Genomic DNA, 112,810 nt, shown 5'->3' on the forward strand with positions numbered 1-112,810 from the left:
ATCGCCCATAAAAAAACAGCCCCGACTGACGTCGAGGCTGTCTGTATGGTGCGCCCGAGAGGATTCGAACCTCTGACCACCTGGTTCGTAGCCAGGTACTCTATCCAGCTGAGCTACGGGCGCTCACAACTTGTTGCACTGCTTGAAATATGGTGCGCCCGAGAGGATTCGAACCTCTGACCACCTGGTTCGTAGCCAGGTACTCTATCCAGCTGAGCTACGGGCGCTCATAAATTGTTGCACTGCTTGAAACATGGTGCGCCCGAGAGGATTCGAACCTCTGACCACCTGGTTCGTAGCCAGGTACTCTATCCAGCTGAGCTACGGGCGCTCATAAATCATTGTATTGCTTGAAATGGTGCGCCCGAGAGGATTCGAACCTCTGACCACCTGGTTCGTAGCCAGGTACTCTATCCAGCTGAGCTACGGGCGCCCTGTTTTCAAACGATAAAAAAAGCTTACTCAACAGTAAGCCTTCTTTAGTGCCGACTTGCTGATGGTCAACACATGACTCCAAGAGTCAAATATGGTGCGCCCGAGAGGATTCGAACCTCTGACCACCTGGTTCGTAGCCAGGTACTCTATCCAGCTGAGCTACGGGCGCAAAATGGCGGAGAAGGGGGGATTCGAACCCCCGATGCGGGTATAAGCCGCATACTCCCTTAGCAGGGGAGCGCCTTCAGCCTCTCGGCCACCTCTCCGTTTGCGGGGCTGATAATACTTCACAGGGATTTTTAGTCAAACACTTTTTTGGAGAAAACAGAGCGTTCGCTCAGCATTTGGCCAAAGAGTGGAATATTCAAGCAATATCGACACTTACCCAGTTGTTTCGCGCTCTGCAGGCCGATTTGCAGGCCCCTGAAAAACAAAAGGCGACATCCGGGATGTCGCCTTCAGGCAGCCATGAAATGGCTTAGAAATTCGGTTGGCCCGGGACTTTCTCGGCCTGTATCCGCATGTAGATCTCTTCGCGGTGTACGGAAACCTCTTTCGGTGCATTCACACCGATACGAACCTGGTTCCCTTTTACGCCCAGTACGGTAACGGTTACTTCGTCACCAATCATCAGGGTTTCCCCTACACGACGAGTCAAAATAAGCATTCGCTTGCTCCTGTATCCTGTTTTGTATTTATATCGATATGCGCCATTATCTTACAAAGATACCGATATGGTAAATGGTTGAAACTAAATCAATCAGGGATTGTTTCCCAAGGGCTGCTCATGGGGCTCTTGATCCAACCCGAACGCCGAGTGCAACGAACGCACGGCCAGCTCCAGGTACTTCTCGTCAATCACCACGGATATCTTGATTTCAGAGGTGGAGATCAGCTGCATGTTGATCCCTTCCTCACCCAATACCTTGAACATGGTGCGCGCTACACCAGGATGATTCCACATGCCGACCCCGACGATGGAGACCTTGGCGATCTCTCCGTTGCCCTGCACGCAGGCGGCCCCCAGCTCGCTGGCGGTCTCCTCCAGCAAGGCGCGGGCCCGGCGATAATCATCGCGATTCACCGTGAAGGTGAAGTCGGCGGTACCATCCCCCATGGTGTTCTGCACTATCATGTCGACATCTATGTTGGCGTCGCTGATCGGATTCAGGATCTGCGCGGCCACGGTCGGCCTGTCCGGCACACCCAGAATGGTCAGGCTGGCCTCGTTGCGATTGAACGCAATGCCGGATACCAGGGGTGCTTCCATCCTCTCACCTCCATATGTGATTAAGGTTCCCTCTCCGTCGACGAAACTCGACAGCACCCTTAGCGGCACGCGGTACTTGCCCGCGAACTCGACCGAACGGATCTGCAACACCTTGGCTCCGAGACTCGCCATCTCGAGCATCTCCTCGAAGGTGATGGTATCGAGGCGACGCGCCTTGGGCTCGATGCGCGGATCCGTGGTATACACCCCGTCCACATCGGTAAAGATCTGGCACTCATCGGCCTTGATGGCCGCAGCCACGGCCACCGCGGTGGTATCCGAACCCCCTCGGCCCAGGGTAGTGATGGCATTGTGCTCATCGCGCCCCTGGAAACCGGCGATCACCACCACCTTGCCGGCACCGAGTGCGGCTTCCACCTGCTCGGTGTCGATACGGGTGATGCGCGCCTTGCCATAGGCGGAGTCGGTGTGGATGCGGACCTGATCACCGGTCATCGAGACTGCGGGGCAACCGCGCTTGTTGAGCGCAATCGCCAGCAACGCAATGGTGACCTGCTCACCGGTGGAGATCAGCACATCCATCTCGCGCCGGTTGGCATCCTGGTCCAGCTGCTGGGCCATGCCCAGCAACCGGTTGGTTTCGCCCGACATGGCGGAGACCACCACCACCACGTCATGTCCCTGGGCACGGGTCAGTTGAACCCGCTCAGCAACTGCCTCGATCCGCTCCAGCGTGCCGACCGAGGTGCCACCGTACTTCTGTACATAGAGTGCCACAGATCACCTCGCCCGCTTACAGGCGCTCTTCCAGCCAGGAGTGAACGGATTGCAGCGCCGCCGGCACCGCCTCAGGCTGGGTACCACCCGCCTGTGCCATGTCGGGACGACCACCGCCCTTGCCACCCACCTGCTGGGCCACCAGATTGACCAGCTCACCAGCTTTGACTTTGCCGGTCAGGTCATTGGTCACGCCCGCGATCAGGTTGACCTTGCCATCACTGCTGGTTGCCAGCAGCACGACACCGGATTTCATCTGGTTCTTCAGCTCGTCCAGCATGCCGCGCAGGGATTTGGGGTCGACCCCTTCCAGGGCGGCAACCAGCACCTTCTGGCCATTGATGTCGATGACCTGGCTCAGCAGGTCGTTACCCGCCTGCGCCGCCAGCTTGGCCTTGAGCTGTTCCAGCTCGCGCTCCATCATCTTGGCCTTGTCCAGTACCTGACGAACCTTGTCGGCGATGGAGAACTGATCGCCCTTCACCAACGCGGCAGCCTCTTCGATCTGTTCACCCAGCTGGTGCATCAGATCGATGGCGCTCTTGCCGGTGACCGCTTCGATACGGCGCACGCCAGCCGCGATGCCGCTCTCGGCGATGATCTTGAAGAAGCCGATGTCACCGGTGCGCTTGGCATGAGTACCGCCGCACAGCTCGGTGGAGTAGTCGCCCATGCGTACCACACGCACATCGTCTTCATATTTCTCGCCAAACAGCGCCATGGCACCGGCTGACTTGGCCTCTTCCAGCCCCATCAGCTGGGTGGCCACCTCGTGGTTGGCACGGATCTGGGCGTTGACGAGCTCCTCGATCCGGCGAATGGTCGCCATGGTCAGCCCTTCGAAGTGGGAGAAGTCGAAGCGCATGCGCTCGGCGCCCACCAGGGATCCTTTCTGGGTCACGTGCTCACCCAGCGCCTGGCGCAAGGCCGCGTGCAGCAGGTGAGTCACGGAGTGGTTAAGGGCGATGGCCTGACGACGGTCGCCATCGACCACGGCCTCGACCTCGGCACCCTTCTCCAGGGTACCCAGTTCCAGATAGCCCTTGTGGATGATCGCCTTGCCCGCTTTCTGGGTGTCGGTGACGGCGAAGATGCCGTCATCCACCTTGAGGATGCCGCTGTCACCCACCTGACCGCCGGACTCCGCATAGAAGGGGGTCTCCGCCAGCACGATCACTGCCTCTTCACCGGCGATAAGGCCATTGACCTCGACACCATCCTTGTAGATACCGACCACCTGGGTGTTCTGGCCCAGCTGTTTGTAACCGGTAAAGGGGGTCTCGAAATCGAGCTTCAGCACGTCGTTGTAGTTCACGCCGAAACTGGAAGCCTCTTTCGCGCGGGCGCGCTGCTTCTCCATCTCGGCCTTGAAGCCCTCTTCGTCGATGCCGATCTCGCGCTCGCGCACCACATCGGCGGTCAGGTCGGCCGGGAAGCCGTAAGTGTCATAGAGCTTGAACACCACTTCACCCGGGATAACCTTGGCATCACCGAGGTTGGCCAGGACGTCTTCCAGCAGCAGCAGACCTCTGTCCAGCGTGCGGACGAACTGCTCCTCCTCGATGCGCAGCACTCGCTCGACCAGCGGCAGCTGGGCGATCAGTTCTGCCGCCACATCCTTCATCTGCACGGCCAGCTCGGCAGCCAGCTTGTAGAAGAAGACGTCGGTAGCACCCAGCTTGCGGCCGTGACGCACGGCGCGGCGGATGATGCGGCGCAGCACGTAGCCGCGACCTTCATTGGAGGGCATGACACCGTCAGCCACCAGGAAGGCGCAGGAACGGATGTGGTCCGCGATGACGCGCAGGGACTGGTTGCTCAGATCCGTGGTGCCGACAATCTCGGCCGCCTTCTTGATCAACGCCTGAAAGATGTCGATCTCATAGTTGGAGTGCACCCCCTGCATGATGGCGGAGATCCGCTCCAGACCCATGCCGGTATCCACGGACGGACGGGGCAGCGGCTCCATGGTGCCGTCAGCCTGACGGTTGAACTGCATGAAGACCACGTTCCAGATCTCGATGAAGCGGTCGCCATCCTCTTCCGGTGAACCGGGAGGGCCACCCCAGATGTGATCGCCGTGGTCGTAGAAGATCTCGGTGCAGGGACCGCATGGGCCGGTATCGCCCATGGCCCAGAAGTTGTCGGATGCATAAGGAGCACCCTTGTTGTCACCGATGCGCACGATGCGATCGGCCGGCACGCCGACCTCTTTTTCCCAGATGTCGAAGGCTTCGTCGTCAGTCGCGTAGACGGTCACCAGCAGGCGCTCTTTGGGCAGCTTGAGGGTACCGGTCAGGAATTCCCATGCAAACCGGATGGCGTCCTGTTTGAAGTAGTCACCGAAGCTGAAGTTGCCCAGCATCTCGAAGAAGGTATGGTGACGGGCGGTATAGCCGACGTTTTCCAGGTCATTGTGCTTGCCGCCAGCCCGCACGCAACGCTGGGCCGTGGTGGCACGGTGATAGGCACGCTTGTCGGCGCCAAGGAACACGTCCTTGAACTGGTTCATCCCTGCGTTGGTGAACAGCAGGGTCGGATCGTTGTGCGGTACCAGCGAGCTGGAAGAGACAACCTGGTGCCCCTGGGTGCGGAAATACTCGAGAAACGCAGCGCGAATCTCTGACGTGGACATGTACATGGAAAATCCTGCTTGATTCGAATACGGACTTTTAACCGCATTAATGTAAGTTTTCTGCAAGGTAAAGTAAAACGTGGGGACCCTTGGCGGGTGAAATAGCCCCCAAGGGGCCAGCGTTTGGCAGCAGCACCCGCAAGGACGTCACAACAGGGCGGCTTCAGGATGCCTCGCTCGACCACAGGGCCGCCATCGACAGACCCGGCGAAGGGCTGATATTCCCCACCAGCCGCACCGCACGCCAGTTGCTATAGGTGTTCAACCTCGGCGCGCCACTATTGCTCACCTTGCATGGCTGAGAGGGCGTAACGGGCTTGTTCCTGGGTAAAACCACGCCCCATCAGATATTTGAGCCACTTCATGCGCAGTTTGAAGTCGGCAAGGTCGGTCGCCTTTGCCCGACGCGACAACAACGCAAGCGCCAGTTCGAACCAATCAAGCTCGGGTTGATCCAGGGCCGCCTCGATCTGGGTGTCATCCAGCCCCTTGCGGCGCAGGTCGAAGCGGATCCTGAGCGGACCATGGCCTTTGGCCGCACCAGCACGCACCGCCATGGCACCGTAACGATCGTCATTGACCCAGCCATAGCCACGGCAATGGTCGAGTACAACGGCGACCACCTCCTCCTCGAATCCCTTCTGACGCAGGCGTCTGGCCAGCTCGGACTCCGCACTTTCGCGACGGGCCAGACTGCGCATGGCGTAGGCGCGGGCGGCGGCGACCAGCTCTTCAAAGGTCAATTCGACGGGCTCGCCCGTTTCGTTCACTGATTCATCCACCATAAACAACAAGGCCGGGTATCAACCCGGCCTTTCCTCATTCCTTATTCGAACTCTTGTTCGTTTTCGGCTTCAAACTCGTCGTATTCTGCAGCCGTGGCCTTCTCTTCCACCGGCGCAGCGCCGGAGAGCAGCAGCTCGCGCAGCTTCACTTCCACCTCGGCAGCCAGTGCCTTGTTTTCGGAGAAGAGCTTCATCACGTTGGCTTTGCCCTGGCCGATCTTTTCGCCGTTGTAGCTGTACCAGGCCCCCGCCTTGTCGATCAGCTTGTGCTTGACGCCGAGATCCACCAGCTCGCCCTCCTTGGAGATACCGGCACCATAGAAGATCTGGAACTCAGCCTGCTTGAAGGGTGGCGCCACCTTGTTCTTGACGACCTTGACGCGGGTTTCGTTGCCGACCACCTCGTCCCCTTCCTTGATGGCGCCGGTACGACGGATGTCCAGGCGCACGGAGGCGTAAAACTTCAGAGCGTTACCACCGGTGGTGGTCTCCGGGCTGCCGAACATGACGCCAATCTTCATCCGGATCTGGTTGATGAAGATGCACAGGCAGTTGGCGTTCTTGATGTTGGCGGTCAATTTACGCAGCGCCTGGGACATCAGTCGGGCCTGCAGGCCGACGTGGGAGTCACCCATTTCGCCTTCGATTTCCGCTTTCGGGGTCAGGGCCGCCACGGAGTCGACGATGATGACGTCGACGGCATTGGAGCGCACCAGCATGTCGCAAATCTCCAGTGCCTGTTCACCGGTATCCGGCTGGGAGATGAGCAGGTCGTCGACGTTGACGCCCAGCTTGGCGGCATAGATAGGATCAAGTGCGTGCTCCGCATCGACGAAGGCACAGGTTTTGCCCTTCTTCTGGGCTTCGGCGATCACCTGCAGGGTCAGCGTAGTTTTACCGGACGATTCCGGACCGTAGATCTCGACGATACGACCGCACGGCAGACCACCGATCCCCAGCGCCACGTCCAGAGAGAGAGAGCCGGTGGAGATGGCTTCGATATCCATGGTCTTGCTGTCGCCCAGACGCATGATGGAGCCTTTGCCAAACTGCTTTTCGATCTGGCCCAGCGCAGCCGCCAGTGCCTTCTGTTTGTTCTGATCCATGCCAATCTCCGCTGGGAATCGTGAGTAAGAAGTGAAGTTGGGCTAAGTATACTGTTTATGCATACAGTATCAAGCCCAATTTATTTGAGCAGTGCCAGGAGTCCGGACAAGGCCTGTCTGACCGCCTGCTGGCGCACCTGATGGCGATCCCCATCGAAACGGGCAAGCAGGGAGTGGTGACGACCGGTACGATCTGCCCAGGCAAACCAGACAGTGCCGACCGGTTTCTCCTCGCTGCCACCACCAGGCCCGGCGATACCGCTGATGGCCACGCAGATACCCGCATCGGAGCGGGCCAGGCAGCCCCGGGTCATCTCCAGCACCACGGGTTCGCTGACGGCGCCGTGGCGCAACAGGCTGTCGATGCTGACGCCGAGCATCTGCTGTTTGGCTTCGTTGGTGTAGGTCACGAAACCGCGATCGAACCAGGCAGAGCTGCCGGCAGTATCCGTGATGGCAGTGGCAACCCCGCCGCCGGTGCAGGATTCCGCCGTGGCGGCCAGCCAGCCTCTGGCCAGCAGTGCCTCGCCCAATTCCCGGGATAAGCGGGAGATCTCTGCTTCAAGTCCCATCATCGCGTCCTCTTCCGGCCTCTTCCAGGCGAAATATGGCGCTCATTATGCAGTTGCCCCGCTCCTCGGGCAACCGACCCCGGGGCCACTGCGTCAGCAAGTTGTCGTCGCTTAAGCTCCAGTACATGGCTGCTCGTTATCATGTTCCAACACCGCCATGCATGCGGTTTCCATCCCATCAGACCAAGGAGAAAGCCGGATGAAGCATCCGTTCAACGTCGCCATGACAGCCCTCGCAATGTGTATCGCCACCCATGCCTTTGCCACCGAGGGCACCGCCGAGCTGCAGAGCGAGACCTCCCTGGCCCAGGAGCTGAACCTCTCCAGCGCCCAGGTGGAGCAGATCAAGGGGCTGCGCGAGCAGGCCACCAGGGAGCTGGGCTCAATCAAGCTCGACGCAATCGGCCAGGACGTCATCGTCAACATGATCAAGTCCGGCAAATGGGATGAAGTGGCGGCGAGAAAGCAGTTGCAGACCATCAGCGACGTACAGGCCGAGGCCCGCTACCATCGCGCCCACTACCTCTTCGAGGTGAGCCGGGTGCTGACGCCCGAGCAGAAAGCCAAACTGCACGAGATGCTGAGCGGCGACGAAGCCATGTACTGAGGGCGACACTCTCCCCGTCTCTCCCATCCCCGCATCCGTGCGGGGATGCTATTTCTCCTCCCCCTTGCCTCTTCTCGGCCAGGCTCCCCCCAGGCCACTCTGGTCAGCATCAGCCGGATGCACAGATCCGCGACGGGACGCCAGCTTTGCCCCCAAGACGGAGATTCCTCCTCACCATCTTGCCTCGAGCATGTAGAATGGCCCCCAGATTCAGACCCATGACGGCAGACGTTTGCCCGCAAGAGCACCTTCTGGAATAGCACATGACAGCACAATACCAAGCGCCAGGCGCCAACTTGAGCGCCCACACCCCCATGATGCAGCAGTATCTGACCCTCAAGGCCGAGAACCCGGAGATCCTGCTGTTCTATCGCATGGGTGACTTCTACGAGCTCTTCTACGACGACGCCCGCAAGGCCTCCCAGCTGCTCGACATCTCCCTGACCAAGCGCGGCCAGTCGGCCGGCAGCCCCATCCCGATGGCCGGGGTGCCCTATCACGCCATCGAGGGGTATCTCGCCAAGCTGGTACAGCTCGGCGAATCGGCCGCCATCTGCGAGCAGGTGGGGGACCCCGCCACCAGCAAGGGGCCGGTGGAGCGCAAGGTCATTCGCATCATAACCCCGGGTACCGTCTCCGACGAGGCGCTGCTCAGCGAGCGGCAGGACAACCTGATCGCCGCCGTCTACCACGATGGCCGCCGCTTCGGTTACGGCACCATGGACATCGGCTCCGGACGCTTCTTCATCAACCAGTTCGAGAAAGAAGAGACCCTGCTGGCGGAGCTGCAACGCACCAATCCGGCGGAGCTGCTCTACCCCGAATCGTTCGCCTTCCTGCACCATGTCGAGGGTCGCCGCGGTCTGCGCCGCCGCCCGGAGTGGGAGTTCGAGCTCGGCACCGCCCGCAAGCTCTTGTGCCAGCAGTTCGGCACCCAGGATCTGGTGGGCTTTGGGGTCGAGCAGAGCGAGACCGCCCTGTGCGCCGCCGGCTGCCTGATGCAGTACGTGAAAGACACCCAGCGCACCGCCCTGCCCCACATTCGCAGCGTGCGCCTGGAGCAGCCCGATCATGCGGTCATCATGGATGCCGCCACCCGCCGCAATCTGGAGCTGACCCAGAATCTGGCCGGCGGTCACGACAATACCCTCTCCGCCGTGCTCGATTGCACCGCCACGCCGATGGGCAGCCGCCTGCTCAAGCGCTGGATCCACCAGCCGATCCGCGATCGGGTGATCCTCAAAGGTCGCCAGAGCACCATCAAGGAGCTGATCGAACAGAACCTCTATGACGAGCTGGGGAGCCTGCTGCGCCAGGTCGGCGACGTGGAGCGGGTGCTGGCGCGCCTCGCCCTGCGCTCGGCCCGCCCGCGCGATCTCACCCGGCTGCGGCAGGCTTTCGCTCAGCTGCCCGAGTTGCAGCGGCTGCTGGCGGAGAGCGAGCACGAGGCGGTGCAGCAGCTGCGCGAGCGGGCAAGTACCTTCCCCGAGCTGTTCGACCTGCTGGAGCGTGCCGTGATGGAGGTGCCGCCGGTGCTCATCCGCGATGGCGGCGTCATCCGTGAAGGGTTCAATCAGGAGCTGGACGAGCTGCGGGATCTGGCCAATGGCGCCACCGCCAGCCTGGCCCGCATCGAGGAGCGGGAGAAGGCGCTCACCGGCATCAACACCCTCAAGGTGGGCTACAACAAGGTGCACGGCTTCTACATCGAGGTGAGCCGCGCCAACAGCCACCTGGTGCCGGCCCACTACATCCGCCGCCAGACGCTGAAAAACAACGAGCGCTACATCATCGATGAACTGAAGAAGTACGAGGACAAGGTGCTCACCGCCCAGGCCCAGGCGCTGGCGCTGGAAAAACGTCTCTACGAAGAGCTGCTCGACGCCCTGCTGCCGCACCTCGGCGATCTGCAGGAGTCTGCCGCCGCACTGGCGGAGCTGGACGTGCTGGCCAACCTGGCGGAGCGGGCAGAGACCCTCGACTATCGCTGCCCCACCTTGATCGATGAGGATCAGATCCTGATCGAGGCGGGCCGCCATCCGGTGGTGGAGCAGGTGATGACCGACCCCTTTATCGCCAACCCCATCCGGCTGGAGCGGGAGCGGCGGATGCTGATCATCACCGGCCCCAACATGGGCGGTAAATCCACTTACATGCGCCAGACCGCACTCATCGTGCTGCTGGCCCATATCGGCGCATTCGTGCCCGCCGACAGCGCCCGCATCGGCCCCATCGACCGCATCTTCACCCGCATCGGAGCGTCGGATGATCTCGCCTCCGGCCGCTCCACCTTTATGGTGGAGATGACCGAAACCGCCAATATCCTCAACAACGCCACCGCCCGCAGTCTGGTGCTGATGGACGAAATTGGCCGCGGCACCAGCACCTACGACGGCCTCTCCCTGGCGTGGGCCTGCGCCGAGCAGCTGGCAAGCAAGATTGGCGCCTACACCCTGTTCGCCACCCACTACTTCGAGCTGACCCGCCTGCCCGAGCTGATGAGCGGGCTGGCCAACGTCCACCTGGATGCGGTGGAGCACGGCGACACCATCGCCTTCATGCACGCAGTACAGGAAGGCGCGGCCAGCCGATCCTACGGCCTGCAGGTTGCCGCACTGGCCGGGGTGCCGAAATCGGTGATCCACCAGGCCCGCCACAAACTGCATGAGCTGGAGAGTGCCACTCCGGTGGCCGCCGGCGAAAGCCGTCCGGCTCCGGTCACTCTCGCCCCGCAACCCCATCCTGTGGTGGAGGAGCTGGCAGCAGTACGCCCGGACGAGCTGACCCCGCGACAGGCCCTTGACCTGCTCTATCGACTCAAGCAGATGCTGTAGCTACCGACCGCCGAACAGGCATGAAAAAGGGGAACCGCGAGGTTCCCCTTTCGTTTGACCGAACCTGTCATCAGCCCGGACCGATGCGATCCATCAGGCTCAGATTGACCGACCCCGGATGGCGCTTGAGCTTCTGCCTGTATTCGAACTGGTGCTGGCTCTCCTGTTTGAGCCCCTGCATCAGGGAGTAGCACATGGCCAGCATGATGACCGAGAAGGGCAGCGCGGCGATGATGCTGGCGGCCTGCAGGGCGGCAAGCCCGCCGGAGACCAGCAGAATGGCCGCGACCAGCCCCTGCCCCAGTCCCCAGATGGCGCGGTGCAGCACGGGGGGATCCTGGTCGCCGATGGAGAGCAGCGTCGTAATCACGAGCGTGCCCGAATCGCTGGAGGTAATGAAGTAGGTGCAGATAAGCAGGGTCAGCACCCCCTTGGCAATCCAGCCGAAGGTCTCCCAGTGCAGCAGTTCCACCGTCTTGTAGAGCGCCATGGTGACATCCTGATTGACCGCTTCCACTACGCCGCCGCCACCGAACAGCTCCAGGTTCATGGCAGTCCCGCCAAACACGGTGAGCCAGAGCATGCCGAGCAGGGAGGGCACCAGCAGGACACCGAGCACGAATTCACGAATCGTGCGTCCCTTGGAGATGCGGGCGATGAACATGCCGACAAAGGGTGCCCACGCAATCCACCAGCCCCAGTAAAATGCGGTCCAGCTAGACTGCCAAGCCGAGGTACCGTTGGCTTCGGTATTGGTCCAGAAGCTCAGCTTGACGATGTTCTGCAGGTAATCACCGATGTTCTGCACATAGGCGTTGAGGATATAGGTGGTTGGCCCCAGCACCAGGAAGAGGCCAAGCACGAACACGCTCAACCAGATATTAAGTTCGGAGAGGATCTTCACCCCGCGCCCGACACCGGAGATGGCCGACAGGGTGGCAATCAGGCTGATGCCACCGATGAGCCAGAGCTGGTTCGCTTGTGACACGCCCATGCCGAACATCTGGTTGAGGCCGGTGTTCATCTGGGAGACGCCCAGCCCAAGGGAGGTCGCCACCCCGAACACGGTACCGAACACCGCCAGCACGTCGGCGGCATGGCCCCAGAAGCCGTAGATGCGATCGCCAAGAATGGGATAGAGCACGGAGCGGATGGCCAGCGGCAACTTGCGCCGGTAGCTGAAGAAGGCCAGCGACAGGCCGACGATCACATAGATGGCCCAGGGGTGCAGACCCCAGTGGAAGAAGGTGAGGCGCATGGCGATCTGGGCCGCTTCCGGCGTCATGCCTTCGGTGATGAAGGGGTTGCCCTGCAGGTGATACATGGGCTCGGCGATGCTCCAGAACACCAGGCCTATGCCCATGCCTGCGCTGAACAGCATGGAGAACCAGGCAAAGTAGCCAAACTCCGGTACCTGGTCGTCGTCGCCCAGCCGGATGCTGCCAAAGCGGCTGAACATCAAGTAGACGGCGAAGAACAGGAACAGGGCGACCACCAGGATGTAATACCACTTGAAGCCAGCAATGATGGTGTCCTTGGCCCCGGTAAACCAGGTGCCTGCGGTATCCGGATCAAAGACGCCGAACAGCAGGAAGAGGGTCACGACGGTGAGGGCTGTCATGGCCATGGTGGGATTGAGGCCTTTCAAAAGCCCTTTGGTTGCTCGCATCGGGCCTCCTTAGTCGTTGTTGAAAAAGTCTTCACCCACGTGATCGCCGGCACCGCCGATGGCGCGATAGGCCAGACGACCTGCCACCTGCTCACGGTGATCCACCAGGGTCACCGACGGCTGACCGTTCACTGCGTGGCGTTTGCCGAGGAAGATAGCCATGGGCACCCCCAGATTGGAGACACCGCTGGTGATCCAGAGGCGGTTGAAGTCATAGGAGCCACCGATGAACTCCAGCTGTGCCAGTCCATTGTCCAGACCCGCCAGATAGAAGTTCATGGCACTCTCGTCGGGGAAGAGGTGAACCAGCACATAGGCATAGCGCAACTCATTGACCAACTCCTTTAGACTGAAAGAACCTGTATTGCTGCAAGAGAGCGGCAGCTCACCATCGTAGTGGTGTACCTTGAGGTTGTTGGGGTCCTCGTCATAGGCAGGTTGATAACGCACAAATGCCGCGGTATCCGGCAGTTCATAGCGAACTCTGACCACACGCAGGTCGGCAACCAGGGATTTGATATCCAGGTCGTCATGCATGATTTCACTCCTCAAATATCGGGTTGGAATGGGGCAATTGTCCGATAACCTAACACAATATTCATTAGAGCTAAAACCATTACATCAAAAACCATATTGACCTTGTTATGGATTAGGCGGAGAATTTCGCGCCTCTCCACAGCCCTGCGATGACCCAGACCCCATGGAAAAACATGATGAAGTGCTGATCGCCCTGCGCCAGATCATCCGTGCCATCGACATGCACTCCAAGCGCTTGATCAAGGAGGCCGGCCTGACCTCGCCTCAGCTCCTGCTGCTCAAGGGGATCGACGAGCTTGGCCAGATCTCCATGCGCCAGCTGGCGGATCACACCAACATGAGCCAGGCCACCGCCACCACCATCATGGACCGGCTGGAGAGCCGCCAGCTGGTGCAGCGCATTCGCAGCGAAACCGACAAACGCAAGGTGCATGCGACGCTCACTGACGCGGGACGCGCCCTGCTTGCCCAGGCTCCGACCCCCTTGCAGGAGAGTTTCATTCAACGCTTTCAGGCGCTGGAGAACTGGGAGCAGGGGTTGTTGCTCTCATCCCTGCAACGCATCTCCGCCATGATGAATGCCGACGGCATCGATGCCGCCCCCGTGCTAAGTGTCAGCCCCCTGACCGAAGAGCGGGCCTGAAATCCTGAAGTCCGTTTACATGTTTTCAGTTAACTTCTGGCACTCAGAACCCGATGTACCGCATCGGGGATTCTGCATTGCGAGGCCTAATGCGATCATTCTAGGTTATAACTACCCACCACCTTATGCACCATCTTCCTCGTCTACACCAGGTCCTACGGGCTTTGCTACAGCAACTCTCCTTTCAGTATCCCGTTCACCCGCTCTGCCAGCGCATTCTGATAACAGTCATACCCATCAGTCATCGAGTACTGTACTCCGTACCGTTCATACAGCGTCTGATTCAAGCCTGAGCAATACTGCACCCTGCCGTCCGAGTGATGGATAAACTCCCCGCTGCCACGCCGTTGCTTCAGTGCTCTGCGCCATCACAACCAACTCAGCATGCATCCCTTCGTGCACGTGATGCCCCGCTATCTTACGCGAGAAGGCATCCGTCACCAGGCTCAGGTAGAGTGGCCCGCTCTTTGCCGGCAGGTAAGTGATGTCGGCAACCAAGACCTGCCCTGGCGCCACCGCAGTGATTTTCACCGGGCCGGGTTTGAGCAAGTTGGGATGGCGATAGAAACGCTGAAAACTGTGGAGCGTCTTGTGATAGGCCCGTTTGGGCTGCACCAACAGACGGTGCTCGGCCAATATCCTAAACAGTCTGTCCCACCAGACCGTCAGCCCAGCATCGTCTTGGCCCTGCAGCAGATAATGCTACTTGTGGATGCCCACCCGTAGTGAACTTTGCGCACAAAGCTCACTACCTGCTGCCCTTGTGCATGACGCAGGTCGGCGACCCGATTGCGATTGTAGTCAGCCTAACGGTTTATTCCGAGGAACCAGCAAGCACTGAAGATGGTCAGCTTTTCGACATACCGCTGCGAGAGAGCTTACCAGGTCGTTTTTTACGATTGAGGCGCCTTCAAAAAACTGAGCCTCCAGGCTCATCAGCGCCAGCTACTCGAGCTCCTTGATACGCTGTTCAGACATTTGGTTGCCGGGATCAGGCATGATGTGATCCTGCCAGCTCTAATCGATGCTCCCTGGCTCCAACCCTGCAGACCATGCTTATGCAACCATACCAGAATGGTCGAATTGCCCTGAATGCCATATTGGAATTGTGTCTACTGGTAGGTGAGTTCACCTTTTTCAATCTGCTCGACCAGGGACAATTTAAACCTCAGTGAGTAATCGCGCTGTGTGCGTTTCACACCTTGTCCCATCGAGATCTCCATCTATTCGGGGAAGAAGGTATAAGCCATATTCAGGACGGGGACAATGGGAAAAGAAAAAGCCCAGCATTGCTGCTGGGCTTTTTATTTGGCTCCTCCTGCTGGGCTCGAACCAGCGACCTGCGGATTAACAGTCCGTCGCTCTACCGACTGAGCTAAGGAGGAATTATTCGTGGTGCCCAGAGACGGAATCGAACCGCCGACACGGGGATTTTCAATCCCCTGCTCTACCGACTGAGCTATCTGGGCAAATGGTGCCGGCTACCGGAATCGAACTGGTGACCTACTGATTACAAGTCAGTTGCTCTACCTACTGAGCTAAGCCGGCACACTTCAAACCATTGTGCATGAACACGTTTTTATTTCATGGCACCAAAATATGGTGCCCAGAGACGGAATCGAACCGCCGACACGGGGATTTTCAATCCCCTGCTCTACCGACTGAGCTATCTGGGCGTGGGCGCTATTAAACGGATTTTAGGGCAGGTGGTCAACGGGAAATTTCACTTTTCGTCTCGTTCGTCTCTTTTTTGCGCAGCATCATCCATTTTCATCACTTCTGCTGGCGGGACCGCTCCCCGGCGCCCCCAGAGGCGGGACTCCTCCCCCTTGAGCAGGCGGGTAATGTTCTCGTGATGACGGATCAGGATGAGACAGGAGAGCAGGGAGACCGGCAACGTGTATTCCGGTTTGAGCAGATAGGTAAAGAGCGGGGTCAGCAACACGGTCACGATGGACGCCAGTGACGAATAGCCGCTCACCAGCAGTACCAGCAACCAGGTGGTGATGACGGCGCCCCCCATGGCAAACCCAATGGGCAGCATGGTGCCGAGGGCGGTGGCGACGCCCTTGCCGCCACGGAAGTGGAAGAAGAGGGGGTACATGTGGCCCAGACAGGCGGCCACCCCGATAAAGCCGAGGTAGACGGGCTTGATCTGCAGATACCAGGCGAGGTAGACGGGGGCCATCCCCTTGAGCACGTCGAGAAGCAGTACGATCAGCGCCGCCATCCGGCCGCCGAGGCGCAACACATTGGTCGCCCCCGGGTTGTGGGAACCATGGTCACGGGGATCCGGCAGATCCGTGATGCGGGAAACCAGCACGGCACTGGACAGCGAGCCGCCCAGATAGGCCAGAATAATCATCAAAATCGTCAGGGCCGTCATCTTGGTCGTTTTTACCACGATATGAATGGGGTATGATGCGGGCCACATTCCCAGGCCCGGGCTTGCCCGAAAGCGTGTCGCCCAAACCGGCCGCCAGCGGCAATCTGCTTGCCGGGCCTGCATCCCTGCGCTGTTTTCACAGCCCATCAAGAGTAAAGAAGAAGTACTGTCATGGACAAGGTGTTTATTCGCGGACTCGAGGTTTTGACCACCATAGGGGTATATGAGTGGGAGAAGGGCATTCGCCAGAAGCTCTGTTTCGACCTCGAGATGGGGTTTGACAATCGCCCAGCCGCCGCAACCGACGATATCAATCTGGCGCTGGATTACGCCACCCTCTCTCGCAAGATCTGTGATCACGCCCAGGGCAAGATAGTGGAGCTGGTCGAGACCATGGCCGAGCAGGTCGCCGCCCTGGTGCTGGAAGACGAGCGGGTACAGTGGGTCAAGGTAACCCTGACCAAACCGGGTGCCGTGCCCAATGCGGCAGGCGTCGGGGTCGAGATCCTGCGCCATCGCACGCCGGCTGCGAGCGCCAACTGATGACCCGCATCTATATCAGTCTGGGATCCAACATCGATCGGGAACGCCATATCCGCGCCGGCCTCGATGCCCTGCACGCCGAATTCGGCGAGTTGCAGGTCTCCAGGGTATTCGAAAGCGAGGCGGTGGGCTTCAACGGCCGCCCCTTCTACAACCTGGTGGTGGGTGCCGATACCGAGCTGCCCCTGGCGACCCTGTGCCAGCGGCTGCGCGCCATGGAGTTCGCTCACGGCCGCGAGCCGGATGCCAAGAAGTTCGCCCCGCGCACCCTGGATCTCGATCTGCTGCTCTACGGCGAGCTGGTCTGCGAGACACCGCTGGTGCTGCCCCGCGGCGAGATCCTCACCAACGCCTTCGTGCTCTGGCCGCTGGCGGAGCTGGCTCCCACATTCCGCCATCCCATCGATGGTCGCACCATCGGTGAGCTGTGGGCAGGTTACAACAAAGCCTCCCAGCGCCTTGACCCCATTCCCTTCCACTGGAAAGCGGGCGAATTGCAGCATCACTGAACAACAAGGGCACCCTCGGGTGCCCTTGTTGATGACTCCGCTGATGACGGATAAGAAACAGTGATTGGGCCTGCGCCGGTGCAAGTGGCAGGATGACCGCCATCACAGGAGAACCCCATGCCACTCGATGCCATTCACGACTTCAACCGTCAGTTGCTCACCGACCTGCCCCACCAGCGCTTCGAGCACGAACCCATCCTCGATTACGCCACCGACGAGCGGATCAAGGCTCGCCTCGGCTGGCAGGCCGAGTTCAGCAAGACCCTTTTCCTCAAATTCAAGGATGGTCGCTTCGCCCTGCTGCTGACCCACAGGGACGGCCGGCTCGACAGCAAGGCGGTCAAGGCGGCGCTCGGTGCCAAACCCTCCATCTGCACCGCAGACGAGATGCAGACCGAGATTGGCTGCCTGCCGGGAGCCGTCTGCCCCTTCCTGCCCCGCGCCGACATCCCCCTGCTGGTGGATCCCTTGCTCATGAATCACCACGCCTTTACCTGGACGCCGGGCCACCCCGAGCAGACGTTCCTGCTGGAGACCACCCACCTGGCCGGACTGCTGGCCCGATTACCCTGCGACGTGAGCTACCTGCCCGCCCCCTGAGCCTGGGACTCAGCGCTTTTCCCGCGCCAGCTGGGCGAAGATCAGCGCCGCCAGCATGGACATCAGGCCGATGCACAGATAGGTGAGGTGGAACCCCTCCAGCCAGCGGCCACTCTCCTCGGGCTGGCCGATGGAGAAGAGCCCCAGCAGGCTGGCGGCGATGGCCACCCCCAGGCTCATGGAGAGCTGCATCACCACCGACAGCAAACCGTTGCCGCTGCTGGCGTGCTCGCTGCTGAGATCCTGCAGGGTCAGGGTGTTCATGGCGGAAAATTGCAGGGAGTTGATGGCGCCAAAGACCGCCAGCCACACCAGCAGTACGCCGTGGGGCACCTGGTTGTCGATGAAATAGAAGCTCGCGATCATGGCCCCGAGCGCCAGGGTGTTGCCGATCAGGATGCGGCGATAACCGATGCGCGGAATGAGCTTGTTCACCAGCGTCTTGGTCAGCATGGCGCCGATCACCGTGGGGATCATGGTCATCCCCGCCTTGCTCGGGGAGAAGCCGAGCCCCAGTTGCAGGAAGAGCGGGGTGAGAAACGGCATGGCGCCGCTGCCGAGGCGAGCAAACAGATTGCCCCAGATACCGATGGCGAAGGTGGACGTCTTGAACAGCGCCAGACTGAACAGGGGCTGCTCCGCCGTGGCGGCATAGAGCCAGTAGCTCGCCATGGCGGCCAGGCCGAACAATACCGCAAACAGGGCCCAGCCGGTTGAAATGCTGTGCTCCCCCAGTCCTTGCAGACCGACGGATACCAGCACCATGCCGACACTGAACAGCACAAATCCCTGCCAGTCAAACCTGGCGGTGTGCTGGCGAAGGTCGGGCATGAAGTGCCAGCTCGCCACGAAGCCGAGCAGGCCCACCGGCAGGTTGATGAGGAAGACCCAGTGCCAGCTCGCCACCTCCACCAACCAGCCCCCCAGGGCCGGGCCGATGAGGGGGCCGAGCAGACCGGGGATGGTGACGAACGACATCACCCTCAGCAGTTCATGCTTGCTGTAGACCCGCAGCACCGCCAGACGCCCGATGGGCATCAGCAAGGCCCCCCCGACCCCTTGCAACACCCGGGCGATCACCAGCATGGGCAGGGTGTTGGCGATGGCACAGGCCAGGGAACCCAGGGTAAACAGCAGGATGGCGACCAGATAGACCCGGCGGGTGCCGAATCTGTCCGCCAGCCAGCCGGAGGCAGGAATGAGCAGGGCCACCGTCAGCATGTAGGCGATGATGACGGACTGCATCTGCAGCGGACTCTCGCCCAGGGCCTCGGCCATGCTGGGCAGGGCAGTGTTGAGGATGGTGCCATCCAGGGTCTGCATGAAAAAACCGACCGCCGTCAGCCAGGGCAGCCATTTGCGCTGGGCGGGCGTCACCATCGGGGAGCTGTCAGGCATGGTTCTGTCTCTCCTCATCACATAAGAAAAGACCCGCACGAGCGCGGGTCATATCAGCATATCAGGCATCCGGCTGGCCGAGCATGGCCTTGAGGTGCTCTTCCAGGCTGGATTCGGGGGCCTTGAGGGTCGAGAGGAACAACTGCTCTATGCCAGCCCTGTCCTGGCTCTTCACGATGAACACCAGCCGGGACTGGGCCTTGCCTTCGGGCCACTCCCCCAGCGCCTGCAACGGATAGAGCTGGCCGTGCACGCCGTGGATCACCACGGGCTGGCTCTCCCCTTCCAGTTGCAATATCCCCTTGAGACGCAGCAGGGCATCGCCGTATTGCGCCTGCACCGCATCGATGGCGGCCAGCAGGCGGGAAGGCTTGAGCGGCTCGCCGATGCGCAGGGAGAAACTTTCTATATTGCCGTGCTCGAAGCGGGTGGGCGCGGCCGTCCCCACCTTGGCGGCAAACGGCGTCATCTTCGGCTGCATGGGCGAAGCCAGCCCCTGTTTCGGGGATTCGGTACGCAGCCAGGCCAGCAACTGGCGCACGTCGCGCCCCGCCGCCTCGTTGTAGGCGCCGAGCTTCTCCAGCACTGCGGGTGAGAGCACGCCATTGCTGACCCGCTGGATGGGAGCTGCCGGATTGAGGGTCGCCAGTTGGGCTTCCACCCGAGCAAGGGTCTCTTCATCCACCAGATCGCCCTTGCTCACCACCAGCAGATCCGCCAGCGCCACCTGTTTGACCGCCTCATATTGAGCGGCAAGCTGCTGCTCGATATGGCCGGCATCCACCACGGTGACGGTGCCATCGAAGCGGTAGCGCTGGGCGATAAAGCCCTCTTCCCTCAACGTGAACAGCACAGGGGCCGGATCGGCCAGACCCGTGGTCTCGATGATCAGCCGTTTGAAGGGTTTGATTTTGCGCTGGATGGCCTTCATGAAGAGCCCCTGCAGCGCCTCCACCAGGGAGCCCTGCACCGAGCAGCAGATGCAGCCGGAATCGAGCAGCACCACCTGCTCGTCCACCTGCTGTACCAGATGGTGATCCAGCCCCACGGAGCCGAACTCGTTGATGAGCACGGCGCACTCCCCGAGCTCGGGCTGCTTGACCCAGTGGTTGAGCAAGGTGGTCTTGCCGCTGCCGAGAAAGCCGGTCAGCAGGGTCACGGGGATGCGGGTGTCTTGCATGTCTGTCATCGGGTTGCCCCCCCTCTGATCGGCAGGAGGATGAGTAAGCGAGTGTCTTGCATATCGGTCATGTCAGATCCTTACCGGTTGGTGAACAGGTCGCCGAGCCAGCGGTTTTCGAAACGGCCATGGGGGTCAAGCTCCCGCTTCAGGGCCAGGAAGTCGTGCCAGCGCGGCAACAGGGCCGGGAAGTCGTAGAGGTCCATCGCCAGGTGCTTGCCGAAATGGGGAATGCCGCCGAGGGGCACCAGCAGTTGCTGCAACTCGCGCATCTGCTCCATGGAGCCTCCGACGAAGGTCCCGTCCGCCGCCAGATAGACCAGAAAACCTATCCAGCACACCGACTTGCCATGGGCGGCACTGAGCCAGGCCACGGAGGGACCGGTGCAGCGCAGGATGAAGGGGTAGTGCAGCACGCCGGGGTTCGCCTCCTGCCATGCCTGCAGGATTTCAAGGGCCTCCCCCATGCGTTCGAGGGGCACGGCCACCTCGCAGTTGATCTGGGGAGCAGGAATTCCCTTGCAGAGGATCTGGTAGACGTTGCCCACCAGATCCGAGGCGTCCTTGAAGCGGCGCACCGTCTCGAAGTGCTCGCCTGCCCTGGCCTCGTCCTTGGTGTCTCTGGCCATCTTCTGCAGGGTCGCGTCTATGGTGGCATTGAGCGCCAGGTTCATGCGCTCGTCCATGTCTCCCTCCAGCACCAGCGGCTCGCTGCCCCCGGCGCGGTAGCGGGCCACCTCGTCATCGGAGGCGGGATCCACCAGCCAGATGTGGCTCTCGCCGGTCCAGGCGAACCACCAGCTCTTCACGAAGGCGTGCTCCCGGTTGAGGCGCTCGTTGTGTTCCAGCAGGAAGGGGTAGTCGGTGGTGAACTTGGTGCAGCGCATGATGCGGTTGGGCACGGTGTTGAGGGTCACATCCAGCAGGATGCCGAGCATCCCCATGCCCATCACGAAGGCGCCGAAGCGCGGATCGGTGCGATCCACACGGATGATGTCGCCGCTCGCCAGCATCACGGTCAGGGCAGCCACCGCATCGCACAGGGCGGACTGGTGCAATCCCTGCCCATGGGTGCCGGTACTGAGCGCACCGCCCAGGGTCTGGATGCCGATGACGCCGGGGGACGCCGGCAGCATGCGATCCATGGCGATGAGGTCGGCATAGACGGTATCAAGCGGCGTCCCCGCCAGGTAGGTCACCGTATCGGCAGTCTTGTCCAGCTGGCCGCGCAGGTGGTGCAGGTCCACCAGCAGCGCCTGGCTGCCTTCGGCGTAGACGCTGTGGATGGGTTCGAAAGAGAGGCCGGAGCCGATGAGCCGCAGCTTGCGCTCGGGATATTCCCGCAGCAGTTGCTGCAGCTCGTCACGGGTCGTCGGGCGCCACACCTGATCAAGGGCGCCGAGGGGGTTGGTTCTGGACCAGTTGAACAGCACCTCCCGATTGCCAATCGCCTTGATGCTGTGAAATGCCTGGAACCTGACCGTCATACCGCGCCTCATCTGACTTCAAAATGAGCGCCAATTCTACCGAAAAGCGGCTGCCAAGGCATGAAAAACAAGACCCTACAGTCGGGGGTGGATAGGGGGAGCGCCCCTCCCCGCCTCAGCGCGTCTGCTGGGTCAATGCCAGCAACATGCCGAATCCCACCAGCAGGCCCCCGAACACCCGATCGATCCAGTGGCGTACCGCCAGCAGTCGGTCCCGCACCGCAGGGGTGGAGAAGAAGAGCGCCACCGCACCAAACCAGAGGGCGTGCGCCAGCGCGATGAAGGCGCCATAGCCGATCTGGACCGCCAGCGGCGTCTGCGGCTGCACCACCTGCATGAAGAGGCTGACGATGAAGATGGTGGTCTTGGGATTGAGCACATTGGTCAAAAATCCGGTGCGCAGCGCCCCCAGGCTGGAGAGGGCAGGCTGACAGATGCTCTCTTCATCGGCAGCCGGTTTGGCCCGCAGCATCTTGATGCCGAGGAAGATGAGATAGGCGGCCCCCGCCAGCTTGATGAGGTTGAACAGCCAGAGGGATTGCTGGATCAGCAGGCCCACCCCCAGCAGGGTGTAGGCCACGTGCACGCAGACCCCGGCCGCGATGCCGATCGCCGTCAGCACGCCGGTGCGGCGCGAGAGCAGCAGGCTGTTGCGCGACACCATGGCAAAGTCGGGCCCGGGGCTGATGACGGCAAAGAGGGTAATGGCGACAACGGCTAACAGTTCGGTCATGAAAAGAGTCCTGATTAGAGGGGATATCGGCTATTTTATTTGCCAATAACACCAATAACGAACGATGATTTCTGACATGAATGGTGAAAAAAACTCACAAAAATCCCTCTCGCTTCCCTCCCTTACCGCCCTGCGCTGTTTCGAGGTGGCTGCCCGCACCGAGCATTTCGGCCGCGCCGCCGATGAACTGCATCTCACCCATGGCGCCATCAGCCGGGCGGTACGACTGCTCGAGGAGGATCTGGGGGTCATGCTGTTCGAGCGGCGCCAGCGCCGGGTCTTTCTGACCGACGCGGGTGAACGGTTCTATCAGGCGGTCAGGGAGGGGTTGGGCAGCATCCGCCAGACGGCGCAGGCCCTGCGCCAGCAGAGCCGCCCCCAATCACTGGTGCTCTCCTGCGAACCCACCCTCCTGATGCGCTGGCTGATCCCGCGCTGGCCCGCCTTCCAGGCCCTGCACCCGGAGCTGGACGTACACCTGATGGCGGGCGGCGGCGCCCTCAGCTTTGGCAGCGGCATCGATCTCGCCATCCGGCGCAACGACTTTCACTGGCCTGCCGAGCTCTACAACCAGTTGTTGTTCGAAGAGCGGACCGGCCCTGTCTGCCCGCCGGGCAAGGTGGCGCACTTCTTTGAACCCAGGGGGGATGTGCAGGCCCTCAGGCCAACGGCACCCCGTCTGCACACCAAGACCCGTCCGGGCGCCTGGCTGGAGTGGCAGCAGCACGCAGGCATGCCCGCCGACGAGGAGGTGCCGGGTCAGACCTTCGAGCACTTCTATTTCAGCCTGCAGGCGGCAGTCGCCGGGCTGGGAGTCGCCATCGGCCCCTACCGCCAGGTGTGCGACGATATCGAGGCCGGCCTGCTGGTGGCACCGCTCGGCTTCGTCCCCGACGGCACCGGCTATCACCTGCTCGCCCCCGCCCCTCCCGAACCCGGCAGCCCCCACGACATCCTGGTGAACTGGCTGCACAGCCTGGTGGGCCCGGCCTAGCCCTGGGCGGTGCGCCCGGCGGCGACCTGTATCTCTCCCGCCGTCAACTCCCGGCAGAACTGGCGTATCGGCATGGGGCGGGCAAACAGGTATCCCTGCAGATACTGGACCCCCTTGCCTCTCAGATAGGCGGCCTGCTGCTCCGTCTCCACCCCTTCGGCCACCAGGGACAACCCCAGCCGTCCCCCAAGGTCGATGACGTTGTCCACGATGTGCTCGGAGAGGGACTCCGTCCCGATACGGCCGATGAAGGAGCGGTCGATCTTGAGATAGTCCACGTGGAATTGCTGCAGATAGATGAGGCTGGAGTGGCCGGTGCCAAAGTCATCGATGGCGAGCTGCACCCCCATCTCGTCGAGCTGGCGAAACAGGGAGAGGGTCTGCGGGCTGGTCACCAGCAGCTCCCGCTCCGTGAGCTCCAGCACCAGCACCACCCGTCCCGGCACGAAATGGCCGAGGAAGTCGCGGCACTCCGCCACCAGGGAGAGGTCCCGGCAGTGGATGGCACTGATGTTGAAGCTGATGTGAAATGCCTCGGGCAGCTGCTCCTGTACCGGGTGGAGTGTCTTGGCCACCGTCTTCATCAGGTTGACCGTCATGGGCACGATCAGGCCAGACTCTTCCGCCTGGGGGATGAAGAGATCGGGGCGGATCAGCCCCTCGGTGGCATGTTGCCAGCGCATCAGTACCTCTGCTCCCACCATCTTGCCGCCCTTGCTGGCGATCAGCGGTTGCAGATAGGGGACAAATTCCCTGGCTCGCAGCCCGCGCCTCAGCTCGTCCGTCAGGGCCCCCGGCCGCCCAAGCAGCCACCACACCAGCAGTGAGACCACCAGCGAACTGGCTCCCAGCCAGATCAGTTGCAGATGGCGAGCCTCCCACAGGGCACGCCAGTAGATCGGCATGGCATAACCGGCGTGGATGGTGAAGGGGTAACGCTGGGAGGCGAGTATCAGGGCAAACTTGCTGTGCAGTTTCGGCGGATCGCTTTGGAAGTGGCCGGACTCATCGAGCCAGGCGGACCCCACCTGCAAGAACAGCTCGCTGGGATCGCTGCTCAGGGTAAGCATGAAACTGAGCTGACTGCTGTCAATGGCGCTCAGTGCCGCATCACGCCCCCGCTCCTGACGCACCACCAGCAAGGGGTGATTCTTGCGCACCAGGTTGCCGCTCATCAGCAGCAACTTGCGATCCGTGTAGCGGGAGCCGTCATCCACTTCCCTGGCAGGCCCGAACAGCGAGGTGCAGTTGATGATCCCCTGTCGCACCAGATTGATGGAGCGCAGGAAAGGCTCCAGCGCCACCCGCTTGCGCAGCAGCAACAGGTTGTCGCTGCAAGGTCGACCGGCCAGCGGCAATACCTCGAGGTTGGCCCGCTCGGCCTGATCCAGCATGCGCTCCAGCAAGGTTCTGGCCTTGCTGGCTGACGCACTGGCATCGTTTTTCAGCTCCTGCTCGTAGCTGTCGTGCACCATCCACCCTCCCACCACCAGGGGCAGGGCCAACACCAGTAGGGCACATCCAAGGCGCCACTTCATGCGGGCCAGATCAATCCGGAACAGAAACATAGCAACCACGCCGCAATGCGCGGGCCCGCTTCGCAGGTACCGCGGTATAAAAGTGCCCACCAGGAAACGGTGGGGCCATCATGGCCAGACAACGAAAGCGCAACGCGCGTACCAGGCAAATCGACGACGCCGTTGCTGGGCATGGCGGGTCATTATCGCGCAGCCCCCTGAAATGGAAAATGCCGCGTCGAGACGCGGCATTGTTATTTTCAGTGGTCAGACCGGCGAGTCTCAGACCGCTTGCTGCAGGATCACCGCATCGGCCTTCTTGGTGTAGGAGGCGATCTCGTTGAAGTTCAGGTAGCGGTAGGTGTCGGCCGCAGTGGCGTCCAGCGCCTTGGCATACTGCAGATACTCTTCCACGGTCGGGATCTTGCCGATGATGGCGGCAACCGCAGCCAGCTCCGCAGAGGCCAGATAGACGTTGGCCCCCTTGCCCAGACGGTTCGGGAAGTTGCGGGTGGAGGTGGAGACCACGGAGGCCCCTTCCGCTACCCGCGCCTGGTTGCCCATGCAGAGGGAACAACCCGGGATCTCGATGCGGGCACCGACGCGACCAAAGATGCCGTAGTAGCCCTCTTCGGTCAGCTGATCCTTGTCCATCTTGGTGGGCGGGGCGATCCACATGCGGGTCGGCAGCTCGCCCTGATACTTCTCGAGCAGTTTGCCGGCGGCACGGAAGTGACCGATGTTGGTCATGCAGGAACCGATGAACACCTCGTCAATCTTGTCGCCCGCCACGTCGCTCAGCAGACGGGCATCGTCCGGATCGTTCGGCGCGCACAGGATCGGCTCCTTGATGGTGGCCAGATCGATCTCGATGATTTCGGCGTACTCGGCATCCTTGTCCGCTTCCATCAGCACCGGGTTGGCCAGCCACTCTTCCATCCCCTTGATACGGCGGGTGATGGTGCGCACGTCGCCGTAGCCTTCGGAGAGCATCCACTTCAGCATCACGATGTTGGACTTCAGATACTCGATGATCGGCTCTTTATCCAGCTTGATGGTGCAACCGGCGGCGGAACGCTCGGCGCTGGCGTCCGCCAGCTCGAACGCCTGTTCCACCTTCAGGGTCGGCAGACCTTCGATCTCGAGGATGCGGCCGGAGAAGATGTTCTTCTTGCCCGCTTTCTCGACGGTCAGCAGCCCTTTCTGGATGGCGGCGTAGGGGATGGCATGGACCAGGTCACGCAAGGTGATGCCCGGCTGCAGCTCGCCCTTGAAGCGCACCAGCACGGATTCCGGCATGTCCAGCGGCATCACGCCGGTGGCGGCGGCGAAGGCCACGAGGCCGGAGCCCGCCGGGAAGGAGATGCCGATGGGGAAACGGGTGTGGGAGTCACCACCTGTACCCACGGTATCCGGCAGCAGCATGCGGTTCAGCCAGGAGTGGATGACGCCGTCACCCGGACGCAGAGAGACACCGCCGCGGTTCATGATGAAGTCAGGCAGGGTGTGGTGGGTCTGCACGTCGATGGGCTTGGGATAAGCGGCGGTGTGGCAGAAGGACTGCATGGTCAGATCGGCGGAGAAGCCGAGGCAGGCCAGGTCTTTCAGCTCGTCGCGTGTCATGGGGCCCGTGGTGTCCTGGGAGCCGACCGTGGTCATCTTGGGTTCGCAGTAGGTGCCCGGGCGAATGCCCTTCACGCCGCACGCCTTGCCCACCATCTTCTGGGCCAGGGTGAAGCCTTTGCCGGTGTCGGCGACAGGCTGCGGACGACGGAACACGGTGGAGAACGGCAGACCCAGCGCTTCGCGGGCCTTGTCGGTCAGGCCGCGGCCGATGATCAGCGGAATGCGGCCACCGGCGCGCACTTCGTCGATCAGCACCTCGGTCTTCAGTTCGAACCGGGCCAGCACCTCGTCGGTGCCGTGGCGGGTGATCTTGCCCTCATAGGGGAAGATGTCGATGACATCGCCCATCTCCAGTTTGGAGACGTCCACTTCGATGGGCAGGGCGCCGGCATCTTCCATGGTGTTGAAGAAGATGGGGGCAATCTTGCCGCCGAGGCAGACGCCGCCGGCACGCTTGTTCGGCACGAACGGAATGTCGTCGCCCATGAACCAGAGCACGGAGTTGGTGGCGGATTTACGGGAAGAGCCGGTACCGACCACGTCACCCACGTAGGCCAGCGGGAAACCTTTCTCTTTCAGGGCATCGATGGTCTTGATGGGGCCGATGACGCCATCCTTGTCCGGGGTGATGCCGGGACGGGCGTTCTTCAGCATCGCCAGGGCGTGCAGCGGAATGTCCGGGCGAGACCAGGCGTCCGGCGCCGGCGACAGATCGTCGGTGTTGGTTTCGCCGGTCACCTTGAACACGGTGACGGTGATCTTCTCGGCCAGGGCCGGGCGGTTCAGGAACCACTCGGCGTCGGCCCAGGATTGCAGCACCTGCTTGGCGTGGGCATTGCCCGCCTTGGCCTTCTCTTCCACGTCGTGGAAGGAGTCGAACATCAGCAGGGTGTGGGAGAGACCCTTGGCGGCAAGAGGAGCCAGGGTCGCATCGTCCAGCAGGTCGATCAGCGGCTGGATGTTGTAACCACCCTGCATGGTACCGAGCAGCTCGACGGCTTCGGCGGCAGTCAGGATGGGGGAATGGGCCTCGCCCTTGGCGACGGCGGTGAGGAAGCCGGCTTTCACATAGGCCGCTTCATCAACACCCGGGGGAATGCGGGAGGACAACAGTTCTTTCAGAAAGTCCTGTTCGCCGGCGGGCGGATTCTTGATCAGCTCAACCAGGGCGGCAACCTGCTCTGCGTCCAGAGGTTTGGCGACCACGCCTTCGGCGGCACGTTCTGCGACGTGTTTACGGTATGTTTCAAGCACGACTAATTCCTCTTTGGTCTTTTTTTTGGGGTTCGCCCAAGCTCGCGGCGATCGTCCTTGCGGGACACCCGTAGGGTGCCCCCCACTATATAAGTTTTAACGACTAATTAAAATCCAAACCCTGTGCAGTTATTCATCAAACCAGCATAACCATATAAACCCATTAGGTTTTTTTAGAGTGACAAGCCGCCCGCCCAAGGTGAGTTAACAAAAAGGCAGCATTTCGCCCTTATTGGAACGTAGTGCCCAATTGCAGATAGAACATGTCGTGTCCCCCCTCCGCCACGCCATAGCCGAGGAAGATGGGACCGAGGAAACTCTCCACCCCCATATAGAGGGAACCCGAGGTATAGGAGGATTCGATGCTGATGTCCTCTCCCTTGTCCCAGACCCCCCCTTGCTCGAGGGAGCCCCCGAGGAACAGGGGCGCCTTGAAGGCACCGAAGTCGTTGTCCGCCACCCGGTAGATGTAGCGCAATCCGCCAAACAGGCTGTAGCGACCGCTCAACTGGTAATGCTGGAAGCCGGACATGCGGAACAGCCCCCCCAGATCCTGCACGAACAGCGGTACCGTCTCCTGGGAGCTTGAGCCGCCCCCTTCCAGCATCAGGTTGAGGCTGTGCCTGTCCCAGGACCAGGGCTTGATCATCACCAGCCGGTAATTCACCCCCTCGGCCTGCTCGGAGGGGCCGTCCGAGGGATCGAGATCGACGTAGGAGTAGCCCCCCTTGATGTCCCAGTAGACCCCCTGATAGGGGAAGTAGCGGCTGTCGAGGGTGTCGTGCTCGAAGCGGATGTAGGGTCCCCAGGCGGAGGCATCGGCATCCGCGTTGGTGAGGTTCTGGATCTCCACGCTGCCGATCTTGCCCTCCAGTCCAAGGGAGAAGCGGCTCCAGGGCTGGCGATTCCAGCCGACGGCGAGATCCACGCTGGTGAAGCTGTACTCGGAGTCCAGATAGCTGACCCCGGACGACGACCTGCTCTCTTCCGGGAAGAAGACGCGTCGCTGGGTCTTGTCGTAGGCCAGGCTCGTCTCGCCGAAGTAGGTCTGGGAGGGCTCCAGCGGGGTGTAGAAGTCGGTCTTGAGGTGCTTGGCGGTCCCGAGGGACGCCTCGGTCAGCCACTCGCCTCCCCAGTCGTTGACGTTGGTCAGGGTGTAGGACATGCCGACGTTGTAGTTGGAGCTGCTCTCGAAGTCATCGGAGAAACCGAGCTGGAAGTTGAGATAACCCGGCCCCCAGTTCTTCTCGCTGGCGTCCACCACCAGCACGTTCTCCCCGTCCCGCTCCTCCACCTCGTAGGTGATGCGATCGAACGACTCCAGGGCGTAGAGGCGACGGATCCCCGCCTCCAGGCTCTCGTAGGTCTGCACCTTGTCCGGACGCACGTTCAGCATGGCCCGCACCGTGTCGTCGGAGAGGCGCGACTTGTTGATGATCTCCACCTTGTCGATGTAGTAGGCGGGCTGGCCGCTGCGCTCGGCGCGCCGGCTCAGCTTGCCGTTGCGATAGTCGGCGTAGGCGGCGGGCGAGAGAGAGAGCGCATCGAGCCGGGCCGCTGCACTGTTGGCGACCGCCTCCCCGATCTTGATCCCCTCCGGCATCAGGGCGAAGTCGGCGATCCCCATGTTGCCGAACTCGGGGGTCAGCAGGATGTCCCTGGGGCCGAGCAGCGCCTTCTGCTTTTCGGTCCCCACCTGGGTCATGTAGGTAGTGAGCTGATCGATCATGGCCAATCCCGACTTGAGGGACTCCCGGGTACGCAGCTTGGCGCTGATGTCCACCGCGATCACCACGTCGGCCCCCATGGCCTTGGCCACGTCTACCGGCATGTTGTTGACCGTGCCGCCGTCGGCCAGGATGCGGCCGTCCCAGTCCACCGGCTTGAGGGCACCGGGAATGGACATGGAGGCCTGCATCGCCTTGGCGAGGCTGCCGTGATCCAGCACGAAGGGGGTCACCGTCTCCATGTCGGTCGCCACCGCGCGATAGGGGATAGGCAGGTTGTCGAAGCTCTTTTGCGCCGGCAGGTTGGAGGTGGCGTGGCGCAGCAGGCTGGCCATGGACTGCCCCTGGAAGAAGCCGTCCGGCAGCTGGGTCTGGTCACCGTTGACCCCGATGTCGGTGCGCAGCTGGTACTTCTCGGTCTGCTGCTTCTTGCGCAGGGAGAGCTCGTCCCGCCCCACCTTGTCCTGATAGCCCTTGTTCCAGTCGATGGCCAGCGTCGTGCGCTCCACCTCCTCGGCGCTGAGCCCCATGGCATACATGCCCGCCACATAGGAGCCCATGCTGGTCCCGACGATGATGTCCACCGGGATGTGCTTTGCCTCCAGCACCTTGAGCACCCCGATATGGGCCGACCCCTTGGCCCCGCCGCCGCTCAGTACCAGGGCAATCTTCGGACGATCCATCTTGGTTGCCCCCGGGTTTTTGGCCGAAGGCGCGGGATCATTGGCTCCGGCCGCCGCCATGAACGGCAGGGTCGCCAGCAGGAGCACGAGCAGGTGGGTCCATCCCCGATGAAAGATGTGCATATGAGAGTCCATAAATCCGGTGCGGGTCGAGCGGGCAGGCCGCCAGTCAGGTGCAGCCTACTATAAGTGCAAGCACTTTAACCGCAAGCCGGGGTGCTGGCGAGGGGTCGCCCCGCTTGCGACGATGTCTTGGCAAAATCGGGCGCCAATCCAGTCCAATCCGGGTGTGAGCGCAAACGTTAATCGACAATAAACGCCCCCGCCGCCTCAAGAGCGCGCCAAATCAGCCGCTATTATGAGTTCAACCCTGGTTCACACTTCCGAGTCACCCTTATGTTCGCAAGCCTGACACTGAAACAGAAAATTCTGGCCACCGTCATCCTCGCCGTGGCCCTCTCCTGCCTGCTGGTGGGCTATTTCAGCCAGCGTTCTGCCCAGCAACTGATCGAGAACCGCATGTTCGAGCAGGAGCTGCCCAACCTGACCCAGCGCATCGGCAAGGAGATCGAAAAGGATCTCACCTCGGTCGCCAATGCCGCCAGACAGCTTGCCAACGACCGCTTCGTGCTGGACTGGGTCGAGCGCGGCATGCCCAAGGAGCAGGAGTCCATCCTCATCAACCAGCTCAAGGACATGACGAGCCAGTATGGCCTGGTCACCGCCTCCTTCGCCGATCGCCAGAGTGCCGCCTACTACAACCAGGACGGTTTTCTGCGCATCCTGAACCACGAGCAGGACAACTGGTTCTATGACTACACCAAGAGCCGCCAGGATCTGATGCTCAGCATCTTTCGGGAGAGCAATGGCGAGGTAAAACTGTTCGTCAACTTCCAGCAGCTCGACGGACGCGGCCTCGCCGGCCTCGCCAAATCCCTCGACAGCATGGTCAGCATGCTCGCCAACTTCCGCATCGGCGACAGCGGCTTCGTCTTCATGACAGATGGCAGCGGCAAGGTGAAGCTGCACCCCGACGCCGCCCGCATCGATCGGGACAACCTGACCCAGCTGGCCAGCGGCAGCAGCACCAACCTGCTCAACAAGCAGCCCTTTGCCGCCACCCGTGCCGAGGTCGACGGCCAGCCCGTGATCCTGGCCAGCAGCTACATCCCCCTGCTCGACTGGTACCTGGTGGCCCAGGTGCCGGAGGCCGAGATTTATGCCGAACTGGACAGAGCACGCCTGCACATGGTGCTGGTCAGCCTGGCTATCGCCGTCGGCATGGGGCTGCTCGGCGTCCTCCTGGCCGGCTCCGTGAGCCGCCCCCTCAACGAACTGGCCCGCCTGTTCCGCGAACTCGGCAGCGGTGATGGCGACCTCACCCATCGCCTCAAGGTCGATGGCCGTGACGAACTGGCCCAGGTGGCGACCGGCTTCAACAACTTTGTCGCCAAGATCCACGGCTCCATCGAACAGGTGGCGAGCAACTCCCGCCAGCTCGCCGCCACCGCCAACGAGGTGGCCGCCAAGGCCCAGCTCACCCAGCACAACTGCACCGCCCAGCGGGATCGCACCGTCCAGGTCGCCACCGCCATCCACGAGATGGGAGCCACCGTCAGCGAGATCGCCGGCAATGCGTCTCTCGCCGCCGACGTCGCCAAGCAGGCCAACGAGCAGGCCGATGCGGGGGCCCAGGTCGTCGCCCAGGCCCGCCACGGCATCGTCGGCCTCTCCGGTGAAATCGAGCAGGTCGCCGGGGTCATCGAGTCCCTGGCGAGCCAGACCGACTCCATCGGCAGCATCCTCGACACTATCCGCAGCATCTCGGAGCAGACCAACCTGCTGGCCCTCAACGCCGCCATCGAGGCCGCCCGTGCCGGCGAGCAGGGCCGTGGCTTCGCCGTGGTGGCCGACGAGGTGCGCAACCTCGCCAGCCGCTCCGCCGCCTCCACCGCCGAGATCCAGGGCATGATCAACAGCCTCCAGGAGCAGAGCGCCCGCGCCGTCAGCGCCATGGCCCAGGGGCGCAACCAGAGCCTGCGGGTGGTGACCCAGGCCGACGAGGCCAACGGCGCCCTCGACCAGATCACCGGGCACATCACCCAGATCAGCGACATGAACATCCAGGTCGCCACCGCCACCGAAGAGCAGTCCAGCGTGGTGGGCGAACTCAACCGCAACGTGGAGGACATCAACCAGCTCACCATGGAGACCGCCGACATCGCCCACCAGTTGACCGAGTCCAGCCGCAGCCTGCAACAGCTCTCCGGCGAGCTCGACAAGCTGGTCGGCAACTTCCGGTTATAAGATGAAAGGGCGCTGCGGCGCCCTTTTTTCACCGGGTCGACAGGGAATACCGACCCCCATGACGGCGAACCGTCATGACAAGCCGCTACAGTAGCGACACAGCAACACACCAAGGAGTCAACATGCTGGCAGGCAACCTCACCATCAAAACCCAACTGATCCTGGCCGTCACCGTGCCCTGTCTCGCCCTGCTGCTGGTTGGCGCCGCCAGTCTGCGCAGCATGGACAACATCAGGCAGCAGGCCGAAGAGCTGTTCCAGAATACCGCCACCCCCATGCGGGCCATGGCGGAAGTGGCCTCCCGCATCCCGCGCATGCGCGTCGGCATCGACATGATGCTGTTGCAAGACACCTCCCTGCGCGACGAAAAGGGGGTGCTGACCCGGGTCAAGGAGACGCGCGAGGAAGACATTCCCGAGATGCGCCAAGCCATGGAGCAGGCCGTCAAGGCCCAGGTCGATCCGGACGCCCGGGCCAGGGCCCAGACCCTGCTCGATCAATTTACCCGGGTGGAGCGGGAGGAGCTGACCCCCATGTTGCAGGCGCTCTCTGACAACAAGATGGACGAGGCTCGCGCCATCTACCGGGATCGCTACAGCCAGAGCTACGGGGTCATGCGCAAGGGCGCCAATGAGCTGCTCGACGGGTTGATAGGTCAGGCCCAGCATCGCAACGACCTGAGCGAAAACAGCTATGACAGCGGTCGTACCCAGATGATCGCCATCATCGTCATCGCCATCGCCATCTCGCTGCTCGTCTCGACCCTCATCCTCATCGGGCTGCGCCGCCGGGTCTCCTTCCTGCAATCCCATATTGGCGAAGTGGCCCGCCACCTCGCCCTCGACAGCCGCGCCAGTCTCACCGGCAAGGACGAGCTGGCCGAGATTGCCCACAGCTTCAACCAGTTCGTGACCCGGATCCACGGGGCCATCGTGCAGGTGGCGAGCAACTCCCGCCAGGTGGCCGCCACCGCCAGCGAGGTGGCCGCCAAGGCCCAGCTCACCCAGCACAACTGCACCGCCCAGCGGGATCGCACCGTCCAGGTCGCCACCGCCATCCACGAGATGGGGGCCACCGTCACCGAGATCGCCGGCAATGCGTCTCTCGCCGCCGACGTCGCCAAGCAGGCCAACGAGCAGGCCGATGCGGGGGCCCAGGTCGTCGCCCAGGCTCGTCACGGCATCGTCGGCCTCTCCGGTGAAATCGAACAGGTGGCCGGGGTCATCGAGTCCCTGGCGAGCCAGACCGACTCCATCGGCAGCATCCTCGACACCATCCGCAGCATCTCGGAGCAGACCAACCTGCTGGCCCTCAACGCCGCCATCGAGGCCGCCCGCGCCGGCGAGCAGGGCCGTGGCTTCGCCGTGGTGGCTGACGAGGTGCGCAACCTCGCCAGCCGCTCCGCCGCCTCCACCGCCGAGATCCAGGGCATGATCAATAGCCTCCAGGAGCAGAGCGCCCGCGCCGTCAGCGCCATGGCCCAGGGCCGCAACCAGAGCCTGCGGGTGGTGACCCAGGCCGACGAGGCCAACGGCGCCCTCGACCAGATCACCGGACACATCACCCAGATCAGCGACATGAACATCCAGGTCGCCACCGCCACCGAAGAGCAGTCGAGCGTGGTGGGGGAGCTCAACCGCAACGTGGAGGACATCAACCAGCTCACCATGGAGACCGCCGATATCGCCCATCACCTGACCGAATCGAGCCGCAACCTGCAGCACCTCTCCGGCGAGCTCGACAAACTGGTCGGCAACTTCCGCCTCTGAGCGTCCGGCACCTCTTCCTGACCCGCACCAGGGCGCTTCGGCGCCCTTCTTCATGACCACGGCAAGCCGTGACGCACGGGGGATACGTCGTCTCCCACCGCCCTGCCACATGCCTCATAATCAGGAAAACGCGAGGAGGTATGATGGGCAAGCTGGTCGTGATGATCGTGCGGGGGGGCTGCTCAGTGCCTGCAGCAGCGGGCCCGTGCGGGTGCACGGGGCCGATGTGAGCGTGGACGATACCCGGATCCGGGTCAGTGATGGGGATCGCGGAGGCGACGGTACCTTCTGCCCACCGGGACAGGCCAAGAAGGGGCGCTGCTGACCGCAGGGTGCCGAAAGACAGACAACAAAAAGCCGCTCCATGGAGCGGCTTTTCTTATGAAACGGGCAGAAGATTATTTTTTCTTCTTGGCCTTGGCGTTCGGCAGGTCGGTGATGGAGCCTTCGAACACTTCGGCAGCCAGACCCACGGACTCGTGCAGAGTCGGGTGAGCGTGGATGGTCAGCGCGATGTCTTCGGCGTCGGCACCCATCTCGATGGCCAGACCGATCTCACCCAGCAGTTCACCGCCGTTGGTGCCCACGATGGCACCACCGATGACGCGGCCGCTCTCCTTGTCGAAGATCAGCTTGGTCATGCCGTCGGAGCAGTCGGACGCGATGGCGCGACCGGAAGCAGCCCACGGGAAGGTGGCGACTTCGAAGTTCAGACCCTGTTGCTTGGCTTCCTTCTCGGTCAGACCCACCCAGGCCATCTCAGGCTCGGTATAGGCGATGGACGGGATCACTTTCGGGTCGAAGTAGTGCTTCTTGCCGGCGATGACTTCGGCCGCCACGTGGCCTTCGTGTACACCCTTGTGGGCCAGCATGGGCTGACCGACGATGTCGCCGATGGCGTGGATGTGGGCCACGTTGGTACGCAGCTGCTTGTCGACTTCGATGAAACCGCGCTCGTTGACGGCAACACCAGCCTTCTCGGCATCCAGCATCTTGCCGTTCGGCACACGGCCTACGGCAACCAGCACGTTGTCGTAGCGAACCGGCTCGGCCGGGGCGTGCTTGCCTTCGTAGGAGACGTACAGGCCGTCTTCACGGGCTTCAACGGCGGTGACCTTGGTCTCCAGCATGATGTTGAATTTCTTGGCAACGCGCTTGGTGTAGATCTTGACGATGTCTTTGTCGGCAGCCGGTACCAGCTGGTCGGCAAACTCCACCACGTCGATCTCGGAACCCAGGGAGGAGTACACGGTACCCATCTCCAGACCGATGATGCCGCCACCGATGACCAGCAGCTTGCCAGGAACGGTCGTCAGCTCCAGCGCATCGGTAGAGTCCCATACGCGGGGGTCGTCATGGGGGATGAACGGCAGCTTCACCGGACGGGAACCGGCGGCGATGATGGCGTTGTCGAAGGTGACGGTGGTCTTGCCGTCGGCACCTTCCACTTCCAGGGTGTTCGGACCGGTGAACTTGCCGAAACCGTTAACAACCTGGACTTTACGCATCTTGGCCATGCCAGCCAGACCGCCGGTCAGCTGGTTGATGACCTTCTCTTTCCACAGACGCACCTTGTCGATGTCGGTCTGCGGGGCACCGAAGACGATGCCGTGCTCGGCCAGCGCCTTGGCTTCTTCAATGACTTTGGCGACGTGCAGCAGTGCCTTGGACGGGATGCAACCCACGTTCAGGCAGACGCCACCCAGGGTGGAGTAACGCTCGACGATAATGGTATCCAGACCCAAGTCAGCCGCACGGAAGGCAGCGGAATAACCGGCAGGGCCAGCACCCAGTACTACGACCTGGGTTTTGATTTCTTTACTCATCATGACCTCTTTGTCGTTCTTATATCCCCGGACAGCACAGTCTTATGCCAAACAAGGCCGCTGCAGCCGTGAAAAAAACGGGGCAAGTTTACAATCCTGTTAACGAAATGAGAAGCAAAAAGGGCGGGCTCTGGGCCCGCCCTCTCACTTACAGGACCAGTCGACGAATGTCGGACAACACACCACTCAGGGTGGTGATGAAGCGGGCACCGTCGGCGCCATCGATGACGCGGTGGTCGTAGCTCAGAGCCAGCGGCAGCATCAGGCGCGGCACGAACTCTTTACCGTTCCACTTCGGCTTCATCTCGGACTTGGAGACGCCCAGGATGGCCACTTCCGGCGCGTTGACGATCGGGGTAAAGCTGGTACCGCCGATGCCACCCAGGCTGGAGATGGTGAAGCAACCGCCCTGCATGTCGGCAGCGGTCAGCTTGCCGGCACGGGCCTTCTTGGAGATCTCGGCCAGATCGCGGGACAACTCGTGGATGCCCTTCTTGTTGACGTCGCGAACCACCGGAACCACCAGGCCGTTGGGGGTATCCACCGCCACACCGATGTGGATGTACTTCTTCATGATCAGCTTGCTGCCGTCTTCGGACAGGGCGCTGCAGAAGCGCGGATGGGCTTCCAGGGCCTTGGCGGCCGCCTTCAGGATGAACACCAGCGGGGTGATCTTCACGTCCAGCTTCTGCTTCTCGGCCAGGATGTTCTGCTCTTTGCGGAACGCTTCCAGATCCGTGGTATCGGCTTCGTCGAACTGGGTGACGTGGGGGATCATGGCCCAGTTGCGGTGCAGGGCAGGACCGGAGATCTTCTGGATACGGGTCAGTTCCAGCTCTTCGACCGGGCCGAACTTGCTGAAATCAACCTTCGGCCAGGCCACGACGCTCATGCCGTTGCCAGTGCCGGTGCCGGCAGCCGGAGCGGACTCGGCGCGCTTGACCGCATCCTTCACGTAAGCCTGCACGTCTTCTTTGACGATGCGACCCTTGCGACCGGAGGCTTTCACCTTGGCCAGGTTGACACCGAACTCGCGCGCCAGACGGCGTACTGCCGGGGAGGCGTGAACGTAGGCGTCGTTGGCGACGAAATCGGAGGCGGCAGCAGCCTGGGCAACCGGTGCAGGAGCGGCGGCAGCCGGAGCGGCAGCAACGGGCGCTGCGGCAGGAGCCGGAGCAGCCACGGCAGCCGGAGCGGCCCCCGCCACTTCGAATACCATGATCAGGGAACCGGTGGAGACCTTGTCACCCGCCTTCACCTTGATCTCCTTGACCACACCGGCGAACGGCGCAGGCACTTCCATGGAGGCCTTGTCGCCCTCCACGGTGATCAGGGACTGGTCGGCTTCAACCTTGTCACCCACGGCGACCATGATTTCGGTCACTTCCACTTCGTCACCGCCGATGTCCGGCACGTTGACGTCCTTGGCACCGGCGGCAACCGGAGCAGCGGCAGCCACGGGGGCAGCAGCAGGAGCCGGCGCGGCAACAGCGGCCGGGGCAGCGCCCGCCACTTCGAAGACCATCACCAGGGAGCCGGTAGAAACCTTGGCGCCGGCGGCGACCTTGATCTCGACCACGCGGCCGGCGAACGGTGCCGGTACTTCCATGGAGGCCTTGTCACCTTCCACGGCGATGATGGACTGGTCGGCTTCAACCATGTCGCCCACGGCAACCATGATCTCAGTCACTTCGACTTCGTCACCACCGATGTCCGGCACGTTGACGTCCTGGCGAGCGGCAGCAGCAGGAGCGGCAGCCGGCGCGGCAGCAGCCTGGACCGGAGCCGGTGCGGCAGCACCCTCGGCTTCGAAGACCATGATCTGGGAACCGGTGGCAACCTTGTCGCCCACCTTGATCAGGATCTCTTTGACGATACCGGCGGCGGGTGCCGGGACTTCCATGGAGGCCTTGTCACCTTCCACGGCGATCAGGGACTGGTCCAGTTCGACCTTGTCACCCACGGCCACCATGATCTCGGTGACTTCAACTTCATCAGCACCGATATCCGGCACCATAATCTGTTTGGACATTGCGCTTTATCCTCTTGCGTGCATCCGCGTGGCAGCCTGAGCATCACCACGCGCATCCCGCGTTATCCGTTTAAACCCAGGCAAGGTCGCGCCGGATACCCGGCGCGACACTCAATCCTCTTACGCGTACAGCGGGTTGACCTTGTCGGCATCGATGCCGTACTTGGCGATGGCCTCGGCCACAACCTGCTTGTCTACCTCGCCGCGCTTGGCCAGTTCGGTCAGGGCTGCAACCACTACGTAGAACTCGTTCACTTCGAAGTGACGACGCAGGTTGGCACGGCTGTCGGAGCGGCCGTAACCGTCGGTACCCAGTACACGGTAGTTCTCGGTCGGAACGAAGGCACGCACCTGATCGGCGAAGGACTTCATGTAGTCGGTCGCGGCGATGGTGGCTTCGGAACCCAGTACCTGAGCGATGTAGGGCACACGCGCTTCGGCGGTCGGGTGCAGCATGTTCCAGCGATCCGCGTCCTGACCGTCACGAGCCAGTTCGTTGAAGGAGGTGACGCTGAACACGTCGGAACCCACGCCGTACTCGCTGGCCAGGATCTGGGCGGCAGTGCGCACGTGACCCAGGATGGAACCACAACCCAGCAGCTGTACCTTGGCCTTGGTGCCGGCCACGGTTTCCAGCTTGTAGATACCCTTGCGAATGCCTTCCTCGGCGCCTTCCGGCATGGCCGGCATGGCATAGTTCTCGTTCAGGGTAGTGATGTAGTAGAACACGTTCTCCGGGTTCTCACCGTACATGCGGCGCAGGCCGTCCTGTACGATCACCGCCACTTCATAGGCGTAGGACGGGTCGTAGGAGATGCAGTTCGGGATGGTGTTGGCCAGGATGTGGCTGTGACCATCTTCGTGCTGCAAGCCCTCTCCGTTAAGAGTGGTACGACCGGAGGTCGCGCCCAGCAGGAAGCCACGGGCTTGCTGGTCACCGGCTGCCCACGCCATGTCGCCGATCCGCTGGAAGCCGAACATGGAGTAGTAGATGTAGAACGGGATCATCGGGCAGTCGTTGGTGCTGTAAGAGGTCGCAGCAGCCAGCCAGGAGGACATGGCGCCCAGCTCGTTGATACCGTCTTGCAGAACCTGACCCTGCTTGTCTTCCTTGTAGTAGGAGACGATGTCGCGGTCTTGCGGGGTGTACTGCTGACCGTGCGGGCTGTAGATACCGATCTGGCGGAACAGGCCTTCCATACCGAAGGTACGGGCTTCGTCAGCCAGGATCGGGACGATGCGCTTGCCGATGGACTTGTCTTTCAGCATCACGTTCAGGGAACGCACGAACGCCATGGTGGTGGAGATTTCGCGCGCCTGTTCACCCAGCAGCGGACCGAAGGCATCCAGCGCCGGGATTTCCAGCTTGGTGGTGCTCTCGCGCAGACGGGTCGGTACATAGCCCTTCAGTGCGGCACGGCGGGCGTGCAGGTACTTGTGCTCTTCGGTACCCTCTTCGATCTTCAGGTACGGCAGGTTTTCCAGCTGCTCGTCGGTGACCGGCAGGTTGAAACGATCGCGCAGGTGACGCACGGAGCCCAGATCCATCTTCTTGACCTGGTGAGCGATGTTCTTGCCTTCGGCCGCTTCGCCCATGCCATAACCCTTGATGGTCTTGGCCAGGATCACGGTCGGCTTGCCCTTGGTCTGTGCAGCCTTGGAGAAGGCGGCGAACAGTTTGCGGGGGTCGTGACCACCGCGGTTCAGGGCGAAGATCTCCTCGTCGGTCATGTCTTTGACCAGCGCAGCGGTTTCCGGGTAACGGTTGAAGAAGTGCTCGCGCACGTAGGCACCGTCACGGGACTTCATGGTCTGGTAGTCACCGTCCACGGTCTCGTTCATCAGCTGGATCAGCTTGCCGGAAGTATCTTTCTTCAGCAGCTCATCCCACTTGCGACCCCAGATGACCTTGGTCACGTCCCAGCCAGCGCCGGCGAACAGACCTTCCAGCTCGTTGATGACCTTGCCGTTGCCGACAACCGGACCATCCAGACGCTGCAGGTTGCAGTTGACCACGAACACCAGGTTGTCGAGCTTTTCACGCACGGCAACGGTCAGGGCACCCTTGGCTTCCGGCTCGTCCATCTCGCCGTCACCCAGGAAGGCGTAAACGGTCTGCTCGGAGCAATCCTTGATGCCACGGTCGGTCAGGTACTTCAGGAAACGCGCCTGATAGATGGCGGCGATGGGGCCCAGACCCATGGAAACGGTCGGGAACTGCCAGAATTCCGGCATCAGTTTCGGGTGCGGGTAGGAAGGGATACCCTTGCCATCCACTTCCTGACGGAAGTTGTCCAGCTGCTCTTCGGTCAGGCGACCTTCGGCGAATGCACGGGCATAGATGCCCGGGGAGATGTGACCCTGGAAGTAGACCAGATCGCCACCGTCCTTCTCGTTGCGGGCACGGAAGAAGTGGTTGTAGCAGACTTCATAGATGGTCGCGGAAGAAGCGAAGGAAGACATGTGACCACCCAGGTCCAGGTCCTTCTTGGAGGCGCGCAGCACGATCATCATGGCGTTCCAGCGGATGATGGCGCGAATGCGGCGTTCCATTTCCAGGTCGCCCGGGTAGGCCGGCTCGTCGCTGGACGGGATGGTGTTGATGTAGTCGCGGTTTGCCTTGGCAGCCACGTCCACACCGCTTGCGCGGGCTTTCTCGGCCAACTGTTCAAGGATGAACTGAGCGCGTTGCGGACCCTCTTCACGCAGCAGGGATTCCAGAGAGGCAAGCCACTCCAGCGTTTCTATCGGGTCCACATCGTTCTTCAGGATATCAGACATGGCTGGTTCCTATGTTGTTGTGATTGCACGGCATTGCACGGCGAAGGGCGCAAGCATTCGACAATTAAGAAAGCCTTGTGGGATTAGTTTTCCTGCTGACGGATCCGACGCATGGATCGCTGGATCCGGCTGTCTTCCCTCTGCATATCCAACAAGGTGTCCTCGATAAAGGCCAGGTGCTCATGACAAGCAGCCCTGGCCCGCTCCGGAGCCCCCGACAGGATAGCCTCGATCAGGCTCGCACGATGGCGACGGATCTTGGCGACCACTCCCGGACGGCGATTCAAAATTTCGTTATTGCGTAAAATGTTCTGCTCGAGCATGGGGCCCATGGCCCGCAACAGGTGCAGCAGCACCACGTTGTGGGAGGCCTCGGCCACGGCCAGATAGAACTGGGTCACGGCGGCCGATTCGACCACCAGCGACCCTTGCTGACCGGCTTCTTCGATGGCGGCTTGCGCCAGGCGAATCCGTTCGAAATCAGCCTCGGTGCCCCGCAGCGCCGCATAGTAGGCACAGATGCCTTCCAGCGCGTGACGAAACTCCAGCAGGTCGTACTGGGCTTCCGGGTGAGTGCTGAGCAGTTCGAACAGGGGGTCGGCGATCCCCTTGCTCAGGGCATTTTGTACGTAAGTGCCACCGCCCTGACGACGATACAAGAGTCCTCTCGCTTCCAGGCGCTGGATGGCTTCGCGCAAGGAAGGGCGCGACACCTGAAACTGGATGGCGAGTTCCCGCTCGGGCGGCAACTTCTGGCCAGGCTGCAGGCTGCCTTCCAGAATCATGCTTTCCAGCTCGGCGACAATGGCGTCGGCCAGCTTGGGCTGAGTTATCTTGATATAGGGCATGAGGCTACTTTGTTAAATTGGTATTACCAATTTTATGGTTGGGGCGAAAATTAGCAGAGGGCTTGAAAAAAGTCCACCCAAAAGATGATCTGAATCAAGAAGCTCGATTGCCACTTTGGGGGTAAAAACGCGAAATCATGATATAGCTCATAGAAAATGGTCTGACCAATATTTGTGAGCTTGCTCACCGATAACATTTGTTCAACAGCATGAAAAATGGCTTGCCAGACAAGGCAAGCCATTGATTCTAAAAACACAAAATAATTTTTAGATTTTTCACTCAAAGTGAAGCTTTTCCCGATAGCGAGGCCATTCGAAACTGTCACCCGGATCCGTCTTGCGGCCCGGCGCGATGTCGCAGTGGCCGACAATACGGTCCGCCGTGATGGCGGGATAACGGTGAACAATCGCCCGGCTGAGGTCCGACAGTACCTCGTATTGCTTGTCGCTGTAGGGAAGCTCGTCGGTCCCTTCCAGTTCGATCCCGATGGAAAAATCGTTGCACGCCTCCCTCCCCTCCCAGCTCGAGACTCCCGCATGCCATGCCCTGGCGCCAAAAGGCACGTACTGTACCAGTTCCCCATCGCGGCGGATCAGGCAGTGGGCCGAGACCCTCAGTTGATGAATACCGGCGAAATAGGGGTGAGCACCGGGATCGAGCCGCCCCAGAAACAGATCGTCGATAAAGGGGCCACCAAACTGCCCCGGGGGCAGGCTGATGCCGTGTATCACCAGCAAGGAGACATCCTCCGGGCTGAGCCTCTCATTGTGATGGGGGGAAGGCACCTTGCGGGCCTGCTCGCACCATCCTTCTCGATCGATGGAAAACAGGGTTGTGGGTTGTGTCATCGTCTGCTCGACTCACAATGGGGAGAGGGACGCCATGAATTGTGCTCGCCGCCGCAAGAAACCGGAAACAAGCCTCTGAATCCATGGGTAAAGCTGTGTTAGGCTGAGCCATCACCTGCAAGGCACTGGATCCCATATGCACCCGATGGCACGCCGTCTCTGGCTGCTGGCCTGGCTCTCGCTGCTGAGTCTGCTGACCCTCTACTTCTATTCCAGCGCCAAACCCAGCGTGACCGCCAACGGGGAGCTGCTGCTCAAGGCCGATGCCAGCGGTCACTATCGTCTGGAGGGTGCCATCAACGACCAGCCGGTGCAACTGCTGCTGGACACGGGGGCCACCCGGGTAACCATACCGAGCCAGGTGGCGTCACGCCTCGGTCTCGTCGCCACCGGTAGCAGCCTGGTCAATACGGCGGCGGGCCAGATCCAGGTTCAGACCGGCCGGATCGAAAGCCTGGCGATGGGTCCGCTGACCCTGTACGATTTGTCCGTCTTTATCAATCCGGCTGCCGACGGGGAGGAGATCCTGGTGGGCATGAATGCCCTGGGCCGGCTGGAATTACGTCAGAAAGACAGGCAGTTGCTTCTCAGACCCTTGCAGGAATAAGGCATGTTACAACAGGACATCCGCCGCGCCGTGCGCGCCGCACTACTCGAAGACTTGGGCGATGCCCTCACCACACTGGATCAACCGGATGCCAGCGCCGATATCACCGCCCAGCTGATCCCGGCCGACCGCATCTCGACGGCGCGGGTCATCACCCGCGAGGCCGGCGTATTCTGCGGTCAACCCTGGGTCGACGAGGTGTTTGCCCAGCTCGGCGGCGAGGTCAAAGTGGAGTGGAAGGTTCAGGATGGCGAGCGCCTCTCCCCCAATCAGGAGCTGTTTCGCCTTCACGGCCCGGCCCGGGTGCTGCTGACCGGCGAGCGCAATGCCCTGAACTTCGTGCAAACCCTGTCCGGCGTCGCCACCCTGACCGCCCGCTACGTGGCCGAGCTGGAGGGCACCGACTGCCGCCTGCTCGATACCCGCAAGACCCTGCCAGGCCTTCGCAGCGCCCAGAAGTATGCGGTCACCTGCGGGGGCGGCAAGAATCATCGCATCGGGCTTTATGATGCCTACCTCATCAAGGAAAACCACATCCTCGCCTGCGGCGGCATAAGCGAAGCCATCACAGAAGCGCGCCGCCTCAACCCGGGCAAGCCGGTGGAAGTGGAGGTGGAGTCCCTGGCCGAGCTGGAGCAGGCGCTGGCAGCCAGGGCTGACATCGTGATGCTGGACAACTTCGACGTGCCCATGATGAAAGAGGCGGTAGCCCTCAATCAGGGCCGCGCCAAGCTGGAAGTCTCCGGTAACGTCACATTGGAGACGCTGGCCGACTATGCGGCCACCGGCGTCGACTTTATCTCGGTGGGCGCCCTAACCAAACACGTGCGGGCGCTGGACCTCTCGATGCGCTTTATGGAAGACGTTGCCGAGGGCTGAGCGCGTCAAACCTGTCATTTGGCCCAGAAATATTACAGGGCTCGAAACTTGCAAAAGGCGCCATCGGCGCCTTTTCTTTATGCAGGATCCCACGACATAAGGAGTGTGAAGATGGGCCCTCCCCAACCTTGAACAGCGTCAATGGAAACCATTTAATCTTTGATTTTTCTATAATTTTCACTAAATGACAGAAAAGTGGTTAACAAGGGCCCTGCCTCTGTTGCCAACCCGAAGCGCTCGGATAAGATACTGCGTGTGGATAGAATTCCACCGGTACTTCTCAGGACACATGGAAAAAAGGATATTTGACATGAAAAAACAGTCAGGGTTCACGCTAATCGAATTGATGATAGTGGTCGCGATCGTCGCCATTCTGGCCGCCATCGCCCTGCCGGCGTATCAGACCTACACCAAGAAAGCGAAGTTCTCGGAGGTTGTCGCTTCAACTGGCTCATTTAAATCAGCTATTGAAGTGTGTGCTCAAACCACAGCGGCCGCTAACGGAACCTTATCCACTTGTGATGCAGGTACAAATGGTGTTCCTGCCAATATTTCAGCCGCGAATGGAAATGTCGCATCAGTCACAGTTGATGCAGCTAACAACCGGATTACGGCAACAGCCGTCAACACCAACGGACTGAGTGGTGAAACATATATTCTGCTCCCAACAGTTCAGAGTGGGAAAGTTAATTGGGCTGCCAACCCATCTGGTGCAGTGGGTTCTTGTGTAGCGGCCGGTATCTGCTAACGCATGACCTCAAGTCCCAATAGCGGCCTAGCAACCAGCCTGGCCGCTTCTTCCCTCCTCAGTGAGCTGGACTCACAGCGCTATCTGAGCCAGGCCAAGGCGCAGCGCAAGCCCTTTGTCACCTTCCTGATTGAAAACGACATCCTCGACAGCAAAGCCCTCGCCGATTTCTGCGAGCTGGAATATGGGGTACCTCTACTGGATCTGGCGGCCTTCGATCTCGCCGAGATCCCGCAGAAATACCTCAATCAAAAGCTGATTGAAAAGCACCATGTCCTGCCCATCTACACCCAGGGGCATACTCTCTATATCGCCATGTCCGATCCGACCAATGTGTCGGCTCTGGAGGATTTTGGCTTCAGTTTTGGCCTGCACACGGAAGCCCTGCTGGTCGAAGAGAGCAAGCTGACCGCCGCCATCGGCAAGCTGATGGAGAGCGAGCAGGATAGCCTGGGCATGGATCATATCGACGAGGCCGAGATCTCCGAACTCGAGGTCTCCGACGAGAGTTCCCGCCTCGACGAGAGCGTCAACACCGCGGACGATGACGCCCCCATCGTCAAATACATCCACAAGATCATGATGGATGCCATCAAGCGCGGGGCCTCCGACCTACATTTCGAACCCTACGAGACCAAGTACCGGATCCGCTTTCGGGTAGACGGCATACTGCACGAAGTCGCCACGCCGCCGGTCAACCTGGCCAACCGCTTCGCGGCTCGCCTCAAGGTGATGGCACGGCTCGACATTGCCGAACGGCGCCTGCCCCAGGATGGCCGGATCAAGCTCAAGATCTCACGCAACAGATCCATGGACATGCGTGTCAACACCCTGCCCACCATGTGGGGCGAAAAGATCGTGATCCGGTTGCTGGACTCCTCGGCCGCCCGGCTCAATATCGATCAGCTCGGCTTTGACGACCGGCAGAAGACGCAATACCTTCACGCCCTCTCCAAACCTCAGGGCATGATCCTGGTGACCGGCCCGACGGGGTCAGGCAAGACGGTCTCACTCTATACCGGCCTCAACATCCTCAACACCAGCGAGGTCAATATCTCCACCGCCGAAGATCCGGTTGAGATAAACCTGCCCGGCGTCAACCAGGTGCAGATCAATCCCAAGGCGGGGCTCACCTTCGCCAGCGCCCTGCGCTCCTTCCTGCGCCAGGATCCCGACATCGTCATGGTAGGGGAGATACGGGATCTGGAAACCGCCGAGATCGCCATCAAGGCCGCCCAGACCGGTCACCTGGTGCTCTCCACCCTGCACACCAACTCGGCGGCAGAAACGCTCACCCGGATGATGAACATGGGGGTGCCGGCCTTCAACATCGCCTCTTCGGTCACCCTCATCATGGCCCAGCGCCTTGCCCGCAAACTCTGCGATCACTGCAAGGCGCCGGAAGTGGTGCCGGAAGCCGAGTTGCTGGAGCTGGGCTTCACCCAGCAGCAACTGGCCGCTGGTTTGCGGCTGTTCAAGCCCGTGGGATGCAAGGAGTGCTCGGGAGGCTACAGAGGCCGGGTCGGCATCTATGAGATCATGCTGATGTCCGACAACATCGCCAAACTCATCATGCAGGGAGCCAACTCGCTGCAGATTGCCGCGATAGCCCAGAAGGAAGGGATGCGCACCCTGCGTACATCCGGCCTCGAGAAAGCGCGTCTTGGCGTCACCAGCCTGGCCGAAATCAACAGGATCACCACCAACTGAGTTCGCAGTGCCCGAGTCATCTCGCCGGGTGAAGCCGCTGCCATCACCCCGATGACCTTCTTCAAGCCAAGATGAGCCGGACAGGCAGCAGCATCCGGCCACCGTCGCCCAATTGCAGGATGCAGTGATGGCCACATTAGCTCAAAAACGCAACGCACCGAAAAAAGTCTTCTCCTACCGCTGGCACGGCGTCAACCGCAAGGGACAGAAGGTCTCAGGCGAGCTGCAAGCCGACAGCATCACCACCGTCAAGGCCGAGCTGCGCAAGCAGGGCGTCAACGTCACCAGGGTCAGCAAGCAGAGCCAGGGGCTCTTCTCCAAGGGCGGCGCCAAGATCAAGCCGATGGACATCGCCGTCATCTCCCGCCAGATCACCACCATGCTCTCCGCCGGCGTGCCTCTGGTGCAGAGTCTTCAGATCATTGCTCGCGGCCACGAGAAAGCGGCGGTGCGCGAACTCATCGGCCAGATCGCCGCCGATGTGGAAACGGGCACCCCGCTCTCGGAGGCGTTGCGCCGCCATCCCCGCCACTTCGACGACCTCTATTGCGACCTGGTCGAGGCCGGAGAGCAATCCGGTGCCCTGGAGACCATCTACGACCGTATCGCCATCTACCGCGAGAAGAACGAAGCCCTCAAATCCAAGATCAAGAAGGCCATGTTCTATCCGTCCATGGTCATTCTGGTGGCCATCGTCGTCACCTCCATCCTGCTGCTCTTCGTCATTCCCCAGTTCGAGGATATCTTCAAGAGCTTCGGTGCCGAGCTGCCCGCCTTTACCCGGTTCGTCATCGCCATCTCCCGCTTTATGCAGGAGTGGTGGTACGCCATCTTTGGCGGCGCGGCTCTCGCCGTCTTCCTCTATGTGCGGGCCTGGCGAAAATCCCAGAAGGTCAGGGACAACACGGACAAGTTCATCCTCACCATTCCCGTGGTGGGCAACATACTGCACAAGGCGGCCATGGCCCGTTTTGCCCGCACCCTCTCTACCACCTTCTCCGCCGGTATCCCGCTGGTGGATGCCCTGGTCTCGGCGGCCGGAGCATCCGGCAACTATGTCTATCGCACTGCGATCATGGCCATTCGCAACGAGGTGGTGGCCGGCATGCAGATCAACGTCGCCATGCGCACCGTGGATCTTTTCCCCGACATGGTGACCCAGATGGTGATGATCGGTGAGGAATCCGGCGCCATCGACGACATGCTCTCCAAGGTCGCCGCCATTTTCGAACAGGAGGTGGACGACATGGTCGACGGCCTCACCAGCCTGCTCGAACCCATCATCATGGTGGTGCTCGGGGTGCTGGTCGGCGGCATGGTCGTGGCCATGTACCTCCCCATCTTCAAGCTGGGCTCTGTGATACACTGACCCCCTCGACAGAGGGCCGGGCGGTGCATTTCCCCCGGCCATCTGTCATCCCCGTTCCCGACACAAGCGATTGATCTATGGTGCCTTTGATCGAACTGGCCCAGGGCTTGCCCTGGCTCTATCTCTCCTTGATTTTCCTTTTCTCCCTGATGGTGGGCAGCTTCCTGAACGTGGTGATCCATCGCCTGCCCATCATGATGGAGCGGGCCTGGCATGCCGAATACAGCGACTATTTCGGTGACGATGAAGAGACTCCTCCTGCAACCGGACGATACAACCTCATGGTGCCTCGCTCCCGCTGCCCCCACTGCGACCACCCCATAGGGGCACTGGAGAACATTCCCCTGCTGAGCTGGCTATGGCTCAGGGGGCGCTGCCGCAACTGCCACGCCCCCATTTCGGCTCGCTATCCCCTGGTCGAGCTGCTCACCGCCCTGCTGTCGGTCTCGGTAGCAGCCGCGCTTGCCCCCGGCTGGGGCACCCTTGCCGCTCTGTTGCTCACCTGGACATTGGTCGCACTGACCTTCATCGACCTGGACAAGATGCTCTTGCCGGATCAGCTCACCCTGCCCCTGCTCTGGGGTGGCCTGCTGTTCAATCTGGCGGGCGGTTTCGTGCCCCTGGCCGATGGGGTGGTCGGCGCCATGGCTGGTTATCTGGTGCTCTGGAGCCTCTACTGGGCCTTCAAGCTGCTGACCGGCAAGGAAGGGATGGGCTATGGCGACTTCAAACTGCTGGCGGCACTGGGCGCCTGGCTGGGCTGGCAAGCCTTGCCCATCGTGCTGCTGCTCTCTTCGCTGGCGGGCGCCATCATCGGCATCAGTCTCATCCTGCTGCGCAACCACCACCAGGGCAAACCCATTCCCTTTGGCCCCTATCTCGCCATCGCGGGCTGGATAACGCTGCTGTGGGGCGATAGCATCACCCGCTGGTATCTTGATGTCGTGCTCTAGCAAAAGGATCTCTGACCCATGTATGTAGTCGCAATCACAGGGGGAATCGGCAGCGGCAAGACCACGGTTGCCAACCGCTTTGCCGAGCTGGGCATCGAGGTGGTGGATGCGGACATCATCGCCCGCGAGGTAGTGGAGCCCGGCACCCCTGCTCTGGCTGCCATCGCCGCCCATTTTGGCCCGGATGTCGTTGCCCCCGATGGCCAGCTCGATCGCCGCCGGCTGCGAGAGCGGATCTTCACCGATTCGCAGGCCAAGGAGTGGCTCAATGCCCTGCTCCATCCCCTCATCCGCACCGAGATGCTGCGCCAGTGTGCGGCAACCCGCTCCCCCTACTGCCTGCTGGTCGTCCCCTTGCTGGTGGAAAACAGGCTCACTTCCCTCGCCGATCGGGTACTGGTGATCGATGTGGACGAAGCGACGCAAATCGAGCGTACCTGCCGCCGCGATGGCGTCAGTCGGGAACAGGCCCAGGCGATACTGGCGTCCCAGGCGAGCCGCAGCGAGCGCCTGGCGATGGCCGACGACGTCCTGGACAACCAGAGTGGTACGAGTGAGACCATCTGGCAGCGAATTTTCGCCCTGCACCAGACATATCTGGCATTTGCCTCTCAACAAGCCCACCAACTGTGAGTACACTAGGCCGGTTTATGGCTGGCCAGGATTAGGCATGATTTACGATTTTCCCCTCAATGAAAAAAGCCGGACCTATCTTCGTCTGGAGTCCCTGTTTTCCCAGATCCGCGACAATCTGGAGAGTGACCAGTCCTGGGCACATATCGCCTTCTTCAAGGGGTTGTTCGATTTGCAGGAGTTGCTGGAGCGTGGTGACCTGCGTGCCGATCTCATCAAGGATCTGGAGCGCCTCGGCCAACGCCTGAGCCACTGGGCCAGTCTGCCTGACGTCGATCTCGAGCAGATCCAGCGGATGCAGCAGGAGAGTACCCAGCTCTCCCGCAACCTGCTGAACTCCCCGCGCCCCGGCGCCCGTCTCAAAGAGGATCGCCTGCTCGGCTCCATTCGTCAGCGCTTCTCCATTCCGGGTGGTCTGTGCGCCTTCGATGTGCCGCAACTGCACCACTGGCTGGCGACCCCGGCCGTTACCCGCCACCAGCAGATGCAGCAATGGCTGAGTGACATCACCCTGCTGATGAACGCCATCTCCCTGTTGCTGCGCCTGTGGCGCGAGTCGGGCAACTTCAGCGACCAGGTGGCCACCAACGGCTTCTTCCAGGATACCGCCGAAGGGGCTGAACTGATCCGCATCCGTCTGGCGGGCACCCAGCCCTGCTATCCGACCCTGAGCGGCCACAAGAACCGCTTCGCCCTGCGCTTCCTGCCGACGACGGAACAGCAGATAGGCGACGTTTCCTTCCAGCTCGCCTGTTGTTGAGGAGCGCCCCATGGTGACCAAGGTAAAGTGTCCGACCTGTCAGAGCGAGATCGAATGGGGTCCGCAGAGCCCGTTTCGCCCCTTCTGCAGCAAGCGCTGCCAGCTGATCGACCTCGGCGAGTGGGCGGATGAACAGAAGCGCATCCCGGGCGAGATCAACCCGGATCTTCTGCCCGACCCGGAACAGGGCGATCCCTGGCAATAAACACTTCACGATCAAAAAAGGGCCCTCAGGCCCTTTTTCGTTGGTATCGATTCCCTTTCAGGCTAGCGAGGCCTGCAACCGCGCGACGATGGGGCCGTTGGCATCCGGGAAGCGGTATTCGTGCAGCGAGGCCAGTGGCACCCAGCGGCACTCCTGCCCCTCCTTGCCAAAGGGCTCGCCGTGGAAGCGGGTCACCTTCCAGATATCCAGCAAGACCTGCTTGTCGGGGTAGTCGTGGTGCAGCTCCATGAAGGGGGCACAATCCTGCACCCGGATCCCGATCTCTTCCCACAATTCCCTGTCCAGCGCGGTGAGCAGATCCTCCCCCGACTCCACCTTGCCACCGGGAAACTCCCAGCGATCCCCCTGATGGCGATCGGCTGAGCGTTTGGCGATGAAGATATCGCCCCGTTCGTTCTCGATGACGCCCACCGCCACCCAGATCCGTTTCTTCTGTTCCATCATTGTCCTCAGCGTAAACACGGCAAACGGGCGATCCAGGGGGCAAGCCGAATGGCCTGCTGATCCCCCCGGGCCCTGAAGAGATCCTGCCCGACATGCTCATTGCCCGGCGGCGCAACCTGCGGCCAGGGCACCGCACCGGGCGGAGTGAAACAACGATCGTGTACCCGTGCGCTCTGGCGCAGATAGCGCCATAAACAGTCTCGCAAGAACCACTGGTCGATGTTCGGTGTTTCCATGGTACTGGGCTGATAGCTCGCCATCAGCGGCGCAAGGGGAGGCAGCACACCGGCCACACCGCCCCACATGCCGGCCAGCACCAGATCGGTGTGGCTCCACCAGTCACGCATGATATGGAACCAGCGCCCCGATGCAAGCCAGTCATCGACCGCCAGCCGCTCCCGCAGATTCAGCACGGAGTCCGCATCGCGCACAAGGAAGCGCCCCACTCCGGGATCATTGGCGACCTGGAAGCGCCAGCATAGGCGCTGACGCTGGGATTGACCATCGGGCTGCACCTTTATCTCGGCGCCATGTTCCTGCAGGCAGGCCAGAAACCCCTGAGGGACACTGCCATCCACATAGAAGCGCACCCGCCAGCCCGGATAGAGGTAAGCTGCGGCCAGCACATTGTCGAGCGCTCCCCGCAAATAGCGAGGCTGTGCTCCCCACAAGGAGAAGGCGATGACTGCCTGCTTGTCCCCCTGCTCCGCGAGCCAGACATCCGGCCCCTCTGCCGGCAGCACCCACCCCGCGACAGGCTGCGAGACGGCCTCATCCTTGAGAGTCAGGGCACGGGTTCCCGCTTGTACCGCTTCTTCATGGCGTCCTAGCTTGGCAAGGGAAGTGCAAAGCCCGTCATGGACCAGATAATCATCCGGCTCGCGCCGCACCAATTCGGCCAGGTGCGTCACGGCCCGCTCATGCTGATCGGAGCGCGAGAGGCAGACACAGAGATTGCGCAGCACCTCAGTGTTATCGGGCGCGGACCGGTACGCCAGCGTCAGCACCTGTGCCGCCGAAGCGGGATCGCCGGACAAAAATAGGTAATAGGCAAACTGCAGTTGCAGGGGAACGGATTTGTTCGTCTCTGCGTTCAGCCTGCTCAGCACACAACGGATCGCCTCCTGGCGTCTCTCCTGCAGCCAGTGCCCATGTGCCTCCCCATCCCATCCCGCCGGCAATCTGCTCATCGTCCCCTCCTTGGTCCGAAAATGAATACACCGCCCGGAGGCGGTGTATTCATCATGGCAGGGTGTCAGGTCAGCTGACCGTGACAGTGTTTGTATTTTTTACCCGAACCACAGGGGCAAGGATCGTTGCGCCCGATCTTCTGCTCGTCGCGCACGAAGGTGGTATGGCCCTCGGCCCCACCTGTTTCCTCGTCAGCCAGCTGGTTTTCGGCCGTGGCATGGGTGTAGGTACGGGGAGCGGCTTCGGCCTGCTGGCGCTGCTGCTCTTCCATCGCCTCCACATCCCGCTCCTGCACCTGTACCCGGCTCAGGATGCTGACCACGTCGCGCTTGAGGGTCTCCAGCATCTGGGTGAACAGATCGAAGGATTCGCGCTTGTACTCCTGCTTGGGGTTCTTCTGTGCGTAGCCGCGCAGATGGATGCCCTGGCGCAGGTGATCCATGGCCGCCAGGTGCTCCTTCCACAGACCATCCAGCGTTTGCAGCATCACCGCCTTCTCGAAGTTGCGCAGCACCTCCTTGCCGACCAGCTCTTCCTTGTGGGCATAGAGCTTGGTGGCTTCATCCAGGATGCGTTCGCGCAGCTTCTCTTCATACAGCTTGTCGTCTTCCGCCAGCCACTGCTGCAGCGGCAGATCCAGGGCGAAATCGGACTTCAGACGCGCTTCCAGACCCGGCACGTCCCACATCTCTTCCAAGGATTGGGGCGGGATGTACTCATCGATGATGGCCCCGTAGACGTCGTCACGGATGACGTGAATGGTTTCGGAGATGTCGTTGGTGTCCAGCAGTTCGTTGCGCTGCTCGTAGACCACCTTGCGCTGATCGTTGGCCACGTCGTCAAACTCGAGCAGGTTTTTACGGATGTCGAAGTTGCGACCTTCCACCTTGCGCTGGGCATTCTCGATGGCCTTGGTCACCCAGGGATGCTCGATGGCTTCGCCCTCTTCCATGCCCAGCTTCTTCATCATGCCGGTCACGCGGTCGGAGGCGAAGATCCGCATCAGGGTATCTTCCATGGAGAGGTAGAAGCGGGAGGAACCCGGATCACCCTGACGACCGGAACGGCCGCGCAGCTGGTTGTCGATACGGCGGGATTCGTGACGCTCGGTACCGATGATGTGCAGGCCACCGGCCGCCAGTACTTCGTCATGACGCACCTGCCAGGCCGCTTTCAGCTCGGCAATCTGCTCGCTTGACGGGTTTTCCAGCTGGGCGATCTCCGCCTGCCAGTTGCCGCCCAGCACGATGTCGGTACCACGACCGGCCATGTTGGTGGCGATGGTGACGGCGCCGGTCTGGCCGGCCTGGGCGACGATCTCCGCTTCCATGGCATGGAACTTGGCGTTCAGTACCTTGTGCGGGATATTTTCCTTGGTCAGGATGCCGGAGAGCAGCTCGGAGTTCTCGATGGAGACGGTACCGACCAGCACGGGCTGGCCGCGCTTCACGCACTCGCGAATGTCCTGCACGATGGCCGCGTATTTCTCCTGGGCGGTCAGGTAGACAAGATCGCCCATGTCCTTGCGCACCATCGGCTTGTTGGTCGGGATGACCACGGTATCCAGGCCATAGATCTGCTGGAATTCAAAGGCTTCGGTATCCGCAGTACCGGTCATGCCCGCCAGCTTGTCGTACAGACGGAAGTAGTTCTGGAAGGTGATGGAGGCCAGGGTCTGGTTCTCGTTCTGGATCTTGACCCCTTCCTTCGCCTCGACCGCCTGGTGCAGACCGTCTGACCAGCGACGACCCGGCATGGTGCGGCCGGTGTGCTCATCGACGATGACGATCTCGTCCTTCTGGACGATGTAGTCGACGTTGCGCTCGAACAGGGTGTGCGCACGCAGGCCGGCATTGACGTGATGCAGCAGGCTGATGTTGGTGGCGGAGAACAGGGAGTCATCCTCGGCCAGCAGTCCCTCTTTCTTGAGCAGCTCTTCCACGAAGATCTGGCCGTTCTCGGTCAGCAGCGCCTGGCGGTTCTTCTCGTCCACCGTGTAGTGGCCGTCACCGGTGTACTCCTCGGAGTCTTCCTTGTCCTGCTTGACCAGCAGCGGGATCAGCTTGTTGATCTGGGTGTACATGGCGGAGCTGTCTTCCGCCGGACCGGAGATGATGAGCGGAGTACGGGCTTCATCGATGAGCACCGAGTCCACCTCATCCACCAGCGCGTAGTTGAGCGGGCGCTGTACGCGCTGCTCCGGCGAGAATGCCATGTTGTCGCGCAGGTAGTCGAAACCGAATTCGTTGTTGGTACCGTAGGTGATGTCGGCAGCGTAGGCATCGCGCTTCTGGGACGCATCCATGCCGGGCACGTTGCAGTCCACCGTCATGCCGAGGAAGGCGAACAGCGGGCGGTTGGCTTCCGCATCACGCTTGGCCAGATAGTCGTTCACCGTCACGACGTGCACACCGCGGCCGGTGAGGGCGTTCAGGTAGGCCGGCAGGGTGGCCGTCAGGGTTTTACCTTCACCTGTCTTCATTTCGGCAATGCGGTTGGAGTTCAGCACCATGCCACCGATCAGCTGGACGTCGAAGTGACGCATGCCGAACACACGGCGGGAGGCTTCACGGACGGTGGCGAACGCTTCCGGCAGCAACTGCTCCAGTGTTTCGCCCTGCTCCAGACGCTGACGGTACTCGGCGGTCTTCGCCTGCAGTTCCTGATCGGACAGTGCCTCGAACTGAGGCTCCATCGCATTGATTTGTTTTACAATTTTGCGCAAAGCCTTGAGCGTTCTGTCGTTCCGGCTGCCGATAATCTTGGTGAGCAGTGTGCTAATCATGGGTACCAACTGTTTTGGTTATATAAGCGTTCCGTCACTGGAACCTGAAGAAAAAACCTAACCCCGTCTGGCATTCAGAAAGCGCGCGGGGTTGACCTGACGACCATCTTTCAACACTTCGTAATGCAAATGAACTCCGGTTGCACGACCGGTTCGCCCCATCAGGGCAATCTTCTGGCCCTCATCGACCAGGGTGCCCACATCCACCAGTAACTTGGAATTGTGGGCATAGCGGGTGACCAGACCATTGCCATGGTCAATCTCCACCATGTTGCCAAACTCCGGATGGCGCCCCGCCCAGCTGACAATCCCCTTGCCTGTCGCCAGGATGGGGGTGCCGGGCCTGCCGCGGAAATCCACCCCTTTGTGCATCTTGGCGCGACCGTTGAACGGATCGACCCGCCCACCGAAACCGGAGGAGATCCAGACACGCTCCTGTTTGACCGGTGAGCCGGGGATGAAACCCGCATCGGTGATATGGTGGTTCATGATGAAGGATTCAAGTACCGACAGCTGTTCTTCGCGGCTGCTGAGCTGACGGCTGAGGTGTTCCATGGAATCTTGCAGTTCACCCAGGCTGACTTCCAGGTCTGCATCATAGGAAGGGCCACCCATCGGGGGCAGCTCCTTGAAGTTGAACTCCTCGGGATCGAGGTCCGCCTTCTCGGTCAGGCGCTCGCCGAGGGCGTTGAGGCGACCAAGTTGTCCCTGCATGGTGCCCACCTGGGCGGCCAGCATGGCAAGCTGTTCGCGGGCTTCATCGGCCCCTTGCGTGGATTTTTGCTGCTGCGCCAGGGTCAGCGCCACTTCCAGCGCCTCCATTTTCTGCTGCCAGCTCTGCCAGAGCCAGCCGCCCCCCAAGGCCAATACAGTGAAGAGAATACCGCCGACCCAGGCCAGACGTTGTTTGGGTAAGTGCAACCTGCGGCGCTGCTTACCGTGGAGGATCAGGGTAATGCTCATAGAAATCTGTCTTCTCGGTCAGGTGAGGCCAAGGGCCTGCACGGGCAATAAAACCGGGAGATAATCGGTATTAAAGAATGGAATAAACAAATGACAGGACGTCGGTGCGGAGAGATGACCGACGTCCTGTTGCACAGCTATCAGGCCAGAACCAGACCGTTGTCGTAGTAAGCGATGGGCGCTTTGTCGCCCTCACCCTCGAAGGTCACCAGTTCCCAGGCCTCCTGCTGGGCCAGCAGGGCACGCAGCAGCTTGTTGTTCAGGGCATGGCCCGTCTTGTAGGCACGGAATTCACCGATGATACTGCGATTGCACATGTACAGATCGCCGATGGCATCCAGCATCTTGTGCTTCACGAACTCGTCTTCGTAGCGCAGACCATCTTCGTTCAGCACCCGGTAGTCATCCAGCACCACGGCGTTTTCCAGGCTGCCGCCCAGTGCCAGGTTCTGGGAACGCAGGTACTCGATATCACGCATGAAGCCGAAGGTACGGGCACGGCTGATCTCTTTCACGAAGGAGCTGCCGGAGAAGTCCAGCACGCAACGCTGGTTGCGGCCTTCAAACACCGGATGCTGGAAATCGATCTCGAGATCCATCTTGAAGCCGTTGCGATAGGGGTGGAATTCCGCCCACTTGTCGCCGTCTTCAACCCGGATGCTCTGCTTGATCCGCACGAACTGCTTGGGTGCGTTCTGTTCACGAATACCCACTTCCTGCAGCAGATAGATGAACGGATGCGCACTGCCGTCCATTACCGGGATCTCGGGAGCATCAACCTCGACATAGAGGTTGTCGATCCCCATCCCGGCCAGAGCGGCAGACAGATGTTCGATGGTCGACACGCGAACACCGGCTTCGTTCACCAGAGCGGTACAAAGCACGGTATCACGCACCTGATCGGCGTTGGCTGGCAGCGCGACCACAGGATTCAGATCGGTACGCAAGTAAACGATCCCTGTGTTAACAGGCGCCGGACGGAACGTCATTGTGACTTTCCGGCCCGAATGCAGACCCACACCGGTGGCCTGGACACTCGTTTTCAAGGTTCTTTGTCTAATCATGGGCGTATCCGCTTTAACAGCTCAAATTCCTGACCAGATGGTCGTTGCCGGGCCATCTTAGCACAATCCTTAAGCAACAAACAAACCAGAGCCATCAGAGGCTTAGTCTGCCTGCTTGCGCAGGAACGCAGGAATATCGAGATAATCCGGTTCGCGACGAGCTTGCGGCTCGGCGTTCACCACCTTGGCCGGGGCCTCTTCCATCACGCGAGACTGCAGGGCTTCGCTGATCAGGGGCTGACGGGCCGGACGCTCTTGAACCATGTTGTTCTTGACCAGGGTGATGTCGGGCTTGCGCTCGGCACCGATACCGGTCGCCACTACGGTAACGCGCAGTTCGTCGTGCATTTCCGGGTCGATTACGGTACCCACCACCACGGTGGCGTTCTCGGACGCGAAGGCCTTGACCGCGTTACCCACGGTCTCGAACTCTTCGATGGTCATGTCCATGCCAGCAGTGATGTTGACCAGGATGCCGCGGGCACCGGCCAGATCCACGTCTTCCAGCAGCGGGCTGGAGATGGCCTTCTCGGCCGCTTCTTCGGCACGGTCGTCACCGGAGGCGGAGCCGGTACCCATCATGGCGGTACCCATCTCGCGCATCACGGTCCGCACGTCCGCGAAGTCGACGTTGATGAGGCCCGGGCGGGTGATCAGTTCGGCGATGCCCTGTACTGCACCCAGCAGTACATCGTTGGCCGCCTTGAAGGCGTCCAGCAGGGAGATGCCGCGACCCAGTACCTTCAGCAACTTGTCGTTGGGGATGGTGATCAGGGAGTCGACGTTCTTGGAGAGCTCTTCGATGCCGTGAGCGGCGAAGCCCATCCGCTTCTTCCCTTCGAAGGAGAACGGCTTGGTCACGACGGCAACGGTCAGGATACCCATCTCGCGGGCCACTTCGGCCACGATCGGTGCAGCACCTGTACCAGTACCACCACCCATGCCGGCAGCGATGAACACCATGTCGGAACCGGTCAGCAGCTCGCGCAGCGCTTCCCTGTCTTCCATGGCGGCGTCACGACCCACTTCCGGGTTGGCCCCGGCACCCAGACCCTTGGTGATGCCACCGCCGATCTGCAGGGTTGTGTTGGCGCTGGAGTTGCGCAGTGCCTGGGCGTCGGTGTTCACGGTGATGAACTCGACACCCTCGATGTTTTGACGAACCATGTGCTCGACTGCGTTGCCGCCGCCGCCACCCACACCTATCACCTTGATGACGGCTTCGTCAGTGTGGCTATCCATAAATTCAAACATGTTGTCTCTCCGCTTTATTTGCCTGACTCAGCAAAATCTTTAGAACTCGCCACGCAACCAGTTGCTGACCCGTTTGACCAGCCCACCTACGCTTGCCTTGGCGGCATATTCCTTGTTACTGCCGGTGGATTGGTTGGTGCGGCCGTACTGCAACAACCCGACCGCAGTCGAGTACACCGGTGCCTGTACGTAGTCACTCAATCCCCGGATATTCATGGGCTCGCCCACCCGGACCTGGCTCTGGAAGATCTGCTCTGCGCACTCCACAATGCCTTCGATCTGGGCCGCGCCACCGGTCAAGACCACACCGGCGGCCAGCTGATGCTTGACCCCCTGTGCCTTCAATTCGCTCTGCACCCGCACCAGCTCGTCATTCACCATGGAGAGCAACTCGGTGTAACGGGGTTCAATCACTTCCGCCAGTGTCTGCCGTTGCAGGCTGCGCGCCGGGCGACCGCCGACACTGGGCACTTCGATATTGTCTTCCTTGCTGACCAGGCGGCCGAGGGCGCAGCCGTAGCGCACCTTGATCGCCTCCGCATCCAGCGGCGGCGTGCCGAAGGCATAGGCGATGTCGCTGGTCACCGTGCTGCCGGCATAGGGAATCACCTTGGTGTGACGCAGGGCGCCGCCGGTAAAGAGCGACATGTCCATGGTGCCGCCACCGATGTCCACCACGCAGACACCCAGCTCCTTCTCGTCTTCGGTCAGCACGGCGTAGCTGGAGGCCAGGGCGGAGAAGATCAGCTGATCCACCCGCAGACCCACCTTCTCCACACACTTCTCGATGTTGCGCGCCATGTCGTTGTGGCAGGTGATGAGATGCACCTTGGCTGCCATCCGCACGCCGGAGAGGCCGACCGGGTTCTTGATCCCTTCCTGATAGTCGATGGCGAACTCCTGGGGCAGCACGTGCAGCACCCGCAGCTCGTCAGACAACCGCACCGACTTGGCGGTGTGGATGACGTTGTCCACATCCTCCTGGGTCACCTCTTCGTCGGAGATGGGCACCATGCCGGTCTCGTTGCGGCAATCGATGTGCTTGCCGGACAGCCCCAGATAGACGGAACTGATCTGGCAGTCTGCCATCATCTCGGCCTCTTCCACCGCGCGGCGCAGGGACTTGACCACGGAGTCGAGGTCATTGACCCCGCCCTTCTCCATCCCGCGAGAAGCGTGGCTGCCCATGCCGATGACATTGAGTTCGCCATCAGGCAATACTTCGCCAACCAGTACCGCCACCTTGGTCGTGCCGATATCCAGTCCGACAATCAAATTTCTATCTGCGGTGTTGGTCATTCACTTTCTCTTCGCTTTTCTTCCAGCCAACTGCCATCCCGGTGTCGTATCGAAGATCCACGTAAGCAACCCGCTCACGGGGCTCGATGACCGGAAAGGCATCGATAAACCGCTGCAGACGAAGCGCGATATCCGAGCGCCCCACAAACAGCTGAATGTTGCCATCCAGGGTCAGTTCCCAGGCATGGCGGGGGGTCAGATTCACCCCCAGCAACTTGTATCCCTTGGCCGCCAGCAGCGTTTCGTACTGATGGCTGGCTTCCAGCACCTTGGCGGCCTGATCATCGGGCCCGGACAACTGCATCAGGGGCTTCTTCACCCTGTCCGGGGCACTGAATACCTCACCCTTGGTGTTGACGAAGCGGTTGCCGTTCCAGCGAGCCGCCACATCCTGTTCCGTGAGATAGACCTTGATCTTGTTCGGCCACTTCTTTCGTACCGAGACCTGGGCCACCCAGGGCAGAGCGTTCAGACGCGCCTGCAATTCGTTCACATCCAGCTCGAAGAAGTTGCGAAGTTCGGCACCATCCAGCACGGCAGCACGCAACTCATCGGCCTTCAAATATTCGTGTTGCCCCTGCAGCAACAGCTCGCTCATGGGCAACCGACTGGCATCCGTCAGCCAGTCTTTAACATCCAGCGCAGTCTGGTAGAGCCCCCACATGACCAGGATGAAAAATGCCACCCCGGCGATGAAGCCCCCCTTGGTGCGCCCTTGTGCCCTTGCCTCCACCCGATCGATCCCCGTAAAACGCGCCATGCCGGCCACTTGCAGACCGGTTCGCCATTATATAGGCCTCGGCTTGGCGGTCAAAATACTCATTGGGCCCTCAGGCACCGGATTTCATGCTATCCACGCTCAATTTCATCTCGCCGAGACGACGGGCCAGCGCACCGACGTTACCCGCCCCCTGGGTCAATACCAGATCCCCCTCGCCAATCAGGTCGGCCAGCACCGCGGGCACATCATCCGGCGTTGCGACAAAGATGGGCTCCAGGGTGCCGCGGGAGCGGATGGAACGGCACAAGGCACGGCCATCGGCACCGGGAATGGGCTCCTCACCGGCGGCATAGACCTCCAGCATCACCAGCACGTCCACCTTGGAAAGCACATCCGCGAAATCTTCGTAGAGATCCCGGGTCCGGCTGTAGCGGTGCGGCTGGAACACCATCACCAGCCGCTTCTCGGGCCAGCCGGCACGAGCGGCGTTGATGGTCACCTTCACTTCGCTCGGGTGATGACCGTAATCGTCCACCAACATGGCCTTGCCACGGCCGGTTTCGAACTCGCCATATTGCTGGAAACGGCGCCCCACCCCTTCAAACTTGGAAAGTGCCTGGATGATGGCCTCGTCGCCGATGCCGTCTTCGGTTGCCACCGCGATGGCGGCGGCGGCGTTGAGGGCGTTGTGGATGCCCGGCAGATTCAGGGTCACCTCCAGCTCACCCGCCCCTGCACGGCGCACCCGGAAGCGGCTGCGATTGCTGGTCTGCACGAAGTCCAGCACCTGCACATCGGCATCATCGCTCAGACCGTAGGTGAGGGTAGGACGGGCTATCTCCGGCAGCATGCCGCGGATCACGGGGTCATCCACGCACACCACGGCCAGGCCGTAGAACGGCAGGTTGTGCAGGAAATCGATGAAGGTGGCCTTCAACCTGGAGAAATCGCCACCATAGGTGTCCATGTGATCCGCTTCGATATTGGTCACGATGGAGACCATGGGTTGCAGATGCAGGAAGGAGGCGTCGCTCTCGTCCGCCTCGGCAATCAGATAACGGCTGCTGCCCAGGCGGGCATTGGTGCCGGCGCTGTTGAGCAGACCGCCGATGACGAAGGTGGGATCGCGATCCGCCTCGGCATAGATGCTCGCCACCAGACTGGTGGTGGTGGTCTTGCCGTGGGTCCCGGCGATGGCGATGCCGTGACGAAAGCGCATCAGCTCAGCCAGCATTTCGGCGCGGCGCACCACGGGAATACGCAGCTCGCGGGCAGCCAGCAGCTCGGGGTTGTCCTGCTTGATGGCGGTGGAAACCACCACCACGCTGGCACCGTCCACATGCTCGGCACAGTGACCGACAAAGATGTGTGCACCCAAAGAGGCCAGGCGTTCGGTCACCCCGTTGCGGGCCAGATCCGAGCCGGTCACCTGATACCCTTCATTGGCAAGCACTTCCGCAATACCGCCCATACCGGCGCCACCGATGCCGATGAAGTGGATGCGACGCACGCGGCGCATTTCGGGGATAACGGTACGCAGTTTTGCCAGTTCAACCTTGGTCATAGTTCTTTCTCAATTCGCGGCCACAGGCCATTTTCATTCGGCGACATTCATCAGTTCGAAGACAGAAGCGGGGCCTTGGCGGCACATCTTGGCCTTCCATCTCGTTTGGCTCAGCCGGTGGCGAGCCGTTTGCACTCATCGGCAACCCGTTCGGCAGCATCGATGATGGCGACCCGGCGCGCGGCCTGGGCCATGTTCAACAGAGTTTCCCTGCGCCCGGCGAGCCAGGAGAGGCGCGACGCCAGCGCCGCCGGCGTCAGCTCGGACTGGGGCAGGAACTCGGCCGCACCGCCGTCGACCAGGGTCAGGGCGTTGCGGGTCTGGTGATCGTCCACCGCATGGGGCAGGGGCACGAAGATGGCGGCCACACCGGCAGCGGCCACTTCGGAGACGGTCAATGCGCCGGCGCGGCACACCACCAGGTCAGCCCAGGCATAGGCATCCGCCATGTCCTTGATAAATTCACTCACCTCGGCCTCGACCCCCAGCCCGGCATAGGAGGCAGCCACGGCCTCCCCGTTGCCCTTGCCGCACTGGTGACGCACCTCGATGGGCACACCGGCAACTGCAACCGCAGGAGGCACCTGCTCGTTGAGGACCCGGGCCCCCAGGCTGCCACCGACCACAAGCAGGCGCAGAGGATTGCTGCTGCTGCGCAGTTGGGGATCCGGCAGCGCCACCACCTCGGGGCGCACCGGGTTGCCCACCACGGCGGTACGGGCATTGGGGGCGAAGGCACCGGGGAAGGCCATCAGTACCCGCCTGGCGATACGGGCCAGCAGCTTGTTGGTCAGACCGGCGGCGGCATTCTGCTCGTGCAGCAGCAGCGGAATGCCGGACAGCCAGGCGGCCACGCCACCCGGGCCGGAGGCGAAGCCCCCCATGCCCAGCACCACATCGGGCTGGATGGTCTTGAGCACCTGGCGGGCCTGCAGCACGGATTTGATGACACGGTAGGGCGCCGCGAGCAGACGCTTGATGCCGTTGCCACGCACCCCCTGGATGTCGATGAAGGAGATGGGATAACCATGGGCAGGCACCAGCTCCGCCTCCATCCGGTCGGCAGTGCCGAGCCAGTGGATGGTCCAGCCCTGGGCCTTGAGGCGATCGGCGACGGCCAGGCCGGGGAACACATGGCCCCCGGTACCACCCGCCATCACCAGTAACGTCTTGCTCACGCAACCTCCCGCACGCGCGCCTGGGCACTCGCCTGGCGCAACTCGAAATCGATACGAATCAACATGCTCACCGCCACCATCATGATGATGAGACTGGAGCCGCCATAACTGACCAGCGGCAGGGTCAGCCCCTTGGTAGGCATCATGCCGCTGGCGGCACCGACGTTGACGAAAGTCTGGAAGCTGAACCAGATGCCGATGCCGATGGCCAGATAACCTTCATAGAGCCGCTCGGCCACCAGCGCCTGGTGACCCAGCTTGAGCGCCTTCACCGCCAGCGCAAAAATCAGGAAGAGTGCGCCAAGCACCCCCACGTAGCCCAGCTCTTCGCCCAGAATGGCGAACACGAAGTCGGTGTGGGCCTCCGGCAGGTACTCCATCTTCTGGATGGAGTTGCCGAGCCCCTCGCCAAACCAGCTCCCCCGACCAAAGGCCATCAGGGACTGGGTCAGCTGATAGCCGCTGCCAAAGGGATCGGCCCAGGGGTCGAGGAAGGAGGTCACCCGCCGCATCCGGTAGGGCTCCGCGATGATCAGGGTCACCACGGCGCTCACCCCCACCAGGATGAGACCGATGAACTGCACCAGCCGGGCACCGGCCAGGAACAGCATCCCGAGGGAGGTGACGAACATCACCACCACTGACCCGAGATCCGGCTGGGCCAGCAGCAGGATGGCCACCACGAACAGCACCGCCATGGGTTTCATGAAACCGATGAAGCGTTCGCGCACCTCGCTCTGGCGGCGCACCAGATAGCCTGCCAGATAGACGAACAGCGCCAGCTTGCCGAACTCGGCCGGCTGCAGGTTGAAGGGGCCCAGCGGCAGCCAGCGTACCGAGCCGTTGACGCTGCGCCCCACCAGCAACACCATCACCAGCAGCACGATGGCCAGCAGCAACATGGGGCCGTTGTAGTGCTGCCAACGTGCCATGGGTACCTGCAACACGAACCAGGAGATACCCAGCGCCATCACCAGGAACATGCCGTGGCGCTTCACGAACATGAAGGGATCGTTGTTGATGGCGATCCCCTCAGGAATGGAAGCGGACGCCACTATTACCAGCCCGACGCCCATCAGGGCGAGTGCCAGCACCACCAGCTGCCGATCGTAGAGACCGGCGGGGCGCGCCGGTAGCAACCAGCGCTGCAAGAATCCCGCAACCACGCGCAGGGCGTTCATAAGCCCATCACCAGTTCGGTGAAGCGATCGCCGCGCGCTTCAAAGGATTTGAACTGATCCAGGCTCGCGCAGGCCGGAGCCAGCAGCACCCAGTCACCGGGCCTGGCATCGACCGCCGCCTTGGCGACAGCAGCGTCAAGATCGGCAACCCGCTCGGTCTGTTCGCCCAGGGCCAGCAGCACCTCGGCATCCTGGCCAAAGCAGTACATGTGATCGATCTGGCTGCCGAGCAGGGCCTGCACCGGGCCGAAGTCCTGCCCCTTGCCCTGGCCACCGGCCAGCAGCAGCAGTCGGCCCTTGACCGCTTCACGTACCCCGGCCACGGCGGCCAAGGTCGCCCCCACGTTGGTGGCCTTGGAGTCGTTGATCCAGCGCACCCCATTTACCTCCCGCACGAAACGGGCACGGTGAGGCAGGCCTTCAAAGCGGCGCAGCACGGCAAGTTGTGCCTCGCGGGGAATGCCCACCGCATCGCACAGGGCCATGGCCGCCAGGGCATTGGCCTGGTTGTGGGCACCCACTATCTTCATCTCGTCCACCGCCAGGAGCGGCTCGCCGTGCAAAGTCAGCCAGTGACGGCCCTCCAGCTCGCAGCGACCGTAGCCGTTGCAGTCGAGGCCGAAACTCTGCCACACCTGACCCACATCGGGCAGGGTCTGGGGATCGTCGCGATTGATCAGGATGTGCTGGGAGTGCTGATGGATCTCCATCTTGGCGGCGCGGTAATCCGCCATGCCGGCATAGCGATCCATATGATCTTCACTGAGGTTCAGGACCACGGAGGCGGCGGCCCGCAGGCTGCAGGTGGTCTCGAGCTGGAAGCTGGAGAGTTCCAGCACGCAGAGATCCATGGGCTGCTTGAGGAGCGACAGCGCCGGGGTGCCGATATTGCCCCCCACACCGACCTTGAGTCCCGCCTCGGCGATCATCTCACCCACTAGCGTGGTGACCGTGCTCTTGCCGTTGGAGCCGGTGATGGCGATGACGGGCGTCTGGGTTTCACGCACGAACAGTTCGATGTCACCGACGATGCGCACTCCGAACTCGGCGGCGGCCTTCAACTCCGGAGTCGCCAGGGCGATGCCCGGGCTCGCCACTATCATGTGCGCCTGCTTGAGCCGCTCAGCGTCCAACCCGTGGATGAGCTCCACCTCGGGGGGAAGCTCGTCCTTGCCCGGCGGATTGGCACGGGTGTCCATCACCAGCGGCGTGACGCCGCGGTCGAGGAAGTAATCGACGCAGGAGAGTCCGGTTTTGCCGAGTCCGATGATGATGACCATGGCTTACCTCACCTTCAGGGTGGCGAGGCCAAGCAGCACCAGCATGAGGGTGATGATCCAGAAGCGCACGATGACGCGCGGCTCCGGCCAGCCCTTCTTCTCATAGTGGTGATGGATGGGGGCCATGCGGAAGATCCGCACGCCGCGCAGTTTGTAGGATCCGACCTGCAGGATCACCGAGACGGTCTCCATCACGAAGACCCCCCCCATGATCACCAGCAGGAACTCCTGGCGCACCAGCACGGCGATGGTACCGAGCGCGCCGCCCAGGGCCAGGGAACCCACATCCCCCATGAAGACCTGGGCCGGGTAGGTGTTGAACCAGAGGAAGCCCAGGCCCGCGCCCACAATGGCGGTACAGACGATCACCAGCTCGGAGGTGTAGGGCACGTAGGGAATGTGCAGGTAGTTCGCGAAGTTGACGTTACCGGTCGCCCAGGCGATCAGGGCGAAGCCCCCCGCCACCATCACGGTGGGCATGATGGCGAGGCCATCCAGGCCATCGGTCAGGTTGACCGCGTTGGAAGTACCGACGATGACGAAGTAGGTCAGCAGGATGAACATCAGGCCGAGCTGGGGCATCACATCCTTGAGGAAGGGGACCACCAGCTGGGTCTGACCATCGTGGGTGGCCGTGGCGTAGAGGAAGACTGCCACACCCAGCGCGACCGCGGACTGCCAGAAGTACTTCCAGCGGGCGATGAGGCCGTCGGTGTTCTTGCGCACCACCTTGAGATAGTCATCGGCAAAACCGATGGCGCCATAGGCCCCCAGCACGAACAGCACCAGCCAGACATAGGGGTTGTCGAGGCGGCACCAGAGCAGCACAGAAGTGAAAATGGCTGCAATGATCATCAGGCCGCCCATGGTCGGGGTGCCCTTCTTGCTGAGATGGGATTCGGGACCGTCGTTGCGGATCACCTGGCCGAACTTCATGATCTGCAGGCGACGGATGAGGCGCGGCCCCATCCAGAGCGCCACCACCAGACCGGTGATGATCGACAGGATGGCGCGAAACGTCAGGTAGGAGAAGACGTTGAAGAAGGTGAAGTGCGGGGTGAGAAGTTCCGCCAGCCAGACTAGCATGTGGCTGACTCCTGATGGCCCTTGACCATCTCGACGATATCTTCCATGCGGGAGCCACGGGCGCCCTTGACCAGAATCGAAATTTCCTGATGTGTCTTTATCATTTGCGCAAGCACTTCAAACAACGACGCCTTGTTATCGAAATGTCGGCCAGCCGCGGCATCTGCGGTGTGGCGACTCTGTTCCCCTACGGTCAGCACGGCATCGAGGCCCTGCTCACGGGCGTGGTGTCCGACCCGGGCATGCTGCGCGGCGGACTCCTCACCCAACTCTTTCATGTCACCGAATACCAGCACCTTGTAGCCGTTCATGGCGGTCAGGGCATCGATACCCGCCAGCACGGACTCCACGCTGGCGTTGTAGGTGTCATCCACCAGGGTGAGGCCACCCCAGCGTTGCACGCAGAAACGGCCCTTGACCGGCGCCATCTGCTCCAGCCCCGCCTTGACGGACGCAAGCGATGCGCCCAGGGCCAGGGTCCCGGCGGCAGCAGCCAGGGCGTTGGCCACGTTGTGGCGGCCCGGAATGGCCAGGGTCAGGTTCACCTCTCCCTGGGGCGTCACCATCACGAACCCGGCACAACCCTGCTCGTTGAGCACGATGTCGCGGGCGTGGAACGGCTGACGCTGATCCTCGAGGGAGAAGGCGCACTGGATGCCCTTTTCACGCCACTTCGGCCAGAACTCGTTGTCGGCATTGACGATGGCGGTGCCGCCCTCGCCTAACCCTTCGAAGATTTCGCTCTTGGCATGGAACACCCCTTCCAGGGAGCCAAAGCCTTCCAGGTGCGCGGCAGCGACGTTGTTGATGATGGCGGCGTCGGGTCTGGCGAGCGACGTGGTCCAGGCGATCTCACCCGGGTGGTTGGCTCCCAGCTCCATCACCGCGAACTGGTGTTGCGGCTCGAGGCGCAGCAAGGTCAGCGGCACCCCCACCTCGTTGTTGAAGTTGCCGGCGGTGGCCAGCACCTCCCCTTCACAACGCAGGATGGCCGTCGCCATCTCCTTCACCGTGGTTTTGCCACAGCTGCCGGTGATGGCGAGCACTTTCGGATTGATGCGCTCGCGCACCAGCCTGCCCAGACGCCCAAGCCCCTTGAGGGTGTCGCCCACCACCAGTTGTGGAATGGCCAGCGGCAATTCGCGCTCCACCAGCAGGGCACTGGCGCCGGCGGCAACCGCCTGGTCGCAGAAATCGTGGGCGTCGAAACGCTCGCCGCGCAGGGCCACGAACAGCGCCCCCGCGCCCAGGGTACGGGTGTCGGTGCTGACCGCCGTGATCTCATGGTCGCCCCCGATCAGACGGGCATCGAGCACCTGCGCCAGGTCGGCAAGCCTGAGGGTCATCATTTGAATGACTCCATTAATGTGTGCAAGGCGGCTGCGACGGTTTCCCGATCGCTGTAGTGCCGCTTGTCGGTTCCAATGATCTGATAATCCTCGTGGCCTTTGCCGGCCACCAGGATGATGTCCTCTTTGCTCGCTTGGCTCAGTGCCAACTGGATTGCCTTGGTCCTGTCGTGCTCGATCTGCACGGCGCCGGGATCGCGAAGACCCGCCACCATGTCGGCCATGATCCGGGCCGGCTCCTCGGTACGGGGATTGTCGTCGGTCAGGATCACGCAGTCCGCATGCTGCTCCGCCATGGCAGCCATCATGGGACGCTTGCCGCGATCCCTGTCGCCGCCGCATCCCACCAGGCACCAGAGCCGGCCGTGACAGTGCACCCGCAGGGCCTGCAATGCCTTCTCCAGCGCATCCGGGGTGTGGGCGTAATCGACCACGGCGAGCGGTGCATCGCCACCGCCGAAGCACTCCATGCGACCGGTCACCGGTTGCAGTCTGGGGGCCGTCGCCAGCAGGTCATCGAAGTCGTAGCCGAGCACCAGCATGGCACCCATGGCGCCCAGCACGTTGCTGACGTTGAAGCGGCCGAGCAAGGGGGCGGATAATACACCATTCCCCCAGCTGGAGTTAATGCGCGTATCAAAACCTTGTTGGTGGAAATGGGGATCCTGCGCCGTCAGTTGTCGTCCAGCATGGTTTTCAATCGGACCATGAACCCCGAAGGCCACTGCACCGGGATAGGTCGCCAGCCATTGCCGTCCCAGATGGTCATCGGCGTTGATGACGGCGCAAGGCTCATCCACCAGCTTCAGCAGCTCCTCCTTGGCGGCGGCATAGGCCTCCATGGTGCCGTGATAGTCCAGATGATCCCGGCTCAGGTTGGTGAAGACTGCCGCGGCAAACGGCAGGGCCGCCACGCGATGCTGCACCAGACCGTGGCTGGAGACCTCCATCGCCACCAGATCGGCCCCCTGCTGCTGCAAGGCGGCCAGATTGGCCTGCACCTGGACCGCGCTGCCCGTGGTGTTCTCTGCTTCGATGAGCTCGCCAAACAGACCGTTGCCTATGGTGCCCATGACCCCGGCCTTGCCCCCCAGCAGGGTGCGCCAGTTGGCCACCAGCAGGGCCGTGGTGCTCTTGCCGTTGGTGCCCGTGATGCCCACCAGTTGCAACTTTTGCGCAGGGTGACCGTAGAAATGACCGGCCAGCTCGGAGAGACGAGCGGGAAGATCCCTCATGCCGATGCAGGGGATCTGGGTCGCCGGAGGGACGAATTCTCCGTCCTCCTCAAACAGCACGGCGGTCGCTCCCTGAGCCACCGCCTGTTCGATGAAGCGCCTGCCATCCACCTGATGGCCACGAATCGCCACGAAGAGCGAGCCGGGACCGACCCGCCGGCTGTCGAGCTGGAGATCGGTGAGGGAAAGCGCCGGGGCATCGATGCCGAAGCGGCTCATCAGTTGATCAAGTGTGCGGGGCGGCATGGGAAGCCTCCGAAAATGCGGGAATGCGGGCGCTCGTACACGCCATGGAAAACGCCCCGACAGCAGCGGGGCCGATGGAAAAAGCCGGATGCCCGTCAAGTACGCGGTGCGCCATTGTTGGCCTCCGTGCGGGCAAGCTTGGCGGGTACCTCGGGCGGGATCGCATCGGGACGGATGTTGAAGAGCTGCAACACGCCTCCCATGGCCTCCGCAAAGGGCGGGGTCGCCACGGCACCGCCGTAGTAGGCATCCCCCTTGGGTTCGTTGATCACCACCACCATGACGAAACGGGGATTGCTGGCCGGCGCGAAACCGGCAAACCAGGCCATGTAGTCCTTGCCATAGCCCCCAGCCACGGCCACCTTGGCGGTACCACTCTTGCCACCGACCCGATAACCGGGGATCTGGGCCTTGGGAATGGCATTGCTGACCACGTACTCCAGCGCCTGCAACATGGCAGCGGCGTTGTTGTGATCGATGACCTGCTCACCCTTGGGCGGCTTGGTCACCTTGATGATGGAGAGCGGCACCCGCTTGCCCTTGTTGGCCAGGGTGGCGTAGGCGGAGGCCAGCTGCAGCGGGGTCACTCGCAGACCATAACCGAACGACAGGGTGGCTCGCTCGATGTCGGACCAGCGGCGACGCTGGGGCAGCATGCCGCTGCTCTCCCCCATCAGGCCGCTGCCGGTGTCCATGCCGAATCCCACCATGCTCAGGGTATTGATCATCTCCTGGGCCGGCATCCGCAGCGCGATGCGCGACATGCCGATGTTGGAGGAGTAGCGCAGGATGTCGTACAGGTTGGTCGCCTTGTGGATACTCACGTCACGGATCTGCTTGGCCCCGATGAAGAGGGGACCGCCCGGGATGAAGTCCTTCCAGCTGGTGACACCGGCTTGCAAGGCACTAAGCAAAATCAATGGCTTGACCGTGGAACCCGGCTCATAGGTATCGGTCACCACCCGGTTTCGCACCCGGAAACTCTGGTACTGGCCGCGGTTGTTCGGGTTGTAGGAGGGGGTGTTGACCATGGCGAGCACCTCGCCGGTCTTCACATCCAGCATCACCATGGAGCCGGAGGTGGCCTTGTTCTCGTCGGTAGCCCGTTTGAGGGCGCGATAGGCCAGCGCCTGCACCCGCTGATCGATGCTCAGTTGCAGATCGTTGGCGTGTTTGCCCTCTTTCACCAGGCCAAGTCGCTCGATGACGCGGCCCTGCCTGTCCTTGCGCACCCGCATCTCGCCAGGGGTCGCGGTCAGCCACTCGTTGTAGCTGCGCTCAATCCCCTCGATGCCGCTGCCATCGATGTTGGTCACCCCCACCAGGTGGGAGCTTATCTCGCCGGTCGGGTAGAAACGGCGCGCCTCGGGGCGCAGATAGATGCCCCCCAGCTTCAACCCCTTGATGTACTCGGCCACCGCAGGCGTCACCTGACGCTGCAGATAGACGAAGCGCTTGCTCGGGTTGGCGATGCGATGCTTGAGGGTGTTGATGTCGAGCTTGAGCACCGCGGAGAGTGCCAGCCAGGCACGCTCGTTGTGGATGGCACCGGACTCATGCACCGTCTTGGGATCAGCCCAGACCGCTTCGACCGGTACGGATACCGCCAACTGTTCGCCATTGCGGTCCGTGATCATGCCGCGCACCGCCTGGGTGGAGGTGGTGCGCAGGGAGCGCATGTCCCCCTCCTGGCGCAGTCTGTCCGGATCGATCACCTGGATCCAGGCCAGCCGCAGGATCAGCCCCGCAAACGCGATGCCGATGAAGAAAACCAGGGTACGAAAGCGCCACGGGTAGAGTGAGGGTGCTTTCGCCTTGGCTTTGTCCTTTGCCGGAGCCTTGGTGGCGGCCTTGCGTGTCATGGTTGTGTAATTACCTTTTCAGTGGTCACCAGGGGACGAGCCATCTGCAACTTGTCCATGGCCAGACTCGCCACCCGGGAGTGCTCAGCCAGTGTGCCCTGTTCCAGCAAGAGGTGGCGCCACTCGATGTTGAGCCTGTCCTCCTCCGCCATCAGATCGTTCTGCTTGGCCGTCAGACCCCGGGTCATGTTGGTCACCAGGATCACCGCAAAGGCGGTGACCAGCACTGCGACGGTCAACAGGACCTGCAACTTGTGGCGCCAGAGATCCGCAACGATCTCCCTGGCGAGGTGAACGCGCACGTCGCTCATCGCTTACTCCGCAAGACGCTCTGCGACCCGCAGCACCGAGCTGCGGGACCGGGTGTTTTCATTGACCTCGTGCTCGGAAGGCTTGAGCGCCTTGCCGATCGACTTCAGCTTGCGACCACCGGCCAGCTGGGCTTCGGTCAGGGGGATGCCGTGGGGTACTTCCGGACCTTTCTCATGCTTGCGAATGAAATGCTTCACCAGCCGATCTTCCAGAGAGTGGAAGCTGATGACGGAGAGACGACCGTGAGGAGCCAGCACGTCCAGCGCGCCGTTGAGGGCGGTTTCAATTTCGTCCAGCTCGCTGTTGATGTAGATGCGAATGGCCTGGAAGCTGCGGGTCGCCGCGTGCTTGCCCTTCTCCTTGCTCGGGTTGACCCGGGCAATCATCTCCGCCAGCTGGCGGGTGCGCACATAGGGCTCTGTCACCCGATCGTGCACGATGGCGCGAGCAATCTTCTTGGCGAAGCGCTCCTCACCGAAGGTTTTCAGCACCCAGGCGATGTCGTCCACATCGGCACGGGCCAGCCACTCGGCGGCACTCTGACCGGAGGTGGGATCCATCCTCATGTCGAGCGGGCCGTCCTTCATGAAGCTGAAGCCACGTTCGGCATCGTCAAGCTGGGGGGAGGAGACCCCGAGATCCAGCAGGAAGCCATCGACCTTGCCCAGCAGACCGCGCTCTGTCAGATAGCGGGTGATGCCGGAGAAGGGACCGTGCACGATCTCGAAACGGGGATCCTGGATCTTGGCCGCCTCGGCAATGGCCTGGGGATCCCGGTCGATGGCGATCAGACGGCCATTGGGGCCCAGATGCTGGAGAATGAGACGAGAGTGACCCCCCCGACCAAAGGTACCGTCGACGTAGATACCGTCCGGCTTGATGGCCAGCCCTTCGACGGCTTCGTGCAACAGCACTGTGATGTGTTCAGCGGCTTGGGTCATTTATAAAGAAAAATCCTGTAGTCGTGGTGAACTTGCCCAGTCGTCCTCGGGCAGGCCCAGGATGTCGTCGTTGATCTGTTGTTGCCAGCGGGCTTCATCCCACAGCTCGAATTTGTTGAGCTGGCCCACCAGCATGACTTTCTTGTCCAGCCCGGCATGGCTGCGCAGCGGCTGGCTGAGCAGCAGACGGCCGTTGCCATCCAGTTCGCATTCGGCCGCGTGGCCGAGCAGCAGACGCTGCAGGCGGCGTTCCGCCGGGTTGGTGCTGGAAAGGGTCTTCAGCTTGCGCTCCACCTCTTCCCATTCATTCAGGGGATAAAGCAGCAGACAGGGATGGGCGATGTCGATGGTGCAGACCAGCTGGCCGTCGCATTCGTCGCGCAGCCAATCACGAAATTTGGTCGGAATCGCCAACCGCCCCTTGCTGTCCAGGCTGATGGCGTGAGCGCCACGCAACAAATTGCAGTCCCCGAAGGTGAGTTATGGGGGCTAGATGCCCAATAAAACCACTTTGATCCACTTTTCTCCACCATGAAGTTTAAGGACGAGCAGGGGGCTTTTCAAGCAAGGATCTCGGGCATGGGGAACATATTGACGCAGCGTGATGGGACTACCGATTAAATGAATTGATTTTCCACAAGTTATTTGTGTTACCCGCAACTCGATTAATTTTCAGCAATTAAAAAACTGACAAATTGCACGAATAAACATCAGCCATGCAGGCCGCGCTTCTCCAGCGCCATCACGATATTCAGAACATGGAAAAATTCCACATAACAGATTGATATAAAATACATTTGTTAAACATAGCTAGCCCAACAGTAAATATCACGAGTCAACCGAGGCAGTACTTTATGGTTAATAAAAAGAGCCTTGCGATAAATCGCAAGGCTCTTCAGGAAAGAGGTCGGAGTCGGCCTGTAAGCCGGGTTCTGTACCGGGTTGCCCCGGGTAGCAATCATTCCTCTAGGCCAGCAATCGCTCGCTGGCTCAAGCAACCTACCCGCCCCCAACGCGGGCCGCGCCAATAGGGGCCTATTTGGTCTTGCTTCGGGTGGAGTTTACCGTGCCACGAACTGTTGCCAGTCGCGCGGTGCGCTCTTACCGCACCCTTTCACCCTTACCTGATCCCTTGCGGGCCATCGGCGGTCTGCTCTCTGTTGCACTGGTCGTAGGCTCGCGCCCCCCAGGCGTTACCTGGCACCCTGCCCTGTGAAGCCCGGACTTTCCTCCCCTCCGCCCGTCTGTCCCGAGGGACACAACGACGAAGCAGCGATTGCCCAGCCAACTCCGAGGCGCGGATTATAGCCTCGCGAGACGGACGGGGTAAACCGTCAATTCCGGTTTACGGCAATTAATAGTGCTCGAGACCGTATTTGTAGAGGGCGTTCTTCTTCACCCCGTGGATCTCGGCGGTGAGGGCTGCAGCCTTCTTGAGGGGCAGCTCGCTGACCAGCAGGCCCAGGGTGCGGATCGCCTCCGCAGGCAACTCGTCATCCACCTTGCTGGCACCGGCGACCACCAGCACGATCTCCCCGCGGCAACGGTTATCGTCCTCTCCGAGCCAGGCCAGCATCTCGGAGGCGGGCAGACCGTGGATGGACTCGAAGGTCTTGGTCAGCTCGCGGCACACCACCACCTGGCGCTCGCCAAGGATGCGAGCAATCGCTTCCACGGTATCCTGCACCCGGCGCGGCGATTCGTAGAACACCAGAGAGCGGGTGTCTTCGATGACGGCTTGCAGGCGATCATCCCGCCCCTTGGCCTTGGCCGGCAGGAAACCCTCGAAGGCGAAGCGGTCGGTGGGCAGCCCGGCGGCGGACAGCGCCGTGATGGCAGCGCAGGGACCGGGCAGCGGCACCACCTTGACCCCGGCTTCGCGACAACGGGTGACCAGGTGATAACCGGGGTCGCTGATGAGCGGCGTCCCCGCATCGGAGACCAGGGCCACGCTCTTGCCCTCCTTGATGCGGGCGATCAGCACATCCGCCTTTTGCTGCTCGTTGTGATCGTGCAGGGCAAAGGTCGATACCGAGATCTGGTAGTGGCTGAGCAGGATCCCGGTATGCCGGGTATCCTCGGCGGCCACCAGATCGACGCTGCGCAGCACGTCCAGTGCTCGCTGGGTGATGTCGGCCAGATTGCCGATCGGAGTGGGGACTATATACAGGGTTGGGATGTCACTCATGGGAGCTCCGAGTGTCCCGACAATTGTGTCGCCATATTGGCCCGTTTACACTATGGAGAATTTCAACACTGGTCGGGGAATGAACTTGAACCGGGTTATAAAGCAGCTAAGTGTATCACGACTCTTCGGCATCCTACTCGCGGCAGTCCTGCTCGCCGCCTGTGCGTCGGAGCCCAATCAATCTTCCGGACAACCCGGCATGCCGTCAGCCTTCTCGGATCTGACCAAGAATGCCCAGTGGTATCTGGAGCAGGTGGATCCCGCCAAACCGGCAGAGGCCTTCGTGTGGCAGATGATGGCAGCGCGCAGCTATCTGGCGCTCGGCCAGGCCAAACCGGCTGCCGCCCTGTATCAGCAGTTGCAGAAGCAGGCGAAGAGCCCGGTGCAGCAGGCGCAGTTGCAACTGCTGCAGGCACACCTGCTACTCGCCCAGGGCAACGCCAACCAGGCGCTGATCCTGCTGGAAGGCAAGCCGGATGTGGTGCTGGATGCCGCTACCCAGAAGGACTGGTACCGCCAGCGCGTGGTGCTGCAGCTCGACATCAACAACAAGTTTGGTGCGGCCAAGTCGCTGATCCTGCTGGAACCTTATCTGGCCAAGAATGAGCTGGCCACCAATCACCAGCAGATCTGGTCACTGCTGAAAAGCATGACCCCCTCCACCCTGCAGGCGCTCGAAGAGGAGCCAGCTCCCGATGTGACCACCGGCTGGCTGCGACTGGCGGCACTGGTGAACGAATTCGGGGCACAGCCGAGCCAGCTGGCCCGCCAACTTGCTGGCTGGAAGCAGAGCTTCCCGAACCACCCGGCCCAGACCGACATGCCGGCCGGCCTTGGGGATCTCGCTACTACGGACAACGGTTCGCTGCAGCAGATCGCCGTCTTCCTGCCACTCTCCGGCAACCTGGAAGCCCAGGGCGCCGCCATCCGCAACGGCATGTTGATGTCCTACAAGGAAAACCAGAGCCAGTTCACCCTGAACTTCTACGATACCCAGGGCAAGGCGATGGGGGATCTCTACAAACAGGCGATTCAGGAAGGGGCCAACATGATCATCGGCCCCCTGCTCAAGGATCAGGTGGAGGAGCTGCTCAAGTCGAGTCCGACCGTGCCGGTGCTGGCGCTCAACGAGCTGGACAAGCCGATCGTCAACGACAACACCTTCTATTTCTCGCTCTCCGCCGCTGCCGATGCGAGCCAGGCGGCCCAGTACCTCTATGGTCAGGGCTACCGCAAGCCGCTGCTGATCGCGGCACAAGGCCGGATTGGCTACAGCAGTATCAAGGCGTTTGAACAGGCCTGGGCCGGCGTCAGCCAGGAGAAGCCCGTGGTTGCCACCTTCGGGGCGCGCAACGAAGTGCAGGGCATGGTCAAGAACGCTCTGAGCGGCCGTTCCACGGCTCGAGCCGGGGAGATTGTCCAGCTGTCCGATGCTGCGCCGCGCAGCATCGACGCCGTCTATGTGGTGGCCAACAGCCTGGAGACCCGGATGATCAAGCCCTATGTGGACATCTCGGTCAATCCCATGGGCAGCCTGCCCATCTACAGCAGCTCGCGGGGATACGACGGCGGGACGACCGAGGTAGCATCCGAGCTCAACGGCATGCATATCTCCGACATGCCACTGCTGCTGGGTGGCTTCGAGACGCAGCGTGAACAGATTGCTCTGCTCTGGCCCCAGACCCAGGGCGACCTGCTGCGCCTGTTCGCCCTCGGTTACGATGCCGTCAGCCTGGCAGGCAACCTGCCGCAAATGCGCAAGGTCAATGCCATGCAGCAACCCGGCATGAGCGGCCAGCTGAGCGTGGATCCCCAGGGCAACATAGTGCGCATGCTGGACTGGGCCACCTACCAGAATGGCAAGCTGGTCAGCGACAGCGCCGCCCCCCAGCTGGAGGATGCGACTCATGAAGAGGCTACTGACACAACTTCACCAGCAGTGGTTGAACCTGTTGCCGTCGGCAGCGACGAGCAAGGGACAACACTTTGAACAAATAGCGGAACGCTGGTTGCAGGCCCGCGGCCTGCAACCCGTGACCCGCAACTACCGCTGCCGTGGCGGCGAGATCGATCTCATCATGCGCCAGGGAGAGACCCTGGTATTCGTTGAAGTGAGATATCGCGCCAACGCCACCCATGGCGGTGCAGCCAGCTCGGTCACCCGGCGCAAGCAGCACAAGATCGTGCTGGCCGCGCGCCACTATTTCAAGCAACATGCCATCAATGAGGCCAACCAGGCCTGTCGATTCGATGTGATCGCGTTCGAGGGCGACCAGCCGGACTGGATCCAGAACGCGTTTTAAGAGGACCCCATGACTGATCCCATCAAAGAGAATTACACCGAAAGCATCCAGACCAAGATAGCTGCCGCCGAAGCACTGCCGGATGCCATCCATACGGCAGCCCAGATGCTGACCATCTGCCTGCTCAATGGCCACAAGGTGATGGCATGTGGCAATGGTCCTTCCTCGGCATTGGCACAGCTGTTCATTTCCGAACTGGTGAACTGCTATGAAACTCCTCGCCCCTCCCTGCCCGGTCTCGCCCTGACGCCCGACATGGCGACCATCAGCGCCATCGCCACGGATCACGGTTTCGAAGAGGTCTATGCCAAACAGATACGTGCTCTGGGACAACCAGGCGACATCCTGGTGGTCATCACCACGACAGGCAACAGCCGCAGCCTGATCAAGGCTGCGGAGGCCGCCCTCTCCCGCGACATGACCATCATTGTTCTCGGTGGCGGAGACGGGGGAGAGATCGCCGGTCTGCTGGGCCCCAATGACGTGGAGATCCGCGTTCCTTCCGCTCGCCGTCCTCGTATTCTGGAAGTGAACCTGTTGACCCTGCACTGTCTCTGTGATCTCATCGACCAGACACTTTTCCCGCAACAGGAAGACTGAAACCATGAAGAAGCCTATTCTCGCTCTTGCCCTGCTGACCGGCGTCCTGCTGCTGCAAGGCTGTGCTGCCGTGGTGGTCGGTGGCGCGGCTGGCACCGCCAAAGCGAGCGGCGATCGCCGCACCCTGGGTGCCCAGTGGGACGATCAGACCATAGAGCTGAAAGCCGCCAACCTGTTGGCCGACAACAAGCCCCTGAGCGCCGCCAGCAAGATCAGTGTCTACAGCAACAACGGCCGTGTGCTGCTGGTGGGTCAGACACCCTCTGACGCTTACAAACAGGAAGCGGGCAGAATCGTGAGCCGGATTGAAGGGGTTCGCCATGTCTACAACGAGCTGCGCCTTGGCAAACCAGTCAGTATCGGCGTGCGCAGCAATGACACCTGGATCACCTCCAAGGTGCGGGCCGACATGCTGGGCACCAAGAACTTCGACAGCGCCAAGGTGAAGGTTGTCACCGAGAATGGCGAGGTATTCCTCATTGGGCTGGTCACCCGCCAGGAAGGGGATCAGGCCGTAGAAATCGCCCGCCACGTCAGTGGCGTTAAGCAGGTGATCAAAGCCTTCGAGTTTGCCCAGAATTGACCATCTGGCAGGATGAAAAAACGCAGCCTTCAGGCTGCGTTTTTTATTTGATGACTTTCAGGGTCGGGCGACCGCTCGGGCGCGGTGGTTCCGGCTCGGGCTCAACCGGCGTGGGTGTCTGTGCCTGTTCCAGCCAGAGGTCATACCCGGGCTCCGGCGGGAACAGGGTGCCCACTCCGTTCTCCCTGGCATGGATGGCCAGTACGGCCGCCATGGGGATATAGACCTGCTGCGATACGCCACCGAAACGGGCGCTGAAGCTGACAGCGTCATTGTCCATGTGGAACTGGCCCACGGCCCGGGGGGCGATGTTCAGAACAATCTGGCCATCCTGCACGAACTGCATCGGTACCATCACATGGGGAATGTTGGCATTGACCACAAGATGGGGAGTCAGATCGTTATCCAGCAACCAGTCAAAAAACGCCCGCAGCAGATACGGGCGACTGGGTGTCATTGTCGGTTCCATGCTCATACGCCGGCACGGATCTCGCGCTCGGCCTCGGTCAGGGAAGCCTGGAAGGATTCACGCTCGAACAGGCGTACCATGTAAGCCTTCAGCTCTTTGGCGCCACGGCCGGTGAAATCGATGCCCAGGCTCGGCAGACGCCACAGCAACGGCGCCATGTAGCAGTCGACCAGACCGAACTCTTCGCTCATGAAGTAGGGCATCTCGCCGAAGATGGGGGCGATGGCCAGCAGGTTGTCGCGCAACTCGGCACGGGCGGCTTCGGTATCGGTGCCCGCCATGATCTTGTCGGCCAGAGAGTACCAGTCCAGCTCGATGCGGTGCATCATCAGACGGCTGTTGCCGCGCGCGACCGGATAAACCGGCATCAGGGGCGGATGCGGGAAACGCTCGTCCAGATACTCCATGATGATGCGCGAGGTGTACAACGCCAGCTCGCGATCCACCAGAGTCGGTACAGTGTTGTACGGGTTCAGCTCGGCCAGCTCATCCGGCAGGTTGGCAGGATCAACCTGGCAGATATCCACGCTAACACCCTTCTCCGCCAGGACAATACGCACCTGATGGCTGAACATATCGTTGGCACCGGAAAACAGCGTCATTACCGAACGCTTATTGGCAGCTACAGCCATTGAACCCTCCCGTCATTAAAAAGCAGAAACGGCAATGAAGCATGTCTGTCTTCATTGCCGTGCGTCATATTACTCCGATCTGGTCGCTTAGTGAACGTCGCGCCAGAATTCCTTCTTCAACAGCACAGTGAAGATGAAGAAGATAGCGATGAATCCGAGTACCCAGAAGCCCATGCGTTCGCGCTCCTGCTGCACCGGCTCAGCCGAGTAGACCAAGAAGTTTACCAGATCCAGTACCGTCTGATCATATTCTTCGTTGTTCATTTCACCGTTGCCGTCAGATTTGATGCTGACGACTTGCTGCATCTCCACGCCATCCAGGGTGTGCGTCTCGAACTCGGCGCGGGGCGTCCCCTGCAACGGCTCCAGCACATGGGGCATACCCACGGACGGGAAGACGGCGTTGTTCACCCCGAATGGACGGGTCTCGTCCACGTAGAAGGAACGCAGATAGGTGTAGATCCAGTCTGCACCACGCACCCGGGCAACCAGAGTCAGGTCGGGAGGTGGCGCACCGAACCAGCGAGCAGCATCCTTCTCGGACATGGCGCTCTTCATCAGATCGCCGATCTTGGCGCCGGTGAAGACCAGGTTTTCCTTCATCAGATCGTCCGGAATACCGATGTCGGCCGCCACCCGGTTATAACGCTGGTACTGGGTGGAGTGACAGCCTGCACAGTAGTTCATGAAGGTGGCGGCCCCCCGTTGCAGGGATGCCTTGTCACTCAGATCGTACTCCGCCTTGTCGAGGGGGAAGCCACCGCCAGAGGCCAACACCAGACCAGGCAGCAGGGCCAGCACTGCAAAAATTATTCTTTTCATTTGAATGTCACCCTCTCCGGCAGCGGCTTGGTGTTCTCATTCTTGCTGTAGAAGAACAACAGGACGAAGAATCCGAAATAACCCAGAGTACAGAGCTGTGCAATCAGCGTCAGGGTCGGGGTTGATGGCAGCACGCCCAGCACCCCCAGGATAATGAAGCAGACCACGAACTGGGCGATGTTCAGCTTGTGCAGGGTGCTGCGGTAACGCACCGAGCGCACCTTGCAACGATCCAGCCAGGGCAACAGGAACAGCACCACGATGGAGAGGCCCATCATGATGACCCCCAGCAGCTTGTCCGGCACCGCACGCAGGATGGCGTAGAAGGGGGTGAAGTACCAGACCGGGGCGATATGCGCCGGTGTCTTCAGGCCGTTGGCCACCTCAAAGTTCGGTTTCTCGAGGAAATAGCCCCACATATCCGGCTTGAAGAAGATGATGGCACAGAAGAAGAACAGGAAACCGGCTACCCCGATCATGTCCTTCACGGTGAAATAGGGGTGGAACGCGACCGCATCCAGTGGCCAGCCGTTCTCGTCCTTGTGCTTCTTGATGTCGATGCCATCGGGGTTGTTGGAGCCCACTTCGTGCAGCGCCAGGATATGCATGGCCACCAGCATCACCAGTACCAGCGGCAGAGCGATGACGTGCAGCGCAAAGAAGCGGTTCAGGGTCGCACCCGAGATGACATAGTCCCCCCGGATCCACAGGGTCAGATCGTCACCGATAACGGGGATGGCACCGAACAGCGAGATGATGACCTGGGCCCCCCAGAACGACATCTGCCCCCAAGGCAGCAGGTAACCCATGAAGGCCTCGGCCATCAGCACCAGGAAGATCAGCATGCCGAAGATCCACAGCAGTTCCCGTGGCTTCTGGTAAGAGCCGTAGATCATGCCGCGGAACATGTGCAGGTAAACCACGATGAAGAAGGCGGATGCCCCGGTGGAGTGCATATAACGCAGCAGCCAGCCATAATCCACATCCCGCATGATGTATTCCACGGAAGCGAAGGCACCTTCCGCCGAAGGGTTGTAGTTCATGGTCAGCCAGATGCCGGTGATGATCTGGTTGACCAGCACCAACATGGCAAGCGAGCCGAAGAAGTACCAGAAGTTCAGGTTCTTGGGCGCCGGATACTTGGCCATATGGTCGTTGTACATGGCCGTGAGCGGGAAACGATCATCGATCCAGCCCATGAGTTTGGCAAACATGGTCAGGCCTCCTTGCCATCGGCACCAACCAGAATGGTGGTGTCGCTAAGAAATTGGTATGGCGGAATGACCAGGTTCAGCGGTGCGGGGACGCCCTGGAACACTCGACCAGCCATGTCGAATTTGGAGCCATGGCAGGGGCAGAAGAAGCCGGAAGTTACCCCTTGAACCTGCTCGCCGAAGCTGTCGGGCAAATAGGAAGGGGAGCATCCCAGATGAGTGCAGATGCCAACGGCCACGAAGATTTCCGGTTTGATGGATCTGTAGCCATTGTGGGCATAGTCCGGTTGCTGTGGCTCGTCTGACGCAGGATCCCGCAGCTTGTCATCGTGTGCAGCCAGAGCATCCAGCGTCTGCTTGGTGCGCTTCACCACCCAGACCGGTTTGCCACGCCACTCGACGCGGATTAGCTGACCCGGCTCCAGCTTGCTGATATCCACTTCAACCGGGGCGCCTGCCGCCTTGGCTTTGGCACTCGGATTCCATGACTTAATAAACGGCACTGCGGTAAAAGCAGCTCCTACACCGCCAACGGCAACCGTTGACCAGGTAAGAAATCTGCGGCGACCGGTATCAACTGGCGCATTGCTCATCCAAAAACTCTCCCATGTGGACTCCGCTCATTCTTATAGTGTCCCTGTTTACTTCTCCTCTCCCTCTGACAACTGCAATGGAAGCGGAGTGGCAATTGACACAGAAAGACCATGGAAATTTTAAAGAAAAGATAACAATTTGACAAGAAAGGGAGTCGATGGGCAAAAACAATAAATACACAATTTTTTGTCTTTTGTGACGTATGCTTAGCATTGTCACATGTAACATTACCAATAAAAAAAGCCTGGCAAATTGCCAGGCTTTTTTGACACTCCTGAGAGTGCGTACCAAAAGCGAATTAACGCTTGGAGTACTGCGGACGCTTACGCGCTTTGTGCAGACCGACTTTCTTACGCTCAACCTTACGGGCATCACGAGTAACAAAGCCAGCTTTACGCAGCTCGGAACGCAGGGTCTCGTCGTACTGCATCAGAGCACGAGTGATACCGTGGCGGATCGCACCAGCTTGACCGGAGATGCCACCACCGTTAACGGTGATGTACAGATCCAGTTTCTCGGTCATCTCGACCAGTTCCAGCGGCTGACGAACTACCATGCGGGCAGTCGGACGGCCGAAGTATTGCTCCAGGGAGCGCTGGTTGATTACGATTTTACCGCTACCCGCTTTGATGAATACGCGAGCAGTGGAGCTTTTGCGACGGCCGGTACCGTAGTATTGATTTTCTGCCATGTTGCCAGTTCCCGTTAGATATCCAGTACTTGAGGTTGCTGAGCAGCATGAGCGTGCTCTGCGCCTGCGTAAACTTTCAGCTTACGGAACATGGCACGGCCCAGCGGACCCTTCGGCAGCATGCCCTTGACGGCAGCTTCGATTACCATTTCCGGCTTACGCTGAATCAGCTTGTCGAAGCTGATGGACTTGATACCACCCGGGAAACCGGAGTGAGCGTGGTACATTTTGTCGGTAAATTTCTTACCGGTTACGTGTACCTTCTCAGCGTTTACAACGATGATGTAGTCACCGGTGTCAACGTGCGGAGTGTACTCGGCTTTGTGCTTACCACGCAGACGAGCAGCGATCTCGGTTGCGATACGACCCAGAGTTTTACCTTCTGCGTCCACAATGTACCAGTCACGTTTTACGGTTTCTGGCTTGGCAACGAAAGTTTTCATTAAGTTAAACCCAATTACCTGTTACAGACCCAATTGCTTATGGGGGCTCTCCCACAAACAACAAACGATGGCCTACCTGTACCCCTTCGAATACAAGTAAAGCTTAAAGTGTTGCTGTCTTATCGACAGCTGTAACGTGGGCCGGGCGATTATAAGTGAAGTTGCCTTAAATATCACCTGCTAATTTCACTGCCATGAAGCTAGCAAATGTCGCCCGGCCCTACCTGCCGCAGATGCCCATCCGACTGGCAGGCGCGGTATTGTGACTAAGGAAGGTGCACTCTGGCAAGGTATTCGTGCGATTGCATCTCCTGAAGCCGTGAAAGGCAACGCTTGAATTCGAAATTCAGCAAGCCTTCGCCATAGAGCCCGGTCATGGGGACCGCCGCCGATATGATGAGCTTGACGTGCCGTTCATAAAACTCATCCACCATGGCGATGAAGCGGCGGGCCGCGTCATCCGTGCCGCTGCCCATGGGTTGCACATTGGCCAGCAGGACAGTGTGGAACTCACGGGCCAATTCGATGTAGTCGCCCTGGGAGCGTGGAGTACAGCACAGCTGTTCAAACTCCATATAAAGCACCCCTTCCCCCACGCCCAGTGCACTCAGTTGGCGATGGTTGATTTCCAGTGCGGCGGCAGTCACCTGCCCAATCCCGGTCAACTGGCTGAAATAACGATCCAGGTTGCTCCTGGCCTGATCATCCAGCGGGAAGTGATAGATCTCTGCCTGTTCCAGGGTTCGCAGCCGGTAATCGACACCGCCATCGACATTGATCACCTCGCAGTGGCGCTCGATAAGCGCGATGGCAGGCAGGAAGCGAGCACGCTGCAACCCGTTGCGGTAGAGATCCTGAGGGGGGATGTTGGATGTGGCCACCAGCACCACGCCATGGCCAAAGAGTTCCTGGAACAGAGTGCCGAGCAGCATGGCATCCGTGATATCCGAGACGAAAAACTCGTCGAAGCAGATGACGTCGGTCTCGTCGGCCAGCTTGCGGGCGATCAGCTTGAGCGGATCGGACTGACCGGTCAGCCCTTTGAGCTCATCGTGCACCCGGTGCATGAAACGGTGGAAGTGGATGCGCAGTTTGCGCTCCCCCGGCAGGCTCTCAAAAAAAGTATCCATCAGCCAGGTCTTGCCTCTGCCCACACCGCCCCACATATATAACCCCTGGACGGGGTCACGGGTTTTCGGCTTTTGCAGCCAACCTAGCAGGCCACGGGATCTGGTCGGAGTCGGGCTTGCGCACAGATCCTGATAGAGTCGCTCCAGGCGGGCGACTGCCATGGCCTGGGCCGGATCGGCCACAAAGCCGGGGCGCTGCAAATCCTGCTGATATTTTTGCTGCGGGGTCATCCTGTAAACCGCCTCCAAGTCCCTGAATGAGGGACAAAATGGTATCACGCTCTCGGGGGGCACGGTATAGTGCCAACGAGGCGTTGCGGTCCATCCGACCGCTTCAAATTCATCGTGTTAGCTGTAACAAGGAGCTTCTATGACTCTGTTTAACGGGATCCTGCTGGCGATCGCCGCCCTGATCATCGGCGTGCTGATCGGCCGCTTCTCTGTCCGTAGCCGGGATGCCGGACGCCTGGAACAGGAGCTGAAAAAAGCCCACAAGGAGCTGGAAAGCTACCAGGGGCAGATCACCACCCACTTCGCCGACAGCGCCGCCCTGATGGAGCAACTGGCCGAACAGTACCAGACCCTTTATCGCCACATGGCGGAACAGAGCAAGTTCCTGGCCAAGGTACAGGAACCACTGTTCCGCGAACCCGAAGTGGAAGAAACAGGCGATGCCGCCAACAGCGAGGAGCCGGGCCTTCCTCCCCGCGATTACGCCGGTGCGTCCGGCCTGCTCAAGCAGCCGGGCTGATCGTCGGTTGAACTAATTACGCTTTATCGTGGTCAGACCTTGACGATTGCACTGCAACTTTTTCTGGGAGCTGTTTCTCATATGCGTAAATCTCTTTCTGTATTCAGTGTCTTAGCCCTCAGTGTCGGTATCGCCATGTCCTCAGCACCGGCGCAGGCCGCACTGCCCCTGATGGCGAACAACCAGGAGATGCCGAGCCTGGCCCCCGTCCTCGAGCAGGTGACCCCTGCCGTGGTCAACATCTCCGTCTCTGGCAAGAAGATCACCCGCCAACGCCTGCCGGAACAATTCCGCTTCTTCTTCGGCCCCAACATGCCTGACGAGCAGGTGAGCGAGCAGCCCTTCCAGGCGCTTGGTTCCGGCGTCATCATCGATGCCAAGAAAGGCTACGTGATCACCAACGCCCACGTGGTCCACGAGGCGGACGAGATCAAGGTCAACCTGAAGGATGGCCGTGAGTATGCGGCCAAGAAAATAGGGGAAGACAAACAGTCGGATATCGCCCTGCTGCAAATCAAGGCCGAGGATCTGGTGCAGATCAAGTTCGCCGACTCCGACGAGCTGAGAGTCGGTGACTACGCGCTGGCCATCGGCAACCCGTTCGGCCTGGGCCAGACCGTCACCTCCGGCATTGTCAGTGCCCTGGGTCGCAGCGGCCTCAACATCGAAAATCTGGAGAACTTCATCCAGACCGATGCGGCCATCAACTCCGGCAACTCGGGCGGCGCCCTGCTCAACCTGCGCGGGGAGCTGATCGGCATCAACACCGCCATCCTGGGCCCCAACGGCGGCAACATCGGCATCGGCTTTGCCATCCCGTCCAACATGGTGCGCGATCTCTCCGAGCAGATCGTGAAATACGGCGAAGTGCGCCGTGGCCAACTGGGGATCACCGGCACCGAGCTCACCAGCGAAATCGCCAAGACCTTCGGCTACAACAAGAAGGACGGTGCCTTCGTCAACCAGGTCATGCCTGACTCCGCTGCCGCCAAGGCAGGCATCAAGGCAGGCGACATCATCATCAGCATCGATGGCAAGCCCATCCGCTCCTTCGGCGAGCTGCGTGCAAAGATCGCCACCATGGGGGCCGACAAGCAGGTCTCGCTCGGCCTCATCCGTGACGGCAAGGAGCAGAGCGTCAAGGTCACCCTGAAGAAAGCGGATGACAGCGAGATCCTGGCCAGCGCCCTGCATCCGGCACTGGAAGGGGCCAAGCTGAGCACCACCACGGACCCCGTGACCGGCGTGGCCGTCTCCGACATCGATCCCCGCTCACCGGCAGCCGCCTCCGGCCTGCAAAAGGGCGACATCATCATCGGGGTCAACCGCCAGCGCATCAACTCCATGGGTGAACTGACCAAGGTGTTGAAAAACAAGCCGGAAGTCCTGGCGCTGAACATCCAGCGCGGTGACTCCTCGCTCTATTTGGTGATCCGTTAAGCCCCTCACACCCGCGGCAACCGCCGCGGGTGATTTTTATCCATCGATAATGTTATTCTCTGCCCGCAGCCTGTACGGACGAGAAAGACATGAAAATCCCACCTCTGATCAGCTACTTGGGCAAGTCCGTCGGCTTTGGCCTCGCCATGGCTGCGCTTTTGTTGCTGGTGTTCCCCAATTTTCGTGGCGGCGCCCCCCTGCCGGGCCTCATCACCAATGCCCGCGAGCTGAGCTTCTCCTACGCGGCCCATCGCGCCGGCCCTGCCGTCGTCAACATCTACACCCGCAGCTTCGCCGGCAATCGCGGTGAAAAAGCCGAACTCAGACCCCAGGGGCTGGGGTCCGGCGTCATCATGAACCAGCGCGGTCACGTGCTCACCAACTATCACGTCATCGCCGATGCGGACCAGATCATCGTCGCCCTGCAAGATGGCCGGGTATTCAGTGCAGAGCTGGTCGGCACCGACAAACTGACCGATCTGGCGGTGCTCTACATCGAATCGGACAACCTGCCGGTGATCCCGCAGGACCCGGATCGTCTACCGGACGTGGGAGACGTGGTGCTCGCCATCGGCAACCCCTACAACGTCGGCCAGACCATCACCCAGGGCATCATCAGCGCCACCGGGCGTATCGGCCTCTCCAGCATGGGGCCGGACAGCAACGGCCGGCAGGATCTGCTGCAGACCGATGCCGCCATCAACGAGGGCAACTCCGGAGGCGCCCTGGTCAATGGCCGTGGCGATCTGGTGGGTATCAATACCGCCGCCTACCACCTCAACGGCAATCAGGAGAGCTATGGCATCAGTTTTGCCATCCCCTACAAGCTGGCCAAGCGCATCATGGACGAGCTGATCGCCAACGGCCGGGTCATCCGCGGCTACCTCGGCATCTCCAGCGTCGAGATCAATCCCATCGTCGCGCGCATGCTGAACCTGGGGGACTTGCAGGGGTTGGTGGTGGAGAGCCTGGATCCCAATGGCCCAGCCACCAAGGCCGGTCTCAAACGTGGGGATGTGCTGCTCAAGATCAACGGAGAGGCCATCACCGGCGTGCGTCCCGTCATGGACAAGATCGTCGAGAGCCGCCCCGGCACCAAGCTCACCATCTCGGTGATCCGCAACGGCAAGCCGCTGGACGTCGATGTCATCATCGAAGAGGACCTGCGCTACCAGAATCAGACCCTGCCGACCAGCAGTGCGGCACCCGCCACCTGAGGGGCGGATCCTCGCAGGGCCCGACAGGGCCCTTTTTTGTGCCCGCTTTCCTCCGGCTCCCGCTTGTGCGTGAGACAGCTCACACATTGCGCCAATGAGCAATCGGGCGAAGGCGACGTCAAAACGCGCCACCGATCACACTCCCTTGCCGCCAGTACGCTCCTTTCCTCTTCCTGAACGCCAAAAGGGCTTCTTTTGATGCCTTTCCCTCCGGATTTCCACTTCGAATCGGAAAAAACCTGCCTCCTCCCGCACTCTCCACCGCTTTATGGTGAGCCCATCCTTTCTGCCAGCCTGGAGAGCAGACCTTGAATACCGACACCCATGACGCCCCCCTGACCCCGGACAGCCCGGCACTGCTGCGCAAGACCGACCTGACCCTGGCCCGCATTCACAACCTGCTGGCGGATCAGGGCATACGCCCCAACGACGTGCAGCAGCAGATGCTGGCCTCCCACGTCAAGGCCATGGTGTGGCGCTCCTACAGCGGGGAGTCCCTGCCGGAGGTCGACCTCAGCCTGTTCGAGGAGATCTCCCCCCTCTCCCTGCGCCTGGCCGAACAGGTCGTCGCCTGGCTCGACCGCCTCGCCTACGAGGAGGCGCACCTCTTGTCCGTCCATTTTGAAGTGGCCAAAGAAAACGAACTCAGCTCAGTAAAAGGAGAAAGCTAAATGACTGCCATCAAACTCGTGATTGGAGATCGTCTCGGCAAGGGTCAGAAAGTGGGGGCCGGCGCAGAAGCCGCCGGCGCCACCGTGACCGTCATCCCCGGCATGGCCGCCGACATGAAGCTCGGTGATGTGATGAACAAGGAGCAGGCCGACCTTGGCATCTCCTTCTGCGGCAGCGGTGGCGCGGGCGCCATCACGGCCCAGACCAAGTACGGCTACAAGTGCCGCTACGGCATGCGATCCATCGAAGAGGGTGTCACCGCCATCAACGAGGGGTGCGTGGTACTGGGCTTCGGCTTCATGGACAAGGAAGAGCTGGGCCAGAAGCTGATCGAAGCCTTCGCCAAGAAACACGGACGCGCCTGATGAAAGAGCACTTCACCACCCGGATCACGGTCAACGGCAAGGGGGCGACTCGCCAGCAGGCGTTCGCCGCCGCCCTCAGCCAGGTGCAACCCAGCCTGCTCAAGGAGAGCTCCAAGGTGATGCTGCGCATCGAACCCCTCGAGGTCGAGGTGCTCGAGGCCGAGGAGTCGGTACGGGTGGAGAAGTTCCTGTTCTTCTTCCTGCCACGCCAGCGCCATGAGTTCCGGGTCCGGCTGGCGATCACCGTCAAGGTCACCAGCCTGGATGTCGACAAGGTGGATTTCACCCGGGCCTGACCCCACAACCAAAAGGACAAGTTGGATGTTTCTAATCATTTTGATGAAGTCACTCATCATCGGCGGCCTGGTAGGCGTCGGGGTGGGAGCTGGCGCGGCGCGGATGTTCCACGCCCCGACCGTGCAGGGGATGGGCGCGTTCCGTACCCTGGGCGAGCTCAACTCCTGCGAAGGGGACCCCGCCTCCCACTTCTCGTTCGGTCTTGGCTTCTTCTTCAACGCCTGGGCCTCCACGGTCGCGGCCGGCGCCTTCACTCAGGACGTGGATCACCGCATCCTGCCGAACTGGGGTGCAGCGGCCCTGATGATCAAGAACCGGGATCTCGCCACCACCCTCCATGATCCCAAAAAGATGGCCATCGCCTGCGGCATCATAGGTGCCATCGTGGTCGCCTTCCTCAACAGCACCGCCGCCGCCGTGCCAGCAGCCCTGCAGGTCACCGCGGTCAAGGTACTGGTGCCCGCCGCCAACCTGCTGGTCAATACCGTCATGCCGGTGATCTTCTGGCTGGCCGCCATCGAGGCAGGCAAGAAGTCCGGCTTCTGGGCCACCATCTTCGGCGGTCTGGCCCAGCTCATCATGGGCAACGCGGTACCGGGCCTGGTGCTTGGCATCCTGATCGGCAAGGGGGTGGAAGAGAGCGGCTGGAACCACGTCACCAAGGTGATGATGAGTGCCATCGTCCTGCTGTTCGTGCTGAGCGGCTTCTTCCGCGGCTTTGACATGAAACTCATTGAATCCTTCCACCTGGGCGTTCCCCTGTGGCTGGAAAACGTCCACAACCTCATGAGCGGCAAATAAGGAAGCACACCATGGATGAGAAACTGAGAAACAACTTCTGGTATGCCGACTGGTCCTTCCCCATCTTTGTCGGTCTGCTCTCTTCCGGCGTCTTCGCCGGTACCCACATGTTCTACCTCTACGGGGTCGGCGCCTTCAACGAGGTGGCCTTCGTCGCCATGCTGAAAGCCGGCATGGACACGGGGGCCTATGGTGCAGTCGCCGCCTTCGGTGCCAGCTTCCTGTTCGCCCGCATCATCGAGGGCTCCTTGGTGGGGATCCTCGACATCGGCGGCGCCATCCAGACCGGAGTCGGCCTCGGGGTGCCCGCCCTGCTGCTGGGGGCCGGCATCGTCTATCCGGTGGAAAACTTCACCGCTTCCCTGATCACCGGTATGGGGATTGGGATGGCCATCGGCTACGTGATCATCCTGGCGCGCAAGTTCACCATCAACCAGAGCAACTCCACCTACGGGGCGGACGTCATGATGGGGGCTGGCAACAGCTCGGGCCGCTTCCTCGGTCCCCTCATCATCCTCTCCGCCATGGGCGCCTCCATTCCCATCGGGATAGGCTCCCTGCTGGGTGCCCTGCTGTTCTACATCTGGGAGAAGCCCATCACGGGCGGTGCCATTCTGGGGGCCATGCTGTTCGGGACCGTCTTCCCCATCGCCCTGGCTTAATCCAAGGCCGTCTCTTGGGCGGCATTCAAGAACCTGTTTGCGCTCTGTCGCGAGAGGTCGTCAGCAAGGTGAAGAGCAACACATGAGCCTTGGAAGCGGCCTCGCAGTAAGAGCGCAAGCAGGTTACAAGAGGGATATCAGCATGTACGACACGATCATCAGGGCGGGACGCCTGGGAAACGGGCAGCTCGTCGACGTCGCCATCAAGCATGGCAAGATAGCGGCGCTGGGTTCGCTGCCAGAGAGCACGGAGGCGAAGCAAACCCTCACTCTGGACGGGCAGGTCCATGTGAGCGCCGGCTGGATTGACGGCCACACCCACTGCTACCCCGCCTCCCCCCTCTATCACGATGAGCCGGACAAGGTGGGCGTGGAATCCGGCGTCACCACCGTCATCGACGCCGGCAGTACCGGGGCCGACGACGTGGACGACTTCCAGCGTCTCGCCGCCGGCTGCAAGACCCGGGTGCACGCACTGCTCAACATCTCCCGCATCGGCCTGCTGCGCCAGAACGAGCTGGCGGATCCGGCAGACATCGATCCCGCCCTCGCCCAGGCGGCCATCCGGCGCCATCCCGGCTTCATCGTCGGCATCAAGGCACGCATGAGCGGCAGCGTGGTGGGTGAAAGCGGTCTGCAACCCCTGCGCATGGCCAAGCAGATCCAGCAGGCCAATGGCAACCTGCCACTGATGGTGCACGTGGGCAACACGCCGCCGGATCTGGACGAGATCGTCGCCCTGCTGGGGGAGGGCGATCTGCTGACCCACTGCTTCAACGGCAAGCCCAACCGCATCCTGACCCCTGCGGGTGAACTGCGCCAGGCGGTGCGCGAGGCGATGCGGCGGGGACTCTTGCTCGACATCGGCCATGGCGGTGCCAGCTTCAGCTTCGAGGTGGCAGAGCTGGCCATTGCCCAGGGCATCCTGCCCCACACCATCAGTTCAGACATCTACTGCAAGAACCGCATCAAGGGGCCCGTCTACAGCCTTGCCCACGTGATGTCGAAGTTCTTCGCCATCGGCATGACCCTGGAGCAGGTGCTCGCCTGCGTCACTCACCAGGCCGCCGATGCCCTGCGCCTGCCCGGCAAGGGGCGACTCGAGGTGGGCGCCGATGCAGACATCACCCTGTTCGAGGTGAGCTGCGGCCCCACTCTCTTTACCGATACCGAGGCCGGCACCCGCAACGGTGACCGGCAACTGCTCCCTCTCGCCGCCCTGGTGGGCGGCGAACTGGTTCTGACTCACTACGGGAAATCACACCATGCCTTCTGTGTATGAGAAATACCGGCTCAAACCTGTGATCAACGCCTCCGGGCGCATGACCATCCTCGGCGTCTCCACCCCCGAGCAGGAGGTGGTCGATGCGGTCAACTTCGGCCTCGGCCACTACTTCGAGGTGAAGGATCTGGTCAACAAGACCGGCGCCTACCTGGCCGATCTGCTGGGCGTTGAAGATGCGGTGGTGGTCTCCTGCGCCAGCGCCGGCATCGCCCAGTCGGTGGCCGCCGTGATAGTGCGCGGCGACCCCTATCGCCTCGAGCAGTTGCATGCTCATGCCCACGACGTGCCGAGCGACATCGTGCTGCCCAAGGGCCACAACGTGAACTTTGGTGCTCCCGTCGGCACCATGGTCAACCTGGGGGGCGGCAGGGTGGTGGAGGCAGGCTACGCCAACGAGTGCTCACCCGCCCAGCTGGCCGCCGCCATCAATGCCAATACCGCCGCCATCCTCTACATCAAGTCCCACCACTGCGTGCAGAAGAGCATTCTGTCGGTGACCGAGGCGGCCGAGGTGGCCAAGGCCCACGGGATCCCGCTCATCGTCGATGCGGCGGCCGAAGAGGATCTACGTCTCTACTACAACCAGGGTGCAGATCTGGTCATCTACAGCGGCGCCAAGGCCATCGAAGGGCCCACCAGCGGCCTGGTGCTCGGCAGACGTCAGTATGTGGAGTGGGTCAAGCAGCAGGCTGGCGGCATAGGCCGTGCCATGAAGGTGGGCAAGGAGGGGATCCTCGGCCTGACCCACGCCATCGAGCGCTACCTGGCCAAAGAGAAGGAGAGCGGCGCCGCCATGGTCGCCAAGATGACCCCCTTCATCGAGCGCCTCAACCAGCTGCCCGGCGTCACCGCCAAGGTGGTGTGGGACAGCGCGGGGCGCGACATCGCCCGCACCGACATCGCCTTCGACCACCAGCAGATCGGCATGACCACGGCGGAAGTGGTCTCTCGTCTGCAACAGGGTACCCCCGCCGTCTACTGCCGCGGCTACAAGGCCAACGAGGGGCACATCGAGATAGACGTACGCAGCATCACCCAGCCCCAGCTCGACCAGATCCACTCCGCCATTGCCCACCTCGTTCAGGAGAACAACTGATGTCTCTTACCCCCAATTACTACAGCGATCGGGTCTGCCTCAACGTGCTGGCAGGTTCCAAAGAGAATGCCGTCGACATTTATGAGGCTGCCGAGGGCCACGTCCTGGTCGGCGTGCTCTCCAAGAACTACCCGGACATTCCCTCTGCCGTCGCCGACATGGAGGCCTACGCCAAGCTTATCGACAACGCCCTCTCCATCGGGCTGGGAGCCGGTGATCCGCGCCAGTCCACCATGGTGGCCGAGCTGGCCCGCCAGCTGCAGCCCCAGCACGTCAATCAGGTGTTCACCGGGGTCGGGGCCAGCCGGGCGCTGCTCGGTCAAGCTGACACCCTGGTCAATGGCCTTGTCTCCCCCACCGGCACCCCCGGCATGGTGAAGATCTCCACCGGCCCCCTCAGTAGTCAGCAGCCCGATGGCATCGTCCCCATCGATACCGCCATTGCCCTGCTCAAGGACATGGGGGGCAGCTCGGTCAAGTTCTTCCCCATGGGGGGACTCGCCTGCCGCGCCGAGTATCAGGCTGTGGCCGAGGCCTGTGCCCGCCACGGTTTCTGGCTGGAGCCCACCGGCGGTATCGATCTTGAGAACTTCGAGGAGATAGTGCGGATCGCGCTGGAGGCAGGAGTCGAGAAGGTGATCCCCCACGTCTACAGCTCCATCATCGACAGCGAGAGCGGCCAGACCCGGCCGGAGGATGTGCGTACCCTCCTCGCCATGGTGAAGGCACTGCTGGCATAGCAACCCCACAGGCACCGGTCCGATCACTGGGCGGTGCCTGGCTTGTTAATGACCCCCTTGTTAACATCGACCCACCATGCACGACAGGAGTCCCCACCCCCTCATGACCAAGCTGCCCCACCCCAGACTCCAGCAACTGCTCGCCCTGCTTCACGCGGAGCCCCTGCCACAGGAGGAGCTGGCCCGCCGTCTCAATGTGTCCACCCGCACGGTGCGCACCGACGTGGCGACCCTGAACGAGCTCATCGCCACCCGGGGCGCCCACCTGATCCATCAGCGGGGCAGCGGCTACCAGCTCAAGATCTACAATCAGGGACTGTTCGATGCGCTGCTGGCCGCCCAGGGGCAGGAGAGCCCTCTGCCTCGCACCAGCCGCGAGCGGGTGCTGCACCTCCAGGTCTTGCTGCTGACGGCGGAACAGGGGATCAAGCTCGACGAGCTGGCGGATACCTGGTATCTGAGCCGGGCGGCTTTGCAAGGGGACATGACGGAGGTGCGGGAGCGGCTCGCCCACTTCGGGCTCACCATCGACAGCAAACCCAGAGTGGGGATGCGCATTGCGGGAAGCGAGCTGGCGATCCGCGCCTGCCTCACCCAACTGCTCTGCCAGGAGCTGCTGCACCAGCATCCGCTCCAGAGCCTGTTGCCCACCCTCTGCCCCAGCAAGACGCTGGAGGTAGTGGGCAACCACATTCACGAGCAACTCGGTCGCCATCAGCTACGCCTGGCCGACGAGAGCCTGCAGCAAGTCACCGTCTACTGTGCCGTCGCCCTGCTTCGCCAGGCGTCTGGCCACGAGTTGCGCCAGTTTGCCAGCGACGACATCACCCCGCCCCTGGCAGTGGTGGCCCGCGACATCTATGCCGAGCTGCCGACCCTGACTTCACCGGTGCAGGAAGAGATCGCCTGTCTCGCCATCCAGATCCAGGCTCGCCTCACTGCAGAGACGCCCCTGCTCAGCCCGGCCATGGCGGCCGAGAGCGAGCAACTGACTGCACACCTGCTGGGTTACATCCACCAGCACTACCCCTATGACCTGCGCGGCGACCCGCAATTGCGAGCCGACCTGCAGACCCACATCGGCGCCATGCTGCTGCGGGTCAAATACCAGATTGGCAGCCACAATCCCCTGGCGGATCACATCAAGCAGTATTACCCCCTCGCCTACGACATCACCCTGGCGGCCATCTCTGAGTGGATCAGGCAGACCCCCTACCGATTGACCCACCACGAGATCGGCTACCTGGTGATCCACATCGGGGTCGGCCTGGAGCGCCACTACGACATCGGTTACACCCGGCGCCCCCAGGCGCTGCTGCTGTGCGATGCGGGCAACGCCACCTTCCGGGTGCTGGAAGCACGCATCCGGCGGGAATACCCCCAACTGCAGCTGACCACGCTGGAGTCGGTGCGGGACTATGAGGGACTGGTGCGAGTCGAGCAGGATTTCGTCATCAGCACCCTCAAGGTGAGCGAGAAGAATGCTCCCGTGGTGCAGGTCTCCCCCTTCCCGACCCAATACCAGCTGGAGCAGCTCGGCAAGCTGGTGCTCGTCGATCGCACCCGTCCCTATCTGCTCGACAAGTATTTCGATGCCGACCACTTCATGGTGCTTGATGAACCCATCAGCCAGGGGGTGCTGTTTGATCGCATCTGCAGCCAGCTTGAGGCGGAGGATCTGGTGGAGAGCGGATTCCGCGGATCCTTGCAGGAGCGGGAGCGGATCGTCTCCACCCTGCTGGGGGACGGCATCGCTCTGCCCCACTCCCTCGGCCTGCTGGCGCGCCGCACCCTGGTCTATACCGTGCTGGCCCCCCAGGGGATCGACTGGGGCAACGGCGAGAGCGCTACCCTCATCTTCGTGCTGGCCATCGCCAAGGCGGATTATGAGGAAGCCATGGGACTTTATGATCTGTTTCTGGCACTGATGAACGAAAAAGCCAGCAGAAGTCTGCTGGCTTGTCGGGATTTTGCCGCTTTCAAGGCGCTGGCTCGCAGCGCACCTTGAGCACGCCGAGGCGTATTACTCCTCATTGAAGCCCGAGGTGAACAGCGCCACCACGGCGGCCAGGGCCTCCACCTCTTCGGGGCCCTCCACCTGCACCTCCACCTGTTTGCCCTGGGCGGAGTCCAACATCAGCAGGCCGATCACGCTGTCCGCGTCGGCCTCGACTCCCTCTTCGTTGCGCAGCAGCACGTGGGCATCGAACCCCTGCACCAGCTCGAACAGCATCATGGCCGGTCGGGCGTGAATGCCTAACTTGTTTTTGACTTCTACCGAGGCGGAAACGGTCATCTGAGCATCCTGTGGATCTGTCAGGCGGGGTTTGAACGCTTGTCCAACGTGCGATGGCGGATCTGCACGTTCTTGCCAAGCAACCGGAATGCGCTGGCCAGCCGCTCGGCGATGAACACCGAGCGGTGTTGTCCGCCGGTACAGCCGATCCCGACGGTCACATAGCTGCGATTGTTGCGCTCCAGGTGGGGCAACCAGGTCCCCAGCATATTCTCGATCTGCTGGATGAACAGCATGACATCCGGCTGGCTGGAGAGGTAGTTGGCCACGGGCTCATCCTTGCCGGTGAAGGGCTTGAGCTCCGGGATCCAGTGCGGGTTGGGCAGGAAACGGGCGTCGAACACGAAGTCCGCATCCTTGGGAATGCCGTACTTGAAACCGAACGACTCGAACACCAGCACCAGTTCGTTCTCTTTCTTGCCGAGCACCCGGGTTTTGATGAGCTCGCTGAGATCGTGGATGCTGAGGTTGGTGGTGTCGATGCGCAGGTCGGCGGTCGAGGAGAGCGGTGCCAGCAGGTGGGTCTCTTCCCGGATCGCCTCGTCCAGCGAAAGCTTGTTGCGGGACAGAGGATGCAGACGACGGCTCTCACCGTAGCGTTTGAGCAGGGTCGCGTTGTCCGCATCGAAGAAGAAGCTCGAAAACTTGACTCGCCCCTCGTTGCGCACCTGGCTCAGCAGGTTCTCCAGCCTGTCTGCCTGGGCAGGCAGGTTGCGCACGTCGATGCTGACCGCCAGCTTGTCATACTGACACTCCACCGACACGATCAACTGGGGCAGCAGGTTGACCGGCAGGTTGTCCACGCAGTAGTACCCGAGATCCTCGAGCACCCTCAGGGCCACCGTCTTGCCGGAGCCCGAACGACCGCTTACTACAATTAACTGCATCTTGTCCCCTCACGCCAACGTGGCTGTGTCAGACCCGGCCTCAGGCCGACGTCATGATCTGATAGAGTTCTTCGTCGCTGGTCGCCTGGCGCAGCTGGCGGCAGACGGCCTTGTCACCCAGTTTGGATGCCATCAGGGAAAGAGTCTTGAGGTGCTGCTTGCACTCGCTTTCCGGCACCAGCAATGCAAAGAGCAGGTCAACCGGTTGATTGTCGATAGAATCGAAAGGGATGGGCTCGGAGAAGGTCATCAACACGGCGGTCGGCGCGAAGGCGTCGTCAATCCGGCCGTGGGGGATGGCGATACCGGCTCCGATCCCGGTACTGCCCATCTTTTCTCGCGCCAGCAGGCTTTCAAACAGGACCTGGCGGGAAGCGCCGAGGCGCTCTGCGGCCAGTTCACTGATGATCTCGAGCGCGCGTTTCTTGCTGGTACAAGGGACCGCACTCTTGGTGCAGTCCCGACTCAGTATGTGTTCAAGTTGCATAGTTATTTTTGATTTAACTTATCTTTGTGCTTGATGATCTGCCGATCCAGTTTATCCAGCAGGGTATCAATCGCCGCATACATGTCGGCATGCTGCGAATTGGCGAACACCTCTCCCCCGCTGACATGCAGCTTGGCTTCGGCGATCTGGTTCAGTTTTTCGACGCTCAACACCACGTGTACGTTGTTGATATGGTCAAAGTGACGCTCGAGTTTGGCAAATTTGTTGTTCACATAATCACGCAGAGCTTCGGTAATCTCGACATGGTGTCCGGTCAGGTTAATTTGCATAACGTCTTCCTTTTGTTTGCCTAAACCAGGCGTTTGCGCTGATTGGATGGCGGGATCAACAAGGATTCACGGTACTTTGCGATCGTGCGTCTCGCCACCATAATACCCTGTTCGGCCAGCAAATCCGCGATCTTGCTATCACTAAGCGGCTTGGCGGGGTTTTCCGCCGTCACCAGCTTCTTGATCAGGGCGCGAATAGCGGTCGATGAGCACTCTCCTCCTCCCTCCGTATTGACGTGACTGGAGAAAAAAAACTTCAGTTCAAAAATGCCGCGGGGCGTATGCATGTACTTCTGGGTCGTGACCCGTGAAATGGTCGACTCATGCATCTCCACCGCTTCCGCGATGTCGTTGAGTACCATGGGTTTCATGGCCTCTTCGCCGTACTCGAAAAAGCCCTGCTGCTGCTCGACGATGCAGCTGGCCACCTTGAGCAGGGTGTCGTTACGACTCTCCAGGCTCTTGATGAACCACTTGGCCTCCTGCAAATGAGAACGGATGAACTGGGTATCCGTGCTGCTGCGGGCATTGCGCGCCATGGCCGCATAGGCCTCGTTGACACGGATGCGCGGAGCAGAATCCGGATTGAGTTCAACCACCCACTTGCTGCCCTTCTTGACCACGGACACATCCGGGATCACGTACTGGGATTCACTCTGGATGATGCCGTTGCCGGGTCTGGGCTCCAGTTGCTGGATGAGATCCAGCACCTCCTTGAGATCGCTCTCCTTGAGGCGGGTCTTGCGAGCCAGGGTGCGGTAGTCGCGATTGCCGAGCAGGTCCATGTGTTCGCGGATCACCTCTCTGGCTTCGTCGAGCCAGGGCAGGTCCGGCGAATACTGGCCGAGCTGGATCAGCAGACACTCTTGCACCGAACGGGCGGCGATGCCGACCGGATCGAAATGCTGCACCCGCTTGAGCACGGCTTCGATCTCATCCAGTTCGACTTCTACCTCCTCGCTGCTGACTGCAGCCTGAATATCCTCAAGGGTGGCAGTCAGATACCCGGATTCGTCGATGGCATCGATGATGGCAAGCGCGATGGCAGCATCCACATCACTGAACGGGGTGAGCCGCATCTGCCACAGCAGGTAGTCCTGCAGGTTCTCGGTGGTCTCCCCCTGATAGACGCTGTCTTCCCCGTCATGGATGGGGCCTGCGCTCTGGGCCGTACCGGCCGAGTAGACCTCGTCCCAGGTGGTGTCCACCGGCAGTTCATCCGGCATGCTCTCCTGGGCCATGGCATCGCTGGAGTCGAGTTGACTGGCGTCCTGTGTCTCTGTCTGACTGGTTTCCTGCGCCTCGTTCTCCTCTTGCTCCAGCAAGGGGTTGTTGTCGAGCGCTTGCTGAATTTCCTGCTGAAGTTCCAGGGTGGAGAGCTGGAGCAGACGAATCGCTTGTTGTAATTGTGGCGTCATGGTCAGGGACTGACCGAGACGCAACTGTAATGTCGGCTTCATCTACGTCGGGATATCCTTATGTTCAGCGAGGCAGTCACCTAACAAAAATGAGGGGTGCCCCCTTACTATAGACTGAATTGATCGCCCAAATAGACGCGCTTGACCTGCTCATCGGCGAGGATATCGGCCGGCGCGCCCTCAGCAATCATCTTGCCGTGGCTGACGATGTAGGCCTTCTCGCACACATCCAGCGTCTCTCTGACGTTGTGGTCCGTTATCAGCACACCCAACCCGCGTTCTTTCAGATGCTGGATGATCTTTTTGATATCGATGACTGAAATAGGATCAACACCTGCGAAAGGCTCATCGAGCAGAATGAATCTCGGCTCTGCCGCCAGCGCCCGGGCGATTTCCACCCGGCGCCGCTCCCCACCCGAGAGGCTCTGGCCCAGGCTGTCGCGGATATGGGTGATATTGAACTCTTCCAGCAACTGTTCGACCTTATCCTCCCGCTCTTCGCGGCTCAACCCCTTGCGGGTCTGCATGACCCCCATCAAGTTGTCGAACACCGACAGGCGCCGGAAGATGGAGGCCTCCTGGGGCAGATAGCCGATGCCATTGCGGGCACGGATATGCATGGGCTGCAGGCTGATGTCCTGCTCGTCGATGGTGATGAGGCCGGCATCCCGCTGCACCAGGCCCACGATCATGTAGAAGGAGGTCGTCTTGCCCGCGCCGTTCGGACCCAGCAGACCCACGATCTGGCCCGTTCCCACCTCGAGGCTCACATCGCTGACCACCATGCGGCGCTTGTAGCTCTTTTGCAGACCCGTTGCTTTTAACACTGCCATGGCTGTTGTTTCCTACTTCTTCTGATCGGCGGGTTTGTCGAAGTTCTCCACCTGATCCGGCAGGAACACCGTCTTGACGCGCTGGGTGGGCCCCTTGCTCTCGGCAATCATCTTCTGCTTGACGATGTCGTAGCGAATGAGATCGCCGGTCACCTGGCTGTCTTCCTGCTTGAGCTGGCCATTGCCGGTGATGGTCACCAGCCGGTTCTTAAGCTCGTAGCGGATGCTGTTGCCATGGGCATTGACCGGTTTGCCGTTGTCCAGCACCTGGAAGAAAGTGGCTGGGTTGCCATACGCGGTCATGACCTCGGCGCCCTTGTCGCCGGAGCGGATCACCACCACCTTGTCGGCCTTAATCTTGATGGTGCCCTGGGTGATGATGACATCCTCGCTGAAGGTGATGCGGTTGTCCTGCATCTCGGCCACCTGCTTGACAGCATCCACATAGACCTTCTCGGCAAAGTCGGACTCTTTGGCATTCAGGGAACCGCACAGCAACAGGGCCGTGAGGGCCAGATTAACGTTTTTCATTAAAATAAGTGGCATGGCCTTTATCCAGTAACTCGAAATATTTACGTTCCAGGTGACCCTTGAGGCCAACGCCCTCGGTCTGGAACTCCTGGCCCACAATGCTGATGTGCTGGTTGCTTCTCATCCCCTGCGTCACCAGATCCAGCTCCAGATAGGAAGTATCCAGCGTGGAGATGAAGGACGCGGGCAGCAGACCGTCCAGATGCACCTTGTCACGGAGGATCACATTGTCATCGGTGTTGAGCACCCCGGTTTCGGCCGTCAGCTTCCATTCGGCCGCGCCCTTGTCATCGAACATGTAGACCACCGGCTTGGTGAAAGTGGCCTGCTCGAGTACCTGGTAGTACTCCGCATATTCGGATTCCAGCCGCTCGGTGCGCTTGCCCTGCTCGTTGAAACGGGTCGTCACCAACTCTCTGGCGGTGAAGTCCGGTTGAAAATTTTCCGTCTTGGTGGTCGGCTCGGGGACCAGCTCTATCTCCCCCAGCTGCCAGGCCGCCAGCGCAGCCAGAAACAGCAGGCCGAACAGCACAGTCTGTTTGTTCATCGCGACGCCTCGGGTTGATAGTCAGCCAATCCCTGGGCCTGCAAAATAAGGTCGCACACCTCGCGCACGGCCCCGACGCCACCGCCAAGCCGCGTCACCAGCTCCGCCTTCGCCAGCACAAGCGGATGGGCGTCGGCAACGGCGATACCCAGGCCACAAGCCTGCATCACCGGCAGATCGATAGTGTCATCTCCCATATAGGCGGCTTGCGATGCATCCAGCCCGAGCTTGGTCAGCAAGGCCTCGAAGTAGGGCAGCTTTTTGTCTGCACCCTGCACCAGGTGCTGGACTCCCAGACTCTGCATGCGATCGCTGACGATGCGGGAGTTTCGCCCCGTGATGATGGCAATCTCGATGCCCGCATTGAGCAGGGCACGCATGCCGGCACCATCACGGGTGCAGAAAGTCTTCAGCTCTTCGCCGTTATTGCCCATATAGATGAAGCCGTTGGAGAGCACCCCATCCACATCGCACACCAGCAGGCGGATCTGCGCCGCCTTCTCGTACTGGCTGCGCGTCACCGGACCATAGAGGGTCGGTACGTCTTGCATCAAATTACTCCGGCTTTCAGCAGGTCATGCATGTTGAAGGCACCCAGCGGGTGTCTCTCTCCATCCACAACCAACAACCCGTTGATTTTCCTGGTTTCCATCAGCTTGACGGCCTCGGCCGCCATCATCTCAGGCCCTACGGTAACACAGTTCACCGTCATGACGCGGCTGATGGGGGTGTGATGGATGTCCACCTGCAGGTCCAGAATGCGGCGCAGGTCACCATCGGTGAACAGACCGGCAAGCAGCCCTTGATCGTCCACCACCGCCGTCATGCCGAGCCCCTTGCGGCTCACTTCCAGCAGCGCCTGGCTGATGGTGGCATCTATCCCCACCTTGGGCAACAGCTCGCCGCTGTGCATCAGATCGCCCACTCGCAACAGCAACCGCTTGCCGAGGGACCCGCCCGGATGCGACAGCGCAAAGTCATCGGCGGTGAAACCACGGGCCTCCAGCAGGGCCACGGCCAGCGCGTCCCCCATCACCAGGGTGGCGGTAGTGCTGGATGTCGGGGCCAGACCGAGGGGGCAGGCCTCTTTCTCCACCTTGATGCACAGGTGCACGTTGGCCTCTTTCGCCATGGTGGAAGCCGGATTGCCTGTCATGCAGATGAGTGGAATGCCGCGGCGCTTGAGCACCGGCAGCAGGGCCAGGATCTCGTCGCTCTCGCCGGAGTTGGAAATGGCGATGATGAGATCCCCGGCTGAGATCATGCCGAGATCCCCGTGGCTCGCCTCGCCCGGGTGCAGGAAGAAGGCGGGCGTCCCCGTGCTGGCCAGGGTCGCGGCAATCTTGTTGCCGATATGACCCGACTTGCCCATGCCGGTCACCACTATCTTGCCGCCACAGCGCAGCACCATCTCGCAGGCGCGCTCGAACGCCTCGTCAAGGTATTGGTAAAGTCCATCAATGGCTTGTTTTTCTATGTCCAGCACCGCTCGGGCGCTGCGACGGAAATCGAACAATTCAGACACTTTTTCAGGCTTTACAGACATAAAGGCACAGCTCCGGGCCGAAATTTGCTGCGGGATTATAAAAAAGTCTGCCGAGATAAGCGAATCGGATGCGGAATGGGCGGTCATTGACGCAGGTTGTTACATAAAACTGTCGCGTACTTGGGGGGGAAACCCGCTCAATAGTTGTTCCTCGCTGTTGCTTAGACCTAGACTAGCCCATAAAATTCGCTCTTCATTTATACCGGATGGACAATTGTTTGAACGATGACCTGATCACCATCTCCGACCTGACCTTCAGTCACGGGGATCGGCTGCTGTACGACAGGATCAACCTGACCATTCCCCGTGGCAAGGTCACCGCCGTCATGGGTCCGAGCGGGATCGGCAAGACCACCTTGCTGCGCCTGATCGGGGGCCAGCTCAAGCCTGAGTCCGGTCATATCCTGTTTGACGGGGAAGACATTCCCACTCTCTCCCGTTCACGCCTGTATGAAGTGCGGAAACGGATGAGCATGCTGTTCCAGAGTGGCGCATTGTTCACCGGCATGACCGTCTTCGACAACGTGGCCTTCCCGCTGCGGGAGCACTCCGGCCTGCCGGAAGAGCTGATCCGCACCATCGTCATGATGAAACTGCAGGCTGTCGGTCTGCGCGGGGCGGCCAAGCTGATGCCGTCCGAGCTCTCCGGTGGCATGGCGCGTCGCGCGGCCCTGGCGAGATCCATCGCGCTGGATCCGGATCTCATCATGTATGACGAGCCCTTCGTGGGGCAGGACCCCATCACCATGGCGGTGCTGGTGAAGCTCATCAAGGAGCTCAACGATGCCCTCGGCATCACCTCCGTCATCGTCACCCACGACGTGAAGGAGGTGCTGAGCATCGCCGACTACGCCTACATCATCGCCAACCGCAAGGTAGTGGCACACGGCACACCGGAGCAGCTGCGCGAGGAGCACAATCCCGAAGTCGAGCAGTTCCTCAAGGGATTGCCCGACGGTCCTGTTCCGTTTCATTTTCCGGCAGGCGACCTGCTACAGGATCTGTGATGTTGACAAGTCAGATAAGCAAGCTGGGCCGCAGCGGTGTGCGTTTCATCAACGCCGTCGGCCGGGCAACCATCATGCTGTTTCATGCACTGGCAGGACGACCCCAGCCACGCAAGCACTTCCCGCTGCTGGTGCAGCAACTGTATGTGGTGGGAGTGCAATCCGTCGCCATCATACTGGTGTCCGGCCTCTTCATCGGCATGGTGCTCTCCCTGCAGGGTTACAACGTATTGAAGGATTTCGGCGCAGAGCAGAGCCTGGGGCCTCTGGTTTCCCTCTCCCTGCTCCGTGAGCTGGGCCCTGTGGTCACCGCCCTGCTGTTCGCCGGTCGTGCGGGCTCTGCCCTCACCGCCGAGATCGGCCTGATGAAGGCCACCGAGCAGCTCTCCAGCCTGGAGATGATGGCGGTCGATCCGCTGCGTCGGGTCGTGGCGCCCCGCTTCTGGGCCGGGGTCATCAGCATGCCGCTGCTGGCCTTCATGTTCAGTCTGATCGGCATCTTTGGCGGCAAGCTGGTTGGTGTCGACTGGCTGGGGGTGGACGAAGGCAGTTTCTGGTCCGCCATGCAGGCCTCCGTCGACTGGCAGGACGACATCATGCAGGGCGCTATCAAGAGCCTGATCTTCGCCCTGGTGGTGACCTGGATAGCGCTCTTCAACGGCTATGATGCCAAACCGACCTCGGCCGGGATCAGTCAGGCGACGACCCGTACCGTGGTTCACTCATCCCTGGCCGTGCTCGGTCTGGATTTTATACTCACCGCAGTCATGTTTGGATAAGGGAAAGATGAAGTTCAGCAAAGTAGAATTTCTGGTTGGCGCCTTCATGCTGGCTGGCATCGCGGCCATTCTGGCATTGGCACTGCAAGTGGCGGGATTGAGTTTCAAACCGGAAGGAGAAACCTATACCCTGCGCGCCCATTTCGATAATATCGGCGGCCTGAAAGTGCGCTCGCCGGTCAAGGTCGGCGGCGTCGTCGTCGGTCGTGTCAGCGACATCACCCTGGATCCCAAGAGCCAGGTCCCCATCGTTTCCCTGCAGATGCAGAAGAGTGCCGGCGAGTTCTCCGAGACCAGCACCCTCTCCATCCTGACCTCTGGCCTGCTCGGTGAGCAGTACATCGGTCTGGCACCGGGGTTCAGCGATGAGGAGATGGGCACCAGCATGCTCAAGGATGGCGACATGATCGAAGACACCAAGTCCGCCATCGTGCTGGAAGATCTGATTGGCAAGTTCCTCTACAGCCAGTCCTCTCCGGCCAACACACCCGCAACCAAGGAGTAACCATGTTCAAGAAGATCGCCCTGATGCTGGGTCTGATGACCAGCATGCTGTTCTCCCTCGTCGCCCGTGCGGATGTCAATACTTCGGACCCCTATGCCCTCGTGGATCAGGCCGCCCAGCAGACCTTTGCCCGCCTGAAAGCCGATCAGGCCCAGGTGAAGAGCAACCCCGATCACCTGCGCGTCATCATCCGCGAGGAGCTGCTGCCCTACGTGGACAACCGCTTCGCCGCCTACAAGGTGCTCGGCAACCAGATCAAACAGACGACCCCTGCCCAGCGTGACGCCTTTGTGGACGTCTTCACCGAGTACATGGTGAGCTCCTACGCCGACGCCCTGGCACACTTTGACAAGCAGACCGTCAAGGTCCAGCCCGGTAAAGCCGCCGAGAGCAACATCACCGCCGTCAACGTCAGCGTGAAAGAGGCCGGCAAGCCGGACATCTTCCTCGAGTTCAAGCTGCGCAAGAACAACAAGACCGGCGAGTGGAAAGCCTTCGACATGGTTGCCGAAGGGATCAGCCTGCTCTCCGCCAAGCAGAACGAGCTGGGCGGCCTCATTCGCCAGAACGGCATCGATGCGGTGATCGCCCAGCTGCGTGAACACAACGCCAAGCCGCTGGTGATCAAGTCATGATCCTGAGCGGTGACTTGCAGGCCCCGCAGGTCAACGATCTGTGGCAACGCCGCGCCGACTGGTGGCAGGACGACCGGCTCGAACTCGGTGCCGTCACTACCCTGGATTCCGCCGGCCTTGCCCTGCTGGTCAAGTGGGCCAAGGCGGCACTGGCACGGGGTGCCACTCCGACACTGGTGGGTGCCTCCAACGATTTCTATACGCTGGCCAACCTCTACGGGGTGGCCAGCCTCTTTCATTCAACCCCGCTCACAACTGAGGACTCATAATGCAAGTCTCTGAAATTGAAGCGATACTCCTCGAGGCTTTGCCATTGTCCGAAGTCCATGTCAAAGGGGACGGCAGTCACTACCAGGTGATCGCCGTCGGCGACATGTTTGACGGCATGAGCCGGGTCAAGAAACAACAGGCCATCTATGCCCCGCTGATGGACAAGATCGCCACCAACGAGATCCACGCTCTCTCCATCAAGGCCTATACCGACGCCGAGTGGAAACGCGAGCGTAAATTCCAGCTGCCCTCCTGATTTGGTAAAGAAGTAAACCATGGACAAATTCAAGATCACCGGCCCCTGCACCCTCTCCGGTGAAGTGACCATCTCCGGCGCCAAGAATGCCGCCCTGCCCATCCTGTTTGCCACCCTGCTGTGTGACGAAGAGGTTCAACTCTCCAACGTACCGCGCCTGAAAGACGTGGGTACCACCCTCAAGCTGCTGGAGATGCTGGGCGCCACCACCAAGGTCAACGGCAACGTGACCGTGCTGACCGGTGCGGTAAACAATCATGTCGCCCCCTACGAGCTGGTGAAGACCATGCGTGCCTCCATCCTGGCCCTGGGCCCGCTGGCAGCCCGCTTCGGTGCAGCAGACGTCTCCCTGCCCGGCGGCTGCGCCATCGGTGCCCGCCCGGTCAACCTGCATGTCCACGGCCTAGAGCTGATGGGCGCGAAGATCGTCATCGAAGAGGGCTACATCAAAGCCCGCGTCGACGGCCGCCTGAAAGGTGCCCACATCCTGATGGACATGGTTTCCGTGACCGGTACCGAGAACCTGATGATGGCCGCCACCCTGGCTGACGGTCGCACCGTGATCGAAAACGCCGCCCGTGAGCCGGAGGTGGTCGATCTGGCCAACTTCCTCAACGCGCTGGGCGCCAAGATCCAGGGCGCGGGCACCGATACCCTGACCATCGACGGCGTAGAACGTCTGCACGGTGGCAGCTACAGCGTGCAGCCCGATCGCATCGAGACCGGCACCTTCCTGGTGGGCGCCGCCGTGACCGGTGGCAAGATCACCTGCCGCAACACCGACCCCAGCCTGCTGGAAGCCGTACTGGTCAAACTGGAAGAGGCTGGCGCCCTGATTGAAAAGGGTGACGACTGGATCACCCTCGACATGACAGGTCGCACCCTGAAACCTGTCACCATCAAGACCGCCCCCTACCCGGCGTTCCCGACCGACATGCAGGCACAATTCACCGTGCTGAACGCGGTCGCCCAGGGCACCGGCATGGTCACCGAGACCATCTTCGAGAACCGCTTCATGCACGTGCCCGAGCTGGTTCGGATGGGTGCCGACATCGAACTGCAGGGCAATGTGGCCATCTGCCGCGACACCCAGCAGCTCAAGGGTGCCCAGGTGATGGCGACCGATCTGCGCGCCTCCGCCAGCCTGGTGCTGGCCGGCTTCGTGGCCGAAGGGGCTACCATCGTCGATCGCATCTATCACATCGACCGTGGCTACGAAGACATCGAGCACAAGCTGCAAGGCCTGGGTGGTCGCATCGAGCGCATCAAGGAATAAGCTGGCTTCACCATGAGCCGACGATAAAAAAGGCCCCCTCGCCAGGCGAGGGGGCCTTTTTCATGACTCCGAATGGCGGCACCCCCTTCTCCCCTTGCGGGAGAAGGGGCGGGGATGAAGAGGACAAGCAGACACCCTTTCCCCAAGGGAGAGGGGCAAGGGCTCAGGCAGTCAGCCGCTCCAGCTCGCCGATAAGCCAGATGGCCTCCTGGCGATGGGAGCCGCACACGTCCGCCATGGGGCGAAAGCCGCCGCACACCGCCGGGCGCTCCGGCTGGCCGAAGATCTTGCACCCCAGGTGCGCATCGAGCTGCACACAGGGCACACCGGCGGGCTTGCCGTCCGGCATGCCGGGAATGGCACTGCTGATGCTGGGGGCGATGCAGCAGGCACCGCATCCCTGACGACATTCCATGTGATTTTTCCTCTGTGGGGCACCGCAGTGTAGCAAGGAGTCCGGTTTCTCCTAAGCCTTATCCCTGCCCGGGCACCCTGGCGCCCTGCAGAGCGCAAAAAGCCCGGCAGTGCCGGGCTTTTTGCTGCGGGAGTCAGCACATCACAGGATGATGTCGCGTACCACGCTGTCCTTGCGATCCAGGAAGTGGATCGACTTGATACGACGGCATGAGAGTACGTGACTTGCCGCCACCGCCATCCTCCTGCTTACAGGATGATGTCGCGTACCACACTGTCCTTGCGATCCAGGAAGTGGATCGACTTGATACGACGGATGGTGCGCGATTTACCGCGGATCAGCAGGGTCTCGGTGGTCGCCATGACACCGTCGCTGGTGATCCCTTCCAGCAGATCACCCTTGGTGATGCCGGTGGCCGAGAAGATGACGTTGTCATTCTTGGCCAGATCTTCGAGCTTGAGCACCTTGCTCACGTCGATGCCCAGCTCCTCGCAGCGCGCGATCTCCTGTTCACCCAGGGCGCGAACCTCGGGGCTGTCACCCTTGACCTGGTGGCGGGGGATCAGGCGAGCCTGCATGTCGCCGTCCAGGGCGCGGATCACCGCGGCGGAGATCACCCCTTCCGGCGCGCCACCGATGCCGTAGAGCATGTCCACTTCGCTGTCCGGCAGACAGGTGAGGATGGAGGCGGCCACGTCACCGTCGGGAATGGCGAACACCCGCACCCCCAGGCCCTGCATCTCCTTGATCGCCTTGTCATGACGCGGCTTGGCCAGGGTGATGACGGTCAGACGGGAGAGGGGCTTGCCGAGCGCCTTGGCCACGGCCTTGAGGTTCAGCTCCAGGGCCTGATCGAGATCGATGGCGCCTCTCGCCTTGGGGCCCACGATCAGCTTTTCCATGTACATGTCGGGGGCCTTGAGGAAGGATCCCTTGTCGCCCACCGCCAGCACGGCCAGAGCATTGGCCTGACCCATGGCAGTCATGCGGGTCCCCTCGATGGGGTCGACCGCGATGTCCACGGCGTCGCCCTGACCCGTGCCCACCTTCTCGCCGATGTAGAGCATGGGGGCTTCGTCGATCTCCCCTTCGCCGATCACAATCTCGCCATCGATCTGGATCTGATTGAGGATGTGACGCATGGCCGCCACGGCCGCGCCATCGGCGATATTCTTGTCACCACGTCCGAGCCACTTGTAGCCAGCCAGTGCAGCCGCTTCCGTCACTCGGGAAAATTCGATTGCCAGTTCACGTCTCATCGCATATCCAACCTTAGGAGCTCGAAAACGGGCGGCATTCTACCACAAGGGCAAACCTTTGCGCGTAAAAGTGGCGACCAGCCACATAAATCCCGGTTTTCATCCCGCTGACATGGAACCGACACGGTTTGTTCATTGCACGGTCACCCGACTGTCATCTGTCACTTCTAGCATGGCCCCGTCTTTTAAAACAAAAGCTTGCAACACAAGGGATCATGATGAAAAAGCTGACAGTAGTAGCATTGGCTCTTACCGCCGCCTTCCAGGCTCAAGCCGTTGAAGTGTACAAAAACGAGAGCACCCTGCTCGACCTCTACGGCCGCATCTACGCCGGCCAGTTCTTCGGCGAGAAGAAAGAGCTGGACGCCAACGGTGACATCAAAAACGAATACAGCGACAAGCAGGGGGCCAACCAGTTTGTCCGTCTGGGCGCCAAGGTAGAGAGCGAGATCAACCCGGGTCTCAAGGCGCTGGCCCAGTACGAACTGCAGATGTACATCAACGACAGCGAGAAGACCGTCAGCGAGAACTCCGACAACCTGCGTACCCGTCTGGCGTTCGCCGGTGTCGGCGCCAACTGGGGAACCGTCACCTTCGGTCGCCAGAAGGGGGCTCCTGGCTTCCTGGCGGACTGGACTGATGTCTCCCTCTCCGATGGTTACGGCAACGAGGCACTGGGCGCCAAGACCGACACCTTCGCCACCAACCGCGCCGGCTCCGTGCTGAAGTACTCCGGCCTGTTCAACGGTTTCCAGGTAGATACCAGCTACAAGTTCGATGGCGGTGACACCGAAGAGACCTCCAGCAAGGACAGCGATGCCGCCTACGGTGCCGCCGTGGCCTACACCTTCCCGTTCAACCTCTCCCTGGGGACCGCCTACAACGTGGGCATCCGCGACAAGAGCGGTGAAGAGGATGCCAAGCTGTGGCTGCTCTCCGCCAAGTACGACAACAAGGCCCTCTACGCCGCCCTGAGCTATGCCGACGGCAGCGACTTCCTGGCCACCGGCAAGGATCACACCGGCTGGGAAGGGGCGCTGGGTTACAACTTCGAGAGCGGCTTCGGCCTGATGGCCCTGTGGAACAAGCAGAAGGTGGAGCAGGCTGGCAAGTCTGACTACGACTCCATCGACTACTACACCCTGGGTGCCCAGTACAAGTTCAACAAGAACCTGCGCGTCATCGGCGAGTACCGCATCAACAACCTCGACAGCCATGACAGCGGCAAGCTCAACACCAAGGATGACTTCCAGCTGGCGGCCCGCTACGACTTCTAAGTCGGCAACCACCTGACGACACGGCGCGCAGAGCACTCTGCGCGCCGTTTTTTATTGCGTCAGGCCAGGGATTTGTACGCCGACACCAGCAACAGCATGGGGCGCTCCGCCTCCTCCGCCAGGGCCGGGTTGGCCGCAATCTGCGCCGCCGTCGGCCCCCACTCCTCCACGCGGCGGATCTGGAACCCGGCGGCGACAAGGGCATTGAGGTAGGTGCCCAGGGTGCGGTGATACTTGATCACCCCCTCCGCCAGCCAGTTGCTGACCCGCTTGCCCTCCGCCTGATAGCCGTTGATGGGCCAGGAGCGGCGTCCCTCTGCATCCACCAGCCAGCCTTGCGGCTGCGGGCAGGTGAAGATGGGGTGCTCCACCGAGAACACCAGGCTGCCGCCAGCCACCAGCGCACGGTGGATCTCCGCAAACAGCGGCGCCACCTCGGGCAGGTAGTGCAGCGCCAGGGAACTGTAGATGAGATCGAAAGGTTCATCGGACAGCGCAAAACCGTCCAGATCCCCCTGCCGATAGCGGATGGTCTCATCCCGGGTCAGCTCGGCGGCACGGGCCAGCATCTTCGCGGAGAGATCGATACCGACCACATCGGCAGCCCCGAGATCTCTGGCTGCCCGGCAGAACCAGCCATAACCGCAGCCCAGATCCAGCACCCGCTTGCCGGCAAGATCCGGCAGCATGGCTTGCAGCGCCGGCCACTCCGGCGCCCCCGCCAGCCCGTGAAGGGAGCGTGGCAGTTGGGCATAGCCCTCAAAAAACCCTGGTTCGTCATAGATATTTTGTGACATTGCACTGTTTCCTCTTGAAGATGGTCAGCCTCTCTGGCCAACGACCCGGCCCTTGCCAAGCATACCCGTCGGTCATGACAGACCATAAAAAAAGCAGAGACCCGGGCGGGCCTCTGCTCTGTCTCGCACCCGCAGCCTGGCTGCGGGGCAACAAAAAAGGCCATAGACGAGGCAACGTCTATGGCCTTGGTTCAGTCGTGCGGCAAGGTCACGGCTCCCGCGAGGTAGCGAGATCCGGTCGTCACTGCACGATGAATGGATGGGAGGTCTGGGCCTCCACCGGCTCCGGACAATGCTTCATCGTGCGCAACTGTACGGAGTTCATTCGGGTCACTCGCTGATCCGAAGCATAAAGGGTCATGTCACTCACCCGGCCGGGCCGGTTCCATCAACACATTGAAAAATCTGGTGCCACTCTAGGGGACAGGAGTCTCAGAGGCAAGCCCGGCAGATCATGTTTGCCGACCCTCTCACCCCAGCTTCTTCTGCCAGAACATAGCCCGGCCCACCTCGGGATCGAGCTCATAACCCGCAAAGCCGCTGGCACGATAGGCAGCCTGGGCCACCTTGTTCCCCTCCAGCACCTCCAGGGTCAGCTTGCAGCAACCTAGCTCCCGGGCGAGCCGCTCCGCCTCCGCCAACAGCCGCTTGCCGATGCCCTGGCCGCGATGGGCAGGGTGCACCGCCACGTCGTGGATATTGAGCAGCGGCTGACAGGCGAAGGTCGAGAAGCCCTCGAAGCAGGTGGCAACGCCAGCGGGCTCCCCATCGACCCAGGCCAGCAGCACATGGGCACCGGGTCGCGCGGCCAGGGCGTCGGCCAGATTCGCCTTCACCTCGTCCGCCAGTGCATTGCCGCCCCCCATCTCGTCCCTGGCGTATTCGTCCAGCATCGCGATCAGCGCCTCGCCGTGGCGAGGGTTGTGCAGATCCGCCCTGATGATCTCGACCATGTTTATCTCCCTGTGTGTGCCGGATGGTGCGCCAAGGCGCGAGGCCACCATGGTAGCGTCCCCTCCGAACCGAACCAAGGTTCCCCCGGCCTTTTCCCCGAGGTTCCAGCCCCCTCAGTGCCTGCCGCCAATGATCTCTTTTTCTTGCATCTTCTCCTTGCAAGGCAAATGAAAATCAATATCATTAGCAACCTCTCGCGATGAGAGAAATCAATAATTACAATTAAATCAACAAGTTCAGGCCGATTGGTCGACAAAGAGTCACACCCAGATGAACCATTCCAACTCCCCGCGCGCCTTGCTGGGCGTCGCCTTGCTGGCGGTTTGTACCAGCCCCCGTGCCGAAGACGAAACCCTGACCGTGGTCGGCAAACGCAGCCAACATGAAGAGGTCGCCACCGCGACCCGTACCGCCACCCCGGCCAAGCTGGTGCCCCAGAGCATCGAGACCGTCAAGGCAAGCGAGCTGACCGCCTTCGGCCAGCCCACCCTGAGTGAAGCCCTGACCGGCATCCCTGGCGTCAACGCCAGCGGCGACACCCGTTTTGACGGCGTCACCATCCGCGGTTTCAGCGCCAGCAACGACTTCTACCTCGACGGCCTGCGCGACGACATGCAATACACCCGCGACCTTGGCAACATCGAGCGGGTCGAAGTGCTCAAGGGCCCCGCCGCCGTGCTCTACGGCCGTGGCAGCACGGGCGGCATCGTCAACCGGGTCAGCAAGGTTCCCCAGAAGGGGCAGGCCTCCAGCGTCAGCGCCCAGGTCGGCAGCTTCGACAGCCGACGCTTCGCCGCCGACCTCAACGGCGAGGCAGGAGAGCGGGTACA

At 61.3% G+C, this 112,810-nt stretch carries 108 protein-coding genes, 10 tRNA genes, 1 other RNA gene and 2 pseudogenes (1 of these 121 cut by a window edge); 45 read left to right on the top strand and 76 right to left on the bottom strand.

Annotated features, from left to right (window positions below; translation table 11 throughout):
* Window positions 1–46: 46 nt before the first annotated feature.
* From AB5Y68_RS07320 to alaS, 9 genes are all read right to left on the bottom strand, one after another.
* Window positions 47–123, bottom strand: a tRNA-Arg gene (locus tag AB5Y68_RS07320).
* 27 nt (window positions 124–150) lie between these two features.
* Window positions 151–227 (bottom strand) — tRNA-Arg (locus AB5Y68_RS07325).
* A gap of 27 nt (window positions 228–254) precedes the next feature.
* A tRNA-Arg gene (locus AB5Y68_RS07330) sits at window positions 255–331 on the bottom strand.
* Between the two features lie 25 nt (window positions 332–356).
* Window positions 357–433, bottom strand: a tRNA-Arg gene (locus AB5Y68_RS07335).
* Window positions 434–527: 94 nt separating this feature from the next.
* Window positions 528–604, bottom strand: a tRNA-Arg gene (locus AB5Y68_RS07340).
* A gap of 4 nt (window positions 605–608) precedes the next feature.
* Window positions 609–701, bottom strand: a tRNA-Ser gene (locus AB5Y68_RS07345).
* Between the two features lie 212 nt (window positions 702–913).
* Window positions 914–1,102: a carbon storage regulator CsrA gene (gene csrA / locus AB5Y68_RS07350; RefSeq protein ID WP_005315760.1), complete on the bottom strand. Its 189-nt coding sequence runs from the start codon at window positions 1,100–1,102 to the stop codon at window positions 914–916.
* Between the two features lie 93 nt (window positions 1,103–1,195).
* Entirely contained in the window at window positions 1,196–2,443 is a 1,248-nt protein-coding gene (locus AB5Y68_RS07355; RefSeq protein WP_010672822.1) for an aspartate kinase, read from the bottom strand.
* Window positions 2,444–2,459: 16 nt separating this feature from the next.
* Complete coding sequence (gene alaS, locus AB5Y68_RS07360; RefSeq protein WP_039040924.1) at window positions 2,460–5,084, bottom strand: alanine--tRNA ligase; 2,625 nt, start codon at window positions 5,082–5,084, stop codon at window positions 2,460–2,462.
* A gap of 83 nt (window positions 5,085–5,167) precedes the next feature.
* Here alaS and AB5Y68_RS07365 point away from each other — a divergent pair, with 83 nt between their 5' ends.
* Window positions 5,168–5,335 (top strand): hypothetical protein, encoded by a 168-nt coding sequence (locus tag AB5Y68_RS07365; RefSeq protein ID WP_200164269.1) that lies wholly within the window; start codon window positions 5,168–5,170, stop codon window positions 5,333–5,335.
* A gap of 21 nt (window positions 5,336–5,356) precedes the next feature.
* Here the strand turns inward: AB5Y68_RS07365 and AB5Y68_RS07370 are convergent, their stop codons facing one another.
* From AB5Y68_RS07370 to pncC, 3 genes are all read right to left on the bottom strand, one after another.
* On the bottom strand, window positions 5,357–5,863 hold the full coding sequence (locus AB5Y68_RS07370) for a regulatory protein RecX (RefSeq protein ID WP_039040925.1): 507 nt from the start codon (window positions 5,861–5,863) through the stop codon (window positions 5,357–5,359).
* A gap of 41 nt (window positions 5,864–5,904) precedes the next feature.
* Entirely contained in the window at window positions 5,905–6,969 is a 1,065-nt protein-coding gene (gene recA, locus AB5Y68_RS07375) for a recombinase RecA (protein WP_010672819.1), read from the bottom strand.
* Between the two features lie 80 nt (window positions 6,970–7,049).
* The gene (gene pncC, locus AB5Y68_RS07380; RefSeq protein WP_029313644.1) at window positions 7,050–7,541 is read right to left on the bottom strand and encodes a nicotinamide-nucleotide amidase; all 492 of its coding nucleotides are present in this window, start codon (window positions 7,539–7,541) and stop codon (window positions 7,050–7,052) included.
* A gap of 199 nt (window positions 7,542–7,740) precedes the next feature.
* Here pncC and AB5Y68_RS07385 point away from each other — a divergent pair, with 199 nt between their 5' ends.
* Together AB5Y68_RS07385 and mutS are read left to right on the top strand one after the other, a co-directional pair.
* Window positions 7,741–8,148 (top strand): Spy/CpxP family protein refolding chaperone, encoded by a 408-nt coding sequence (locus AB5Y68_RS07385; RefSeq protein ID WP_039040926.1) that lies wholly within the window; start codon window positions 7,741–7,743, stop codon window positions 8,146–8,148.
* A gap of 263 nt (window positions 8,149–8,411) precedes the next feature.
* Window positions 8,412–10,982: a DNA mismatch repair protein MutS gene (gene mutS / locus AB5Y68_RS07390; protein ID WP_039040927.1), complete on the top strand. Its 2,571-nt coding sequence runs from the start codon at window positions 8,412–8,414 to the stop codon at window positions 10,980–10,982.
* A 70-nt stretch (window positions 10,983–11,052) separates the two neighbouring features.
* Here mutS and AB5Y68_RS07395 read toward each other — a convergent pair whose 3' ends face one another.
* Together AB5Y68_RS07395 and AB5Y68_RS07400 are read right to left on the bottom strand one after the other, a co-directional pair.
* A complete protein-coding gene (locus AB5Y68_RS07395; protein WP_010672815.1) occupies window positions 11,053–12,651 on the bottom strand; it encodes a BCCT family transporter in 1,599 nt (532 codons plus the stop codon).
* Between the two features lie 9 nt (window positions 12,652–12,660).
* The gene (locus AB5Y68_RS07400; protein ID WP_010672814.1) at window positions 12,661–13,188 is read right to left on the bottom strand and encodes a hypothetical protein; all 528 of its coding nucleotides are present in this window, start codon (window positions 13,186–13,188) and stop codon (window positions 12,661–12,663) included.
* Window positions 13,189–13,351: 163 nt separating this feature from the next.
* On the opposite strand from AB5Y68_RS07400, the gene AB5Y68_RS07405 reads away from it, so the two are divergent.
* Entirely contained in the window at window positions 13,352–13,831 is a 480-nt protein-coding gene (locus AB5Y68_RS07405; protein ID WP_010672813.1) for a MarR family winged helix-turn-helix transcriptional regulator, read from the top strand.
* A 267-nt stretch (window positions 13,832–14,098) separates the two neighbouring features.
* Here the strand turns inward: AB5Y68_RS07405 and AB5Y68_RS07410 are convergent, their stop codons facing one another.
* The 7 genes and pseudogenes from AB5Y68_RS07410 to plsY all read right to left on the bottom strand — a co-directional run bounded on the left by AB5Y68_RS07410 (window position 14,099) and on the right by plsY (window position 16,217).
* On the bottom strand, window positions 14,099–14,467 hold the full coding sequence (locus AB5Y68_RS07410; protein ID WP_223937767.1) for a hypothetical protein: 369 nt from the start codon (window positions 14,465–14,467) through the stop codon (window positions 14,099–14,101).
* Between the two features lie 395 nt (window positions 14,468–14,862).
* Window positions 14,863–15,042 (bottom strand): annotated as a pseudogene (locus AB5Y68_RS07415) (IS3 family transposase); the annotation flags it as partial.
* 98 nt (window positions 15,043–15,140) lie between these two features.
* Window positions 15,141–15,216 (bottom strand) — tRNA-Asn (locus AB5Y68_RS07420).
* Between the two features lie 8 nt (window positions 15,217–15,224).
* Window positions 15,225–15,300 (bottom strand) — tRNA-Phe (locus AB5Y68_RS07425).
* Between the two features lie 3 nt (window positions 15,301–15,303).
* Window positions 15,304–15,379: transfer RNA gene (locus AB5Y68_RS07430), tRNA-Thr, on the bottom strand.
* Between the two features lie 52 nt (window positions 15,380–15,431).
* Window positions 15,432–15,507: transfer RNA gene (locus AB5Y68_RS07435), tRNA-Phe, on the bottom strand.
* Between the two features lie 47 nt (window positions 15,508–15,554).
* Window positions 15,555–16,217 (bottom strand): glycerol-3-phosphate 1-O-acyltransferase PlsY, encoded by a 663-nt coding sequence (plsY, locus tag AB5Y68_RS07440; protein WP_039040928.1) that lies wholly within the window; start codon window positions 16,215–16,217, stop codon window positions 15,555–15,557.
* 171 nt (window positions 16,218–16,388) lie between these two features.
* On the opposite strand from plsY, the gene folB reads away from it, so the two are divergent.
* From folB to AB5Y68_RS07455, 3 genes are all read left to right on the top strand, one after another.
* A complete protein-coding gene (gene folB / locus AB5Y68_RS07445; protein WP_010675798.1) occupies window positions 16,389–16,760 on the top strand; it encodes a dihydroneopterin aldolase in 372 nt (123 codons plus the stop codon).
* On the top strand, window positions 16,760–17,269 hold the full coding sequence (gene folK / locus AB5Y68_RS07450) for a 2-amino-4-hydroxy-6-hydroxymethyldihydropteridine diphosphokinase (RefSeq protein ID WP_039040929.1): 510 nt from the start codon (window positions 16,760–16,762) through the stop codon (window positions 17,267–17,269). Before folB ends, folK begins: the two co-directional genes overlap by 1 nt.
* Before the next feature lie 117 nt (window positions 17,270–17,386).
* Entirely contained in the window at window positions 17,387–17,869 is a 483-nt protein-coding gene (locus AB5Y68_RS07455; protein WP_039040930.1) for a YbaK/EbsC family protein, read from the top strand.
* 9 nt (window positions 17,870–17,878) lie between these two features.
* Here the strand turns inward: AB5Y68_RS07455 and mdtD are convergent, their stop codons facing one another.
* From mdtD to AB5Y68_RS07475, 4 genes are all read right to left on the bottom strand, one after another.
* Window positions 17,879–19,306, bottom strand: a complete 1,428-nt coding sequence (gene mdtD, locus AB5Y68_RS07460) for a multidrug transporter subunit MdtD (protein ID WP_223919390.1) — start codon at window positions 19,304–19,306, stop codon at window positions 17,879–17,881.
* A gap of 22 nt (window positions 19,307–19,328) precedes the next feature.
* The gene (locus AB5Y68_RS07465) at window positions 19,329–20,456 is read right to left on the bottom strand and encodes a GTP-binding protein (RefSeq protein ID WP_039040931.1); all 1,128 of its coding nucleotides are present in this window, start codon (window positions 20,454–20,456) and stop codon (window positions 19,329–19,331) included.
* A gap of 71 nt (window positions 20,457–20,527) precedes the next feature.
* The gene (locus AB5Y68_RS07470) at window positions 20,528–21,934 is read right to left on the bottom strand and encodes a D-arabinono-1,4-lactone oxidase (RefSeq protein WP_039040932.1); all 1,407 of its coding nucleotides are present in this window, start codon (window positions 21,932–21,934) and stop codon (window positions 20,528–20,530) included.
* Between the two features lie 115 nt (window positions 21,935–22,049).
* Window positions 22,050–22,667: a LysE family transporter gene (locus AB5Y68_RS07475; protein ID WP_010675804.1), complete on the bottom strand. Its 618-nt coding sequence runs from the start codon at window positions 22,665–22,667 to the stop codon at window positions 22,050–22,052.
* A gap of 76 nt (window positions 22,668–22,743) precedes the next feature.
* Here AB5Y68_RS07475 and AB5Y68_RS07480 point away from each other — a divergent pair, with 76 nt between their 5' ends.
* A complete protein-coding gene (locus AB5Y68_RS07480; protein ID WP_039040933.1) occupies window positions 22,744–23,661 on the top strand; it encodes a LysR family transcriptional regulator in 918 nt (305 codons plus the stop codon).
* On the opposite strand, the gene AB5Y68_RS07485 is transcribed toward AB5Y68_RS07480, so the two are convergent.
* The 3 genes from AB5Y68_RS07485 to AB5Y68_RS07495 all read right to left on the bottom strand — a co-directional run bounded on the left by AB5Y68_RS07485 (window position 23,658) and on the right by AB5Y68_RS07495 (window position 30,591).
* On the bottom strand, window positions 23,658–25,229 hold the full coding sequence (locus AB5Y68_RS07485; RefSeq protein ID WP_039040934.1) for a cyclic diguanylate phosphodiesterase: 1,572 nt from the start codon (window positions 25,227–25,229) through the stop codon (window positions 23,658–23,660). The genes AB5Y68_RS07480 and AB5Y68_RS07485 overlap by 4 nt on opposite strands.
* A 231-nt stretch (window positions 25,230–25,460) precedes the next feature.
* Window positions 25,461–28,058 carry a bifunctional aconitate hydratase 2/2-methylisocitrate dehydratase gene (acnB, locus tag AB5Y68_RS07490; RefSeq protein ID WP_039040935.1) on the bottom strand — a complete coding sequence of 866 codons (2,598 nt, stop codon included), beginning with the start codon at window positions 28,056–28,058 and terminating at the stop codon, window positions 25,461–25,463.
* Window positions 28,059–28,287: 229 nt separating this feature from the next.
* Window positions 28,288–30,591 (bottom strand): patatin-like phospholipase family protein, encoded by a 2,304-nt coding sequence (locus tag AB5Y68_RS07495; protein ID WP_039040936.1) that lies wholly within the window; start codon window positions 30,589–30,591, stop codon window positions 28,288–28,290.
* A 273-nt stretch (window positions 30,592–30,864) separates the two neighbouring features.
* On the opposite strand from AB5Y68_RS07495, the gene AB5Y68_RS07500 reads away from it, so the two are divergent.
* The 3 genes and pseudogenes from AB5Y68_RS07500 (at window position 30,865) to AB5Y68_RS07510 (ending at window position 34,869) form a co-directional block, all read left to right on the top strand.
* A complete protein-coding gene (locus tag AB5Y68_RS07500) occupies window positions 30,865–32,775 on the top strand; it encodes a methyl-accepting chemotaxis protein (protein ID WP_323921951.1) in 1,911 nt (636 codons plus the stop codon).
* 122 nt (window positions 32,776–32,897) lie between these two features.
* Window positions 32,898–34,544, top strand: a complete 1,647-nt coding sequence (locus AB5Y68_RS07505) for a methyl-accepting chemotaxis protein (protein ID WP_124243695.1) — start codon at window positions 32,898–32,900, stop codon at window positions 34,542–34,544.
* A gap of 143 nt (window positions 34,545–34,687) precedes the next feature.
* Window positions 34,688–34,869: pseudogene (locus tag AB5Y68_RS07510) on the top strand (hypothetical protein).
* Window positions 34,870–34,942: 73 nt separating this feature from the next.
* Here AB5Y68_RS07510 and lpdA read toward each other — a convergent pair.
* The 5 genes from lpdA to ampD form a co-directional block, all read right to left on the bottom strand.
* Window positions 34,943–36,370, bottom strand: a complete 1,428-nt coding sequence (lpdA, locus tag AB5Y68_RS07515) for a dihydrolipoyl dehydrogenase (protein ID WP_010675812.1) — start codon at window positions 36,368–36,370, stop codon at window positions 34,943–34,945.
* A 148-nt stretch (window positions 36,371–36,518) separates the two neighbouring features.
* Window positions 36,519–38,402: a pyruvate dehydrogenase complex dihydrolipoyllysine-residue acetyltransferase gene (gene aceF / locus AB5Y68_RS07520; protein WP_039040510.1), complete on the bottom strand. Its 1,884-nt coding sequence runs from the start codon at window positions 38,400–38,402 to the stop codon at window positions 36,519–36,521.
* A gap of 120 nt (window positions 38,403–38,522) precedes the next feature.
* Complete coding sequence (gene aceE, locus AB5Y68_RS07525) at window positions 38,523–41,183, bottom strand: pyruvate dehydrogenase (acetyl-transferring), homodimeric type (protein WP_039040509.1); 2,661 nt, start codon at window positions 41,181–41,183, stop codon at window positions 38,523–38,525.
* Between the two features lie 83 nt (window positions 41,184–41,266).
* Entirely contained in the window at window positions 41,267–42,031 is a 765-nt protein-coding gene (pdhR, locus tag AB5Y68_RS07530; RefSeq protein WP_010675815.1) for a pyruvate dehydrogenase complex transcriptional repressor PdhR, read from the bottom strand.
* Window positions 42,032–42,307: 276 nt separating this feature from the next.
* Complete coding sequence (gene ampD, locus AB5Y68_RS07535) at window positions 42,308–42,880, bottom strand: 1,6-anhydro-N-acetylmuramyl-L-alanine amidase AmpD (protein WP_039040507.1); 573 nt, start codon at window positions 42,878–42,880, stop codon at window positions 42,308–42,310.
* Window positions 42,881–43,016: 136 nt separating this feature from the next.
* Here ampD and AB5Y68_RS07540 point away from each other — a divergent pair, with 136 nt between their 5' ends.
* From AB5Y68_RS07540 to yacG, 9 genes are all read left to right on the top strand, one after another.
* Window positions 43,017–43,487 carry a TIGR02281 family clan AA aspartic protease gene (locus tag AB5Y68_RS07540; protein ID WP_039040506.1) on the top strand — a complete coding sequence of 157 codons (471 nt, stop codon included), beginning with the start codon at window positions 43,017–43,019 and terminating at the stop codon, window positions 43,485–43,487.
* Window positions 43,488–43,490: 3 nt separating this feature from the next.
* The gene (gene nadC, locus AB5Y68_RS07545) at window positions 43,491–44,366 is read left to right on the top strand and encodes a carboxylating nicotinate-nucleotide diphosphorylase (RefSeq protein WP_039040505.1); all 876 of its coding nucleotides are present in this window, start codon (window positions 43,491–43,493) and stop codon (window positions 44,364–44,366) included.
* 310 nt (window positions 44,367–44,676) lie between these two features.
* Entirely contained in the window at window positions 44,677–45,114 is a 438-nt protein-coding gene (gene tapA, locus AB5Y68_RS07550) for a type IVa pilus major pilin TapA (RefSeq protein ID WP_039040504.1), read from the top strand.
* A 3-nt stretch (window positions 45,115–45,117) separates the two neighbouring features.
* Window positions 45,118–46,824, top strand: a complete 1,707-nt coding sequence (tapB, locus tag AB5Y68_RS07555) for a PilB family type IVa pilus assembly ATPase TapB (protein WP_039040503.1) — start codon at window positions 45,118–45,120, stop codon at window positions 46,822–46,824.
* A 127-nt stretch (window positions 46,825–46,951) separates the two neighbouring features.
* Window positions 46,952–48,193, top strand: coding sequence for a type II secretion system F family protein (locus tag AB5Y68_RS07560; RefSeq protein WP_039040502.1), 1,242 nt, complete (start codon window positions 46,952–46,954; stop codon window positions 48,191–48,193).
* Between the two features lie 77 nt (window positions 48,194–48,270).
* Window positions 48,271–49,146 carry an A24 family peptidase gene (locus AB5Y68_RS07565; RefSeq protein WP_039040501.1) on the top strand — a complete coding sequence of 292 codons (876 nt, stop codon included), beginning with the start codon at window positions 48,271–48,273 and terminating at the stop codon, window positions 49,144–49,146.
* Window positions 49,147–49,164: 18 nt separating this feature from the next.
* Complete coding sequence (gene coaE, locus AB5Y68_RS07570; protein WP_039040500.1) at window positions 49,165–49,779, top strand: dephospho-CoA kinase; 615 nt, start codon at window positions 49,165–49,167, stop codon at window positions 49,777–49,779.
* A gap of 37 nt (window positions 49,780–49,816) precedes the next feature.
* Window positions 49,817–50,539 carry a cell division protein ZapD gene (zapD, locus tag AB5Y68_RS07575; RefSeq protein WP_010675825.1) on the top strand — a complete coding sequence of 241 codons (723 nt, stop codon included), beginning with the start codon at window positions 49,817–49,819 and terminating at the stop codon, window positions 50,537–50,539.
* Window positions 50,540–50,549: 10 nt separating this feature from the next.
* On the top strand, window positions 50,550–50,744 hold the full coding sequence (gene yacG / locus AB5Y68_RS07580) for a DNA gyrase inhibitor YacG (RefSeq protein ID WP_039040499.1): 195 nt from the start codon (window positions 50,550–50,552) through the stop codon (window positions 50,742–50,744).
* Between the two features lie 57 nt (window positions 50,745–50,801).
* On the opposite strand, the gene mutT is transcribed toward yacG, so the two are convergent.
* The 21 genes from mutT to rsmI all read right to left on the bottom strand — a co-directional run bounded on the left by mutT (window position 50,802) and on the right by rsmI (window position 74,908).
* Window positions 50,802–51,206, bottom strand: a complete 405-nt coding sequence (gene mutT / locus AB5Y68_RS07585; protein ID WP_171864957.1) for an 8-oxo-dGTP diphosphatase MutT — start codon at window positions 51,204–51,206, stop codon at window positions 50,802–50,804.
* Between the two features lie 8 nt (window positions 51,207–51,214).
* The gene (locus tag AB5Y68_RS07590; RefSeq protein ID WP_039040497.1) at window positions 51,215–52,399 is read right to left on the bottom strand and encodes a tetratricopeptide repeat protein; all 1,185 of its coding nucleotides are present in this window, start codon (window positions 52,397–52,399) and stop codon (window positions 51,215–51,217) included.
* A gap of 65 nt (window positions 52,400–52,464) precedes the next feature.
* On the bottom strand, window positions 52,465–55,185 hold the full coding sequence (gene secA / locus AB5Y68_RS07595) for a preprotein translocase subunit SecA (protein ID WP_039040496.1): 2,721 nt from the start codon (window positions 55,183–55,185) through the stop codon (window positions 52,465–52,467).
* 57 nt (window positions 55,186–55,242) lie between these two features.
* Window positions 55,243–56,148, bottom strand: coding sequence for a M23 family metallopeptidase (locus AB5Y68_RS07600; RefSeq protein WP_039040495.1), 906 nt, complete (start codon window positions 56,146–56,148; stop codon window positions 55,243–55,245).
* Window positions 56,149–56,288: 140 nt separating this feature from the next.
* Complete coding sequence (lpxC, locus tag AB5Y68_RS07605) at window positions 56,289–57,212, bottom strand: UDP-3-O-acyl-N-acetylglucosamine deacetylase (RefSeq protein WP_010675831.1); 924 nt, start codon at window positions 57,210–57,212, stop codon at window positions 56,289–56,291.
* 102 nt (window positions 57,213–57,314) lie between these two features.
* Window positions 57,315–58,466, bottom strand: a complete 1,152-nt coding sequence (gene ftsZ / locus AB5Y68_RS07610; protein ID WP_005305686.1) for a cell division protein FtsZ — start codon at window positions 58,464–58,466, stop codon at window positions 57,315–57,317.
* Window positions 58,467–58,505: 39 nt separating this feature from the next.
* The gene (ftsA, locus tag AB5Y68_RS07615; RefSeq protein WP_010675832.1) at window positions 58,506–59,765 is read right to left on the bottom strand and encodes a cell division protein FtsA; all 1,260 of its coding nucleotides are present in this window, start codon (window positions 59,763–59,765) and stop codon (window positions 58,506–58,508) included.
* On the bottom strand, window positions 59,746–60,498 hold the full coding sequence (locus AB5Y68_RS07620; RefSeq protein ID WP_029314839.1) for a cell division protein FtsQ/DivIB: 753 nt from the start codon (window positions 60,496–60,498) through the stop codon (window positions 59,746–59,748). The genes ftsA and AB5Y68_RS07620 overlap by 20 nt, the downstream gene beginning before the upstream one ends.
* Window positions 60,499–60,595: 97 nt before the next feature.
* Window positions 60,596–62,050: a UDP-N-acetylmuramate--L-alanine ligase gene (gene murC / locus AB5Y68_RS07625; protein ID WP_039040494.1), complete on the bottom strand. Its 1,455-nt coding sequence runs from the start codon at window positions 62,048–62,050 to the stop codon at window positions 60,596–60,598.
* A 110-nt stretch (window positions 62,051–62,160) separates the two neighbouring features.
* Window positions 62,161–63,228: an undecaprenyldiphospho-muramoylpentapeptide beta-N-acetylglucosaminyltransferase gene (gene murG, locus AB5Y68_RS07630; RefSeq protein WP_039040493.1), complete on the bottom strand. Its 1,068-nt coding sequence runs from the start codon at window positions 63,226–63,228 to the stop codon at window positions 62,161–62,163.
* The gene (gene ftsW, locus AB5Y68_RS07635) at window positions 63,225–64,409 is read right to left on the bottom strand and encodes a cell division protein FtsW (RefSeq protein WP_010675836.1); all 1,185 of its coding nucleotides are present in this window, start codon (window positions 64,407–64,409) and stop codon (window positions 63,225–63,227) included. Before ftsW ends, murG begins: the two co-directional genes overlap by 4 nt.
* Window positions 64,406–65,689, bottom strand: coding sequence for a UDP-N-acetylmuramoyl-L-alanine--D-glutamate ligase (murD, locus tag AB5Y68_RS07640; RefSeq protein ID WP_039040492.1), 1,284 nt, complete (start codon window positions 65,687–65,689; stop codon window positions 64,406–64,408). Before murD ends, ftsW begins: the two co-directional genes overlap by 4 nt.
* A gap of 3 nt (window positions 65,690–65,692) precedes the next feature.
* Window positions 65,693–66,775, bottom strand: coding sequence for a phospho-N-acetylmuramoyl-pentapeptide-transferase (gene mraY / locus AB5Y68_RS07645; protein WP_010675838.1), 1,083 nt, complete (start codon window positions 66,773–66,775; stop codon window positions 65,693–65,695).
* Entirely contained in the window at window positions 66,769–68,124 is a 1,356-nt protein-coding gene (gene murF / locus AB5Y68_RS07650) for a UDP-N-acetylmuramoyl-tripeptide--D-alanyl-D-alanine ligase (protein ID WP_039040491.1), read from the bottom strand. Before murF ends, mraY begins: the two co-directional genes overlap by 7 nt.
* Window positions 68,121–69,605, bottom strand: a complete 1,485-nt coding sequence (gene murE, locus AB5Y68_RS07655) for a UDP-N-acetylmuramoyl-L-alanyl-D-glutamate--2,6-diaminopimelate ligase (protein WP_039040490.1) — start codon at window positions 69,603–69,605, stop codon at window positions 68,121–68,123. Before murE ends, murF begins: the two co-directional genes overlap by 4 nt.
* A gap of 95 nt (window positions 69,606–69,700) precedes the next feature.
* On the bottom strand, window positions 69,701–71,467 hold the full coding sequence (locus AB5Y68_RS07660) for a peptidoglycan glycosyltransferase FtsI (RefSeq protein ID WP_010675841.1): 1,767 nt from the start codon (window positions 71,465–71,467) through the stop codon (window positions 69,701–69,703).
* Window positions 71,464–71,778, bottom strand: a complete 315-nt coding sequence (gene ftsL / locus AB5Y68_RS07665) for a cell division protein FtsL (protein ID WP_010675842.1) — start codon at window positions 71,776–71,778, stop codon at window positions 71,464–71,466. Before ftsL ends, AB5Y68_RS07660 begins: the two co-directional genes overlap by 4 nt.
* 3 nt (window positions 71,779–71,781) lie before the next feature.
* Complete coding sequence (rsmH, locus tag AB5Y68_RS07670; protein WP_010675843.1) at window positions 71,782–72,720, bottom strand: 16S rRNA (cytosine(1402)-N(4))-methyltransferase RsmH; 939 nt, start codon at window positions 72,718–72,720, stop codon at window positions 71,782–71,784.
* The gene (gene mraZ / locus AB5Y68_RS07675; protein ID WP_039040489.1) at window positions 72,721–73,179 is read right to left on the bottom strand and encodes a division/cell wall cluster transcriptional repressor MraZ; all 459 of its coding nucleotides are present in this window, start codon (window positions 73,177–73,179) and stop codon (window positions 72,721–72,723) included.
* A 446-nt stretch (window positions 73,180–73,625) separates the two neighbouring features.
* Window positions 73,626–74,012, bottom strand: an RNA gene (gene rnpB / locus AB5Y68_RS07680) — RNase P RNA component class A.
* A gap of 62 nt (window positions 74,013–74,074) precedes the next feature.
* Entirely contained in the window at window positions 74,075–74,908 is an 834-nt protein-coding gene (gene rsmI / locus AB5Y68_RS07685) for a 16S rRNA (cytidine(1402)-2'-O)-methyltransferase (RefSeq protein WP_039040488.1), read from the bottom strand.
* Window positions 74,909–75,107: 199 nt separating this feature from the next.
* On the opposite strand from rsmI, the gene AB5Y68_RS07690 reads away from it, so the two are divergent.
* The 4 genes from AB5Y68_RS07690 to dolP are packed head-to-tail and all read left to right on the top strand — an operon-like array spanning window position 75,108 to window position 78,394.
* Entirely contained in the window at window positions 75,108–76,898 is a 1,791-nt protein-coding gene (locus AB5Y68_RS07690; RefSeq protein ID WP_368207053.1) for a penicillin-binding protein activator, read from the top strand.
* Window positions 76,816–77,211 carry a YraN family protein gene (locus tag AB5Y68_RS07695; RefSeq protein WP_080770042.1) on the top strand — a complete coding sequence of 132 codons (396 nt, stop codon included), beginning with the start codon at window positions 76,816–76,818 and terminating at the stop codon, window positions 77,209–77,211. The genes AB5Y68_RS07690 and AB5Y68_RS07695 overlap by 83 nt, the downstream gene beginning before the upstream one ends.
* 9 nt (window positions 77,212–77,220) lie before the next feature.
* On the top strand, window positions 77,221–77,811 hold the full coding sequence (locus AB5Y68_RS07700; RefSeq protein WP_010675848.1) for an SIS domain-containing protein: 591 nt from the start codon (window positions 77,221–77,223) through the stop codon (window positions 77,809–77,811).
* A 4-nt stretch (window positions 77,812–77,815) separates the two neighbouring features.
* A complete protein-coding gene (dolP, locus tag AB5Y68_RS07705) occupies window positions 77,816–78,394 on the top strand; it encodes a division/outer membrane stress-associated lipid-binding lipoprotein (RefSeq protein WP_010675849.1) in 579 nt (192 codons plus the stop codon).
* 43 nt (window positions 78,395–78,437) lie between these two features.
* On the opposite strand, the gene AB5Y68_RS07710 is transcribed toward dolP, so the two are convergent.
* The 8 genes from AB5Y68_RS07710 to zapE all read right to left on the bottom strand — a co-directional run bounded on the left by AB5Y68_RS07710 (window position 78,438) and on the right by zapE (window position 84,620).
* Window positions 78,438–78,869 (bottom strand): ClpXP protease specificity-enhancing factor, encoded by a 432-nt coding sequence (locus AB5Y68_RS07710; RefSeq protein ID WP_039040486.1) that lies wholly within the window; start codon window positions 78,867–78,869, stop codon window positions 78,438–78,440.
* Window positions 78,866–79,495 (bottom strand): stringent starvation protein SspA, encoded by a 630-nt coding sequence (gene sspA / locus AB5Y68_RS07715; protein ID WP_039040485.1) that lies wholly within the window; start codon window positions 79,493–79,495, stop codon window positions 78,866–78,868. The genes AB5Y68_RS07710 and sspA overlap by 4 nt, the downstream gene beginning before the upstream one ends.
* An 87-nt stretch (window positions 79,496–79,582) precedes the next feature.
* Window positions 79,583–80,317, bottom strand: coding sequence for a cytochrome c1 (locus tag AB5Y68_RS07720; protein WP_039040484.1), 735 nt, complete (start codon window positions 80,315–80,317; stop codon window positions 79,583–79,585).
* A complete protein-coding gene (locus tag AB5Y68_RS07725; protein ID WP_010675853.1) occupies window positions 80,314–81,531 on the bottom strand; it encodes a cytochrome bc complex cytochrome b subunit in 1,218 nt (405 codons plus the stop codon). The genes AB5Y68_RS07720 and AB5Y68_RS07725 overlap by 4 nt, the downstream gene beginning before the upstream one ends.
* Window positions 81,532–81,533: 2 nt before the next feature.
* Window positions 81,534–82,124, bottom strand: a complete 591-nt coding sequence (gene petA / locus AB5Y68_RS07730) for a ubiquinol-cytochrome c reductase iron-sulfur subunit (protein WP_010675854.1) — start codon at window positions 82,122–82,124, stop codon at window positions 81,534–81,536.
* Between the two features lie 299 nt (window positions 82,125–82,423).
* Complete coding sequence (rpsI, locus tag AB5Y68_RS07735; RefSeq protein WP_005336286.1) at window positions 82,424–82,816, bottom strand: 30S ribosomal protein S9; 393 nt, start codon at window positions 82,814–82,816, stop codon at window positions 82,424–82,426.
* A gap of 14 nt (window positions 82,817–82,830) precedes the next feature.
* Window positions 82,831–83,259 carry a 50S ribosomal protein L13 gene (gene rplM / locus AB5Y68_RS07740; protein WP_005336289.1) on the bottom strand — a complete coding sequence of 143 codons (429 nt, stop codon included), beginning with the start codon at window positions 83,257–83,259 and terminating at the stop codon, window positions 82,831–82,833.
* A gap of 266 nt (window positions 83,260–83,525) precedes the next feature.
* Window positions 83,526–84,620 (bottom strand): cell division protein ZapE, encoded by a 1,095-nt coding sequence (zapE, locus tag AB5Y68_RS07745; RefSeq protein WP_039040483.1) that lies wholly within the window; start codon window positions 84,618–84,620, stop codon window positions 83,526–83,528.
* A 139-nt stretch (window positions 84,621–84,759) separates the two neighbouring features.
* On the opposite strand from zapE, the gene AB5Y68_RS07750 reads away from it, so the two are divergent.
* The 12 genes from AB5Y68_RS07750 (at window position 84,760) to AB5Y68_RS07805 (ending at window position 95,723) form a co-directional block, all read left to right on the top strand.
* The gene (locus AB5Y68_RS07750; protein ID WP_010675856.1) at window positions 84,760–85,140 is read left to right on the top strand and encodes a YhcB family protein; all 381 of its coding nucleotides are present in this window, start codon (window positions 84,760–84,762) and stop codon (window positions 85,138–85,140) included.
* 81 nt (window positions 85,141–85,221) lie between these two features.
* The gene (locus AB5Y68_RS07755) at window positions 85,222–86,580 is read left to right on the top strand and encodes a Do family serine endopeptidase (RefSeq protein WP_039040482.1); all 1,359 of its coding nucleotides are present in this window, start codon (window positions 85,222–85,224) and stop codon (window positions 86,578–86,580) included.
* 89 nt (window positions 86,581–86,669) lie between these two features.
* A complete protein-coding gene (degS, locus tag AB5Y68_RS07760; protein WP_010675858.1) occupies window positions 86,670–87,797 on the top strand; it encodes an outer membrane-stress sensor serine endopeptidase DegS in 1,128 nt (375 codons plus the stop codon).
* Window positions 87,798–88,105: 308 nt separating this feature from the next.
* Complete coding sequence (locus AB5Y68_RS07765; protein WP_010675859.1) at window positions 88,106–88,468, top strand: transcriptional regulator; 363 nt, start codon at window positions 88,106–88,108, stop codon at window positions 88,466–88,468.
* Window positions 88,469–88,834, top strand: coding sequence for an SFCGS family glycine-rich protein (locus AB5Y68_RS07770; protein ID WP_010675860.1), 366 nt, complete (start codon window positions 88,469–88,471; stop codon window positions 88,832–88,834).
* Complete coding sequence (locus AB5Y68_RS07775; protein WP_039040481.1) at window positions 88,834–89,130, top strand: DUF4312 family protein; 297 nt, start codon at window positions 88,834–88,836, stop codon at window positions 89,128–89,130. Before AB5Y68_RS07770 ends, AB5Y68_RS07775 begins: the two co-directional genes overlap by 1 nt.
* A gap of 25 nt (window positions 89,131–89,155) precedes the next feature.
* A complete protein-coding gene (locus AB5Y68_RS07780; protein WP_010675862.1) occupies window positions 89,156–89,932 on the top strand; it encodes a DUF4311 domain-containing protein in 777 nt (258 codons plus the stop codon).
* Between the two features lie 11 nt (window positions 89,933–89,943).
* A complete protein-coding gene (locus tag AB5Y68_RS07785) occupies window positions 89,944–90,594 on the top strand; it encodes a DUF4310 family protein (protein WP_039040480.1) in 651 nt (216 codons plus the stop codon).
* A 142-nt stretch (window positions 90,595–90,736) separates the two neighbouring features.
* Window positions 90,737–91,876 (top strand): amidohydrolase/deacetylase family metallohydrolase, encoded by a 1,140-nt coding sequence (locus tag AB5Y68_RS07790; protein WP_039040479.1) that lies wholly within the window; start codon window positions 90,737–90,739, stop codon window positions 91,874–91,876.
* Window positions 91,860–92,975: a DgaE family pyridoxal phosphate-dependent ammonia lyase gene (locus AB5Y68_RS07795; protein WP_368207056.1), complete on the top strand. Its 1,116-nt coding sequence runs from the start codon at window positions 91,860–91,862 to the stop codon at window positions 92,973–92,975. Before AB5Y68_RS07790 ends, AB5Y68_RS07795 begins: the two co-directional genes overlap by 17 nt.
* On the top strand, window positions 92,975–93,715 hold the full coding sequence (locus tag AB5Y68_RS07800; protein WP_039040477.1) for a KDGP aldolase family protein: 741 nt from the start codon (window positions 92,975–92,977) through the stop codon (window positions 93,713–93,715). Before AB5Y68_RS07795 ends, AB5Y68_RS07800 begins: the two co-directional genes overlap by 1 nt.
* 103 nt (window positions 93,716–93,818) lie before the next feature.
* Window positions 93,819–95,723, top strand: a complete 1,905-nt coding sequence (locus AB5Y68_RS07805; protein WP_368207058.1) for a transcription antiterminator — start codon at window positions 93,819–93,821, stop codon at window positions 95,721–95,723.
* A 15-nt stretch (window positions 95,724–95,738) separates the two neighbouring features.
* Here the strand turns inward: AB5Y68_RS07805 and npr are convergent, their stop codons facing one another.
* From npr to AB5Y68_RS07855, 10 genes are all read right to left on the bottom strand, one after another.
* The gene (npr, locus tag AB5Y68_RS07810; RefSeq protein ID WP_010675868.1) at window positions 95,739–96,011 is read right to left on the bottom strand and encodes a PTS phosphocarrier protein NPr; all 273 of its coding nucleotides are present in this window, start codon (window positions 96,009–96,011) and stop codon (window positions 95,739–95,741) included.
* Between the two features lie 20 nt (window positions 96,012–96,031).
* Complete coding sequence (rapZ, locus tag AB5Y68_RS07815) at window positions 96,032–96,898, bottom strand: RNase adapter RapZ (RefSeq protein WP_039040475.1); 867 nt, start codon at window positions 96,896–96,898, stop codon at window positions 96,032–96,034.
* A 40-nt stretch (window positions 96,899–96,938) separates the two neighbouring features.
* Window positions 96,939–97,385, bottom strand: a complete 447-nt coding sequence (gene ptsN, locus AB5Y68_RS07820) for a PTS IIA-like nitrogen regulatory protein PtsN (protein WP_010675870.1) — start codon at window positions 97,383–97,385, stop codon at window positions 96,939–96,941.
* 2 nt (window positions 97,386–97,387) lie between these two features.
* Entirely contained in the window at window positions 97,388–97,675 is a 288-nt protein-coding gene (hpf, locus tag AB5Y68_RS07825; protein ID WP_005305957.1) for a ribosome hibernation promoting factor, read from the bottom strand.
* Between the two features lie 20 nt (window positions 97,676–97,695).
* Window positions 97,696–99,135: an RNA polymerase factor sigma-54 gene (locus tag AB5Y68_RS07830; protein WP_039040474.1), complete on the bottom strand. Its 1,440-nt coding sequence runs from the start codon at window positions 99,133–99,135 to the stop codon at window positions 97,696–97,698.
* A gap of 65 nt (window positions 99,136–99,200) precedes the next feature.
* Window positions 99,201–99,926: an LPS export ABC transporter ATP-binding protein gene (gene lptB / locus AB5Y68_RS07835; RefSeq protein ID WP_010675872.1), complete on the bottom strand. Its 726-nt coding sequence runs from the start codon at window positions 99,924–99,926 to the stop codon at window positions 99,201–99,203.
* Window positions 99,927–99,938: 12 nt separating this feature from the next.
* The gene (gene lptA / locus AB5Y68_RS07840; RefSeq protein WP_010675873.1) at window positions 99,939–100,457 is read right to left on the bottom strand and encodes a lipopolysaccharide transport periplasmic protein LptA; all 519 of its coding nucleotides are present in this window, start codon (window positions 100,455–100,457) and stop codon (window positions 99,939–99,941) included.
* A complete protein-coding gene (gene lptC, locus AB5Y68_RS07845; RefSeq protein WP_039040473.1) occupies window positions 100,444–101,004 on the bottom strand; it encodes an LPS export ABC transporter periplasmic protein LptC in 561 nt (186 codons plus the stop codon). Before lptC ends, lptA begins: the two co-directional genes overlap by 14 nt.
* Window positions 101,001–101,555 carry a 3-deoxy-manno-octulosonate-8-phosphatase KdsC gene (gene kdsC / locus AB5Y68_RS07850; protein WP_039040472.1) on the bottom strand — a complete coding sequence of 185 codons (555 nt, stop codon included), beginning with the start codon at window positions 101,553–101,555 and terminating at the stop codon, window positions 101,001–101,003. The genes lptC and kdsC overlap by 4 nt, the downstream gene beginning before the upstream one ends.
* Complete coding sequence (locus AB5Y68_RS07855) at window positions 101,555–102,550, bottom strand: KpsF/GutQ family sugar-phosphate isomerase (RefSeq protein ID WP_029314845.1); 996 nt, start codon at window positions 102,548–102,550, stop codon at window positions 101,555–101,557. Before AB5Y68_RS07855 ends, kdsC begins: the two co-directional genes overlap by 1 nt.
* Before the next feature lie 206 nt (window positions 102,551–102,756).
* Here AB5Y68_RS07855 and mlaF point away from each other — a divergent pair, with 206 nt between their 5' ends.
* Genes mlaF through murA form a run of 7 tightly spaced genes read left to right on the top strand, consistent with a single transcriptional unit; the run spans window position 102,757 to window position 107,278 of the window.
* Entirely contained in the window at window positions 102,757–103,557 is an 801-nt protein-coding gene (gene mlaF, locus AB5Y68_RS07860; RefSeq protein WP_039040471.1) for a phospholipid ABC transporter ATP-binding protein MlaF, read from the top strand.
* Window positions 103,557–104,336, top strand: coding sequence for a lipid asymmetry maintenance ABC transporter permease subunit MlaE (gene mlaE, locus AB5Y68_RS07865; RefSeq protein WP_010675878.1), 780 nt, complete (start codon window positions 103,557–103,559; stop codon window positions 104,334–104,336). The genes mlaF and mlaE overlap by 1 nt, the downstream gene beginning before the upstream one ends.
* Before the next feature lie 7 nt (window positions 104,337–104,343).
* Complete coding sequence (gene mlaD / locus AB5Y68_RS07870) at window positions 104,344–104,841, top strand: outer membrane lipid asymmetry maintenance protein MlaD (RefSeq protein ID WP_010675879.1); 498 nt, start codon at window positions 104,344–104,346, stop codon at window positions 104,839–104,841.
* A gap of 2 nt (window positions 104,842–104,843) precedes the next feature.
* The gene (mlaC, locus tag AB5Y68_RS07875) at window positions 104,844–105,476 is read left to right on the top strand and encodes a phospholipid-binding protein MlaC (RefSeq protein ID WP_039040470.1); all 633 of its coding nucleotides are present in this window, start codon (window positions 104,844–104,846) and stop codon (window positions 105,474–105,476) included.
* Window positions 105,473–105,745, top strand: coding sequence for a lipid asymmetry maintenance protein MlaB (locus AB5Y68_RS07880; protein ID WP_039040469.1), 273 nt, complete (start codon window positions 105,473–105,475; stop codon window positions 105,743–105,745). Before mlaC ends, AB5Y68_RS07880 begins: the two co-directional genes overlap by 4 nt.
* Window positions 105,745–106,002, top strand: a complete 258-nt coding sequence (gene ibaG, locus AB5Y68_RS07885) for a BolA family iron metabolism protein IbaG (protein ID WP_010675882.1) — start codon at window positions 105,745–105,747, stop codon at window positions 106,000–106,002. Before AB5Y68_RS07880 ends, ibaG begins: the two co-directional genes overlap by 1 nt.
* 19 nt (window positions 106,003–106,021) lie before the next feature.
* Window positions 106,022–107,278, top strand: coding sequence for a UDP-N-acetylglucosamine 1-carboxyvinyltransferase (gene murA, locus AB5Y68_RS07890; protein WP_039040468.1), 1,257 nt, complete (start codon window positions 106,022–106,024; stop codon window positions 107,276–107,278).
* A gap of 163 nt (window positions 107,279–107,441) precedes the next feature.
* Here the strand turns inward: murA and AB5Y68_RS07895 are convergent, their stop codons facing one another.
* Both AB5Y68_RS07895 and glpX read right to left on the bottom strand, forming a co-directional pair.
* Window positions 107,442–107,693: a YkgJ family cysteine cluster protein gene (locus AB5Y68_RS07895; RefSeq protein WP_010675884.1), complete on the bottom strand. Its 252-nt coding sequence runs from the start codon at window positions 107,691–107,693 to the stop codon at window positions 107,442–107,444.
* 248 nt (window positions 107,694–107,941) lie between these two features.
* On the bottom strand, window positions 107,942–108,952 hold the full coding sequence (glpX, locus tag AB5Y68_RS07900; RefSeq protein WP_039040467.1) for a class II fructose-bisphosphatase: 1,011 nt from the start codon (window positions 108,950–108,952) through the stop codon (window positions 107,942–107,944).
* Between the two features lie 218 nt (window positions 108,953–109,170).
* Between glpX and AB5Y68_RS07905 the strand changes: the two genes are divergently transcribed.
* Window positions 109,171–110,229 carry a porin gene (locus tag AB5Y68_RS07905; RefSeq protein WP_029313567.1) on the top strand — a complete coding sequence of 353 codons (1,059 nt, stop codon included), beginning with the start codon at window positions 109,171–109,173 and terminating at the stop codon, window positions 110,227–110,229.
* A 59-nt stretch (window positions 110,230–110,288) separates the two neighbouring features.
* Here AB5Y68_RS07905 and AB5Y68_RS07910 read toward each other — a convergent pair whose 3' ends face one another.
* Together AB5Y68_RS07910 and AB5Y68_RS07915 are read right to left on the bottom strand one after the other, a co-directional pair.
* Window positions 110,289–111,026, bottom strand: coding sequence for a bifunctional 2-polyprenyl-6-hydroxyphenol methylase/3-demethylubiquinol 3-O-methyltransferase UbiG (locus AB5Y68_RS07910; protein WP_039040466.1), 738 nt, complete (start codon window positions 111,024–111,026; stop codon window positions 110,289–110,291).
* A gap of 470 nt (window positions 111,027–111,496) precedes the next feature.
* Window positions 111,497–111,979, bottom strand: a complete 483-nt coding sequence (locus AB5Y68_RS07915) for a GNAT family N-acetyltransferase (protein WP_039040465.1) — start codon at window positions 111,977–111,979, stop codon at window positions 111,497–111,499.
* A 271-nt stretch (window positions 111,980–112,250) separates the two neighbouring features.
* On the opposite strand from AB5Y68_RS07915, the gene AB5Y68_RS07920 reads away from it, so the two are divergent.
* On the top strand, window positions 112,251–112,810 hold the beginning of the coding sequence (locus AB5Y68_RS07920; RefSeq protein ID WP_039040464.1) for a TonB-dependent siderophore receptor. It continues 1,483 nt past the right edge of the window; the window shows 560 of its 2,043 coding nt (coding positions 1–560); its start codon is at window positions 112,251–112,253; its stop codon lies beyond the right edge, outside the window.

Source organism: Aeromonas sp. R6-1, from assembly GCF_040908165.1.
Classification (GTDB): domain Bacteria; phylum Pseudomonadota; class Gammaproteobacteria; order Enterobacterales; family Aeromonadaceae; genus Aeromonas; species Aeromonas caviae.

Bases quoted from the DNA above. Each gene is read 5' to 3' on its own strand.
- npr (WP_010675868.1), bottom strand. From the start codon at position 96,011: ATGACCGTTTCCGCCTCGGTAGAAGTCAAAAACAAGTTAGGCATTCAC.
- plsY (WP_039040928.1), bottom strand. From the start codon at position 16,217: ATGACGGCCCTGACGATTTTGATGATTATTCTGGCCTATCTGGGCGGC.
- mlaE (WP_010675878.1), top strand. From the start codon at position 103,557: ATGTTGACAAGTCAGATAAGCAAGCTGGGCCGCAGCGGTGTGCGTTTC.
- alaS (WP_039040924.1), bottom strand. From the start codon at position 5,084: ATGTACATGTCCACGTCAGAGATTCGCGCTGCGTTTCTCGAGTATTTC.
- AB5Y68_RS07880 (WP_039040469.1), top strand. From the start codon at position 105,473: ATGATCCTGAGCGGTGACTTGCAGGCCCCGCAGGTCAACGATCTGTGG.
- AB5Y68_RS07560 (WP_039040502.1), top strand. From the start codon at position 46,952: ATGGCCACATTAGCTCAAAAACGCAACGCACCGAAAAAAGTCTTCTCC.
- AB5Y68_RS07590 (WP_039040497.1), bottom strand. From the start codon at position 52,399: ATGAGCAGATTGCCGGCGGGATGGGATGGGGAGGCACATGGGCACTGG.
- folK (WP_039040929.1), top strand. From the start codon at position 16,760: ATGACCCGCATCTATATCAGTCTGGGATCCAACATCGATCGGGAACGC.
- AB5Y68_RS07505 (WP_124243695.1), top strand. From the start codon at position 32,898: ATGCTGGCAGGCAACCTCACCATCAAAACCCAACTGATCCTGGCCGTC.
- folB (WP_010675798.1), top strand. From the start codon at position 16,389: ATGGACAAGGTGTTTATTCGCGGACTCGAGGTTTTGACCACCATAGGG.
- AB5Y68_RS07565 (WP_039040501.1), top strand. From the start codon at position 48,271: ATGGTGCCTTTGATCGAACTGGCCCAGGGCTTGCCCTGGCTCTATCTC.
- AB5Y68_RS07805 (WP_368207058.1), top strand. From the start codon at position 93,819: ATGACCAAGCTGCCCCACCCCAGACTCCAGCAACTGCTCGCCCTGCTT.
- AB5Y68_RS07720 (WP_039040484.1), bottom strand. From the start codon at position 80,317: ATGAAAAGAATAATTTTTGCAGTGCTGGCCCTGCTGCCTGGTCTGGTG.
- AB5Y68_RS07770 (WP_010675860.1), top strand. From the start codon at position 88,469: ATGACTGCCATCAAACTCGTGATTGGAGATCGTCTCGGCAAGGGTCAG.
- AB5Y68_RS07755 (WP_039040482.1), top strand. From the start codon at position 85,222: ATGCGTAAATCTCTTTCTGTATTCAGTGTCTTAGCCCTCAGTGTCGGT.
- AB5Y68_RS07855 (WP_029314845.1), bottom strand. From the start codon at position 102,550: ATGTCTGTAAAGCCTGAAAAAGTGTCTGAATTGTTCGATTTCCGTCGC.
- lptC (WP_039040473.1), bottom strand. From the start codon at position 101,004: ATGAACAAACAGACTGTGCTGTTCGGCCTGCTGTTTCTGGCTGCGCTG.
- lptB (WP_010675872.1), bottom strand. From the start codon at position 99,926: ATGGCAGTGTTAAAAGCAACGGGTCTGCAAAAGAGCTACAAGCGCCGC.
- AB5Y68_RS07385 (WP_039040926.1), top strand. From the start codon at position 7,741: ATGAAGCATCCGTTCAACGTCGCCATGACAGCCCTCGCAATGTGTATC.
- tapA (WP_039040504.1), top strand. From the start codon at position 44,677: ATGAAAAAACAGTCAGGGTTCACGCTAATCGAATTGATGATAGTGGTC.
- AB5Y68_RS07690 (WP_368207053.1), top strand. From the start codon at position 75,108: ATGCCGTCAGCCTTCTCGGATCTGACCAAGAATGCCCAGTGGTATCTG.
- secA (WP_039040496.1), bottom strand. From the start codon at position 55,185: ATGATTAGCACACTGCTCACCAAGATTATCGGCAGCCGGAACGACAGA.
- AB5Y68_RS07780 (WP_010675862.1), top strand. From the start codon at position 89,156: ATGTTTCTAATCATTTTGATGAAGTCACTCATCATCGGCGGCCTGGTA.
- mlaD (WP_010675879.1), top strand. From the start codon at position 104,344: ATGAAGTTCAGCAAAGTAGAATTTCTGGTTGGCGCCTTCATGCTGGCT.
- ftsA (WP_010675832.1), bottom strand. From the start codon at position 59,765: ATGACCAACACCGCAGATAGAAATTTGATTGTCGGACTGGATATCGGC.
- aceF (WP_039040510.1), bottom strand. From the start codon at position 38,402: ATGTCCAAACAGATTATGGTGCCGGATATCGGTGCTGATGAAGTTGAA.
- AB5Y68_RS07750 (WP_010675856.1), top strand. From the start codon at position 84,760: ATGACTCTGTTTAACGGGATCCTGCTGGCGATCGCCGCCCTGATCATC.
- mlaF (WP_039040471.1), top strand. From the start codon at position 102,757: ATGGACAATTGTTTGAACGATGACCTGATCACCATCTCCGACCTGACC.
- pdhR (WP_010675815.1), bottom strand. From the start codon at position 42,031: ATGCCCTATATCAAGATAACTCAGCCCAAGCTGGCCGACGCCATTGTC.
- AB5Y68_RS07370 (WP_039040925.1), bottom strand. From the start codon at position 5,863: ATGGTGGATGAATCAGTGAACGAAACGGGCGAGCCCGTCGAATTGACC.
- rsmH (WP_010675843.1), bottom strand. From the start codon at position 72,720: ATGACCCAAGCCGCTGAACACATCACAGTGCTGTTGCACGAAGCCGTC.
- sspA (WP_039040485.1), bottom strand. From the start codon at position 79,495: ATGGCTGTAGCTGCCAATAAGCGTTCGGTAATGACGCTGTTTTCCGGT.
- AB5Y68_RS07540 (WP_039040506.1), top strand. From the start codon at position 43,017: ATGCACCCGATGGCACGCCGTCTCTGGCTGCTGGCCTGGCTCTCGCTG.
- AB5Y68_RS07790 (WP_039040479.1), top strand. From the start codon at position 90,737: ATGTACGACACGATCATCAGGGCGGGACGCCTGGGAAACGGGCAGCTC.
- rsmI (WP_039040488.1), bottom strand. From the start codon at position 74,908: ATGAGTGACATCCCAACCCTGTATATAGTCCCCACTCCGATCGGCAAT.
- rapZ (WP_039040475.1), bottom strand. From the start codon at position 96,898: ATGCAGTTAATTGTAGTAAGCGGTCGTTCGGGCTCCGGCAAGACGGTG.
- glpX (WP_039040467.1), bottom strand. From the start codon at position 108,952: ATGAGACGTGAACTGGCAATCGAATTTTCCCGAGTGACGGAAGCGGCT.
- rplM (WP_005336289.1), bottom strand. From the start codon at position 83,259: ATGAAAACTTTCGTTGCCAAGCCAGAAACCGTAAAACGTGACTGGTAC.
- AB5Y68_RS07405 (WP_010672813.1), top strand. From the start codon at position 13,352: ATGGAAAAACATGATGAAGTGCTGATCGCCCTGCGCCAGATCATCCGT.
- AB5Y68_RS07725 (WP_010675853.1), bottom strand. From the start codon at position 81,531: ATGTTTGCCAAACTCATGGGCTGGATCGATGATCGTTTCCCGCTCACG.
- hpf (WP_005305957.1), bottom strand. From the start codon at position 97,675: ATGCAAATTAACCTGACCGGACACCATGTCGAGATTACCGAAGCTCTG.
- csrA (WP_005315760.1), bottom strand. From the start codon at position 1,102: ATGCTTATTTTGACTCGTCGTGTAGGGGAAACCCTGATGATTGGTGAC.
- pncC (WP_029313644.1), bottom strand. From the start codon at position 7,541: ATGGGACTTGAAGCAGAGATCTCCCGCTTATCCCGGGAATTGGGCGAG.
- AB5Y68_RS07785 (WP_039040480.1), top strand. From the start codon at position 89,944: ATGGATGAGAAACTGAGAAACAACTTCTGGTATGCCGACTGGTCCTTC.
- AB5Y68_RS07895 (WP_010675884.1), bottom strand. From the start codon at position 107,693: ATGGAATGTCGTCAGGGATGCGGTGCCTGCTGCATCGCCCCCAGCATC.
- AB5Y68_RS07910 (WP_039040466.1), bottom strand. From the start codon at position 111,026: ATGTCACAAAATATCTATGACGAACCAGGGTTTTTTGAGGGCTATGCC.
- AB5Y68_RS07455 (WP_039040930.1), top strand. From the start codon at position 17,387: ATGCCACTCGATGCCATTCACGACTTCAACCGTCAGTTGCTCACCGAC.
- AB5Y68_RS07700 (WP_010675848.1), top strand. From the start codon at position 77,221: ATGACTGATCCCATCAAAGAGAATTACACCGAAAGCATCCAGACCAAG.
- AB5Y68_RS07465 (WP_039040931.1), bottom strand. From the start codon at position 20,456: ATGACAGACATGCAAGACACCCGCATCCCCGTGACCCTGCTGACCGGC.
- AB5Y68_RS07915 (WP_039040465.1), bottom strand. From the start codon at position 111,979: ATGGTCGAGATCATCAGGGCGGATCTGCACAACCCTCGCCACGGCGAG.
- AB5Y68_RS07485 (WP_039040934.1), bottom strand. From the start codon at position 25,229: ATGTTTCTGTTCCGGATTGATCTGGCCCGCATGAAGTGGCGCCTTGGA.
- AB5Y68_RS07710 (WP_039040486.1), bottom strand. From the start codon at position 78,869: ATGAGCATGGAACCGACAATGACACCCAGTCGCCCGTATCTGCTGCGG.
- AB5Y68_RS07795 (WP_368207056.1), top strand. From the start codon at position 91,860: ATGCCTTCTGTGTATGAGAAATACCGGCTCAAACCTGTGATCAACGCC.
- recA (WP_010672819.1), bottom strand. From the start codon at position 6,969: ATGGATCAGAACAAACAGAAGGCACTGGCGGCTGCGCTGGGCCAGATC.
- ftsW (WP_010675836.1), bottom strand. From the start codon at position 64,409: ATGAACGCCCTGCGCGTGGTTGCGGGATTCTTGCAGCGCTGGTTGCTA.
- lpdA (WP_010675812.1), bottom strand. From the start codon at position 36,370: ATGAGTAAAGAAATCAAAACCCAGGTCGTAGTACTGGGTGCTGGCCCT.
- ptsN (WP_010675870.1), bottom strand. From the start codon at position 97,385: ATGCAACTTGAACACATACTGAGTCGGGACTGCACCAAGAGTGCGGTC.
- ftsZ (WP_005305686.1), bottom strand. From the start codon at position 58,466: ATGTTTGAATTTATGGATAGCCACACTGACGAAGCCGTCATCAAGGTG.
- mraY (WP_010675838.1), bottom strand. From the start codon at position 66,775: ATGCTAGTCTGGCTGGCGGAACTTCTCACCCCGCACTTCACCTTCTTC.
- aceE (WP_039040509.1), bottom strand. From the start codon at position 41,183: ATGTCTGATATCCTGAAGAACGATGTGGACCCGATAGAAACGCTGGAG.
- murD (WP_039040492.1), bottom strand. From the start codon at position 65,689: ATGGTCATCATCATCGGACTCGGCAAAACCGGACTCTCCTGCGTCGAT.
- AB5Y68_RS07470 (WP_039040932.1), bottom strand. From the start codon at position 21,934: ATGACGGTCAGGTTCCAGGCATTTCACAGCATCAAGGCGATTGGCAAT.
- ibaG (WP_010675882.1), top strand. From the start codon at position 105,745: ATGCAAGTCTCTGAAATTGAAGCGATACTCCTCGAGGCTTTGCCATTG.
- mlaC (WP_039040470.1), top strand. From the start codon at position 104,844: ATGTTCAAGAAGATCGCCCTGATGCTGGGTCTGATGACCAGCATGCTG.
- AB5Y68_RS07495 (WP_039040936.1), bottom strand. From the start codon at position 30,591: ATGCACATCTTTCATCGGGGATGGACCCACCTGCTCGTGCTCCTGCTG.
- AB5Y68_RS07500 (WP_323921951.1), top strand. From the start codon at position 30,865: ATGTTCGCAAGCCTGACACTGAAACAGAAAATTCTGGCCACCGTCATC.
- AB5Y68_RS07660 (WP_010675841.1), bottom strand. From the start codon at position 71,467: ATGACACGCAAGGCCGCCACCAAGGCTCCGGCAAAGGACAAAGCCAAG.
- AB5Y68_RS07400 (WP_010672814.1), bottom strand. From the start codon at position 13,188: ATGCATGACGACCTGGATATCAAATCCCTGGTTGCCGACCTGCGTGTG.
- murC (WP_039040494.1), bottom strand. From the start codon at position 62,050: ATGACCAAGGTTGAACTGGCAAAACTGCGTACCGTTATCCCCGAAATG.
- rpsI (WP_005336286.1), bottom strand. From the start codon at position 82,816: ATGGCAGAAAATCAATACTACGGTACCGGCCGTCGCAAAAGCTCCACT.
- AB5Y68_RS07395 (WP_010672815.1), bottom strand. From the start codon at position 12,651: ATGCGAGCAACCAAAGGGCTTTTGAAAGGCCTCAATCCCACCATGGCC.
- ampD (WP_039040507.1), bottom strand. From the start codon at position 42,880: ATGACACAACCCACAACCCTGTTTTCCATCGATCGAGAAGGATGGTGC.
- mutT (WP_171864957.1), bottom strand. From the start codon at position 51,206: ATGGAACAGAAGAAACGGATCTGGGTGGCGGTGGGCGTCATCGAGAAC.
- lpxC (WP_010675831.1), bottom strand. From the start codon at position 57,212: ATGATTAGACAAAGAACCTTGAAAACGAGTGTCCAGGCCACCGGTGTG.
- AB5Y68_RS07600 (WP_039040495.1), bottom strand. From the start codon at position 56,148: ATGAGCATTACCCTGATCCTCCACGGTAAGCAGCGCCGCAGGTTGCAC.
- murE (WP_039040490.1), bottom strand. From the start codon at position 69,605: ATGCCGCCCCGCACACTTGATCAACTGATGAGCCGCTTCGGCATCGAT.
- AB5Y68_RS07480 (WP_039040933.1), top strand. From the start codon at position 22,744: ATGAATGGTGAAAAAAACTCACAAAAATCCCTCTCGCTTCCCTCCCTT.
- AB5Y68_RS07475 (WP_010675804.1), bottom strand. From the start codon at position 22,667: ATGACCGAACTGTTAGCCGTTGTCGCCATTACCCTCTTTGCCGTCATC.
- mutS (WP_039040927.1), top strand. From the start codon at position 8,412: ATGACAGCACAATACCAAGCGCCAGGCGCCAACTTGAGCGCCCACACC.
- AB5Y68_RS07800 (WP_039040477.1), top strand. From the start codon at position 92,975: ATGTCTCTTACCCCCAATTACTACAGCGATCGGGTCTGCCTCAACGTG.
- lptA (WP_010675873.1), bottom strand. From the start codon at position 100,457: ATGAAAAACGTTAATCTGGCCCTCACGGCCCTGTTGCTGTGCGGTTCC.
- yacG (WP_039040499.1), top strand. From the start codon at position 50,550: ATGGTGACCAAGGTAAAGTGTCCGACCTGTCAGAGCGAGATCGAATGG.
- murA (WP_039040468.1), top strand. From the start codon at position 106,022: ATGGACAAATTCAAGATCACCGGCCCCTGCACCCTCTCCGGTGAAGTG.
- AB5Y68_RS07830 (WP_039040474.1), bottom strand. From the start codon at position 99,135: ATGAAGCCGACATTACAGTTGCGTCTCGGTCAGTCCCTGACCATGACG.
- zapD (WP_010675825.1), top strand. From the start codon at position 49,817: ATGATTTACGATTTTCCCCTCAATGAAAAAAGCCGGACCTATCTTCGT.
- ftsL (WP_010675842.1), bottom strand. From the start codon at position 71,778: ATGAGCGACGTGCGCGTTCACCTCGCCAGGGAGATCGTTGCGGATCTC.
- nadC (WP_039040505.1), top strand. From the start codon at position 43,491: ATGTTACAACAGGACATCCGCCGCGCCGTGCGCGCCGCACTACTCGAA.
- kdsC (WP_039040472.1), bottom strand. From the start codon at position 101,555: ATGCAAGACGTACCGACCCTCTATGGTCCGGTGACGCGCAGCCAGTAC.
- dolP (WP_010675849.1), top strand. From the start codon at position 77,816: ATGAAGAAGCCTATTCTCGCTCTTGCCCTGCTGACCGGCGTCCTGCTG.
- degS (WP_010675858.1), top strand. From the start codon at position 86,670: ATGAAAATCCCACCTCTGATCAGCTACTTGGGCAAGTCCGTCGGCTTT.
- AB5Y68_RS07695 (WP_080770042.1), top strand. From the start codon at position 76,816: ATGAAGAGGCTACTGACACAACTTCACCAGCAGTGGTTGAACCTGTTG.
- zapE (WP_039040483.1), bottom strand. From the start codon at position 84,620: ATGACCCCGCAGCAAAAATATCAGCAGGATTTGCAGCGCCCCGGCTTT.
- tapB (WP_039040503.1), top strand. From the start codon at position 45,118: ATGACCTCAAGTCCCAATAGCGGCCTAGCAACCAGCCTGGCCGCTTCT.
- AB5Y68_RS07905 (WP_029313567.1), top strand. From the start codon at position 109,171: ATGAAAAAGCTGACAGTAGTAGCATTGGCTCTTACCGCCGCCTTCCAG.
- petA (WP_010675854.1), bottom strand. From the start codon at position 82,124: ATGAGCAATGCGCCAGTTGATACCGGTCGCCGCAGATTTCTTACCTGG.
- coaE (WP_039040500.1), top strand. From the start codon at position 49,165: ATGTATGTAGTCGCAATCACAGGGGGAATCGGCAGCGGCAAGACCACG.
- AB5Y68_RS07775 (WP_039040481.1), top strand. From the start codon at position 88,834: ATGAAAGAGCACTTCACCACCCGGATCACGGTCAACGGCAAGGGGGCG.
- murF (WP_039040491.1), bottom strand. From the start codon at position 68,124: ATGATGACCCTCAGGCTTGCCGACCTGGCGCAGGTGCTCGATGCCCGT.